General features: G+C 73.3%; 99 protein-coding genes, 3 tRNA genes, 1 other RNA gene and 3 pseudogenes. 53 read left to right on the top strand and 53 right to left on the bottom strand.

All coding sequences use genetic code 11. The annotated features are described in order from the left end of the window. Window positions 1-61: 61 nt before the first annotated feature. Both ACFT5B_RS06285 and ACFT5B_RS06290 read right to left on the bottom strand, forming a co-directional pair. Window positions 62-532: a RidA family protein gene (locus ACFT5B_RS06285; RefSeq protein ID WP_386797135.1), complete on the bottom strand. Its 471-nt coding sequence runs from the start codon at window positions 530-532 to the stop codon at window positions 62-64. A 5-nt stretch (window positions 533-537) separates the two neighbouring features. Next, on the bottom strand, window positions 538-699 hold the full coding sequence (locus ACFT5B_RS06290) for a DUF4177 domain-containing protein (RefSeq protein WP_085998081.1): 162 nt from the start codon (window positions 697-699) through the stop codon (window positions 538-540). A gap of 106 nt (window positions 700-805) precedes the next feature. On the opposite strand from ACFT5B_RS06290, the gene ACFT5B_RS06295 reads away from it, so the two are divergent. Together ACFT5B_RS06295 and ACFT5B_RS06300 are read left to right on the top strand one after the other, a co-directional pair. Continuing rightward, window positions 806-3,211 (top strand): transglycosylase domain-containing protein, encoded by a 2,406-nt coding sequence (locus ACFT5B_RS06295; protein ID WP_386797137.1) that lies wholly within the window; start codon window positions 806-808, stop codon window positions 3,209-3,211. Window positions 3,212-3,214: 3 nt separating this feature from the next. Then, a complete protein-coding gene (locus ACFT5B_RS06300) occupies window positions 3,215-4,210 on the top strand; it encodes a metallophosphoesterase (RefSeq protein WP_386797138.1) in 996 nt (331 codons plus the stop codon). A gap of 42 nt (window positions 4,211-4,252) precedes the next feature. Here the strand turns inward: ACFT5B_RS06300 and ACFT5B_RS06305 are convergent, their stop codons facing one another. Next, on the bottom strand, window positions 4,253-5,524 hold the full coding sequence (locus ACFT5B_RS06305; RefSeq protein ID WP_386797139.1) for a TetR/AcrR family transcriptional regulator: 1,272 nt from the start codon (window positions 5,522-5,524) through the stop codon (window positions 4,253-4,255). Between the two features lie 110 nt (window positions 5,525-5,634). Between ACFT5B_RS06305 and ACFT5B_RS06310 the strand changes: the two genes are divergently transcribed. Next, the gene (locus ACFT5B_RS06310; RefSeq protein WP_386797140.1) at window positions 5,635-6,957 is read left to right on the top strand and encodes an MFS transporter; all 1,323 of its coding nucleotides are present in this window, start codon (window positions 5,635-5,637) and stop codon (window positions 6,955-6,957) included. Window positions 6,958-6,967: 10 nt separating this feature from the next. Next, window positions 6,968-8,773 carry a glycoside hydrolase family 3 protein gene (locus ACFT5B_RS06315; RefSeq protein WP_386797227.1) on the top strand — a complete coding sequence of 602 codons (1,806 nt, stop codon included), beginning with the start codon at window positions 6,968-6,970 and terminating at the stop codon, window positions 8,771-8,773. A 698-nt stretch (window positions 8,774-9,471) separates the two neighbouring features. Here ACFT5B_RS06315 and ACFT5B_RS06320 read toward each other — a convergent pair. From ACFT5B_RS06320 to ACFT5B_RS06330, 3 genes are read right to left on the bottom strand one after another with little or no spacing between them, the layout of a single operon-like run. Next, window positions 9,472-9,789 carry a hypothetical protein gene (locus ACFT5B_RS06320; protein WP_386797141.1) on the bottom strand — a complete coding sequence of 106 codons (318 nt, stop codon included), beginning with the start codon at window positions 9,787-9,789 and terminating at the stop codon, window positions 9,472-9,474. A gap of 32 nt (window positions 9,790-9,821) precedes the next feature. Continuing rightward, window positions 9,822-10,655: an LppX_LprAFG lipoprotein gene (locus tag ACFT5B_RS06325; protein ID WP_386797142.1), complete on the bottom strand. Its 834-nt coding sequence runs from the start codon at window positions 10,653-10,655 to the stop codon at window positions 9,822-9,824. A 35-nt stretch (window positions 10,656-10,690) separates the two neighbouring features. Next, window positions 10,691-11,653: an EamA family transporter gene (locus ACFT5B_RS06330; RefSeq protein ID WP_386797143.1), complete on the bottom strand. Its 963-nt coding sequence runs from the start codon at window positions 11,651-11,653 to the stop codon at window positions 10,691-10,693. Between the two features lie 28 nt (window positions 11,654-11,681). Here ACFT5B_RS06330 and ACFT5B_RS06335 point away from each other — a divergent pair, with 28 nt between their 5' ends. From ACFT5B_RS06335 to ACFT5B_RS06345, 3 genes are all read left to right on the top strand, one after another. Next, entirely contained in the window at window positions 11,682-13,187 is a 1,506-nt protein-coding gene (locus ACFT5B_RS06335) for a PLP-dependent aminotransferase family protein (RefSeq protein ID WP_386797144.1), read from the top strand. Then, window positions 13,184-14,128: an NAD-dependent epimerase/dehydratase family protein gene (locus ACFT5B_RS06340; RefSeq protein WP_386797145.1), complete on the top strand. Its 945-nt coding sequence runs from the start codon at window positions 13,184-13,186 to the stop codon at window positions 14,126-14,128. The genes ACFT5B_RS06335 and ACFT5B_RS06340 overlap by 4 nt, the downstream gene beginning before the upstream one ends. Window positions 14,129-14,249: 121 nt before the next feature. Then, window positions 14,250-14,326 (top strand) — tRNA-Pro (locus tag ACFT5B_RS06345). A 65-nt stretch (window positions 14,327-14,391) separates the two neighbouring features. Here the strand turns inward: ACFT5B_RS06345 and ACFT5B_RS06350 are convergent. Together ACFT5B_RS06350 and ACFT5B_RS06355 are read right to left on the bottom strand one after the other, a co-directional pair. Further along, the gene (locus ACFT5B_RS06350; protein WP_386797146.1) at window positions 14,392-15,057 is read right to left on the bottom strand and encodes an NADPH-dependent F420 reductase; all 666 of its coding nucleotides are present in this window, start codon (window positions 15,055-15,057) and stop codon (window positions 14,392-14,394) included. A 35-nt stretch (window positions 15,058-15,092) separates the two neighbouring features. Beyond that, entirely contained in the window at window positions 15,093-16,595 is a 1,503-nt protein-coding gene (locus tag ACFT5B_RS06355; protein ID WP_386797147.1) for an amino acid permease, read from the bottom strand. Window positions 16,596-16,748: 153 nt separating this feature from the next. On the opposite strand from ACFT5B_RS06355, the gene ACFT5B_RS06360 reads away from it, so the two are divergent. From ACFT5B_RS06360 to ACFT5B_RS06370, 3 genes are all read left to right on the top strand, one after another. Beyond that, window positions 16,749-17,357, top strand: a complete 609-nt coding sequence (locus ACFT5B_RS06360) for a hypothetical protein (RefSeq protein ID WP_386797149.1) — start codon at window positions 16,749-16,751, stop codon at window positions 17,355-17,357. After that, complete coding sequence (locus tag ACFT5B_RS06365) at window positions 17,348-18,115, top strand: hypothetical protein (protein WP_386797150.1); 768 nt, start codon at window positions 17,348-17,350, stop codon at window positions 18,113-18,115. Before ACFT5B_RS06360 ends, ACFT5B_RS06365 begins: the two co-directional genes overlap by 10 nt. Before the next feature lie 139 nt (window positions 18,116-18,254). Beyond that, on the top strand, window positions 18,255-18,764 hold the full coding sequence (locus tag ACFT5B_RS06370) for a GNAT family N-acetyltransferase (protein ID WP_386797152.1): 510 nt from the start codon (window positions 18,255-18,257) through the stop codon (window positions 18,762-18,764). Between the two features lie 43 nt (window positions 18,765-18,807). On the opposite strand, the gene ACFT5B_RS06375 is transcribed toward ACFT5B_RS06370, so the two are convergent. From ACFT5B_RS06375 to ACFT5B_RS06390, 4 genes are all read right to left on the bottom strand, one after another. Further along, complete coding sequence (locus ACFT5B_RS06375) at window positions 18,808-19,950, bottom strand: bifunctional 2-methylcitrate synthase/citrate synthase (RefSeq protein WP_386797153.1); 1,143 nt, start codon at window positions 19,948-19,950, stop codon at window positions 18,808-18,810. A gap of 145 nt (window positions 19,951-20,095) precedes the next feature. Next, the gene (gene prpB, locus ACFT5B_RS06380; RefSeq protein WP_386797154.1) at window positions 20,096-21,013 is read right to left on the bottom strand and encodes a methylisocitrate lyase; all 918 of its coding nucleotides are present in this window, start codon (window positions 21,011-21,013) and stop codon (window positions 20,096-20,098) included. Beyond that, window positions 21,013-22,545 (bottom strand): MmgE/PrpD family protein, encoded by a 1,533-nt coding sequence (locus ACFT5B_RS06385; RefSeq protein ID WP_386797155.1) that lies wholly within the window; start codon window positions 22,543-22,545, stop codon window positions 21,013-21,015. The genes prpB and ACFT5B_RS06385 overlap by 1 nt, the downstream gene beginning before the upstream one ends. A 32-nt stretch (window positions 22,546-22,577) precedes the next feature. After that, window positions 22,578-23,270: a GntR family transcriptional regulator gene (locus ACFT5B_RS06390; RefSeq protein WP_386797156.1), complete on the bottom strand. Its 693-nt coding sequence runs from the start codon at window positions 23,268-23,270 to the stop codon at window positions 22,578-22,580. Window positions 23,271-23,375: 105 nt separating this feature from the next. Between ACFT5B_RS06390 and ACFT5B_RS06395 the strand changes: the two genes are divergently transcribed. Next, a complete protein-coding gene (locus ACFT5B_RS06395) occupies window positions 23,376-24,194 on the top strand; it encodes an SDR family oxidoreductase (protein ID WP_386797157.1) in 819 nt (272 codons plus the stop codon). A 12-nt stretch (window positions 24,195-24,206) separates the two neighbouring features. On the opposite strand, the gene ACFT5B_RS06400 is transcribed toward ACFT5B_RS06395, so the two are convergent. Continuing rightward, entirely contained in the window at window positions 24,207-24,785 is a 579-nt protein-coding gene (locus ACFT5B_RS06400) for a TetR/AcrR family transcriptional regulator (protein WP_386797158.1), read from the bottom strand. 68 nt (window positions 24,786-24,853) lie between these two features. Between ACFT5B_RS06400 and ACFT5B_RS06405 the strand changes: the two genes are divergently transcribed. Next, window positions 24,854-25,579 carry an SDR family NAD(P)-dependent oxidoreductase gene (locus tag ACFT5B_RS06405; protein ID WP_386797159.1) on the top strand — a complete coding sequence of 242 codons (726 nt, stop codon included), beginning with the start codon at window positions 24,854-24,856 and terminating at the stop codon, window positions 25,577-25,579. A 108-nt stretch (window positions 25,580-25,687) separates the two neighbouring features. Further along, a complete protein-coding gene (locus tag ACFT5B_RS06410; RefSeq protein WP_386797160.1) occupies window positions 25,688-26,887 on the top strand; it encodes a DUF4232 domain-containing protein in 1,200 nt (399 codons plus the stop codon). Between the two features lie 130 nt (window positions 26,888-27,017). Here the strand turns inward: ACFT5B_RS06410 and ACFT5B_RS06415 are convergent, their stop codons facing one another. From ACFT5B_RS06415 to ACFT5B_RS06460, 10 genes are all read right to left on the bottom strand, one after another. Beyond that, window positions 27,018-28,112, bottom strand: a complete 1,095-nt coding sequence (locus ACFT5B_RS06415; RefSeq protein ID WP_386797228.1) for a 3-deoxy-7-phosphoheptulonate synthase — start codon at window positions 28,110-28,112, stop codon at window positions 27,018-27,020. Between the two features lie 407 nt (window positions 28,113-28,519). Further along, the gene (locus ACFT5B_RS06420) at window positions 28,520-29,470 is read right to left on the bottom strand and encodes a zinc-binding dehydrogenase (protein ID WP_386797161.1); all 951 of its coding nucleotides are present in this window, start codon (window positions 29,468-29,470) and stop codon (window positions 28,520-28,522) included. A gap of 117 nt (window positions 29,471-29,587) precedes the next feature. Beyond that, window positions 29,588-30,331 carry a glutamine amidotransferase gene (locus ACFT5B_RS06425; RefSeq protein ID WP_386797162.1) on the bottom strand — a complete coding sequence of 248 codons (744 nt, stop codon included), beginning with the start codon at window positions 30,329-30,331 and terminating at the stop codon, window positions 29,588-29,590. Next, window positions 30,328-30,732 (bottom strand): EthD domain-containing protein, encoded by a 405-nt coding sequence (locus ACFT5B_RS06430; protein WP_386797229.1) that lies wholly within the window; start codon window positions 30,730-30,732, stop codon window positions 30,328-30,330. The genes ACFT5B_RS06425 and ACFT5B_RS06430 overlap by 4 nt, the downstream gene beginning before the upstream one ends. A 72-nt stretch (window positions 30,733-30,804) precedes the next feature. Further along, window positions 30,805-31,740 (bottom strand): ribonuclease Z, encoded by a 936-nt coding sequence (locus tag ACFT5B_RS06435; protein WP_386797163.1) that lies wholly within the window; start codon window positions 31,738-31,740, stop codon window positions 30,805-30,807. 14 nt (window positions 31,741-31,754) lie between these two features. Then, window positions 31,755-32,885 carry a M24 family metallopeptidase gene (locus ACFT5B_RS06440; RefSeq protein WP_386797164.1) on the bottom strand — a complete coding sequence of 377 codons (1,131 nt, stop codon included), beginning with the start codon at window positions 32,883-32,885 and terminating at the stop codon, window positions 31,755-31,757. Between the two features lie 153 nt (window positions 32,886-33,038). Beyond that, window positions 33,039-34,124, bottom strand: a complete 1,086-nt coding sequence (locus ACFT5B_RS06445; protein ID WP_386797165.1) for an aspartate-semialdehyde dehydrogenase — start codon at window positions 34,122-34,124, stop codon at window positions 33,039-33,041. A 14-nt stretch (window positions 34,125-34,138) separates the two neighbouring features. Next, a complete protein-coding gene (locus ACFT5B_RS06450) occupies window positions 34,139-35,491 on the bottom strand; it encodes an aspartate kinase (RefSeq protein ID WP_386797166.1) in 1,353 nt (450 codons plus the stop codon). A 203-nt stretch (window positions 35,492-35,694) separates the two neighbouring features. Further along, window positions 35,695-36,480 (bottom strand): sulfite exporter TauE/SafE family protein, encoded by a 786-nt coding sequence (locus tag ACFT5B_RS06455; RefSeq protein WP_386797167.1) that lies wholly within the window; start codon window positions 36,478-36,480, stop codon window positions 35,695-35,697. Beyond that, a complete protein-coding gene (locus tag ACFT5B_RS06460; RefSeq protein WP_386797168.1) occupies window positions 36,477-37,409 on the bottom strand; it encodes an alpha/beta fold hydrolase in 933 nt (310 codons plus the stop codon). Before ACFT5B_RS06460 ends, ACFT5B_RS06455 begins: the two co-directional genes overlap by 4 nt. Before the next feature lie 128 nt (window positions 37,410-37,537). Here ACFT5B_RS06460 and ACFT5B_RS06465 point away from each other — a divergent pair, with 128 nt between their 5' ends. Both ACFT5B_RS06465 and ACFT5B_RS06470 read left to right on the top strand, forming a co-directional pair. Next, window positions 37,538-38,569: an ABC transporter ATP-binding protein gene (locus ACFT5B_RS06465; protein WP_386797169.1), complete on the top strand. Its 1,032-nt coding sequence runs from the start codon at window positions 37,538-37,540 to the stop codon at window positions 38,567-38,569. Further along, window positions 38,566-39,732: an ABC transporter permease gene (locus ACFT5B_RS06470; protein ID WP_386797170.1), complete on the top strand. Its 1,167-nt coding sequence runs from the start codon at window positions 38,566-38,568 to the stop codon at window positions 39,730-39,732. Before ACFT5B_RS06465 ends, ACFT5B_RS06470 begins: the two co-directional genes overlap by 4 nt. Before the next feature lie 32 nt (window positions 39,733-39,764). Here the strand turns inward: ACFT5B_RS06470 and ACFT5B_RS06475 are convergent, their stop codons facing one another. From ACFT5B_RS06475 to ACFT5B_RS06495, 5 genes are all read right to left on the bottom strand, one after another. After that, window positions 39,765-40,322, bottom strand: a complete 558-nt coding sequence (locus ACFT5B_RS06475; protein ID WP_386797230.1) for a DUF5063 domain-containing protein — start codon at window positions 40,320-40,322, stop codon at window positions 39,765-39,767. A 13-nt stretch (window positions 40,323-40,335) separates the two neighbouring features. Then, window positions 40,336-40,935, bottom strand: a complete 600-nt coding sequence (gene recR / locus ACFT5B_RS06480) for a recombination mediator RecR (protein ID WP_386797171.1) — start codon at window positions 40,933-40,935, stop codon at window positions 40,336-40,338. A 120-nt stretch (window positions 40,936-41,055) separates the two neighbouring features. After that, window positions 41,056-42,237: a hypothetical protein gene (locus ACFT5B_RS06485; protein WP_386797172.1), complete on the bottom strand. Its 1,182-nt coding sequence runs from the start codon at window positions 42,235-42,237 to the stop codon at window positions 41,056-41,058. A gap of 178 nt (window positions 42,238-42,415) precedes the next feature. Continuing rightward, a complete protein-coding gene (locus ACFT5B_RS06490; protein ID WP_386797231.1) occupies window positions 42,416-42,847 on the bottom strand; it encodes a VOC family protein in 432 nt (143 codons plus the stop codon). 2 nt (window positions 42,848-42,849) lie between these two features. Continuing rightward, the gene (locus ACFT5B_RS06495) at window positions 42,850-45,858 is read right to left on the bottom strand and encodes a DNA polymerase III subunit gamma and tau (protein ID WP_386797173.1); all 3,009 of its coding nucleotides are present in this window, start codon (window positions 45,856-45,858) and stop codon (window positions 42,850-42,852) included. Window positions 45,859-45,976: 118 nt separating this feature from the next. Between ACFT5B_RS06495 and ppk2 the strand changes: the two genes are divergently transcribed. Continuing rightward, complete coding sequence (ppk2, locus tag ACFT5B_RS06500) at window positions 45,977-46,834, top strand: polyphosphate kinase 2 (protein WP_386797174.1); 858 nt, start codon at window positions 45,977-45,979, stop codon at window positions 46,832-46,834. A gap of 30 nt (window positions 46,835-46,864) precedes the next feature. Here ppk2 and ffs read toward each other — a convergent pair. Then, an RNA gene (gene ffs, locus ACFT5B_RS06505) (signal recognition particle sRNA small type) lies at window positions 46,865-46,961 on the bottom strand. A 151-nt stretch (window positions 46,962-47,112) separates the two neighbouring features. Between ffs and ACFT5B_RS06510 the strand changes: the two genes are divergently transcribed. From ACFT5B_RS06510 to ACFT5B_RS06540, 7 genes are all read left to right on the top strand, one after another. Further along, window positions 47,113-47,198, top strand: a tRNA-Ser gene (locus ACFT5B_RS06510). A 260-nt stretch (window positions 47,199-47,458) separates the two neighbouring features. Then, entirely contained in the window at window positions 47,459-48,130 is a 672-nt protein-coding gene (locus tag ACFT5B_RS06515) for a TetR family transcriptional regulator (protein WP_386797175.1), read from the top strand. Then, entirely contained in the window at window positions 48,127-49,122 is a 996-nt protein-coding gene (locus ACFT5B_RS06520) for an ATP-binding cassette domain-containing protein (protein WP_386797176.1), read from the top strand. Before ACFT5B_RS06515 ends, ACFT5B_RS06520 begins: the two co-directional genes overlap by 4 nt. After that, entirely contained in the window at window positions 49,119-50,807 is a 1,689-nt protein-coding gene (locus ACFT5B_RS06525; RefSeq protein ID WP_386797177.1) for an ABC transporter permease, read from the top strand. The genes ACFT5B_RS06520 and ACFT5B_RS06525 overlap by 4 nt, the downstream gene beginning before the upstream one ends. Window positions 50,808-50,876: 69 nt before the next feature. Then, on the top strand, window positions 50,877-51,173 hold the full coding sequence (locus ACFT5B_RS06530) for a type II toxin-antitoxin system VapB family antitoxin (protein ID WP_036954593.1): 297 nt from the start codon (window positions 50,877-50,879) through the stop codon (window positions 51,171-51,173). 65 nt (window positions 51,174-51,238) lie between these two features. Then, window positions 51,239-51,880 (top strand): LytR C-terminal domain-containing protein, encoded by a 642-nt coding sequence (locus ACFT5B_RS06535; protein WP_386797178.1) that lies wholly within the window; start codon window positions 51,239-51,241, stop codon window positions 51,878-51,880. Between the two features lie 34 nt (window positions 51,881-51,914). Further along, window positions 51,915-52,547, top strand: a complete 633-nt coding sequence (locus tag ACFT5B_RS06540; RefSeq protein WP_386797179.1) for a GNAT family N-acetyltransferase — start codon at window positions 51,915-51,917, stop codon at window positions 52,545-52,547. Window positions 52,548-52,625: 78 nt separating this feature from the next. Here ACFT5B_RS06540 and ACFT5B_RS06545 read toward each other — a convergent pair whose 3' ends face one another. Then, a complete protein-coding gene (locus tag ACFT5B_RS06545) occupies window positions 52,626-53,561 on the bottom strand; it encodes an LLM class F420-dependent oxidoreductase (protein ID WP_386797180.1) in 936 nt (311 codons plus the stop codon). A 75-nt stretch (window positions 53,562-53,636) separates the two neighbouring features. Between ACFT5B_RS06545 and ACFT5B_RS06550 the strand changes: the two genes are divergently transcribed. The 8 genes and pseudogenes from ACFT5B_RS06550 to ACFT5B_RS06585 all read left to right on the top strand — a co-directional run bounded on the left by ACFT5B_RS06550 (window position 53,637) and on the right by ACFT5B_RS06585 (window position 63,199). Further along, window positions 53,637-55,091, top strand: coding sequence for a hypothetical protein (locus tag ACFT5B_RS06550; RefSeq protein ID WP_386797181.1), 1,455 nt, complete (start codon window positions 53,637-53,639; stop codon window positions 55,089-55,091). A 70-nt stretch (window positions 55,092-55,161) separates the two neighbouring features. Continuing rightward, window positions 55,162-56,769 (top strand): AMP-binding protein, encoded by a 1,608-nt coding sequence (locus ACFT5B_RS06555; protein WP_386797182.1) that lies wholly within the window; start codon window positions 55,162-55,164, stop codon window positions 56,767-56,769. Window positions 56,770-57,063: 294 nt separating this feature from the next. Then, window positions 57,064-58,179 (top strand): chitinase, encoded by a 1,116-nt coding sequence (locus ACFT5B_RS06560; protein WP_386797183.1) that lies wholly within the window; start codon window positions 57,064-57,066, stop codon window positions 58,177-58,179. A 149-nt stretch (window positions 58,180-58,328) separates the two neighbouring features. Then, window positions 58,329-59,351, top strand: coding sequence for an InlB B-repeat-containing protein (locus ACFT5B_RS06565; RefSeq protein ID WP_386797184.1), 1,023 nt, complete (start codon window positions 58,329-58,331; stop codon window positions 59,349-59,351). Further along, on the top strand, window positions 59,348-61,669 hold the full coding sequence (locus ACFT5B_RS06570; RefSeq protein WP_386797185.1) for an InlB B-repeat-containing protein: 2,322 nt from the start codon (window positions 59,348-59,350) through the stop codon (window positions 61,667-61,669). The genes ACFT5B_RS06565 and ACFT5B_RS06570 overlap by 4 nt, the downstream gene beginning before the upstream one ends. A gap of 214 nt (window positions 61,670-61,883) precedes the next feature. After that, window positions 61,884-62,120, top strand: coding sequence for a tyrosine-type recombinase/integrase (locus ACFT5B_RS06575; protein ID WP_386797186.1), 237 nt, complete (start codon window positions 61,884-61,886; stop codon window positions 62,118-62,120). Window positions 62,121-62,179: 59 nt separating this feature from the next. Continuing rightward, window positions 62,180-62,332, top strand: a pseudogene (locus ACFT5B_RS06580) (DUF4236 domain-containing protein); the annotation flags it as partial. Window positions 62,333-62,356: 24 nt separating this feature from the next. After that, complete coding sequence (locus tag ACFT5B_RS06585; RefSeq protein ID WP_386797234.1) at window positions 62,357-63,199, top strand: tetratricopeptide repeat protein; 843 nt, start codon at window positions 62,357-62,359, stop codon at window positions 63,197-63,199. Between the two features lie 265 nt (window positions 63,200-63,464). On the opposite strand, the gene ACFT5B_RS06590 is transcribed toward ACFT5B_RS06585, so the two are convergent. Together ACFT5B_RS06590 and ACFT5B_RS06595 are read right to left on the bottom strand one after the other, a co-directional pair. Beyond that, window positions 63,465-64,388: a Fic family protein gene (locus ACFT5B_RS06590; protein WP_386797187.1), complete on the bottom strand. Its 924-nt coding sequence runs from the start codon at window positions 64,386-64,388 to the stop codon at window positions 63,465-63,467. A 375-nt stretch (window positions 64,389-64,763) separates the two neighbouring features. Continuing rightward, a tRNA-Ser gene (locus ACFT5B_RS06595) sits at window positions 64,764-64,850 on the bottom strand. Window positions 64,851-64,927: 77 nt separating this feature from the next. Between ACFT5B_RS06595 and ACFT5B_RS06600 the strand changes: the two genes are divergently transcribed. After that, window positions 64,928-65,773, top strand: coding sequence for an NAD-dependent protein deacetylase (locus tag ACFT5B_RS06600; protein WP_386797188.1), 846 nt, complete (start codon window positions 64,928-64,930; stop codon window positions 65,771-65,773). Beyond that, a complete protein-coding gene (locus ACFT5B_RS06605; protein ID WP_386797189.1) occupies window positions 65,770-66,609 on the top strand; it encodes an alpha/beta fold hydrolase in 840 nt (279 codons plus the stop codon). Before ACFT5B_RS06600 ends, ACFT5B_RS06605 begins: the two co-directional genes overlap by 4 nt. 60 nt (window positions 66,610-66,669) lie before the next feature. On the opposite strand, the gene ACFT5B_RS06610 is transcribed toward ACFT5B_RS06605, so the two are convergent. The 3 genes from ACFT5B_RS06610 to ACFT5B_RS06620 form a co-directional block, all read right to left on the bottom strand. Then, the gene (locus ACFT5B_RS06610) at window positions 66,670-67,419 is read right to left on the bottom strand and encodes an alpha/beta hydrolase (protein WP_386797190.1); all 750 of its coding nucleotides are present in this window, start codon (window positions 67,417-67,419) and stop codon (window positions 66,670-66,672) included. 209 nt (window positions 67,420-67,628) lie between these two features. Continuing rightward, entirely contained in the window at window positions 67,629-68,939 is a 1,311-nt protein-coding gene (locus ACFT5B_RS06615) for an LCP family protein (RefSeq protein WP_386797191.1), read from the bottom strand. Window positions 68,940-69,024: 85 nt separating this feature from the next. Continuing rightward, the gene (locus ACFT5B_RS06620; RefSeq protein ID WP_386797232.1) at window positions 69,025-69,456 is read right to left on the bottom strand and encodes a nucleoside deaminase; all 432 of its coding nucleotides are present in this window, start codon (window positions 69,454-69,456) and stop codon (window positions 69,025-69,027) included. A gap of 99 nt (window positions 69,457-69,555) precedes the next feature. Between ACFT5B_RS06620 and upp the strand changes: the two genes are divergently transcribed. Together upp and ACFT5B_RS06630 are read left to right on the top strand one after the other, a co-directional pair. Then, on the top strand, window positions 69,556-70,191 hold the full coding sequence (gene upp / locus ACFT5B_RS06625) for a uracil phosphoribosyltransferase (RefSeq protein ID WP_386797192.1): 636 nt from the start codon (window positions 69,556-69,558) through the stop codon (window positions 70,189-70,191). Window positions 70,192-70,467: 276 nt separating this feature from the next. After that, entirely contained in the window at window positions 70,468-71,139 is a 672-nt protein-coding gene (locus ACFT5B_RS06630) for a winged helix-turn-helix domain-containing protein (RefSeq protein WP_386797193.1), read from the top strand. Window positions 71,140-71,152: 13 nt separating this feature from the next. Here ACFT5B_RS06630 and ACFT5B_RS06635 read toward each other — a convergent pair whose 3' ends face one another. Next, window positions 71,153-75,457 carry a sigma-70 family RNA polymerase sigma factor gene (locus tag ACFT5B_RS06635; RefSeq protein WP_386797194.1) on the bottom strand — a complete coding sequence of 1,435 codons (4,305 nt, stop codon included), beginning with the start codon at window positions 75,455-75,457 and terminating at the stop codon, window positions 71,153-71,155. Between the two features lie 166 nt (window positions 75,458-75,623). On the opposite strand from ACFT5B_RS06635, the gene ACFT5B_RS06640 reads away from it, so the two are divergent. Further along, window positions 75,624-76,397, top strand: coding sequence for a hypothetical protein (locus tag ACFT5B_RS06640; protein WP_386797195.1), 774 nt, complete (start codon window positions 75,624-75,626; stop codon window positions 76,395-76,397). 12 nt (window positions 76,398-76,409) lie between these two features. On the opposite strand, the gene ACFT5B_RS06645 is transcribed toward ACFT5B_RS06640, so the two are convergent. The 5 genes from ACFT5B_RS06645 to dnaK all read right to left on the bottom strand — a co-directional run bounded on the left by ACFT5B_RS06645 (window position 76,410) and on the right by dnaK (window position 80,900). Then, window positions 76,410-76,718 (bottom strand): DUF1540 domain-containing protein, encoded by a 309-nt coding sequence (locus tag ACFT5B_RS06645; protein WP_386797196.1) that lies wholly within the window; start codon window positions 76,716-76,718, stop codon window positions 76,410-76,412. A gap of 161 nt (window positions 76,719-76,879) precedes the next feature. Then, complete coding sequence (locus ACFT5B_RS06650; RefSeq protein WP_386797197.1) at window positions 76,880-77,287, bottom strand: heat shock protein transcriptional repressor HspR; 408 nt, start codon at window positions 77,285-77,287, stop codon at window positions 76,880-76,882. 34 nt (window positions 77,288-77,321) lie between these two features. Beyond that, window positions 77,322-78,326, bottom strand: a complete 1,005-nt coding sequence (locus ACFT5B_RS06655; protein ID WP_386797198.1) for a DnaJ C-terminal domain-containing protein — start codon at window positions 78,324-78,326, stop codon at window positions 77,322-77,324. Window positions 78,327-78,372: 46 nt separating this feature from the next. After that, complete coding sequence (gene grpE / locus ACFT5B_RS06660) at window positions 78,373-79,023, bottom strand: nucleotide exchange factor GrpE (RefSeq protein WP_386797199.1); 651 nt, start codon at window positions 79,021-79,023, stop codon at window positions 78,373-78,375. Continuing rightward, complete coding sequence (gene dnaK / locus ACFT5B_RS06665; RefSeq protein WP_386797200.1) at window positions 79,020-80,900, bottom strand: molecular chaperone DnaK; 1,881 nt, start codon at window positions 80,898-80,900, stop codon at window positions 79,020-79,022. The genes grpE and dnaK overlap by 4 nt, the downstream gene beginning before the upstream one ends. Before the next feature lie 432 nt (window positions 80,901-81,332). On the opposite strand from dnaK, the pseudogene ACFT5B_RS06670 reads away from it, so the two are divergent. Beyond that, window positions 81,333-81,608, top strand: a pseudogene (locus ACFT5B_RS06670) (histidine phosphatase family protein); the annotation flags it as partial. Between the two features lie 44 nt (window positions 81,609-81,652). Here ACFT5B_RS06670 and ACFT5B_RS06675 read toward each other — a convergent pair. Continuing rightward, the gene (locus ACFT5B_RS06675) at window positions 81,653-82,015 is read right to left on the bottom strand and encodes a VOC family protein (RefSeq protein ID WP_386797201.1); all 363 of its coding nucleotides are present in this window, start codon (window positions 82,013-82,015) and stop codon (window positions 81,653-81,655) included. Window positions 82,016-82,106: 91 nt separating this feature from the next. Here ACFT5B_RS06675 and ACFT5B_RS06680 point away from each other — a divergent pair, with 91 nt between their 5' ends. Further along, the gene (locus ACFT5B_RS06680; protein ID WP_386797202.1) at window positions 82,107-83,060 is read left to right on the top strand and encodes a helix-turn-helix transcriptional regulator; all 954 of its coding nucleotides are present in this window, start codon (window positions 82,107-82,109) and stop codon (window positions 83,058-83,060) included. A 48-nt stretch (window positions 83,061-83,108) separates the two neighbouring features. Here ACFT5B_RS06680 and ACFT5B_RS06685 read toward each other — a convergent pair whose 3' ends face one another. The 3 genes from ACFT5B_RS06685 to ACFT5B_RS06695 all read right to left on the bottom strand — a co-directional run bounded on the left by ACFT5B_RS06685 (window position 83,109) and on the right by ACFT5B_RS06695 (window position 85,149). After that, entirely contained in the window at window positions 83,109-83,696 is a 588-nt protein-coding gene (locus tag ACFT5B_RS06685; RefSeq protein WP_386797203.1) for a GNAT family N-acetyltransferase, read from the bottom strand. 61 nt (window positions 83,697-83,757) lie between these two features. Then, entirely contained in the window at window positions 83,758-84,699 is a 942-nt protein-coding gene (locus ACFT5B_RS06690; RefSeq protein ID WP_386797204.1) for a cold-shock protein, read from the bottom strand. Between the two features lie 189 nt (window positions 84,700-84,888). Further along, window positions 84,889-85,149 (bottom strand): GlsB/YeaQ/YmgE family stress response membrane protein, encoded by a 261-nt coding sequence (locus tag ACFT5B_RS06695; RefSeq protein ID WP_386797205.1) that lies wholly within the window; start codon window positions 85,147-85,149, stop codon window positions 84,889-84,891. A gap of 191 nt (window positions 85,150-85,340) precedes the next feature. On the opposite strand from ACFT5B_RS06695, the gene ACFT5B_RS06700 reads away from it, so the two are divergent. Further along, window positions 85,341-86,849 (top strand): SDR family NAD(P)-dependent oxidoreductase, encoded by a 1,509-nt coding sequence (locus ACFT5B_RS06700; protein WP_386797206.1) that lies wholly within the window; start codon window positions 85,341-85,343, stop codon window positions 86,847-86,849. A 63-nt stretch (window positions 86,850-86,912) separates the two neighbouring features. Here ACFT5B_RS06700 and ACFT5B_RS06705 read toward each other — a convergent pair whose 3' ends face one another. After that, complete coding sequence (locus ACFT5B_RS06705) at window positions 86,913-87,926, bottom strand: LacI family DNA-binding transcriptional regulator (RefSeq protein ID WP_386797207.1); 1,014 nt, start codon at window positions 87,924-87,926, stop codon at window positions 86,913-86,915. A 131-nt stretch (window positions 87,927-88,057) separates the two neighbouring features. On the opposite strand from ACFT5B_RS06705, the gene ACFT5B_RS06710 reads away from it, so the two are divergent. After that, window positions 88,058-88,888, top strand: a complete 831-nt coding sequence (locus ACFT5B_RS06710) for a phytanoyl-CoA dioxygenase family protein (protein WP_386797208.1) — start codon at window positions 88,058-88,060, stop codon at window positions 88,886-88,888. Window positions 88,889-88,913: 25 nt separating this feature from the next. Here ACFT5B_RS06710 and ACFT5B_RS06715 read toward each other — a convergent pair whose 3' ends face one another. After that, window positions 88,914-89,501: a sugar O-acetyltransferase gene (locus ACFT5B_RS06715; protein WP_386797209.1), complete on the bottom strand. Its 588-nt coding sequence runs from the start codon at window positions 89,499-89,501 to the stop codon at window positions 88,914-88,916. A 91-nt stretch (window positions 89,502-89,592) separates the two neighbouring features. On the opposite strand from ACFT5B_RS06715, the gene ACFT5B_RS06720 reads away from it, so the two are divergent. From ACFT5B_RS06720 to ACFT5B_RS06745, 6 genes are all read left to right on the top strand, one after another. After that, complete coding sequence (locus ACFT5B_RS06720) at window positions 89,593-89,955, top strand: VOC family protein (RefSeq protein WP_386797210.1); 363 nt, start codon at window positions 89,593-89,595, stop codon at window positions 89,953-89,955. Window positions 89,956-90,073: 118 nt separating this feature from the next. Further along, complete coding sequence (locus ACFT5B_RS06725; RefSeq protein ID WP_386797211.1) at window positions 90,074-91,300, top strand: MFS transporter; 1,227 nt, start codon at window positions 90,074-90,076, stop codon at window positions 91,298-91,300. A 58-nt stretch (window positions 91,301-91,358) separates the two neighbouring features. Further along, a complete protein-coding gene (locus ACFT5B_RS06730) occupies window positions 91,359-91,745 on the top strand; it encodes a nuclear transport factor 2 family protein (protein WP_386797212.1) in 387 nt (128 codons plus the stop codon). A gap of 55 nt (window positions 91,746-91,800) precedes the next feature. After that, window positions 91,801-92,988, top strand: coding sequence for a sensor histidine kinase (locus ACFT5B_RS06735; RefSeq protein WP_386797213.1), 1,188 nt, complete (start codon window positions 91,801-91,803; stop codon window positions 92,986-92,988). After that, window positions 92,985-93,683 (top strand): response regulator, encoded by a 699-nt coding sequence (locus ACFT5B_RS06740; protein ID WP_386797214.1) that lies wholly within the window; start codon window positions 92,985-92,987, stop codon window positions 93,681-93,683. The genes ACFT5B_RS06735 and ACFT5B_RS06740 overlap by 4 nt, the downstream gene beginning before the upstream one ends. A gap of 77 nt (window positions 93,684-93,760) precedes the next feature. After that, window positions 93,761-94,288, top strand: a complete 528-nt coding sequence (locus ACFT5B_RS06745; RefSeq protein ID WP_386797215.1) for a hypothetical protein — start codon at window positions 93,761-93,763, stop codon at window positions 94,286-94,288. On the opposite strand, the gene ACFT5B_RS06750 is transcribed toward ACFT5B_RS06745, so the two are convergent. Continuing rightward, entirely contained in the window at window positions 94,251-95,171 is a 921-nt protein-coding gene (locus tag ACFT5B_RS06750) for a helix-turn-helix transcriptional regulator (protein ID WP_386797216.1), read from the bottom strand. The two genes, ACFT5B_RS06745 and ACFT5B_RS06750, sit on opposite strands and share 38 nt — an antisense overlap. Before the next feature lie 101 nt (window positions 95,172-95,272). Here ACFT5B_RS06750 and ACFT5B_RS06755 point away from each other — a divergent pair, with 101 nt between their 5' ends. After that, window positions 95,273-96,169: an aldo/keto reductase gene (locus tag ACFT5B_RS06755; RefSeq protein ID WP_386797217.1), complete on the top strand. Its 897-nt coding sequence runs from the start codon at window positions 95,273-95,275 to the stop codon at window positions 96,167-96,169. Here ACFT5B_RS06755 and ACFT5B_RS06760 read toward each other — a convergent pair. Continuing rightward, on the bottom strand, window positions 96,153-96,677 hold the full coding sequence (locus ACFT5B_RS06760) for an ATP-binding protein (protein ID WP_386797218.1): 525 nt from the start codon (window positions 96,675-96,677) through the stop codon (window positions 96,153-96,155). The two genes, ACFT5B_RS06755 and ACFT5B_RS06760, sit on opposite strands and share 17 nt — an antisense overlap. A gap of 101 nt (window positions 96,678-96,778) precedes the next feature. Between ACFT5B_RS06760 and ACFT5B_RS06765 the strand changes: the two are divergent. Then, window positions 96,779-97,057: pseudogene (locus ACFT5B_RS06765) on the top strand (NUDIX domain-containing protein); the annotation flags it as partial. Between the two features lie 34 nt (window positions 97,058-97,091). Here ACFT5B_RS06765 and ACFT5B_RS06770 read toward each other — a convergent pair. Next, window positions 97,092-98,072: a hypothetical protein gene (locus tag ACFT5B_RS06770; protein ID WP_386797219.1), complete on the bottom strand. Its 981-nt coding sequence runs from the start codon at window positions 98,070-98,072 to the stop codon at window positions 97,092-97,094. Continuing rightward, window positions 98,069-98,446, bottom strand: coding sequence for a carboxymuconolactone decarboxylase family protein (locus tag ACFT5B_RS06775; RefSeq protein ID WP_386797220.1), 378 nt, complete (start codon window positions 98,444-98,446; stop codon window positions 98,069-98,071). Before ACFT5B_RS06775 ends, ACFT5B_RS06770 begins: the two co-directional genes overlap by 4 nt. A 70-nt stretch (window positions 98,447-98,516) precedes the next feature. On the opposite strand from ACFT5B_RS06775, the gene ACFT5B_RS06780 reads away from it, so the two are divergent. Next, on the top strand, window positions 98,517-99,059 hold the full coding sequence (locus ACFT5B_RS06780; protein ID WP_386797221.1) for a CGNR zinc finger domain-containing protein: 543 nt from the start codon (window positions 98,517-98,519) through the stop codon (window positions 99,057-99,059). A gap of 3 nt (window positions 99,060-99,062) precedes the next feature. On the opposite strand, the gene ACFT5B_RS06785 is transcribed toward ACFT5B_RS06780, so the two are convergent. Further along, window positions 99,063-99,602, bottom strand: coding sequence for a TetR/AcrR family transcriptional regulator (locus tag ACFT5B_RS06785; RefSeq protein WP_386797222.1), 540 nt, complete (start codon window positions 99,600-99,602; stop codon window positions 99,063-99,065). Between the two features lie 156 nt (window positions 99,603-99,758). Between ACFT5B_RS06785 and ACFT5B_RS06790 the strand changes: the two genes are divergently transcribed. The 3 genes from ACFT5B_RS06790 (at window position 99,759) to ACFT5B_RS06800 (ending at window position 102,272) form a co-directional block, all read left to right on the top strand. Further along, a complete protein-coding gene (locus ACFT5B_RS06790) occupies window positions 99,759-100,841 on the top strand; it encodes an ABC transporter permease (RefSeq protein ID WP_386797223.1) in 1,083 nt (360 codons plus the stop codon). Between the two features lie 89 nt (window positions 100,842-100,930). Further along, entirely contained in the window at window positions 100,931-102,013 is a 1,083-nt protein-coding gene (locus ACFT5B_RS06795) for a magnesium and cobalt transport protein CorA (protein WP_386797224.1), read from the top strand. A gap of 73 nt (window positions 102,014-102,086) precedes the next feature. Next, window positions 102,087-102,272 carry a hypothetical protein gene (locus tag ACFT5B_RS06800; protein ID WP_386797225.1) on the top strand — a complete coding sequence of 62 codons (186 nt, stop codon included), beginning with the start codon at window positions 102,087-102,089 and terminating at the stop codon, window positions 102,270-102,272. A gap of 25 nt (window positions 102,273-102,297) precedes the next feature. Here the strand turns inward: ACFT5B_RS06800 and ACFT5B_RS06805 are convergent, their stop codons facing one another. Then, a complete protein-coding gene (locus tag ACFT5B_RS06805) occupies window positions 102,298-103,377 on the bottom strand; it encodes a DUF5937 family protein (protein WP_386797233.1) in 1,080 nt (359 codons plus the stop codon). A 105-nt stretch (window positions 103,378-103,482) separates the two neighbouring features. Here ACFT5B_RS06805 and ACFT5B_RS06810 point away from each other — a divergent pair, with 105 nt between their 5' ends. After that, on the top strand, window positions 103,483-103,719 hold the full coding sequence (locus tag ACFT5B_RS06810) for a hypothetical protein (RefSeq protein WP_386797226.1): 237 nt from the start codon (window positions 103,483-103,485) through the stop codon (window positions 103,717-103,719). Window positions 103,720-103,791 lie beyond the last annotated feature (72 nt).

A 103,791-nucleotide genomic window follows, 5' to 3' on the forward strand; every position in this document is an offset into this window, starting at 1 on the left:
CCGGCATACCTCGCGAGGTATGCCGGATGCCGGGGTACTTCGCGGGGTTGGGAGCGGGGGGTCAGGCCGGGAGTTCCGCGATCAGCTCGACCTCGACCGGGGAGTCGAGCGGGAGGACCGAGACACCGACCGCGCTGCGGGCGTGGATGCCCGCGTCGTCGAGCCACTCGCCCAGCGCCAGGCTCGCGCCGTTGATGACGCCCGGCTGGCCCGTGAAGGACGGGTCGGACGCCACGAAACCGGTCAGCTTGACGATCCGGACGCCGTCGAGCGTGCCCGCGACCGAGCGGACCGCCGCCAGGGCGTTGAGAACACACACGCGGGCGAGGCCCGCGGCGTCGGCCGGTGGGACCAGACCCGGGCCGTCCCCGACCTTCCCCGTGACCGGCAGGGCACCGTCGACGAACGGGAGCTGGCCCGACACGTAGACGTGGTTGCCGCTGCGGACCGCCGGGACGTACGCGGCCACGGGGGCTGCGACGTCGGGCAGGGTGATGCCGAGCTCCGCGAGGCGCGCCTCGACGGACGACACGGGGCTCACTCCCCCGTCGGGCGCTTGAGGTAGGCGACCAGGCCGTTGCCGTCGGGGCCGGTCACCACCTGGACGAGCTCCCACCCGTCCGCGCCCCACTGGTCGAGCACAGCCTTGGTGTTGTGGATGATGAGGGGGATCGTCGCGTACTCCCAGGTCTTCGCCATGCGACCGAGCGTAGCCGCGCTGGGAGCGCCCTTCACACGAAACCCGCACAACCCCGCCGCGATCGCCGCCAGAAGACGCCCAGGTGCCTCACGTAGCCTAGGCATCATGGCTTCTCCTGCGGCTCCGCCTCCCCGCCCCCGCGGCCACAAGGTCAACGCCTTCCAGCTCATCGCGCTCCTGCTCGCGTTCGTGCTCGTCGCGGGCGTGGGCGGTGTGCTGGCGGCGGGTCTGTTCATCCCCGCCGTCGCGGGCGCGAAGGCCGTCACCGACACCACCATCGAGGTGTTCAACGACCTGCCGACGGAGCTCGACCGCAAGCCCCTTCCCCAGACGACGACGTTCTACGCCAGCGACGGCAAGACCGTCCTCGCGCGGTTCTACGACCAGAACCGCACGGACGTCAGCCTCAAGCAGATCTCGCCGTACATGCAGCACGCGATGGTCGCGATCGAGGACAAGCGGTTCTACCAGCACGGCGGGATCGACGTCGAGGGCACGCTCCGCGCGCTCGTGAACAACGCGACGTCGTCGGACACGCAGGGCGCGTCGACGCTGACGCAGCAGTACGTGAAGAACGTGCTCATCCAGAACGCGCTCGCCGAGACGGACCCCGCCAAGAAGGCGGCCGCGCTCGAGGCGGCCCGCGGCAAGACGAACGAGCGCAAGCTGCGTGAGGCGAAGCTCGCGATCTCGCTCGAGAAGAACATGACCAAGGACGAGATCCTCGCCGGCTACCTCAACATCGCGCAGTTCGGCCTCAAGGTCTACGGCGTCGAGGCCGCCGCGGAGTACTACTTCTCGACGACGGCCGCGAAGCTCACCCCGGTGCAGGCAGCCACGATCGCCGGCATCACCCAGCGTCCCGGCGACTACGACCCGACGGTCAACCCGTCGGACTCGCAGCGCCGCCGCAACCAGGTGCTCAACGACATGTACCAGCAGTCGTACATCACCAAGAAGCAGTACGACGCGGCCGTGGCTCTTCCGATCAAGAAGACGCTGAAGCTCGACAAGACGTCGATCACGAACGGCTGCCAGCCCGCGACGGCGGCCGCACTGTTCTGCGACTACGTCACCCGCGTGATCTCCAACAACGACGACGGCGCCTTCAGCTCGTGGGGCAAGACCTCCACCGCTCGCCTGGACACCCTGAAGAAGGGTGGCTTCAAGATCGTCACGACCATCAGCCTCAAGGACCAGAAGATCGCGACCAAGAAGGTCCGGAACGCGGTCCCCGTCGGCAAGAAGTCGACGACGACCGCGAAGAGCGGCGAGGTCGTCAAGCTCCAGCTCGAGAGCGCACTCGCCTCGGTCGAACCGGGATCGGGCAAGATCGTCGCCCTGGCGCAGAATCGCCCGTTCGACGGATCGGCGAAGCCCATCAAGAACGGTTCGTCCGTCAACTTCGCGGCCGACGAGGACCACGGCGGTTCCAAGGGCTTCTCGCCGGGGTCGAGCTTCAAGGTCTTCGTCCTGGCGGAGTGGCTCAAGGAAGGGCACTCGCTCTACGAGAACGTGAACGGTACCCCGCGCACCTTCCCCAGGACGGCGTTCCACGCCTCCTGCATCCGGGGATGGAGCCCCTGGACCGTGGGCAACTCCGACGGCAGCGAGACGGGCAGCATGAACGTCCTGCGGGCCACCTACGACTCCGTGAACGCCGCCTACGGCGACATGGAGACCCGGCTCGACATGTGCGGCATCGGGAAGACCGCGGAGTCGATGGGCTTCCGCGGCTCGGAGTCCGGCAAGTCCAAGGTCGAGGTGACCGGGCCTTCGATGGCCCTCGGTACCCAGAACACCTCGCCGCTCCAGCAGGCTGCCGCGTACGCGACGCTCGCGTCGAACGGCACGTACTGCGCGCCGATCGCCATCACGTCGATCACCAGCGCCAACGGCAAGAAGCTGCAGGTCCCGAGCGCCCACTGCGACTCGAACGCGCTCGACCCCAAGATCGCTTCGACCATCACCTACGCGCTGTCGAACGTGCTGAAGGGCGGCTCGGCCAAGGGCAACGAGCTGGCCGGCGGTCGGACGGCGGTCGGCAAGACCGGCACGGCGCAGCGGTCGAAGGCCGTCTGGTTCGTCGGCTACACCCCGCAGCTCTCGACCGCGGTGGTGGTCACCAACGCGGAGTACGAGGTCGACCTCCACAACGTGACGGTAGCGGGGTCCAAGTACGCCCCGACCGAGCAGCGCTGGATGTACGGCGGCACGATCTCTGCGCCAACCTGGAAGGCCTACATGGACGAGGCCCTCGCGGGTGAGCCCAACGAGGCCTTCCCGTCCCCCGACTCGAGCCTCGTGGGTAAGCCCAAGGTGACGACCCCGCCGCCGAGCAAGGACGGCGGGGACAAGAAGGACAAGGGCGGCGACGGCAGCGACCTCGGCGACCGCATCAAGAAGCTGCTCGACGGCAGCGGCTCCGGCAACAGTTCGGGCACCGGAACGCCGAGCAGCGGCAGCACGTCCGGCCCGGGCAACGGCGACAAGCACGGCGGGGGCAAGTAGTCGGTGACCACAGCACGACGCGCGCTCGGCGCGCTGGGGCTCGTGGCGGCGTCGGGAGCGGCAGGTCTGGGGTACGCGCTGTGGGAGGCGCGCCAGTACACGCTGCGGGACAGGACCGTCCCGGTCCTGCCGCCGGGCCAGCCTGACCTGACGATCCTCCACTTCTCGGACCTGCACCTGGTCCCCAGCCAGGCGGACAAGATCGCGTGGGTCCGTGACCTGGCGTCGCTGCGCCCGGACTTCGTCGTCGACACGGGCGACAACATGGCGCACCGGGACGCGCTGGGGCCGCTGCTCCACGCGCTCGAGCCGCTCCTCGGGACGCCGGGCGCGTTCGTGATGGGTTCGAACGACTACTACGCACCCAAGCCGAAGAACCCGGCCCGCTACCTCACGCGGGACGCCCGCAAGGGCCCGGTCGTGAACCCGCCGAACCTCCCGGCCGCCGCCCTGGCCGCGGCCCTGAGCGGAGCGGGCTGGAAGGACCTCACGAACCGGCGCGACGTCGCCGTGCTCGACGGCCTCCCCGAGGGCACGGCGCGGCGGATCGAGCTCGTCGGCGTCGACGACCCGCACCTCGACCGCGATCGCTTCCCGCCGCGCCTCCCCGCCGACGGGCTGCTGGACGCCCTCGCCGAGCCTGCGCCGGCGGGCGGGAGCGACGCCGAGCCTCTGGTGCGGCTGGGCGTCACGCACGCCCCGTACGTCCGCGTGCTCGACCAGATGTACGACGACGGCGCCGAGCTGATCCTCGCGGGCCACACGCACGGCGGGCAGCTCTGCGTCCCGGGCTACGGCGCGCTGGTCACGAACTGCGACCTCGACCGGGAGCGCGTGAGCGGGCTGCACGGCTGGCCGGGCGCCCGTCCGGACACCCCGGCGGGCGCCGGTTCGACGTGGCTCAACGTGTGTGCCGGGCTCGGCACCAGTCCGTACACGCCGGTCCGCTTCGCCTGCCGCCCCGAGGCGGTGCTTCTTCGCCTGGTCGCACGAGGCTGACGAGCGCTCGGCCCGACATCCCGAGCTCCCCGGGACGGCAGGTCACGCGCGAGGGGGCAGCACGTCCGCGACGTGCGCGGCGAGGTGCGCGCCGACGTCGAGCGTCCGGTCGTACATCCATTGGATCTGCAGGCCGTCCCAGAGCGCGACGAGCCACGCCGCCTCGTGGACCGGGTCGCGGTGCGGGGGCAGGTCACCGTCCGCCTGCGCCGCCTCGAACACGGCCGTGAAGGTGTCGAGCGTGCGGGCGTAACGCCGCTGGAAGTAGGCGTGGGCCGGGTGGTCGGACGCGGTCGCCTCGCACGACAGGACGGCGTAGACCTCGACGAGGCCCGGCTCGTCGGCGGCGTTGGAACGCGCGCCGTCGGCGAGCGTCTCGAGCAGCTCGCGCGCGGAACCCGCGGCGGCGAGCGTCACGGCGTCGGAGATCTGCGCGTCGCGCGCCGTCAGGACCGCACCCAGCAGGTCCTCCTTCGACGCGAAGTGGTGGAACAGCGTCGACTTGGACACGCCGACGCGCTCCGCGACGTCCCGCATGCTCGTGTCGCCGTAACCCTCGGTGGCGAACAGCCGGGTCGCGTCGGCGATGATCCGTCCCCGCCGCTCACGCCCCTTCGCGTACCCCTCGACGGCGTCCTCCTCCGGTTCGAGGTCGAGCGCCGGGAGCGGCGCGGGCGCGTCGGGCGGCGGGCCGGCCGCCGCGCCGGAGCCCGGTGGGCACGCCAGCAGGGTCTCGTGCTGCGCGAGCGCGGGAACGACCTGGACGGGTCCGGGGAGGTAGAGCTGCAGGAGCTGGAGCCCGTCCCAGGCCGCAGCGAGCCGGAGCGCCTCCGCGCGCAGGTCACGTCCTGCGCCGATCATCCCCTCGGACTGCGACCAGGCGAGCCAGTCCGTGGACAGGTTGAGGAGCTCGACGTACCGGGCGCGCATGCGCTCGTGGGCGGGGTGGCTCGCGACGGCGGCCTCGCCCGCGAGCGCCGAGAACAGCTCGAGGTAACCCGGGCGCTCCGCGTTGCGCTCAGCGATCGCGACGATCCCGAGGCCTTCGGAGACGTCCGCCGGGTCGTCCAGGTCGACGCTGCCGAACCGCTCGACGACGGCGAGGAGGATCTCGTCCTTCGAGTCGAAGTGTCGGCGGACACCCTGGTGGGAGAGCCCGACGGCGGCGGCGATGTCCCGTAGGGAGGTCGCCCGGTAGCCGGGGCTGACGAACAGCTCCTGCGCTGCGTCGAGGATCGCGCCGCGCGTCGTGGCGCCGCGGGCGCTCCGGGGAGTGCGCCGCTCGCCGGTCTGTGCTGCTGCCGCCGTCGCCACGCCTGTGATGTTACCAAGAGGTCGGGCTTGTGTTACCGATCGGTCGGGAAGTGCTGTACCGTCGGACCGCAACGCGGGATCCCACCGCCGCACCCGACGAAGGAACGGCCATGACGACGACGTCTCCCGACACCCGGCCCACGCCGCCCGACCTGCCCGCCGCCCCCACGGCGAGCGGGAGCACAGCCCCGGAGGCAGCGCCCGAACGCGCGCCCCGCGGCTACGCACCAGCCCTCGCGGGCGCCAACTTCGGCGTCTACCTCGCGCTGCTCACGCCCGTCCTGGTCTCGATGGCGTTCAAGGTCCAGCACCTCACCAGCACCGACTCCGAGGCCTCGAGCCAGCTCGGCCTGGTGCTCGGCGTGGGCGCGTTCTTCGCGCTCGTCGCGAACCCGCTCGTGGGGCGGCTGTCCGACCGCACCACGTCCCGCTGGGGCATGCGGCGGCCGTGGATCCTCGGGGGCGCGGTCGTCGGGCTCGGCTCGTTCGCCCTCATCGGTGCCGCCACGTCCGTGTGGATGGTCCTGCTCGGGTGGTGCCTCGCGCAGACGGCGATGAACGCCCTGCTCGCGGCCGCGAACGCGACGCTGCCCGACCAGGTGCCCGTCGAGGGCCGCGGGAAGGTCTCGGGGATCATCGGGATCACGACGCCGATCGGCATCCTCGCCGGCAGCTTCCTCATGAACTTCATCTCGAGCGACCTCCTCCGGTTCGTGGTGCCGGCGCTGATCGCGACAGTCCTCGCGACGGTCTTCGTCGTCCGCCTCAAGGACCGCGTCCTGACCGAGAAGCCCGTGCAACGGTTCACGGCACGGCAGTTCTTCGGGTCGTTCGTCTTCGACCCGCGCAAGCACCCGGACTTCGGGTGGACCTGGCTGACGAAGTTCCTGATCTTCTTCGGCTACGCAGGGGTCGCGACCTACCTGCCGTACTACCTCCAGGACGACTTCGGGCTCAGCGAGGACAAGGCGATCTCCACGATCCTCGTCGCGAACATCGCGTCCATGGCCGGGATGATGGTCTCCAGCCCCCTCGGCGGCATCCTGTCCGACCGGTTCGGCAGGCGCCGGCCGTTCGTCATGGTCGCCGGGCTCGTCATGGTCGTCGGGCTCGTCGTCCTCGCGTTCGCGCCGAACATCGACACCCTCGTCCTCGCGCAGGCGATCATCGGCTTCGGCGCCGGATCGTTCCTGTCCGTCGACCTCGCGCTCGCGACGCAGGTCCTGCCGAACCCCGACGACACCGCCAAGGACCTCGGCGTCCTCAACATCGCCAACGCCCTGCCCCAGTCCATCGCCCCGGCGATCGCGCCCGCGATCCTCGCGGTCGGCAACGCGATCGGCCTCGGCGGCTACACCTTCTGGTACCTCGTGGGCGCGGTCGTCGCGCTCGCCGGTGCCGTGCTCGTCTACCGCATCAAGGGAGTGAAGTGACATGACCACCATGCCCACAGCCGCCACCACCGCTGACGCAACCGTGCCCGACGGCGCAGCCGAGACCGCGCGCCCCTGGCTCGACGCGGGGCTCCCCGTCGCCGAGCGCGTCGAGCTGCTGCTCGGCGAGATGACCGTCGAGGAGAAGGCCGGCCTCCACTTCCACACGATGATCACCATGAGCCCCGACGGCGAGCTCGCCGAGGCGGACCCCCAGTTCGGCCTCCCGTCGAACCGCGAGTACGTCGTCGACAAGCAGCTGACGCACTTCAACCTGCTCAGCGTGGCGCCCGACGCCCGGACGATGGCCCTCTGGCACAACCGGCTCCAGAAGCTCGCGGCGTCGACCCGCCTCGGGATCCCGGTGACGATCTCGACCGACCCGCGCCACTCGTTCACCGACAACCCCGGCGCCGCGCTCATGGCCGGGCCGTTCTCCAAGTGGCCCGAGCCCCTGGGCCTCGCCGCCGCCCGCGACCCCGAGCTCGTCCGCAAGCACGGCGACGTCGCCCGTCGCGAGTACACGGCCGTCGGTATCCGGGTGGCCCTGCACCCGCAGGTCGATCTCGCCACCGAGCCGCGCTGGTCGCGCGCGCTCCAGACGTTCGGCGAGGACGCGGACCTCACCGGCGAGCTCGGGGCCGCCTACGTGCGCGGGTTCCAGGGCGAGACGTTCGGACCCGGCTCCGTGGCGACGATGGTCAAGCACTTCCCGGGAGGCGGCCCGCAGAAGGACGGCGAGGACCCGCACTTCGCCTACGGCCGCGAGCAGGTCTACCCCGGCGGGGAGTTCGACCTCCACCTCGAGCCGTTCAAGGCCGTGTTCGCGGCCGGCGCCCGCCAGGTGATGCCGTACTACGGCATGCCCGTCGGCACCGAGCACGAGGAGGTCGGCTTCGGGTTCAACCGGTCCGTCCTCACCGGGATCCTGCGCGAGCGGCTCGGGTTCGACGGCGTCGTCTGCACGGACTGGGGCCTCGTCACCGACGCCGAGATCTTCGGCACGCCGTTCCCCGCCCGCGCTTGGGGGGTCGAGCACCTGACCCCCGAGGAGCGGATCGTCAAGATCCTCGACGCCGGCGCCGACCAGCTCGGCGGCGAGTCGTGCGTCGAGCTGCTCGTGGGGCTCGTCCGCGACGGACGCGTCACCGAGGACCGCCTCGACGTCTCCGCCCGCCGCCTGCTCCGCGAGAAGTTCGAGCTCGGCCTGTTCGAGGAGCCGTACGTGGACGTCGAGGCGGCGGTCGCCGTCGTCGGCGCGCCCGAGCTGGTCGCCGCGGGCGAGGACGCGCAGCGCGCGTCCGTCACGGTCCTCACGAACGTCGGCGGTGTCCTGCCGGTCGCGCCGTCGAGCAAGCTCTACGTCGAGGGGATCAACTCCGAGGTCGCGGGCCGGTACGGCACCGTCGTCGAGACGCCCGCGGAGGCCGACCTCGCCGTCCTGCGCGTGCAGGCGCCCTACGAGGACCGCGGCTCAGTGTTCGAGAACTTCTTCCACGCCGGGTCGCTCGAGTTCACGGACGAGGTGCTCGACCACGTCCGCGAGGTCGCCGCGGCGGTGCCGACCGTCGTCGACGTGTTCCTCGACCGTCCGGCGATCCTCGCACCGATCGTCGACGTCGCGGCGTCCGTCGTCGCGACGTGGGGCGTGAGCGGTCCCGCGCTGCTCGACGTCCTCAGCGGCGCATCTCCGGCCGGCGGCAGGCTCCCGTTCGACGTCCCACGCTCGACGGCGGCCGTCGAGGCCTCACGCCCCGACGTCCCGTTCGACACCGAGGACCCGCTGTTCCGCTTCGGGCACGGTCTGACGCTCTGAGTCCTGGCCGACCGACCCTCGACGTGCGCCGGCCCGCCACCCCTTTGGGGCGGCGGGCCGAGGTGTCTCAGGACAGCTCGCGCGCGAAGGACTCGAGCTGCGCGGCCGTGGTGCAGGAACGCGCGCCCCCCGGCGGCGACCTCGACGACCGGGGTGGGGTCGCCGTCGGGGGTGGTCCCGACGAAGAACTCACCCGCTCCGGTCGCGGGCCAGACCCTGGTGAGCCCCAGCGAGACACGGTCGGCCCTTGCCCGCGGCCTCGCTCTCGACGGTGACCAGGACGATCGGGCCCGGCGCCGCGGTGCTCGAGGAGTCCTCGTAGAGGTCCGTGACGTAGGCGAACTGGTTGGCGTTCAAACCCTCGGTGCGGTGGCGGTGGAATCCGGGCGGCGCGGTCGGCGCCACCGCATCCGATCTTTCTCCCGTGGCGCTGGGCGTCTGGTCGCTCGCCACGGCATCGCTCACCGTCGGAGCGCTCGGCGCCACGGTCGTCCGGGCTGCCGCGGCCTGCTGTCCGACCGCGCGGGACGTGCACGCCCCGCAGGACACGACCAGGCCGACGCACAGGCCGGCGACAACGAGTCGTCCTCGACGCGTCACGGTCTTCCTCTCCCCACACGTCGATCGGTGGCCCGATCTTCGGGGCGTCCAGGAAGGTTGTCAAGCGCGAAACAGCTGGTCGTCGGCGGCGATCTCGATCAGTGGCGTCTTGCCCGTCCGACGTCGACGACGAGGGGCAGCGTGGAGCGGTAGGCGATGGTCCGGTAGCCCGCACGAGCCTCTCGGACACCTTGCACCATGGCCGCAGCAAGGAGCCCGGCGACGACCACTCCACACGTCACCCAGACGATCAGGGCCACCCACGACGTCTCGTCGCCCACGCCGACCAACACCACCACGACAGCGACGACGGTCGAGATCGCGAAAGGGACCAGACACCACAGCATCCACCGGAGCATCACCACGCATGCGGGTCCGGAGATTCGTCGAGGATCCGTCGCCACCGGGTCGGTCACAGCAATGACCCGCGCGCCACGTGTCAGCCTGCTCAGCTCTCGAGGGCCGTGAGGTCCTCGATACCACCCGGGAGGATGTCGCTCTTCGGGGGCGCGGTGATCGTCACCGGCTCGCCCCAGTGGCTGAAGTGCATCTCGACCTTCGCCCCCGCGACGTCGGCCTCGACCTTGCGCATGAGGTCGTCGGAGTCGACCCAGTACGTGTAGGTGATGGTCTTGGGAAGCGACGCCCCGGCCGCTCCGACCTGGCTCTTGAGCGCACCGCCCAGCTTCGTCGTGTCGACGGTCAGGACGTACTTCTGCGCGTCGACGCCGTCGACCTTCTCCGGCGAGCCGCTCTTCTCGAGCGAGGTGATGGCGCCCTTGAGGCCCTCGAGCTGCTGCGTCGGGTCGGCGCCGTCCAGCATGCCGGTGAACTGCGAGGCGAGCGGGTCACTCGTGTCGGACGGGTCGACCTCGATCCACTTGTTCTTCGAGAGCTTGCCCATGTTCATGTAGATGACGCCGTCGACGGCGCGGATGGTCATCTCCGGCATCACGCCGGGCATCGTGACTGTCTCGTCCATCGCGACCTTCGAGCCGCCGAGGTCGACCTTGCCCTCGACGCCGACCTTCTGGCCGGCCATGGTCGTCGTCATCGAGAGCTGGACGGATTTCTTCGCCTTCTGCGCGTCGGCGAGTCGCGTGGCGAACGTGTCGGCCGTCAGAGCCGCGTTCTCAGCCTTCCCGCCCGCGGCGGACGACGCCGTCGTGGTCGCCGCGGGTGATGCGCTCGACGAGGAGCCGCCGTCCCCGGCGCACCCGGCGACGGTGAGAGCGGTGCCGAGCGCGAGCGCGGCCAGGCCGTAGAAGGGACGACGACGCACAGGAACCCCCGGGTGCTGAACAGATCGATTGGCGTTCACACCTTATCGGCCCGCAACCCGACGACCAGGCCCGCACCGACCACCCCGATCCCCGCCCACACGCCGACGTGCGGCGCCCCGAGCCCGCCGGCCATCCCGGCGACGGCAGCCGCCACGGGGGCGATCCCGGTGAGCAGGCCGGCACGGTCGGCGCCGAGCGTCCCGACAGCCCCGTACCAGAGGACGAACGCGGCCGCGGTGACGAGTGCCGCGAGGTAGACGACGGCGACGAAGTCCCCCGCGTCGAGGCGGGTGACGGCGTCCCAGCCCTCGAACGGGACGGCGAGCGCCGTGAAGAGGACCGCGCCGATCCAGACGGTGTGGACCGAGACTCCCCAGGCACCGTGGCGGCCGAGCACCGGCACGGCGAGCAATGTGAACGCCGCCTCGCAGACGAGCGCGACGAGGGCCCAGAGCACGCCGACGCCGTCGGCCCGCCCGGTCCCCTCCACGAGCACGGCCCCCGCGGTCACGACGGCCGCCGCGACGACGACGCGTGTGCGGACGGGCCGCCGTTGGAGCACGGGCCCGACGACGCCGAGCAGGACGGGCACGCACGCGATCGCGACCGCGAGGACGGCGGGTTCCGCGTGCGCCGCGCCGCGCACGAGCGCGACGTTGAAGAGCACGAGCCCGGCACCGGCGACCGCGAGCAGCCACAGCCACTCGACGCCGCGAGGCCGGACCAGACGGACCCCGCGCAGCCGGGCGACGACGACGAGGATCGCCGCCGCCGCGAGGTAGCGGAGCGCCTGCGCGGTGAGCAGGGGCGAGTCGACGAGGACGCGCGAGACCGCGGCGCTCCCACCCACGAGCGCCATGGCGACGGCGCCGCGGATCCCGGGCGCGAGGCCGCGACGTGCCCTGGGGTCGGGACGAGCCGTACGGGTGCCGGGACCGGGGCCGCTCCCGCCGGCGCGTGCGGGGACGGCGGTCGGGTCGATGCTCTGCGTGGTCACCCTTCGAGCCTGCGGGCATGATGGTCCGGTGGACAGGTCCAACGAGGCACCGGCGCACTGGTCCAACGGCGCGACGGATTTCCTCCAGCTCGACCGGTCCGACGCCCGGCCGGGCGACCTCGCGGGTTGGCTGGCGACGGCGGTCCGCGAGGCGGTCCTCGACGGGCGCCTCCCCGCCGGCGCGACGCTCCCCGCGACCCGCACCCTGGCCGCCGAGCTCGACCTCGCCCGCGGCACGGTGACCGAGGCGTATCGCCGGCTCGCGGAGACGGGCGAGGTCGAGGGCCGGGGCCGGGCGGGCACCGTCGTCGTCGGGAGAGCTCGACCGGCAGCCGCCCAGGCCCCCGCGCCCGCGCCGACCCGGGCACGCGCGCTCGGGGCCGCCGGCCCGCCCGACGTCGCCGCGTTCGCCGGGCACGGCTCCGTGTTCGACGAGCTGCGCGCCGCGCGACCCGAGTTCGACCTCGTCCCGGGCGTCCCGGACCTCGCGGGCTTCCCGCGCGCGGCGTGGCTGCGCGCCGAGCGAAGGGTGCTCGACGAGCTGCCCGCGCGGTCGCTCGCGTACGGCGACCCGCGGGGCGAGCCCGCGCTGCGGACCGAGGTCGCCACGTGGCTCGCGCGCTACCGGGGGCTGCGCGTCGACCCTGCCCAGGTCGTCGTCGTGGCCGGGGTCGCACAGGCTCTCGCGCTGCTCGCGCACGTCCTGCGCACCGCGGACCACGACGCGATCGCGGTCGAGGACCCGGGCTCCTTCGGCGCCCGGGAGCTGCTCGCGTGGTGGGGGGTCGCGACTCCCCCGGTCGGCGTCGACGAGCGCGGGCTCCGCGTCGACGACCTCCGCGCGACGGGCGCCGGCGTCGTCCTGGTGACCCCGGCGCACCAGTTCCCGCTCGGCGTCGTGCTCGACGGCGCGCGCCGCCGCGAGCTGACCGACTGGGCGGCCGACGGTGGCCTGGTGATCGAGGACGACTACGACGCCGAGCACCGCTACGACCGCCGCCCCGTCGCGGCGGTCGCCGCCGCGGTTCCGGGGTCCGTCGTCTACACGGGCAGCCTGTCCAAGCTCGTCGCGCCGTCCTTGCGGATCGGGTGGCTGGTCGCCCCGCCGCAGTGGCACGAGGCGATCGTCGAGGCGAAGCGCCAGAGCGACCTCGGCAACGCCGTCGTCCCGCAGCTCGTGGTCGCGTCGCTGCTGGCCTCGGGCGAGCTCGAACGCCACCTCCGCCTCGCCCGCAGCCGCTATCGCCGGCGCCGTGACGCCACGGTCGCGGCCCTCTCCCGTGACCTCCCGCACGGACGCATCCTCGGGGCGGCCGCGGGCCTCCACCTCACGGTGACGTTCGACGACGCTCCCGCGCTCGACGACGTCGCCCTCGCCCGCGCGGCGCTCGAGCGGGGCGTCGCGGTCCACCCGCTGAGCTGGTACCGCCAACGGCCCGGGGTGCCCGGCTTCGTGCTGGGCTACGGGGCGTCGGGGACGAGCCGGCTCGACGCGGGAGTCCGGCGTCTGGCCGAGGCGGTGCGCGACCGATGACCGCGACCGCCGGACCCACCCTCCCCACCTACCGCCGCGTGCTCGTGACGGGCGCGGCCGGGCTCCTGGGCCGCGCCGTCCTGCGCCGGTTCGCCCGGCGCGGCGTCCCGGTCACCGCGCTCGTCCTCGACGACCCCGGAGACCTCGCGACCGGGCGCGGGCCGGGCGCGGAGCCGACGTCGTGCGACCGGGTCGTCGTCGGGGACGCGGCCGACCCGCGGGTCGTCGCCGCGGCGCTCGACGGCGCGGACGCCGTCGTGCACCTGGCCGCGATCCCCTCGCCCGAGGGCGCGGACGCGCAGCGCGTCTTTACGACGAACACCGCGACCACGTTCGCCGTCCTCGAGGCCGCGGGTGTCGCGGGGGTCGAGCACGTCGTCGTCGCGGGCAGCATCAACGCCGTCGGGTTGCGCTTCTCGCCCGTCCCGGCGGAGCCCGCGTACCTCCCGCTCGACGCCGGCTCCCCGACCCGGGCGGCCGACCCGTATGCACTCTCGAAGCAGGTCGGGGAAGCCACCGCGCACGCGATGCACCGCCGCCACGGGACGACGATCAGCGTGCTCCGCTACCCGATGGTCGGCGGCCTCGGCGAGGTGCCCGGGCTCGACGACCGCCTCACGGCGTTCGCGTCGGGGACGGGCTTCGACCTCGCGCTCACCGCGCGCGACCTCTGGTCCTACCTCGAGACCCGGGACGCGGCGCGCGCCGCGGACCTGGCGCTCTCGCCCGCCGAGCCGGGCGTCCACGTCGCGTTCGTCGCCGCCCCGACGACGTACGCCCCTCACCGCACGGCGGACCTCCTCGCGCGGTACTGGCCGGGCGTCGAGGTGCGCCGACCGCTGCCGGGGCGCACCGTCCCGCTCGATCTCGAGCCCGCGCGCCGGCTGTTCGGCTTCGAGGCCGAGCACGTGCTCGACCTGCCGGAGCTGGGCCTCGCCTGAGCCGACGGCGAGCCAGACCGCGGCGAACCGGTATGGATTTCGTCGAGGGGCCACGCGTCGGCTATCCTGGGCAGGCTCCGGAAGCGGGTCGTCGTCATGACGGTCGTCCGGTGCGAGACCTCGGGGTGTGGCGCAGCTTGGTAGCGCGCCTCGTTCGGGACGAGGAGGTCGCAGGTTCAAATCCTGTCACCCCGACCAGCCGAGAGGCCCGGAACCGCAACGGTTCCGGGCCTCTCGTGTTTCCCGCGCAGGTGCGCCCCGGCTCAGCGCGGCGCGCGGAACTGCTCGGGCCGCTCGCGGGGCGCCTCCGCGAGCGCGTGGACCACGCCCTCCGCGTCCAGGTCGGCCCCGTACACCGGCGTCCCGGGCTGCTGCCGCCACGACTCCGCGAGCGGACCCGCGTCCACGGGGTCGAAGCCGAGCGCGTCGACGACCTGCGAGACGACCCGCCGCCCGGCGTCGTCGTCGCCCGCGACCGGGAGCCCGATCCTGCCCTCGGTGCCGGATGCGGTGCCGCGGTCGCGCAGGTGGGTCCAGTTGATCCCGTTCAAGACCTTGAAGACGGGTGCGCCGAGCACCGACGCCACCCACACGCTCTCGGGGACGTCGGGGTCCTCGATGCCGTCGATCCGGCCGTCGCGCTGCCAGTAGTAGTTGTTCGTCTCGACCACCGGAGCGCCCGGGGCACGGCCGTCGAGGATCCCGGGAGCGAGGTCGGGAACGGCGCGCTCCGGGATGCTCACGATGACGAGCTCGGCGCCGTCGGCCGCCTCCTTGGCCCACACCGCTGACGCACCGGTCTCGGCGGCGAGCTCCGCGAGCGTCTCGGGGGCGCGCGAGTTCGCGACCCGCACGTCGTGCCCCAGCGCGGTCAGCCGCCGCGTCAGGGTCCCGCCGATCTTGCCCGCTCCGATGATGCCGATCCGCACGATGGTCTCCTGTTCGTCGAGGTCACCTGCTCCAATCACGACGCGCGGGGCGTTGTTCCGGCTGTCGCCTCCTCGTCCGACGGGTGGTCCGGCACCCGGGAGTGCCTGCGCCCGTACGCGAAGTAGACGACGAACCCCACGGCCATCCAGACCAGGAACCGCAGCCAGGTCTCGACCGGCAGGTTGAGCATGAGGTAGACGCACGCGAGGACCGACGCGATCGGCAGCACCGGGACCCAGGGGACGCGGAACGAACGGTCGAGGTCCGGGCGGGTGCGACGCAGGACGATGACCCCGATCGACACGACGACGAACGCGAACAGCGTCCCGATGTTGACGAGCTCCGCGAGCGCCGACAGCGGGATGAACGCCGCGAGCACCGCCACGACCGCCCCGATGAGGATCGTGATCCGGTACGGCGTGCGGAACGTCGGGTGGACGGCCGACAGCCCGCGCGGCACGAGGTTGTCCCGGGACATCGCGAACAGGACGCGCGACTGGCCCAGCATGAGGATCATGACGACGGTCGTGAGCCCGGCGAGCGCCCCGACGGTGATGAGCGTGGCCGCCCAGTCGGCGCCGACGGACTTGAACGCCTGGGCGAGCGGTGCGTCAGGGTCGAGCTCGGAGTACTTCTGCATGCCGACGACGACGAGCGAGACGCCCACGTAGAGGGCCGTGCAGATCGCTAGCGAGCCGATGATCCCCCGCGGCACGTCGCGCTGCGGCTTGTGCGTCTCCTCGGCGGCCGTCGCGACGACGTCGAACCCGATGAACGCGAAGAACACGATGGCCGCGGCGGTGAAGATCCCGACGACGCCGAAGTTCGCGGGCGCGCTGCCGAGGATCGTCTGCCAGAGCGTCGCCTGGAGGCCGGTCGTCTCGGGTGCGGGCTGCGAGGGCGGCACGAACGGGTGGTAGTTGGCCGCCTTGACGAAGAACAGGCCGGCCACGATCACGAACAGGACGACGGCGACCTTGATCGCGACGATCACGGTGTTGACCCGTGCCGAGAGCTTGACGCCGAGCACGAGCACGCAGGTCAGGACGGCGACGACGAGGAACGCGGGGAGGTCCATGAACGCGCCGTCGCCGCCGGCGATCGAGGCAGGGAGGTGCCAGCCGATCGTGTCGAGCAGGCTCGCGAAGTACTGCGACCAGCCCACGGCGACCACCGCCGCTCCCAGGGCCATCTCGAGCAGCAGGTCCCAGCCGATGATCCACGCGACGATCTCGCCCGACGTCGCGTACGCGAAGGTGTAGGCGCTGCCCGCGACGGGCACGGTCGACGCGAGCTCGGCGTAGCAGAGCGCAGCGAGCGCGCAGACGATCCCCGCCACCACGAACGACACCGCGACCGCCGGGCCTGCATGCTCCTTCGCGGCGAGGCCGGTGAGCACGAAGATCCCGGTCCCGATGACCACGCCCACCCCGAAGACCGTGAGGTCCAGGGCCGACAGATCGCGCTTGAGACGGTGCTCGGACTCATCGGCGTCGGCCATCGACGCCTCGACGGACTTCGTGCGGAAGATGCTCATGGCACTCCTTCGAGCCTCGACGGTCGACGGTGTCCTGCGTCTCCACTCTCACGCGACCGTCTGACGTCGGCAAACGCACGGGGAGGGACATGCAGCCGGGGCGGGATCGCGTGGGCCGCTAGGGTGTCCCGAGCACCGACCGAGGAGACGACCGTGCCGACCGCCCCCGACCCCCTCGCCGGGGACGTCCCCGCCGAGCCCGCGCCCCGCACCGGGTGGCGCCGGTTCACGCCGTGGCTCGCGGCACTGCTCGCCGTCGTCGTGGTCGTCGGGTGGCAGGTGCTGTCCCGCAACCCGTCGCTCGAGGCCGAGGGCACGACGTGGAGCTCACCGGCCGCCGCCACCTGCCAGGACGGCGCGGTGTCCCTCCACAAGGACACCGACCCGAACGTCACCGACGGCTCACCGCTCTACGCCGTGACCGTGCGCAACGCGTCGCAGTTCCCGGTCAAGCTGTCCGCCGACCAGCCCTCCGGCTTCCAGGTGGCGTTCACCGAGGTGCTGACCGGCGGCGACACCCCGGAGACCGGGCCCGGGACGACGAGCTCCTCGGTGTCCGTCCCGACCGGGAAGTCCGTCGACCTCGTCGTGTCCGCGGCGACGCCGCAGCCGGAGCGGGGCACCGACGGATCCGCGATGGTCTCCGAGGTGGTGCTCCACACGGTGACCCTCGGCACGACGACGTCACAGGACTTCGCGCTGCCCGAGCCCGTCGTGATCCACGGCGGGGCGACGCCGCCCGCCGAGCTCGGGTGCTCGTGATCCGTCGGCGGGGCCGCGGGGACGAGACGGTCGAGGTCGTCGTCGACGACCAGGACGACGATGCGCTCGCCGCGTCGCGCACGCGCCGCCTGCGCCATCCGTGGCGCTGGGCGACGGCGCTGCTGGTGGTGGCCGCGCTCGCCCTGGCGGCGACCACCTGGCGGCGCATGGGGCGCGAGGTCGAGGTCGTCGACGCGGGCAGGAGCTGGAGCTCCGACCTGAACGTCCGCTGCGACGACGACACCACGACGTCGATCCATGTCGTGACGCCCCAGAGCGCCGCCGCGGACACTGCCGACCGGCTCGGCGAGGACCCCGCCGACATCGTCACGCTCACCAACCGGGGCGCCCGGACGGTGATTCTCCGTGTCGCAGACCCGACGACGGGTGCTTTCGAGCCGGACGTGGTCGACGGTTCCGCGGTCGAGCCCGTCTCGCCCACCGCGGACAGGGTCCGGACCGTCGACCACGTCTCCGTTCCCGCGGGCGACAGCGCGCGACTGCGCCTCGTGTCGCCCCGGGTCGTCGGGGGAGACGAGGCCGGGACTGCCGTGGCGACCGTCACCTCGGTCCGGCTGAGGGTCACGTCGCTCGGCGTGACGACGAGTCAGGACGTCCGGTTGCGGACCCGGATCGTCGGGGTCTCTGTCGGCACCGCGGCGGCGGCCACGGTCGACCCGGGCATGACATGGTCGCTCGACGGCACGATGTGCGGGCCGACGATCGAGCCCGCTCAGCGCGACGGCACCTCGCGCTGATCCGGCGCGGAGTACGCGGGCAGCGGCCGGATGAGCGCGTCGCCCGCGCGCTGCTATGACGTGCGCGGTCCACCCGCCGACGCGAGACGGGCGAGGAATCGCGTGGAGACCGGGGAGCGCACCTCGCTAGCCTGGTCGGATGGTCGTCGAGCTCCGCCCCCTCACGCACGGCGATGCCGAAGCACATTGTGCAGGCGAGGACGAGGCGACGGTGCGCTGGCTCACCGGCGACTACGGCACGGTCGAGGGCGCGCGCGCTCACTTCGACCTTCTCGCCGAGAACGCGGCGGCCGGCCGCGGCAAGCGTGGCTTCGGCGTCTGGACCGGTGGACGTCTTGCCGGGTACGTCGATTTCGACCCCGACGTCAACGACGGGCTCGAGCCTCACGACGTCAACCTCTCCTACGCCGTGCACCCCTGGGCTCGTGGTGCGGGGCTCGCTTCCCAGGCGGTGCTCGCGATCTGCCAGCACCTGCGCGAGCAAGGCATCGGACAGCGGGCGGCGATCCGCGTCGAACCCGAGAACGCCGCGTCGGTCCGCGTCGCGGAGAGCTGCGGGTTCCGCCACGTCCGGCGCTTCACGTCCTCCACCGACACCCGCGACGACGGATCGCCCGTCCCCCTCAGCGTCTACGTCCTCGACCTCTGAGCCACGCGGTCGCCGCCCGTCCGCCCACTGTCGCCGGCGGCGCTCAGCGCACCGGCACCTCGCGCTGGTCCGGCCCGGAGTAGGCGGACAGCGGCCGGATGAGCGCGTTGCTCGCGTGCTGCTCCATGACGTGCGCGGTCCACCCGACGACGCGCGACGCGACGAAGAGCGGCGTGAACGTCGGGGTGTCGAAGCCCATGACGTGGTACGCCGGCCCGGTCGGGTAGTCGAGGTTCGGCAGGATGCCCTTGCGCTCGTTCATCGCGGACTCGAGCGCGTCGTAGAGCGCGGCGAGGTCCTGGCGGCCAGTGTGCTCGAGGAGCTCGTCGAGCGACGCCTTCATGGTGGGGACGCGCGAGTCGCCGTGCTTGTAGACGCGGTGCCCGAAGCCCATGATCTTGCGCCGCTCCGCGAGCGCCTCGTCGAGCCAGGCCTCGGCGCGGTCGGCGGTGCCGATCTCCTCGAAGGTCGCCATGACGGCCTCGTTGGCCCCTCCGTGCAGCGCACCCTTGAGCGCTCCGACGGCGCCCGTGACTGCGGAGTGCAGGTCCGCGAGCGTCGACGCGATGACGCGGGCCGTGAACGTCGAGGCGTTGAACGAGTGCTCGGCGTACAGGACCATCGACACTTCGAACGCCCGCACGACGACCGGGTCGGGCACCTCGCCGAACGTCAGCCACAGGAAGTTCTCGGCGTACGAGAGGTCGTCGCGCGGCTCCACCTCCGGCAGGTCGTGCCGGCGCCGCTGGTCGAGCGCGACGACGGCGGGCAGCACGGCCCACAGGCGCAGCGCCTTGGCCTGCTCCGACTCGGGCGACGAGTCCTCGGCCTGCGGGTCGTTCGCGCCGTGCACCGACACGGCGGTGCGGACGACGTCCATCGGGTGCGCCGTCGTGGGGAGCGCGAGGACGGCGTCGCGGACCACCGACGGGAGCGCGCGCGCCGACCGCTCGGCCGACGTCTGCTCGGCGAGCTGCGCCGTCGTCGGGAGCTCGCCGTGCCACAGGAGGTACGCGACCTCCTCGAACGACGCCCGGGCCGCGAGGTCCTGGACCGGGTAGCCGCGGTAGAGCAGCGAGTTGGTGTCGGGATTGACCTTGGAGATCGCGGTCTCGTCGGCGATCACGCCGACGAGGCCCTTGCGGATCGCGGGCGGGTCGAGCGGGCTGGTGGGGGTGCCGGTCATGGCGTCACTCCTTCGTGAGGATCCGGTTGTCAGAAGCTCACGGCAGTGGAGTGCCGCACGCTTCTGACAGCCGTGGTGCGACCGCCGGTTGTCAGAAGCTCACCGGACTCGGGTGCCGTGAGCTTCTGACAACTCGCGGGGCTGGTCAGGGGCGGTAGGTGAAGATGTTCGTGTCGAACGTGTTGTAGGCGGCGTAGTCGAGGAGCTCGTACAGCCGCGCACGAGTCTGCATCCCGTCGACGAGCCCGGCCTGCGTTCCCTCCGCGGCGATCTCCTCGAGCCCCCGCTCGACGGCGCCCATCGCGATCCGCAAGAGGGTCACCGGGTAGATGACCATCCGGACGCCCGCGTCGGCGAGCTGACGCGTCGTGAAGAGCTCGGACTTGCCGAACTCGGTCATGTTCGCGAGCACGGGCACGTCGACGGCGGACGCGACGGCCTCGAACTCCTGCAGGTTCTTCATGGCCTCGGGGAAGATCGCGTCGGCCCCCGCGTCGACGAGCGCCCGCGCCCGGTCGACGGCGGCACGCATCCCGGCGTCGCCGTCGAGCGACCCGCGCACGTCGGTGCGGGCCATGACGAGGAAGCTCGGGTCGCGGCGCGCGTCGGCGGCCGCCCGGACCCGCTTGAGCGCCGTCTCGAGGTCGACGACCGACTTGCCGTCGAGGTGGCCGCACCGCTTGGGGTTGACCTGGTCCTCGATGTGGCAGCCCGCGAGGCCGGCGTCCTCGAGCTCCTGGACGGTGCGCGCGATGTTCATGGGCTCGCCGAACCCGGTGTCGGCGTCGACGAGCGCCGGCAGGTTCGTCATGCGGGCGATCTGCCCGGAGCGCTGCGCGACCTCGGTGAGCGTGGTCAGGCCGATGTCGGGCAGGCCGAGGTCCGCGGACAGCACCGCGCCCGACACGTAGACCCCGTCGAAGCCCTTGTCCTCGATGAGCCGCGCGGACAGCGGGTTGAACGCGCCCGGGAACCGCAGGACGCGCCCCTCGCTCCCCGCCCGGTCCAGCGCGGACCGGAACGCGACCCGCTTGTCGGACGCCGTCGTCGTCGCGTACAGCATCAGTTGCCTCCCAGCTCGAAGAGCCCGCGCGGGCTCGGGACGGTCTCCAGCACGCCGGGTGCCGCCACGACGGTCAGCTCGCGCAGCTCGCCGGCCGCGAGGTCGGGCAGGCGCTGCGCGAGGTCGAGGAACCGCTCGACCTCTTCGGGCTCGACGAGCCCGTCGGCGAGGGTCCGGAACTTGCGGACGTAGTCCTTGCGCGCGAACGGACGGGCGCCCAGGGGGTGCGCGTCGGCGACGGCGAGCTCCTTGACGATCCGGCCGCCGTCGGCGAGCTCGATCTCGACGCGCGCGCCGAACGCCTTCTCGGCCGGGTCCGTGGAGTGGTACCGGCGGGTCCACTCGGCGTCCTCGGCGGTCGTGACCTTCTGCCACAGCTCGACGGTGTCCGGCCGGGCGGCGCGCTCGGGCGCGTACGACGCGACGTGGTGCCAGCCGCCGTCCTGCAGCGCGACGGTGAAGATGTAGGGCACCGAGTGGTCGAGGGTCTCGCGCGACGCGTTCGGGTCGTACTTCTGCGGGTCGTTCGCGCCCGAGCCGATGACGTAGTGCGTGTGGTGGCTCGTGTGGATGACGATCCGCGCGACGTTCGCCGGGTCCGCGAGGAAGGGGTGCTCGGCGTGCAGCGCGCGGGCCAGGTCGATGAGCGCCTGGGCCTGGTACTCGGCCGAGTGCTCCTTGGTGAAGGTGTCGAGGATCGCCGTCTTCGGCTCTCCGGCGCCCGGGAGCGTGACCTCGTACGACGCGTCGGGTCCGTCGAGCAGCCACGCGATCACGCCGTCCTCCCCCTCGTAGATCGGCTCGGGGCTCGTCTGGCCGCGCATCGCCCGGTCGACGGCCTCGACCGCGATCTTGCCCGCGAATGCCGGCGCGTACGCCTTCCAGGTCGAGATGCGGCCCTTGCGCGACTGGCGGGTCGCCGTCGTGGTGTGCAGCGCCTGGCCGATCGCCTGGAAGATCACCGGAGCGGGCAGCCCGAGCAGGGTCCCGATCCCGGCCGCGGCCGACGGGCCGAGGTGCGCGACGTGGTCGATCTTGTGCGCGTGCAGGCTGATCGTGCGGGCCAGGTCGACCTGGATCTCGTAGCCCGTCGCGACGCCGCGCACGAAGTCGTGGCCCGACGTCCCGGCGTGCTGCGCGACCGCGAGCACGGGCGGGATGTTGTCGCCGGGGTGCGAGTACTCCGCGGCGAGGAACGTGTCGTGGAAGTCGAGCTCGCGCACCGCGACGCCGTTGGCCCACGCCGCCCACTCGGGGCTCGTCCGGGTCGTCAGCGGCGCCCCGAAGACCGTCGCCCCGGGGACGTAGGGGTGGGCGAGCGCCTGCCCGCGGGCCGCGACGACGGGCGCCCGGGTCAGGCTCGCGACCGCCACCGACGCGTTGTCGATGACGCGGTTGATCACCATGTCCGTCACCTCGGCGGTGACGTCGACGGGGTCGGCGGCGAGCTCCGCGAGCTTCCAGGCGAGCTGGTCCTCGCGGGGCAGGTCGTCCGCGCTGGGGTGCACGCGGACGGTGTGGGTGGTGGGCATGGTGTCTCTCTCCTCCGGGGCCGCGGGGGCCGTCACTGCTCGGCGCCCGACGACGTCGCCCGCGCCAGCGCGCGGGCCGCCATCGCGGCGCTCTGGTCGATGTGGGCGCGCATCGCGTCCTCGGCGGCGTCGGGGTCACCCCCGACGACGGCGCGCGCCACCGCGCGGTGCTCGTCGACGTGGGCGGTGGTCCCGACGCGCTCACGGGTGGCGAGCGTGCGGTAGCGGTCGACGTGGCCGCGGATCTGGCGGAGCAGCGCCGCGCACAGCCGGTCGTCGGCGAGCCGCTCGACGACCGCGTGGAACTCGGCGCCGATCCGCAGGACCTCGTCGTCGTGGTCGCGGACGGCGTCCATGAGCTCGACGAGCCGGGCGAGGCGGGCGACGTCGGCGGAGTCCGCAGCAGCGTCGTCGGCCACGCGCTCGGCCGCGCGGCGCGCGAGGAGGCCCTCGAGCCGCCCCCGGACCTCGTAGACCCGCCGGGCGTCGGCGACGTCGAGCGGCGCGACCCGCACCCCGCCGGTGGGCTGCTCGACGACGAGCGTCTCGGCCTCGAGCCGGCGCAGCGCCTCGCGCACGGGGGTCCGGGAGACCCCGAGCCGGGCGGCGAGGGCCGGCTCCGACAGCCGCTCGTCGGGCGCGAGCGTGCCGTCGATGATCTCGGTCCGCAGCACGTCGTAGACGGCTCGCGCACCGGACTGCCGGGGGCTGAGCGTCGTCGTCACGAGACCAGTCTCGCACGGCGGTGTGCACGTGTATACATCGAGTTTCTCCTTCGCCCGGAGCAGAAGAGCGGTCACACTCGCGCGGTTCGGCACGTCGAATGAGACATGGACTCCATCGACACCGATCGCACCGCGGGAGCCACCCCGCGCGCCGGCCGTGGCACCGGCACCCTCACCGTCGCCGTGGTCGGCGGCACCGGGACGCTCGGCCGCCAGGTCGTCGCGGCCCTCCGTGCCGCCGGCCAGGACGTCCGCGCGCTCTCGCGCCACTCCGACCACCCGGTGGACCTCACCACCGGCAGGGGCCTCGCCCCCGCGCTCGCCGGGGTGGACGCCGTCGTCGACGCGGGGAACGGCACCGGCCCCGCGCGCCGGGCCGCCCGGACGCTCGTCGACGGCACCGAGCGCCTGCTGGACGCCGAGGCCGCGGCCGGCGTCGGCCACCACGTGTCGGTCGACATCGTCGGCTCGGCCGTCGTCCCGATGGCGTACTTCGAGCTGAAGACGGCCCAGCAGCACCTCGTCGAGTCCGGCCCGGTGCCGTGGAGCACCGTCACCGCGACACAGTTCCACGAGTTCGCGACGACCACCCTCGCGAGCTACACCCACCTGGGCCTGACGTTCGCGCCGCCCATGCGCGTGCAGCCGGTCTCGTCGGCGGAGGTCGCGGCAGTCGTGGCCGACACCGCGCAGCGGGAGCCGTCAGGCGCACGAACGGTCGTGACCGGTCCCGAGATCCGCGAGCTGCGCGATCTCGCGCGGGCCTGGAAGCGCGGCACCGGACGGCACTCGCTCGTCACGCCCGTCGTGCTCCCCGGCAAGGCCGGGCGCGCGCTCCGCGACGGCGCGCTCACCTCGGACGCGGCGGACGTCGTCGGGCGCACGACCTTCGAGGAGTGGCTCGCGAGCACGACCCCCGCCTGAGCTGTCAGAAGCTCAGCGCGCGATCAGCGCCACCAGCTCGTCGACGACGCTCTCCGCCCCCATGACCCGGCCGGTCAGCACGCGGTACCAGATCACCCCGAAGACGACGTCGAGCAGCGTGTCCACGGACGCCCCGGGCGGCAGCTCGCCGCGCTCCGCGGCCCGCTCGAGCACGGTCCGCAGCGCCGACCGGCGGTTCTCGATGAACCCGTCCCGGAAGCGGGCGCCGAACCCCTCGTCGAGCTGCGCCTCCGCCATGAGCGCGCGCAGGATCGCGACGACCTGCGGGGCGCGGCCGAGCGCGACGCTCGCCCCGAGGAAGGCGCGCAGGTCGGCGGACAGGGAGCCGTCGTCGGGCACGGGGATGTGGAGGTCTGCCTTCTCGACGAGCGCCTCCATGACGACGTCCGCCTTGGTGGGCCACCAGCGGTAGATCGTCTGCTTGCCGGTACCGGCGCGTGCGGCGATCTTCTCGACGGTCAGCGGCCCGTAGCCGTGCTCACCGACCAGCTCGACGGCCGCGGCGAGGATCGCGCGGCGGCTGTCCTCGCTGCGCCGGCGCCCGGGCCGGGAGGGGGTGGCGTCGTCCATGCGACGATGCTAGCGTAAATCGAACCGAGACGGTTCGTCTCGCTTTCTCGTCTCACTCAGGAGCCACCATGTCCGACCGCACCGCACGCACCGCCCTCGTCGTCGGGGGGACCTCCGGCATCGGGCTCGCGACAGCGCGCCGGCTCGCCGACCGCGGCTACGACGTCCACGTCGCCGGCCGGTCCGCCGAGCGCGTCAAGGCCGTCGCCGACCTCGACTCCCGCATCACCGCGCACCAGGCCGACGGAGGCGACCGGGCCGCCGTCGCCGACCTCGCCGCACAGCTCGCGCCGCTCGACGTCCTCGTCGTCACCCTCAGCGGGTCGCTCGGCATGGGCACCCTCGCCGAGCTGGACCTCAATGTCCTCCGCGAGGCGTTCGACGCCAAGCTCTGGGCGCACCTCGCGACCCTCCAGGCCGCCCTCCCTCACCTGGCTCCCGACGCGTCCGTCACCCTGCTCGGCGCGATCTCCGCCCACGCTGCCATGCCCGGCACCGCCGGGCTCAGCGCGCTCAACGCCGCCGTCGAGGGGCTCGTGCGCCCCCTCGCCGTCGAGCTCGCGCCGATCCGCGTCAACGCCGTGTCCCCCGGCGTCGTCGACACCGGGTGGTGGTCCGGCCTGCCCGACGACGCCCGCGCCGCGTTCTTCGAGGCGACCGCCGCGGCGGTCCCCGTGCGGCACGTCGCGACGGCCGACGAGGTCGCGGAGGTCGTCACGCTCGTCGCGACGAACCGCAACCTCAGCGGCACCGTGGTCGAGGCCGACGGCGGCGCGCGGCTCGTCTCGCTCTGAGCCGGCCCGCCCGGGCACGGCCGGTCAGAAGCTCAGCGCGCCATACCCTCACGAGCTTCTGACAACTCGCCCCGACGACGACGGCGCGCGGCTTCGTAGGGTGGGCGGGTGCGCCGCTCCCGAACCGTCCTCGCAGGTGGAACCGCCGTCGTCGTCGCGGCGCTGGCGCTCGCGGGCTGCGCTTCCGGACCCGCGACTCGCGACGCACCCCGGACCGGCACCACCACCGGAGCGGCGGCCGACCTCGCCGAGCTGGTCGCGGCACGGGCCCGCACCCTCTCCGGCGTCAGCGACGCGACGGTCGAGCGGCCCACGTCGGGACGACCTCGCGTCGTCGTGGTGAACGACGTGAGCCGTGGCGCACAGGGCACGGCCGAGCTCGTCGGCAGGCTCGTGGACGAGACCCAGACCACTCGTGCAACGGCCACCCCAGGCGCCCAGGCAGACGCCGGGATGCCCGAGATCTGGCTCGCCCCGGCGACCCCGGCCCACGCGGACGTGCGTGTCCTGGCGTGGACGCCGACCGAGGACGCGACGACCCCCGGCCCGGCGGGCCTCCCGCTCGCGTCGGAGGCGATGCGTGCGGCCTACCGCCTGGCCCTCACCCCGGGCGTCGTCGGGGTCAGGGCAGCGGGCGGGCCGGTCGAGGTGCAGGTCGCGCGGGCGTCCGACCTCGCGCCCGTCGCGGACGTGGCCCGAGCCGGCCGCATGCCCGTCGAGCAGGTCACGGTGCGCGGCGGCGGGAAGACCCTCGCGATCGCCGACGCCCCGGCCCACGTCGCCGTGGACGCGAGCGCCCGCTGGACCGACGACCCCACCGCCCCGACCTGCCGCCCCGGCGACCTCGATCTCACGCTCGTCGGGCAGGACGCGGGCCTCGGTCATCGGGCGCTCGTCGTCGGGGCGACCAACGCGTCGAAGGCCCCCTGCGCGCTCGACGGGTACCCCACGGTCGGCTTCGGGACCCTGACGCACGAGCGCCTCGACGTGCACGTCACCCACGGGGGCTCGTACATGGCGACGGACGCGGGCGCACACCGCGTCGTCGTACCGCCGCACGGGCGGGCGCTCGCGGTGGTGTCGTGGGACGCGTCGTCGACGGCGCCCGACTCGACCGGCCACGTCCCCGCGACCAGCGCCGAGGTCCGCCTCGCCGTCGCGCCCGGCGCGCCGACGACGACCCGGCCCGTCACCTCGGTCGTCCCGGAGCCGGGCGCGATCAGCGACCCACCGACGGACCTCGACCTGCTCGACGGAGGCCGCGCGACCGTCACCGCGTGGGCGCCGGGAACCTCGACGTTCGGCTGACACCCGCGCCCTGTGTCAGAAGCTCGACGCACTCTGCTGCCGTGAGCTTCTGACAAGCCGCGCTGCAGTCCGACCTGTCAGAAGCTCGACGCACTCTGCTGCCGTGAGCTTCTGACAAGCCGGCAAGCGCTCAGAGCGAGCGGCGTGCCCGGACCGAGCCGGCGAGCTCGCGCAGCAGGTCGGCCGTCGTCGACCAGTCGATGCACTTGTCCGTGACGGACTGCCCGTAGACGAGCCCGCTGGGCGCCGGAGCCTGCGCGCCCGCCTCGATGAAGCTCTCCATCATGAGGCCGGTGACCCCGGCCTCCCCCGTCGCGAGACGGGCGGCGAGCTCCCGCACGACCTCCGCCTGCCGGACGTGGTCCTTGCCCGAGTTGCCGTGGCTCGCGTCCACGACGACGCCCTGCTCGACCGCACCGCCCAGGCCCGAGGCGCGGGCGACCGAGAGCGCGGACGCGACGTCGTCGGCACCGTAGTTGGGGCCGCCGCGGCCGCCGCGCAGGATGACGTGGCAGTCGGGGTTCCCGGTCGTCTCGACGGCGGCCGCTCGGCCGTCCGCGGCCAGACCGAAGAAGGTGTGCTCGCTCGACGCCGCGACGCACGCGTCGACGGCCGTCTGGACGTCGCCGTCGGTCGCGTTCTTCATGCCGACCGGCATGGACAGCCCGGACGCGAGCTGCCGGTGCACCTGGCTCTCGACGTTGCGGGCGCCGATCGCGCCCCACGACACGGCGTCGGCGATGTACTGCGGGCTCGTCGGCTCGAGGAACTCCGTGGCCGCGGGGACGCCCGCGTCGAGGACGCCCAGCAGCACCTCGCGCGCGAGCCGGAGCCCGTGGCGCACGTCGTGGGTACCGTCGAGGTGCGGGTCGTTGATGAGGCCCTTCCAGCCGACCGTGGTGCGGGGCTTCTCGAAGTAGACGCGCATGACGACGAGGAGGTCGTCGGCCAGCTCGTGCGCGACGGACGCGAGGCGCCCGGCGTAGTCGAGCGCCGCGACCGGGTCGTGGATGGAGCACGGCCCGACGATCACGAGCAGGCGGTCGTCCTCGCCCGTGAGGACGTCGCGGATCTCCCGGCGCGACTGCGTCACGAGGTCGGAACGCCGCGTCCCGAGCGGCAGCTCGTCGAGCATGTCGCGCGGCGGGACAAGGGCGTCGATCTCCCGGATGCGCAGGTCGCTGGTGCTGGCCTGCAGCTCGGGACGGGTGGGGTCCGCGCTCATGTCGTCGACGGTACTGCCGTCTGCGGCCTCGAGGGTGGTGGTCATGGCGAGTGGCTCCTTGGGTTCTGCGCTCGGCTGTCGGCTGGTCTGTCTTCGTCGCCGTCCAGCCGGGATCCGCTCACCGGCTCGCCCGAGCCGGCCCGTCTGAACGACGAAGGGCCCGGACGCATCGCGTCCAAGGCCCTGTGCTGGCTCCGGGGGTCGTTGGTCAGGCGCAGGCCCGCCAGGCTCCACCCGGAGCCGGCGTAAAGCGCCAATACCAACGGTTGATCACGTCCAGCACGGTAGCACGGGCGTTTCGGCGCCCGCCCGGCCGTCTCAGCCCGTGGCCGCGCGCCCGACGACGCAGCGCACCCCGGGCGCGGTGGCCCGGGGTGCGCTGTGGTCGCGTGGGCGACGGGGGCGGGTCAGAACCCGGACGTCGCGACGAGCCGTCCGACGACCTTGCCGTCGGCGAGACGCTGGATGCCGTCGGGGATGTCGTCGAACGTGATCTCGGTGATCACGGGGTCGAGCTCGCCGGTGGCGAGGACGTCGTAGACGCCCTGCACGTCGTCCTTGGTCCCGCCCACCGACCCGACCAGCGTCACGGCCTTCGTGATGAGATCGCGCGTGTTGATGGTCGACTCGAGCCGACCCATCCCGACCTGCACGACCTTCCCGCCCGGCCGGACGACCGTGATCGCGTCGGCCGTCGTGGTGCCGAACCCGGCGAAGTCGACGATCACGTCGAGCCCGGCGTCGGCGAAGTCGGTGATCGACGTCCGGACGTCCTTCACGCCGGCCGCGCGCGCGTTGTCCCACACCGCCTCGTTGATCTCGGCGACGTAGACCTCGGCGCCTGCGAGCACCGCCATGCGAGCGCCGATCTGGCCGAGGCCGCCGAAGCCGATCACGCCGAGCTTGGTTCCCTTCGTGACGCCGCCGGTCGCCATGACCGCGTGGTGGCTGGTCATCCCCGCGTCGGTGCCCGCCGCACCCTCCGCGAACGACACGGTGTCGGGGATCCGGACCAGGGCGACCTCGTCGACGGCCATCTTCGCCGCGAAGCCGCCGTCGAACGCGTAGCCCGGGGCGCCGGCGTCGGTCGTCGGGCAGACACCGACGCGGTCGCCGACCTTCCAGTTCACAACCCCGTCCCCGACCGCGGCGACGACGCCCGCGACCTCGTGCCCGATGGTGATCGGCTGCTTCGCGAGCAGCGCGAGCCAGCCCTCGTCCTCGAGGAGCCCCACGTCGGAGTGGCACAGCCCGGCGGCCTTCACGTCGATCACCACCTGACCGGGGCCGGCGGCCGGCTCGGGGACCTCGTCCAGGACGAGCGGCTCGTGGGTGTGCGTGAACTGCCAGGCGCGCATGGTGTCTCTCCTCTCACCGGCACGCCGTGGAGATGGCGCGCCGCGCACCACCAGTTTACTGATTCGTGACTCTTTCGGTGGCCGTTCATGGCATGAGATGGGTCACGGCGGCGGGCGTCAGCGGGCGAAGAACTCCACGAACCGGGCCACGATCCGCCCCGGCACGGTCACGTCCGCGCCCTCGACCGACGTCACGACGGCATCCACCTCGGCCGGCGGGTAGTAGCCCTCGTAGCGGTAGGTGCGGATCCGTTCCACGATGCCCGGCACGTCGAGCTCCGGGTGGAACTGCGTCGCGTACACGTTCCGGCCCAGGCGGAACACCTGCACCGGGCACCCCGGGGCGCTCGCCAGGAGCACCGCGCCGGGCGGCAGCGACGCGCACGCCTCCTTGTGCCCGACGAACGCGTCGAACGTCGTCGGGAGGCCACGCAGCAGCGGGTCGGCGCGCCCCTCGTCCGTGAGCGTGACCGGGACCGCGCCGATGGGCTCCGCGTACGTGCCGTCGACGACGCCGCCGAACCGCGTCCCCAGCAGCCCCACCCCGTAGCAGGCGCCGAGGAGCGGGAGGTCCCGGGCCACCACGTCGTCGAGCACCTCGCCCAGCTCCGCCTCGACCCGGCGCTGGACGTCGGACTTCGCGTCCGGCGGGTCGCTCGCGTTGAACGGACCGCCGCCGACGATCAGGCCTGAGTACGCGGCGGGATCGAAACCGGGAAGCGCCTCGGCGAGGGGCCGCTCCTCCAGCCGGACGCGGACCAGCCCGTCCTCCGACAGCCCGCCGTAACGCCGGAACGCGTCGTACTCCGCGTCCGCGACGGCGTCGTCGGTCCGCGTCGCCAGCAGGACGAACGGCCTCATCCGGCGAGCGTAGGCGGACCCGACTCCGGTCGCAGGAGGACTGCGGCGCCCGGCTCGATCCCGTCCTCACCCGGCATCGCGTCGCCGTGCACCTCGACGCTCCACGAGCGGGTCCGCGAGCGGTCGAGGAACCGCGCCTCGTCCTCGGCCACCCCTGACCCCTCGGCCAGGACGACCCCGAGCCAGGCCCGGTAGCTCTGCTCGTCGGCGAACGCCATCTGGGTGACGACGTCGAAGTCGGCGGAGAACCGGCGCTCCGACCGATCGGGGAGATACCTCCGGCTGTAGCGGAGCGGTCGCAGCGGGAAGCTCAGGATGAACGGGGCGTGATGGTTCTCGTAGTAGTCGACGAAGTCGCGACGGTCCAGGCCGTCACGGGCGGTGAGCAGGGCGACGGTCATCAGCACGGAACCACGCTATCCGAGGCGCGGGGCGTCGCGGCCCGCGGGTCGTCGCACCTCCAGGGCCGTGGTTCACACCCGGCGCGGTACCGGCACCCGGTCGAGGTCCCGCGCCACGGTGAGCTCGCCGTCGAACACCTCGCGCGCCTCGCGCTCGAACTCGGCCGGGTCGGGATAGCGCTGCGAGAAGTGCGTGAGCACCAGGCTGCGGACCCCCGACTCCGCCGCGACGGTCGCCGCCTGACGCGCGGTCAGGTGCCCGTAGTGACGGGCCGCGTCGGCGTCGCGGTCGAGGAACGTCGACTCGATGACGAGGAGGTCGACGCCCTCGGCGAGCGCGTACGCGGCGTCGCAGAGCCGGGTGTCCAGGACGAACGCCGCCGACTGCCCTCGTCGCACGGTACTCACGTCCTCGACGCGGACCGTCCGCCCGTCGGCCCCGGCCGCGACGCCGTCGGCGACGAGCCGCCCCACGGCGGGGCCGGCCAGCCCGACGGCGTCGAGCCGCTCGGGGAGCAGGTGGCGCCCGTCGGGTTCGTCGACGCGGTAGCCGAACGCCTCGATCGTGTGGTCGAGCCGGCGGGCGGTGACGGCGAGGGGCGTCCGGGCACCCGGTCCGGGGCCACCGGGCACGAGCCCGTCGTCGCCGAGCGGCTGGAGGTCGAGCTCGACCGCCCGGTGGTAGACGGTCGCGTCGACGAGCCGCTCGACCCACGGCGCCCCGGACGCCGGGAAGCACACCGGGACGACGTGCGGCACCTGGTCGAGGCTGAGCCGCTGGACGACGCCCGGGAGGCCGAGAGCGTGGTCGCCGTGCAGGTGCGTCAGCGCGATCCGGGTGATCGACGACGCCGAGACACCCGCCCGCGTCAGCTGCCGCTGCGTGCCCTCGCCGGGGTCGAACAGGATCCCCGCGTCGTCCCAGCGCAGCAGGTACCCGTTGTGGTTGCGCTCCCGCGTGGGGACCATGCTCGCGGTCCCGAGGACGACGAGCTCACGCGCTGGCACGTCGACAGTCTCGCCTACGCGACCACGCGCAACCCGTGGTCGGTGCTGTTGAGCCGCCGTGCGCCGTCGTCGGCGACCGTGACGATGTCCTCGATCCGGACGCCGAACTCGCCGGCCAGGTAGATCCCGGGCTCGACGGAGAAGCACATCCCCGGAACGAGCGGCTGCGTCTCGCCCTCGACCATGTAGGGCGGCTCGTGGGTGGTGACGCCGATGCCGTGCCCGGTCCGGTGGAGGAACTGCGGCCCGTACCCGGCGTCTTCGATGACGGCTCGCGCTGCCCGGTCGACCTCCTGGCACGCGACGCCCGGCCGGACGGCGTCCACCCCGGCCTGCTGGGCCGCGCGGACGACGTCGTGCACCTCCCGCTGCTTCGCGCTCGGCTCCCCGACGCTCACGGTGCGCGTGGTGTCCGACCCGTACCCGTAGCGGAGGCCGCCGAAGTCGAGGACGACGAGGTCACCGTCCTCGATCACCCGCGGACCGGCCTCGTGGTGCGGGTTCGCGCCGTTCGGCCCCGACCCGACGACGGTGAAGTCCACCTGCTCGTGCCCGAACTGCCGGAGCAGGTCGGCGAGGTCCGCGGCGACCTCGGTCTCGCGTCGTCCTGCGAACCGGACGTGGACGATCTCCTCGTAGGCCCGGTCGGCGGCCGCGCCCGCCGCGGCGAGCCGGACCAGCTCGTCCGGCCCCTTGACGGCGCGCAGCATCGGCAGGCAGTCCGTGAGGGCGCGGTACGACGAGCCGGGCAGCGCGCCCTGCAGCCCGAGGAGGTGCAGCGCCCACGCGGAGTCCGAGACGCCGTAGCGTCGGTCCGGTCGCAGCAGGCCCGACGCCGCCGCGTACGGGTCGCTGCCGTCCGACCAGTCCGCGAACGTCACGGCGGGTGCGCCCGCGGCCGCCTCGGCGTCGCCCCGCTCGAGACGCGGCACGAGCAGCGTCGGCTCGCGGTCCGGGGTGAGCGCGAGGAGCGTCAGCCGCTCCGTGATCGCGGTCGGCTGGTACCCCGTGAGCCAGACGAGGTCCGGCCCGGGCGTGATGAGGACGCCGTCGAGCCCGGCGTCGACCGCCTCCTGCAGCGCGCGCTGCTGGCGGGCGGCGAAGTCGTCGGCGGTGAAAGGCGCGGGTGCGACGTCGTCGGGCATGGTCCCAGCGAACCACCGCAACGCAGCACGCGCCGAGCAAGCGGGTTCCGCGCCGAGCAAGAAGGAAGATCCCGCTTGCTCGACGCCGGACCCGCTTGCTCGGCGCCGACGCCGACCGCGCCGACGCCGACCGCACCGACGGCCAGGCCGCCGTCAGGCCGAGGCCCTCTCCCCCAGCCGCGCAGCGACGAGCTCCGCGAGCTGCACAGCGTTGAGCGCCGCACCCTTCCGCAGGTTGTCGTTGGAGACGAACAGCACGAGCCCGCGCCCGTCGGGCACGGACTGGTCACGGCGGATGCGCCCGACGAACGACGGGTCCTGCCCAGCCGCGGCCAGCGGCGTCGGGACGTCGGCGAGCGCGACCCCGGGTGCGCCGTCGAGCAGGTCGCGGGCCTCGCTCGGTGCGAGGGGCCGCGCGAATTCGGCGTGGATCGCGAGCGAGTGCCCCGTGAAGACGGGCACGCGGACGCAGGTCCCGGCGACGGGCAGGTCGGGCAGGTCGAGGATCTTGCGGGACTCGTTGCGGAGCTTCTTCTCCTCGTCGGTCTCGCCCTCCCCGTCGTCGACGATCGACCCGGCGAGCGGGATGACGTCGAACGCGATGGGCGCGACGAACTTCTCCGGCGCGGGCAGCGTGACCGCGGACCCGTCGTGGACGAGCCCGACGAGGTCCTGGCCCTCGGCGGCGGCGAGCTGCGAGCGCAGCTCCTCGACGGCGGCGAGCCCGCCGCCCGAGACGGCCTGGTAGGTCGAGATCACGAGCCGCTCGAGCCCGGCGGCGTCGGCCAAGGGCTTGAGCACGGGCATCGCGGCCATCGTCGTGCAGTTCGGGTTCGCGACGATGCCCTTGCGGGCCTCGCCGAGCGCGCCCGGGTTGACCTCGGACACGACGAGCGGCACGTCGGGGTCCATGCGCCACGCGGACGAGTTGTCGATGACGACGGCCCCCGCCTCGGCGAACCGCGGCGCGTGCTCCTTCGAGGTGCCGCCGCCCGCGGAGAAGATCGCGATGTCGATGCCGCGCAGGTCCTCGGTGGCGGTGTCGGGCGTCGACTCGACGACGACGTCCTCGCCCTTCCAGGGCAGCGTCGTGCCGGCGGAGCGCGGGGACGCGAAGTAGCGGATCTTCGCGACGGGGAAGTCGCGCTCGTCGAGCAGGCGGCGCAGCACGCCGCCCACCTGTCCGGTCGCGCCGACGACGGCGACGGTCAGGCCGTCTGCGAGGTTCGGGTTGCTCATGGTCGCGGCTCCCTTCAGCGCCCGGTGCCGCCGTACACGACGGCCTCGGAGGTGGACGCGTCCAGGTCGAACGCGGAGTGGACGGCGCGGACGGCGTCGTCGAGGTCGTCGGCGCGCGTGACGACGGAGATGCGGATCTCGGACGTCGAGATCATCTCGATGTTGATACCCGTGTCGCGCAGCGCCCCGAACAGCTTCGCGGAGACGCCGGGGTGCGACTTCATGCCGGCGCCGACGAGCGACAGCTTGCCGATCTGGTCGTCGTACTGGAGCGAGTCGAACCCGATCTCGGCCTGGATGGCGGTGAGCGCCGTCATCGCGACGGTCCCGTCGCCCTCGGGCAGCGTGAACGAGATGTCCGTGAGGCCGGTGCGGGCGACGGACACGTTCTGGACGATCATGTCGATGTTCGCGCCGGACCCGGCGACGACCTCGAAGATGCGGGCCGCGGTGCCGGGCACGTCGGGCACGCCGACGACGGTGATCTTGGCCTCTGAACGGTCGTGCGCGACGCCGGAGATGATCGGGGCTTCCATGGCGAGCTCCTCGGGGACGAGGTCGGAGGGTGCCCTCAGGGCACGAGCGGAGGGTGCGGCGAACGTGGTGGAGGTAGCGGCGGGCACGACGCCGTACGCGTTGGCGCTGACGAACGTGCCCTCCTTCGCGGAGAACGACGACCGGACGTGGATCGGCACGCCGTACCGGCGGCCGTACTCGACGCTGCGCAGCGCGAGCACCTTGGCGCCCGACGCCGCCATCTCGAGCATCTCCTCGTACGTGATGCGGTCGATCTTCCGGGCGCTCGGGACGATGCGCGGGTCGGCGGTGAACACGCCGTCGACGTCGGTGTAGATCTCGCAGACGTCGGCGTCGAGGCCGGCCGCGAGCGCCACCGCGGTGGTGTCGGAGCCGCCGCGGCCGAGCGTCGTGACGTCGTTCGTCGACTCTGTGACGCCCTGGAACCCGGCCACGATGGCGACCTGGCCGCGCTCGACGGTCTCCCGGATGCGGTGCGGGACGACGTCGACGATCCGTGCCTTGCCGTGCACGGCGTCGGTGATGACGCCGGCCTGCTGGCCGGTGAACGACTTGGCCCGGACCCCGAGGTTGTTGATCGCCATCGCGAGGAGGGACATCGAGATCCGCTCGCCGGCGGTCAGGAGGATGTCGAGCTCGCGCTGCGGGGGAAGGGGGGTGACCTGCTGGGCGAGGTCGAGGAGCTCGTCCGTCGTGTCGCCCATCGCCGAGACCACGACGACCACGTCGTTCCCGGCCCTCCGGGTCGCCGCGATGCGCTTCGCGACCCGCTTGATTCCTTCGGCGTCCGCCACGGACGAACCGCCGTACTTCTGCACGACAAGTGCCACTGTCTGCTCCAATGTCGCCGGCCTCCGTCTCTTTCAACGGCCCGCCGGGGCGTGTGATGCGTCGCCAGTCTAACGGGCGCCGTCGAGAGCCGACCGGATGTCCGCCCACGGGATCCCCGCCCACCCGGCACGGGGTCCCCGCCCGTCCGCGAGGGCGGACGGGCGAAGACCGCGTGCTCGGCAGCAGTGCAACGACCCCGCGGTCAGCCGTGGAGCACGTCCCAGCCCAGCTTGCAGATCAGCGTCCCCACGACGACGACGAACACCACGCGCACGAACGCGCTCCCCTTGGCGACGGCGGTCCGCGCCCCCAGGTACCCGCCGCACAGGTTGGCGACACCGACCATGAGGCCGAGCCCCCACACGACGGCCCCGTAGGGCACGAAGAACAGCAGCGCCCCGAGGTTGGTCGCGAAGTTGACGATCTTCGCGATCGCGGACGCCGGGAGGAACGCGTACCCGAGCACGCTCACGCACGCGAGGACGAGGAAGGTGCCGGTCCCGGGGCCGAGGAGCCCGTCGTAGGCGCCGATCACCAGGCCGATCCCGGCGGCCGCCCAGTGGTGCCCGTTGCCCGACCAGCGCAGCTCGGTGTGGGTGCCGAGGCGCGGCCGCGCGAGCGTGTAGGCGAGCACGCCGACGAGCACGACGAGGATCACGGGCTTGAACGCCGAGGCGGGGATGTGCGAGGCGAGCGCCGCGCCGCCGAACGCCCCGACGAGCGCGGTCGCGGCCATCGGACCGGCGGTGCGCAGGTCCGGGCCGACGCGGCGGTAGTACGTGGCCGCGGACACCGAGGTCCCCATGATCGCGGCGAGCTTGTTGGTCGCGAGCGCCTGGACGGGGCTCATGCCCGGCACGAGGAGCAGCACCGGGAGCTGCACGAGCCCGCCGCCCCCGACCACGGCGTCGACCCAGCCGGCGACGAACCCGCCGACGACGACCAGCACGATCGTCCAGGTGTCGAGGTCGAGCCCTCCGACGCTCACGACGCCGCGCCCGCCCAGAACTCCGACCAGACCTGGGCGGTCGCGGCCGGCTGGTCGTTCTGGGGGCTGTGCCCGGCGCCTGGCACGACCGTGTAGCGCGCCCCCAGTCGCTCCGCCATCTCGCGCTGCCAGGCGATCGGCCACGCGTCGTCCGCGTCGCCGTGGACGACGTGCACCGGGAGCGCGTGGGCGCGTGCGACGGCCGCGAGCTCGTCGGTGGCGTCAGGCACGAGCTGCAGCGTGACGGCGCTGGCCTCGAGGCCCTCGAGGTGGGCGTCGGCGAGGCGGCGCGTCTCGAACCGCTGGGCGGGCGTGAGGTCGACGAGCGGCCCGTGCACCGCCGCGCGCGCCAGCCCGACGCTCTCCCGGACCGAGCCGACGACGTCGTCCACCGAGACCGCGCGGCCGTCGGGCCCGAGCGCCCAGCCGTGAGGTCCCGAGCAGAACATGGTGTACGAGGCGAACGGCGAGGGGTCGACGAGCACCGCGGCCCGCGTGAGGATCCCGCCGTAGCTGTGCCCGAGCAGGTGGAGCGGCAGGCCGGGGGCGAGTCGCTCACGGAGCAGCCCGGCGACGTCGAGCACGTCGCGCGCCTCCCGCTCGACCGCGTACGCGTCGCTGCCGGCGGGCATGACCGAGTCCGGCTGGCCCCGGCGCGAGTAGGCGAGCACGAGCCAGCCGGCGTCGGCGAGCGGGCGCAGGACGGGCAGGAAGTCCTCCTTCGACCCGGTGAACCCCGGGACGAGGAGGGCGGCCCCGCGCACCTGACCGGCGGGCGCGGCGACCAGCGCGGTCAGCCGCCCGGCGGGCACGTCCAGCCCGACGACCTCGACCCCGTCCGGGACCTCGCGGTCCCCGTAGGGCGCGACCCGGGGCACGTCGGGGAGCGCGGGGGCTGCGGAGCCGAGGAGGGAGTCGTCAAGAGCCACGGCACGAAGCCTAGGCAACGTTGTCGGCCGGCATCGACGCCGGCCGCAGGACGATCCGTTCCGACCCTGCACCGAACCTCCACGGCGTGCCGTTCTCGGGGAGCTCTCACGGGCGGTAGGTTCCCGCCATGTCACGCGCCGCAGCGTCGCCCCCGGGTCCACCGACCACCCGTCCCGCTCTTCCCCCGGGCATCGCCGACGGCGCCGCGTCCGACGGCATCGTCGCCGTCGGCCTCCGGCGCGGGTTCGGGTCGGTCCGGGCCGTGGACTCGGTCAGCTTCCAGGCGCGCCCCGGCCGCGTGACCGCGCTCGTCGGCCCGAACGGCGCCGGCAAGACGACCCTCCTCCTCATGCTCGCGGGGCTCCTCGTCCCGGACGCGGGGACGCTCACCGTCGCGGGCCACGACCCCGTGGCCGAGAACGTGCAGGCGCGGGGGCGCACCGGCTGGATGCCCGACACGTTCGGCACCTGGGACTCGCTCACCGCACGCGAGGTGCTGACGACGGTCGGCGCGGCGTACTTCCTCCCGCCGGCACGATCGCGTGCACGCGCCGACGAGCTGCTGCGGCTCGTCCACCTCGACGACCTCGCCGACGCCCCGGCGCGTGTCCTCTCGCGCGGGCAGAAGCAGCGCCTCGGCCTCGCCCGCGCGCTCGTGCACGACCCGCAGGTCCTCCTCCTCGACGAGCCCGCCTCGGGGCTCGACCCGCGGTCGCGCGTCGACCTGCGCATCCTGCTCCGCCGGCTCGCGTCGGAGGGGCGCACCGTCCTCGTCTCGAGCCACGTGCTCACCGAGCTCGACGAGCTCGCCGACGACGCCGTCTTCCTCTCGCGCGGCCGCACCGTCCGCGAGGCGTCGCTCGCCGCCGCGACGGGCGAGCGCCGGACGTGGCGGCTCCGTGCCCTCGACCCCGTCGTCCTCACCTCCTGGCTCGAGGACACCGGGGTCACGTATCGCCGCGGGGCCGACGACGGTCCCGAGCCCGGGCTCTCCGCCGCCCCCGACGACGGCTCGGTCCGCGTCGACCTGGACGACGACGAGTCGGCCGCCGAGCTCCTGCGCTCCGCGGTCCTCGCGGGCGTCCCGCTGGTGTCCGTCTCCCCCGCGAACGGGGCCCTGGAGCAGGTCTACCTGTCCCTCGAGGAGGAACGTCGATGAGCCACGTCGTCGAGGTCACGCCGGAGCCCGGCGCGACGCCGGGCGCCCCCGAGCACCACCGGCCGCCCCGACCGGGTGGCACCTGGACGCTGCGCCGCCACGGCGTCCGCACCGTCGTCGAGCTCGAGCTGCGCCAGCGCGTCCGGTCGACGCGCTGGCGGGTCGCGCTCGGGGCCTGGTTCGTCGTGTGCGTCCTCGTCACGTGGCTGACGTTCCGCACCTCCGCGCAGCTCGTCGGCCCGGACTACGCGGGGTACTCGGCGGACGGCACCGACGCCTTCTCGTCCGAGCTCGAGATGACGTTCCACGTGCCGCGCGGGCCGCTGATCTTCGGCCTGATCGTGTTCTTCGTCATGCTCGCCGGGTTCCTCGTCGCGCCGACGCTCAGTGCGGGCGCGATCAACGGCGACCGGGACGCCGGCACCCTCGCGACGCTCCAGGTCACGCTCCTCAGCCCGGCGGAGATCGCGGTCGGCAAGCTGCTCGCCGGCTGGACGGCGGCCGTCGCGTTCCTCGTCGTGGCGCTGCCGTTCGTGGTGGTCTCGCTCGCGGCGGGCGGGGTGCGGGTGGTCTCGCTCGCCGTCACGCTCGTCCTGCTCGTCGTGCTGCTCGGGGTCGTGTGCGCGATCGGGCTCGGCTTCTCCGCGCTCGTGTCCCGCACGACGGCGTCCGCGCTCCTCACCTACCTGACCGTGCTGGCGCTCACCGTCGGCACCGTGGTCCTGTTCGGGCTGACGTTCCCGCTGATCACCCAGACCGACGAGGTGCGGGTGAACGACTACACGGCGGACGCGTCCTGCACCTGGTCGACCCAGTCCGAGACCCGGTCGCACACCGAGCGGACCTGGTGGCTGCTGGCGGCCAACCCGTTCGTCGTCGTCGCGGACGCGGCGCCGTCGGCGCCCGGGGCGGCCCGGTACGGCGTGCCCGACCCGCTGCAGGCGATCCGGAGCGGGGTCCGCGAAGCCCGCAGCGGGCCCGCCGACCGCGAGGACTGGTGCGGCGACGGCGCGGACGCCGGGGTGCAGCCCGGGTCCACCGCCCCCGTCTGGCCGTGGGGCCTCGGCGCGGACCTGCTGCTCGGCGCCGGCGCGGTCTGGCTCACCGTGCGCCGGCTGCGGATCCCGCAGGGCGCGCTCCCCCGCGGGACGCGCGTGGCCTGAGCGTTCGCCGGGGACCGGGTGCGACCCGACCGCTACGGCTGGAGGGCGTCGTACTCGGCCTCGGCGGCGACGTCGTCGTCCACGTCGAGGCGCAGGTGCGCGAGGAGGAGCTGGAGCATCCGCAGCGCGGACGACGCGCGCTCGCCCCAGCTCGACAGGTAGGAGAACTGCCACCACCACAGGGCCTCGACGCGGTCGCCCGCGTCGTCGTGGGCGATGCCCTGGGTGAGGGCGTCGGCGACCGTCGCAAGGTCCGCCGACAGCGACGCCTGCCCGGTCTCGGGCCCGAGCACGGGGTCGACGACCTCGACGTAGCCGTCGAGCCCGTCGAGGACGCGCGCCAGCCCGATCCGCAGCGGGTCGAGATCGAGGTCGGGGCCGGTGTCCGGCTCGAAGCGCTCCGACGGCACGACGTCCACCATCGCGCCGAGCCGCGCGCCGCACGCGAGCAGGTCGGACGTGGCGAGCAGGAGCAGCGGGATGGCCGCGTCGACCGCTCGGCCCGACGCCACCTCGGCGACCGTCGCGACGAACGCGCGGGCGTGCCGGCTCGTCGAGGCCGCGACCTCGGCGAGCTCCTCGGGCGCCATCGTGGGCGTCACGTCAGGCACCGATCACCCTCCTGCCCTCGAACGCACGGCCGAGCGTGACCTCGTCCGCGTACTCCAAGTCTCCGCCCACCGGGAGGCCGGACGCGAGGCGAGTGACTCGGACCCCCATGGGCGTCAGGAGCCGCGCCAGGTAGGTGGCGGTGGCCTCGCCCTCGACGTTCGGGTCGGTCGCGAGGATGACCTCGGTGACCGTGCCGTCGGCGAGGCGCGTGAGCAGCTCCTTGATCCGCAGGTCGTCCGGCCCGACGTTCTCGATGGGGTTGATGGCCCCGCCGAGCACGTGGTAGCGCCCGCGGAACTCGCGCGTGCGCTCGATCGCGACGACGTCCTTGGGCTCCTCGACCACGCAGATGACGCTCGGGTTGCGCCGCGGGTCGCGGCAGATCTTGCACTGCACGTCCTCGGCGACGTTGCCGCAGCTCTCGCAGAAACGGACCTTCTCCTTGACCTGCGTGAGGGCGTCCGTGAGCCGGCGGACGTCCGCCGGGTCGGAGGCAAGCAGGTGGAACGCGATGCGCTGCGCGCTCTTGGGCCCGACGCCGGGCAGCCGGCCGAGCTCGTCGATCAGGTCCTGGACCGCGCCTTCGTACACCCCGCAAGCCTATGCGCCGCCGCCCACCCGCGAGGTCCGGCCACGCGCCCGCACGTGTCAGAAGCTCACGGCACCAAGGTGCCGTGAGCTTCTGACAGCTCGAGGGGCGGCGCCGTCGGGCTAGCGGTGCCCGAAGGTGATCGTCACGAACCGCGGGCGGTTGTTGTTCGCGTCCGCGAGCAGGTCGTCACCGACCTGCGAGTTCACGTTGTACGAGACGACCAGCTCGCCCGGACGGCTGATGTCCGGGTGGGCCGCCACGTTGTAGGGCGCGTAGATGTGCCCCACGCCCTCGGGCGCGGTGTACACCGCGGTGCGGTTCACGAACGGCCCGGTGGGCGAGTCCGACGTCGCGACGTAGATCTGGTGGTCCGTGAAGATCCCCGTCGCGGTGGTCGTGAGGACGAACTGTCCGTCCATCGGGGTGACGCTGTACGACGCGCCGACGTCGTCGCCGATGGGCGCCGCCGCCGACTCGTCGGTCGACCAGCCGGTGCCGTCGAAGAACTGCCAGCTCATCTCGGCCAGGTGCCCGACGCGCGCTCGCGCCACGTACATGACGCCGGCGTTCTGCCCGTAGACGTAGATGTGTCCGCCGCAGCGCACGAGCTCGTTGCCCCACTCGACGCCGCCCGGCGTGCCGTAGGTGGGCGTGATCTTCTCGACGTGGAGGTCCTTCGTGGACAGCGTCGCGATGTCCATGCCGAGCCAGCCGAAGTTCCAGGGCGGCGGTCCGTCCGTCGTGCCGGTCCGGCCCTCGAAGAGCAGCAGCTTGCCGCCGTCGACGATGCCGTCGCTGTTCCAGTACCAAGGGTCGCCCGTGCTCCCGGGTGGGGAGACGAGCGACTCGGGCGCGTCCTGGGTGCCGCCCGTGATGGTCGTGTCGGGCAGCCCGTCACGGCCGCCGAGCACCGCGGAGCCGTGGATGAAGCCCGGCTGGGTCATGCTCTCGTCCGGGTTCACGGGTCCGAGGAACGTGTCGTTCATGAGCCACACGACGCCCTTGCCGGGCACCGTCGTCGAGTAGACCCCGTCCGACGCCGCCCAGCCGCCCTGGTCGGCCCAGCCCCCTCCGCTGTTGCCGAAGTCGCGGAAGGCCTGCGTGAACTGCGTGTTCGCGGTCGCGCCGGTCGGGACGAGGGCGCCGTGGTGGGCACCGGCGCCGCACTGGCCGAGGCTGCCGGTGCCGGCCGGTGGCGCGCCGTCGGATCCGGCGGTGGCGGCCTGGGCGGGCGCCACCGCGAGGCTGAGGACGCCGATCGTGGCCGCGGCCAGGATCGGCGCGGCAAGGGTTCGAGCCAACGTTCTTCGTGCCATGAGAGTCCTCTCGTGGATGGCCGCGTCGTCGATGACGCGGCGGACAGGGTGCCAACGTCAACGTTGTCACTCGATTCATCCAACTACGTGAGGAACTGGATCACAAGAGGAGCCGCGCGGCCGGCGGCCTCGCGAGCGACGAAGGTTCGGCGCGCCCGCCGAGTTAGGGGTGGTCGGCCACGAGCTCGACCTCGAACCCGTCACCGTCCTCGAGGTACGCGGCGTAGTGGTCAGGACCGCCCGCGTGCGGGTACCGGTCGGCGAAGAGCTGCCGCCACCCGTGCCCGACGGCGTCCCTCGCCAGGGCGTCCACGTCGCCGGGTGTGCCAGCCCAGAAGGCGAGGTGGTTGACGCCGGGGCGGACCCGGTCGTGCGGGACGGGCCGCACGTCGGGCCCGGACTCGAGCACGAGGTAGGTCGAGCCGAGGTCCCAGCGCGACCCGTCGGTCCACGTCGAGGTGCGCTCGTAGCCGAGGCGGCCGAGCAGCCAGCCCCACGACCGGTCCGCGCGGGCGTGGTCGGGCACCCAGACCTCCACGTGGTGAAGACCTCGGGGCGGCGCCGGCGTCGCAGGGCGCACCTCGTCGTCCGGCATGGTCACTCGCGCTGGTCGACGATCTCGTCGATCACGGTCCCGCCGAGGAGCTGCGCGACGAGCGCCGGACCCACGAGGTTCAGCGGCGCAGCGCCGCCCGGGCCGGCGTTGCCCGGTCCACCCGGTCCGCGTCCGCCCTGCGAGCGGGGGCTCGGTGTGGCGTCGTCGTCCCAGGGCGGGGCGTCGTCGTCGGGGGCCGCTGCTGGGCGAGCCGCCGCCGGCACAGGGGCGTGGGCGCGAGGGGCGGCCGCGGCCGCGCGTGCGGCCGCCGCCCCGGTCAGCACGGGCGCGGGCGCCGACACGGGGGCGGCGGGCGTAGGCGCCGCCGTCCTCGCGGGCGGCGCTGCCGAGGACGCGGACGCGGTCACCGTCGCGGGCCGCGCGGAAGCCGCCGATGTGGTGGCCGCGGGTCGTGCGCCCGGACCCGCTCCCCCGCCGGAGGGTCGGGGAGCCCACGACCCACCGTCGTCCGGGAAGGGGCCGTCGTCCGGCGGCTCGGCGACCGGGATGCCGTCGTAGGACGCCGGCTCGTCGGCAGCCTGGGGCGCGCTCGGCTCGGCAGGTGCGGACGGGCGAGCCCCGGACTGCGTCGCGGGAGCGGACGCACGGGCGTCCGTCACGGGCCGGTCCGCGGCGGGACGGTCCGTCGCGCCCCCCGGTGCGGGGACCTCGTCACGCTGCCCGGGCGACGCCGACGAGGCGGCGGTCGGTCCGTCGGCGGGCGTCGCGGGCTGCGCGGCGGCGCCCGGCGCACTCACCGTCGCCGGCGCTGCGCCGGCGCTCGCGGAGGTGGCGGGGACGTCGGTCGCGCCCGGCGCGCTGCGGGGGGTCCCTGCGAGCCACGCGGCGTCCGCCGCCGACGCGTGGTCGGGCCGGGCCGCCGGCTGCTCGGCCGCGGCGCGACGAGCGGGCACGTCGGGCGCGCCGTCCTCGGCGGTGCCCGGCCGGTCGTCGGCCGCGCTGTCGCCACTCGGCTCGCCGGCGTCCGCGGCGTGGGCACCGGGGGTGTCGGTGTCCGCGGGGCCGGCGGAGGGTGCGCTCGGAGCGGGGCCTCGGTGGCCGGGGGCGTCGGCGCCGCCGTCGTCGTCCTGGGGCGCCTGACGGTGCTCGGCGCGCGGCCGGGCGACCGGCGCCGGGGTACCACCCACGACCGCGCTGACCTTCACCGGGAAGCCGAGAGTCTCGTAGACCGCCTTCTCGACCGCCTCGGCCTTGCCGCTCTGGAGCGCGCGCTGCAGGCCCGGGGAACTGAACGACAGCGTGAGCACGTTGCCCTCGAGCGACGCGACGGTGGCGTTGGGGGCGACGAGGCTCCACGCGCTCCGGCTGGACCGGGCCAGCGTCGCGAGGACCTCGTCCCAGCGCCGTCGGATCAGCTCGCTCTCGACGTGCGCGACGTTCGACCCGCCCACGGGCGCAGCGGCTGCGACGGCCGGATCGGCGGGCACCACGGGCGCGGGCTCCGGGGCGGTGGCGCCGGCGTCCGAGCCGTCCTCACCGGCCGGCTCGGTCTCGGTCGAGGGCGGGTCCGCCGGTGCGCCCTCGCCTTCTCCCTGCGGATGATCGGACGACGCGTCGTCCGCAGCCGAGGCGGGCTCGTCGTCCGCCACGGACCCCGAGCCGGACTCGGGCTCGGGCTCGGGCGCAGAGGGCGCCGGCACCACGGGCTCAGCGGCGGCCGCAGGCGCCGGACGCTCCGCGGGAGCGGGACGCTCCGCGGGCGCTGGAACCTCGACGGGCCGGAGGGCACGCGACGCCGGGACGTCCCCGGCAGGGAGCGCAGCCGGCAAGGACCCGCCACCGCTGCCGACCCAGCCCCGCTCCAACCGGTCGAGCCGCGCGCCGAACCCGGCGGCGCCGTCGTCGGCACCGGGGAGCAGGAGGCGCGCGCACAGCAGCTCGAGGTGGAGGCGGGGCGAGGTCGCGCCGGTCATCTCGGTGAGCGCGGCGTTCGCGAGGTCCGCTGCCCGGGACAGCTCGCCGAGGCCGAGCGCGGTCGACTGGGCGCGCATGCGGTCGAGCTGGTCGCTCGGCAGGTCGCCGAGCGCGGCGACCGCCTCGCCGTCCGCGACGACGAGCACGATGAGGTCGCGCAGGCGCTCGAGGACGTCCTCCACGAAGCGCCGCGGCTCGTGCCCCGACTCGATGACCCGCTCGACGACCCGGAACATGCTCGCGCCGTCGCGGGCCGCGAGCGCCCCGACGACGTCGTCGAGCAGGGTCGCGTGCGTGTAGCCGAGGAGGGCCACGGCCTGCTCGTAGTCGAGGACGCGGCGCCGCTGCCCGGACTCGCCGGACCCGGGGGCCTCGTCGGCGCCCGCGATGAGCTGGTCGAGCACGGAGAGCGTGTCGCGGACGGACCCGCCCCCGGCCCGCACGACGAGCGGCAGCACGCCCGACCCGACCTCGACTCCCTCGGCACGGCACAGCTCGTCCAGGTACGGGATCAGGACGTCCGGCGGCACGAGGCGGAACGGGTAGTGGTGGGTGCGCGAGCGGATCGTCCCGATGACCTTGTCGGGCTCCGTCGTCGCGAAGATGAAACGGACGTGCTCGGGCGGCTCCTCGACGATCTTCAGGAGCGCGTTGAACCCCGCGGACGAGACCATGTGGGCCTCGTCGATGATGAACACCTTGTAGCGGTCCCGGCTGGGCGCGAAGGTCGCGCGCTCGCGGAGCTCACGGGCGTCGTCGACGCCACCGTGGCTCGCGGCGTCGATCTCGACGACGTCGAGGCTGCCGGAGCCGCCGCGCGCGAGGTCGACGCACGACGGGCACTCCCCGCACGGGGTGTCGATCGGGTGCTCGGGGGTGTTCGCGTGGCAGTTGAGCGTGCGCGCGAGGATGCGCGCGGACGTCGTCTTGCCGCAGCCGCGAGGCCCGGAGAAGAGGTACGCATGGTTGACGCGGCCGGTGCGGAGCGCCTGCATGAGGGGCCCCGTGACGTGCTCCTGACCGATGACCTCGGCGAAGGTCTCCGGGCGGTAGCGGCGGTAGAGGGCTGTGCTCACCCCGGCAACTGTAGACGCCGCCCCTGACGCTCCGGGAGTCGTCCACCGCACGGCCTCGGGCACGATCTCACCCGGCTCCGGTCCCCCGCGACGGAGCCGCCGGGCATACCGTTCCGCCATGGCGAAGGAGCAGCAGAAGCAGAAGAAGGGCAAGCGGCCGGCCCGCCTGCCCGACGACGTGTACGAGGCCGAGCTGTTCCGTCTCCAGGCGGAGCTGGTCAAGCTCCAGCAGTGGGTCCGCGCGACGGGGGCGCGCGTCGTCGTCGTGTTCGAGGGGCGCGACGCGGCCGGCAAGGGCGGCACGATCAAGCGCATCACCGAGTACCTCAGCCCGCGCGTCGCGCGGATCGCGGCCCTGCCCGTGCCGACCGAGCGCGAGAAGTCGCAGTGGTACTTCCAGCGCTACGTCGCGCACCTGCCCGCCGCGGGCGAGATCGTCCTGTTCGACCGGTCCTGGTACAACCGGGCCGGCGTCGAGAAGGTCATGGGCTACTGCACGCCGCAGGAGCACGCCCGGTTCCTGCGCCAGACGCCGATCTTCGAGCAGATGCTCATCGACGACGGCATCCTGCTGCGCAAGTACTGGTTCTCCGTGTCCGACGCCGAGCAGCTCAAGCGGTTCCGGTCGCGCCTGACCGACCCCGTGCGCCGGTGGAAGCTGAGCCCCACGGACCTCGAGTCGATCAACCGCTGGGAGGACTACTCGCGAGCGAAGGACGAGATGTTCGTCCACACGGACCTGGCCGCGAGCCCGTGGTTCGTCGTCGAGTCGGACGTCAAGAAGCACGCACGGATCAACATGATCTCGCACCTGCTGTCGACGATCCCGTACGAGGACGTGGCCGCCGGGGAGGAGATCTCGCTGCCCGACCGGCCGGCGGCGTCGCGCGGCTACGAGCGTCCGCCGCGCGAGCTCAACACCTACGTGCCCGACTCCGCGCTCTCGCTCCTCGGGGACCCCGAGCGCTCGCTCTGAGCCGTCCGGGCCGCGGCGGGAACCGGGGAAAGTAAGGACCCCCCGCACACCCGCCAGAGCCCGCCTGCCCTTGCTACCTTCCGGTCCTGGGGGAGTTCAGCAGGATGACGCCGCACGAGGGGTCTGCGTCCAGGGTACCGGACGACGAGCCCCCTCCGGGACCGCCCTGCGCCCGGCCCGGGGCGCCGCGGGGCCCGGTTTCGGTGGGACCCGGTCCGTCCGGTATCCTCGTGAGGCCGCAGTGCGTGCCGGGCTCGCCCGACGACGCAGCGCGGCGAGGAGGATTCGCCTAGTGGCCTATGGCGCACGCTTGGAAAGCGTGTTGGGTTAACAGCCCTCGGGGGTTCGAATCCCCCATCCTCCGCAGTGTGATGACGCGGGACATCGTTGATCGATGTCCCGCGTCATTTTTTTTGCGCGAGTGCCCCGGCAGGACGGGCTCGACAGGCGTCCTCCTCGTGCTTGGGACGGCCGCCGTCCTGCGTTTGCGCCACGCACCGGTCGCCGACGGCCAGACGCACGACGTCGAACCCGCCGGCCTGGCCGCGGTGCCGACAGGGCTCTTCGCGCCGACGCGGGCGGGTGTCTTGCCGCAAGGCTGAACACCTGTATAGCCTGTTGAACATGCGTTCAGCACCGCCGGACGACGACCTCACCGCCCGCGCGCGGATCCGCGACGCCGCGATCGCGCGGTTCGCTGCCGACGGGTTCCGCGTCGGCGTGCGCACGATCGCCGCCGACGCCGACGTGAGCCCCGGGCTCGTCATCCACCACTTCCGGTCCAAGGAGGGCCTGCGGCGCGCGTGCGACGAGCACGTGCTCGAGCAGATCCACGAGGCCCGTGCCGAGGCCCTCCTCGCCGCCGACCCGGCGCCGTCGATCCTCCGGCTCGCCGCCGACGAGCACTACGCGTGGCTCGCCACCTACCTGCTGCGCTCGCTCCAGGCCGGTGGCGACCTCGCGCGCCGGTTCGTCGCGGACCTCGTCACCGAGACGCGCGACAACCTCGAGGAGGGCGTCGCGTCGGGGAGCGTGCGCCCCTCCCGCGACCCGGACGCCCGCGCCGAGCAGCTCACGATGATGAGCCTCGGCTACCTGCTGCTCGCGTACGCACTCGAGCCCGAGTCCCCCACCGACCTCGCGTCCTGGGTCGTCGGCCTGTCCGCGCGCGGCACGCTGCCCGGGCTCGAGGTCTTCACCGAGGGCCTCTTCACCGACCGCCGCTTCCTGGACGCCTTCCTCGCGCAGGACACCACCCACCCCACGCCCGCCCGCACCACCCAGGAGGATCGATGAACACGCCGCCGGTCGAGGTGCACGACCTGCACAAGAGCTTCGGTACGGTCCACGCGCTCGACGGCCTGGACCTCCGGGTCGAGCCCGGCCAGGTCGCCGGGTTCCTCGGGCCCAACGGCGCGGGCAAGTCGACGACGATCCGCGTCCTGCTCGGGCTCCTGCACGCCGACTCGGGCACCGCCCGGCTGTTCGGCAAGGACCCGTGGACGGACGGCGTCGGGCTGCACGAGCGCCTCGCCTACGTGCCCGGCGACGTCACGCTGTGGCCGCAGCTCACGGGCGGCGAGACCATCGACCTCCTGCTGCGCCTGCGCGGCGTGCGGCCCGACCCGGCCCGCAAGGCCCGCATGCTGCACCGGTTCGAGCTCGACCCGACCAAGCGCACGCGCACGTACTCCAAGGGCAACCGGCAGAAGGTCGCGCTCGTCGCCGCGTTCTGCGCCGACGTCGAGCTGCTCGTGCTCGACGAGCCGACGTCGGGGCTCGACCCGCTCATGCAGGCCGTGTTCCAGGACTCGGTCCGCGAGGCCACGGAGGCCGGCACGAGCGTGCTGCTCTCGAGCCACGTGCTCGCCGAGGTCGAGGCGCTGTGCGACACCGTGACGATCATCCGGGCCGGCCGCACCATGCAGACGGGGACGCTCGCCGAGCTCCGGCACCTCACGCGGTCCGCCGTGAGCGCGCGCGTCGACGACCCGGCCGCGGCCCGCGACGCGCTCGCCCGCATCGACGGCGTCCACGACGTCACGGTGCCCGACCCCTCCGGCAGCACGGTCATCTTCCACCTCGACGACACCGCCACCCCGGACGCCACCCGGGCCCTCGGCGAGCTGGGGGCGCACGGCCTGACGGTCTCGCCGCCGTCGCTCGAGGAGCTGTTCCTGCGGCAGTACGGCGACGAGCTCGAGCTCCTCGAGGACGACGGCCCTTCCGACTCCGTGGGCGCCGCGAGGCGCGGCTCCGCGCGCAAGGCCCCGGCGGTCGAGCGATGACGACGACGACCGCCCCCGCCACCCCCGCGCCCTCGCGGGCCGGGTCGAGCGTCTGGCCCGGGCGCCCTCTCGCGGGGACGGGCCTCCTGCTGCGGCTGGCCCTGCGCCGGGACCGCGTCGTCCTGCCCGTGACCGTCGTGGTGCTCGTCGCGACGTTCGCCGTCACGCTCGCCTCGGTGAGCACCGCGTACGGCACGCAGGCCGACCGCGACTCCGCCGCCGCGACCCTCGGCACCAACGCGGCGTTCCGGGTGCTCCTGGGGCCGCTCGAGAACACCCAGTCCGTCGCGAGCGTCGGACAGTGGCGCATCGGGCTGTTCATGCTCGTGGTCGTGGGAGTCCTGACCGCGATGACCGTGGTCCGCCACACGCGCAAGGAGGAGGAGGCCGAGCGCCTCGAGCTCGTGCGCGCCGCGCCCGTGGGCGCGCTCGCCCCGCTCGCCGCCGGCACGATCGTCGCGACGATCCTCAGCGTCGTCACCGCCCTCGGCATGGCGGGCTCGCTGGCGGCGGTGGCCGAGGCGCCCGGCGACGGCGCCGGCGCGGTCGCGGTCGGGGTCCAGTACCTCGCGATCGGCCTCGCCGGTGCGGGGCTCGGCGCAGTCGGCGCGCAGGTCGCCACGGTCTCACGGACCGCGACGACGATCGCCGTGCTCGTGCTCGTCGCGGGCTACGCGTTGCGCGGCATCGCCGACGTCCAGGACGGGCTCGGCTGGCTGCGCTGGCTCTCGCCCGTCGGCTGGGCCGAGCAGATGGACCCGTTCGGCACGAACTCCTACGCCCCGGCGCTGCTGAGCCTCGCGCTCGCCGTGGCGGGCGTCGGGGTCGCGGCGCGGCTCGCCGTCGGGCGGGACGTCGGAGCAGGCGTGCTCCAGCCGCGGCCCGGCCCTGCGGACGCGCCGAGGCTCGACTCGTCGCTCGCGCTCACGCGCCGCCTCCAGGGGGCGTCGCTCGCGTCGTGGGCCTACGCCGTCGGGGCGTACTGCTTCCTGCTCGGCCTGATCCTCAGCTCTGCCGACGACCTCGTCGGGGGCAACGCCGACGCCGCCAAGCTCATCGAGCAGCTCGGGGGCACGGGCCGGCTCCAGGACGTCATGACGGCGCTCATCCTCGGCTGGGTCGGCATCGTCGCCGCCGCCTGGACGGTCACCTACGCGACCCAGCTCCGCGGCGAGGAGTCGTCCGGGCGCGCCGAGGTCCAGCTCACGACCGGCGTGACCCGCGCCCGGTACGTCGGCGTCGCCACCGTCGTGTCGGTCGCCGGGATCGTGCTGATCCTCGGGGCGGCGGGGGTGCTCATGGGCCTCGGCCACGCCCTCACCGGCGGCTCGTGGGGCAGCGCGTTCGGCGACGCCGTCGGGGGTGCCGTGGTCCAGGTCCCGGCCGCGCTCGTGGTCGGCGGGGTCGTGCTCGCGTGCTACGCGTGGTGGCCGCGGCTCGTCGCGCTGGGCTGGGGCGTGATCACGGTGATCCTCCTGCTCGAGCTGGTCGGCGACGCGCTGAACCTGCCGCAGTGGGTCCTCGACCTGTCGCCGTTCACGCACACGCCGCGCGTACCGCTCGACGACGCGCAGGCGGTCCCCCTGGTCGTGCTGACGCTCGTCGCGGTCGCGTTCTACGCCGTCGGATACGCGCGCTTCGCCGGCGCGGCCGGCGTCCACCGGCGCGACCTCCCGGCCGTCTGAGTGCCAGGGCGCAGCACGCTCACGGCATCTTCACGGGCAACCCGCAGGTCTTTTCGTAGACTTCCGCGCATGATCTTCAAAGCCGTGGGAGACGGTCGCCCCTATCCGGACCACGGCAAGGTCACGCCCAAGGACTGGGCGGACGTCCCGCCGCGCATGGTCCGGCTCGACGAGCTCGTCACCACCAAGCGCACCCTCAACCTCGACAACCTGCTCTCGGAGGACTCGACGTTCTACGGCGACCTGTTCGCGCACGTCGTCGAGTACAAGGGCGTCCTGTACCTCGAGGACGGGCTGCACCGTGCCGTACGGGCGGCGCTCCAGCAGCGGCCCGCACTGCACGCACGAGTTCTGGTCCTCACGTAACGATTCGCCCACAGGCCCAGCGTGCCCGGTGGGCTCAGGGGCCCTCGACCTCGTACGCTCGTCGCGTGGCGAACCAGCACCAACCCCCGACCCCGCGCGAGCTGCGGCGCCGCCACATGCACGAGCGCCAGGCCGTCGTCTTCGGTGTGCTGCTCGCGGCCCTCGCCCTCGTCGGGGTCGGGGCCGCCGGGATCATGACCGGCGCCATCAGCTCGCCCTTCAGCAAGCCCATCGCGACCCCCACGCAGAAGGACGACGCGATGACCACGGCGGTGCCCTGCCTGCCGAAGGGCACCAAGCCGGTCAAGTATTCCGAGATCACGCTCAACGTGTACAACGCGTCGGGCCAGCCCGGTCTGGCGCGGAGCACCGCCGACGCCCTCACGGAGCGCGGGTTCACCATCAAGAAGGTGGGCAACGACTCGTCCAAGATCGTGGCGCCGCGGGTCGTCTTCGGCAAGCGCGGCCTGTACCGGGCGTACACGGTGGCGGCGCAGCTCAAGGACGCGAAGCTCGCGTACGACGGCCGCAAGGACGGGAGCGTCGACGTCGTCCTCGGCACCGAGTCGCACGTGCTGCTCGCGACCAAGGACGTGCACCTGAACGCCAAGAAGGCCATGAAGTCGGCGCCGGGCTGCGTCCCGCTCGCGAAGGTCACGCCGCTGCCGGCGGCCCCGAAGGCGACGCCCAAGTCCACGAGCAAGTGAGCCCGGGCGGGCGCGCGCCAACTAGGGTCACGGCGTGACCACACCGCCCGCACCGCCGCTGCCGATCCGGCCCGTCCGCGCCGACGACCCCGCCGAGGTCGACCGCATCTACGACATCTGCCTGCGCACCGGGGCGTCCGGCGAGGACGCGACGGGGCAGTTCGCCGACCCCCGCCTGCTGGGCGAGGTCTACGCGGGCCCGTACGTGCGGTTCGCGCCGGAGCTCGCGTTCGTGCTCGACGGCGGCGCTGACGCCGGGCCCGTCGGGTACGTCCTGGGCGTCGCCGACACGGCCGCGTTCGAGGACGAGCTCGAGCGGTCCTGGTGGCCGGGGCTCCGCCGTCGGTACCCGCTCGGCAGGTTCCCCGAGGGCAGCCCCGACGCGGGCGTCGTCGGGCTGATCCACGAACCCCGACGCACCCCGCCCGGGCTGCTCCACGCCTACCCGGCCCACCTGCACATCGACGTGCTGCCGGACGCGCAGGGCGGCGGGAACGGGCGGCGCCTCATCGAGACCCTCACGGACGCGCTGCGCGCCGCGGGCGCACGAGGCGTGCACCTCGGCGTCGCCGCAGACAACGTCAAGGCCCAGGGCTTCTACGAGCACCTCGGGTTCCGCCGCGTCGAGCAGGCCGACGGCCACGTGTACGGTCTGCGCCTCTCCTGAGCGCCGCCCGGGGACTTGTCAGAACGTGGTGCACGGTGACGTGCACCACGTTCTGACGACTCAGGGACGGGTCGTGAGTCAGGACAGGCGCGGCACCACCTCACGCGCGACGAGGTCGAGGTGGTCGAGGTCCTGGAGGTCGAGGGTCTGCAGGTACAGCCGGCTCGCCCCGGCCGCCCGCACGCGCTCGATCACCGCGACGGCCTCGTCGACCGTCCCGGCGATGCCGTGCTCGCGCAGCTCCTCGGGCTCGCGCCCGATCGCGGCTGCCCGGCGACGGAACTCCGCCTCGTCCGCGCCGACGCACAGCACGAGCGCTGCGGAGTAGCGCAGCTCGTCGGGGTCGCGCTCGATCGCCTCGCACGCCTCCCGGACGCGACCGAACAGCGTCGGGATGTCGTCGAGCTCGGGGAACGACGCGTTGTACTCGGACGCGAACCGGGCCGCGAGCGCCGGCGTGCGCTTCGGGCCGCTCCCGCCGACGATCACGGGCACGCGCGCCTGGACGGGCTTGGGCAGCGCGGGCGAGTCGACGACCTGGTAGAGGTCGCCGTCGAACGAGTACGAACCGCCCGCCGGCGTGGACCAGAGCCCGGTGACGATCTCGAGCTGCTCGGTGAGGTGGTCCATGCGGTTCTTGGGGTACGGGATGCCGTAGGCGGCGTGCTCGCGCTCGAACCACCCGGCGCCGAGCCCGAGCTCGACGCGACCGCCGGACATCTGGTCGACCTGCGCGACCTGGATCGCGAGGACGCCCGGGTAGCGGAACGTGACGGGCGAGACGAGGGTGCCGAGGCGGATGCGCTCGGTGTCGCGGGCGAGGCCGGCGAGCGTCGTCCAGGCGTCGGTCGGGCCGGGGAGCCCGTCGGTGCCCATGGCGAGGTAGTGGTCGGAGCGGAAGAACGCGTCGAACCCGAGGCGCTCGGTCGCCTGCGCGACGGCGAGGAGGTCGTCGTAGGTGGCGCCCTGCTGGGGCTCGGTGAAGACACGGAGCTGGAAGGGGTGATCGGTCATGCGTCCTACTCTGCCGCACCGGCGCGCCGTCGCCGCGTGGGCACGAGCCCAGGCTGCGCCGCTAGGGTTTGGCCCATGACCGAGCCCGCGTCGACCGAGTCCGCGGGCTCCGACCCCGTCAAGCCCTCGTCTCCCCCGGCACCCGAGGGCGCTCGTGCGCTGCTGCTCGCCGCGACGGGGCGGACGGGCGTGTGGGTCGCGTTCGTCGTCGTGCACGCCGTGCTGTTCTGGGAGGCGAGCCACCACGCCCAGGCCCTGTTCGGGGACCCGGAGCTCTACCGGCAGTGGGCGGCCGGCGGCGTCCAGGACGGGGTGTGGCCGGTCCTGGACATCTCGTGGGTCTACCCGATCGGGGCGCTCGTCCCGGTGACGCTGCCCGCGCTCGTCTCCGCCGACGGCGAGGCGTACCGGTACCTCTTCATGGTCCTCGTCGCGGTGGTCGACGGGCTCGCACTCGGGTCGCTGCTGCACGCGGGTCGGGGACGGACGCTCGGGGCGTGGTGGTGGCTGGTCTTCCTGCTCTTCCTCGGGCCGATCACGCTGGTGCGCCTGGACGGCATCTCCGCCGCGCTGACGGTGATCGCGCTCGCCCAGCTGATCCCGTCGCGCAAGAACCCGGACGGGCGCGTGAGCGTGGCGAGCGCCGTGGCTGCGGCGGGGGCGTGGGTCAAGGTCGCGCCGGGCGCCGTGCTCGTGCCGCTGGCCCTGACGGCGCGGCGACCGTGGCGCCGCGTGGTGCTGCCCGCGGTCGCGGTGACCGCCGTCGTCGTGGGGCTCGCCGAGCTCGGGGGCGCGGGCTCGCGCGTGCTCGGCTTCTGGGGGACGCAGGACTCTCGCGGGCTTCAGGTCGAGTCGGGGGCGGCCACGCCGTTCTCCCTCGCCCGCCTGTGGAGCGGCGAGTACCGGGTGTTCTACAACGCGCCCCTGAACGTCCTCGAGATCACCGGACCCGGGACGGCGTGGTTCGCGCAGGCGCTCGACGTGCTCCTGCTGGCCGCCGTGGTGCTCGCGACGGTCGTGACGTGGCGCGCGGCGGTCCGGCTCCGGCGCGACGTGCCCGGCGAGGCCGAGCGCCGGACCCCGCAGCTCGAGCTCGTCCTCCTGTCGACGCTCGCGCTCACGCTCGTGCTGTTCGCGTTCGACAAGGTCGGGTCGCCGCAGTACGTCGCCTGGTTCGCACCGCCGGTCGCCGTCGCGCTGACGGCGCTCCGCACGCCCTCCTGGCCCGGCCGACGGCGCAGCACCGGCCCGCACCAGGCCAGCGCCGACGTGTGGGGCGTGTTCGCGCTCGCGCTCCTCGTCGTCGCCCTGCTGACGCACCGGCTGTTCCCCGACCACTACGACGAGTTCCTCGGCGCGCGCCCGTTCGACACCGTGCTGGAAGCGGTCCGCAACGTCCTCGTGCTGGCGCTCGCGGTGGGCTCGCTCGTCCTGCTGGGCCGGCATGCCCGCCGCGGGATGACCGGGTCGTCCGGGTCGCCCGATTCCCAGGACGCCCGGTACCGGGAGAGTTCCGCCGACGCGTCCTGATCTGGTGCAATGGGGCCCACGGTCGCGGCAAGGACGCCGCGAGCCGCGCGTGGATCGAAGGAGATGCACCATGTTCCGTGGCCCCTACGCCGACGTCACGATCCCGGACGTCAGCGTGTTCGACTACCTGTTCGCCCACCTCACGGACGACGACCTCGCCCGCACCGCGCTGATCGACGGACCGAGCGGGGCGCGCTGGACCTACCGCGACCTGCGTGACCAGGCGGACGCGGTGGCCGGCGCCCTCGCGGCGCGCGGCCTGCGGCCCGGCGACGTCGTCGGGCTGCTGTGCCCCAACACCCCGGCGTTCGCCGTCGTGTTCCACGGAGCCCTGCGAGCCGGCCTGACCGTCACGACGATCAACTCCCTGTACACGCCCGACGAGATCGCCGCCCAGCTCGCCGACTCGTCCGCCCGGCTCCTGATCACCGTCAGCCCCCTCGCCCCGGGCGCGTCCGCGGCAGCGGAGAAGGCCGGGCTGGCCCCGGGCGACGTCGTCGTGCTGGACGGGCCCGGCGAGGCCGCGGACGAGCACCCCAGCCTGAGGGACTGGCTCACCGCGGGCCATGCCGCGCCGGACGTCACGTTCGACCCCGCCACCCACCTCGCCGTCCTCCCCTACTCGTCAGGCACGACGGGCCTGGCGAAGGGCGTCATGCTCACGCACCGCAACCTCGTCGCGAACGTCGCAAAAACGGCGCCCACGCTCGAGATGGTGCCTGACGACGTCGTCCTCGCGGTCCTCCCGTTCTTCCACATCTACGGCATGACGGTGCTGCTCAACCTGGCCCTGTCGCAGGGCGCGGCGCTCGTGACCATGCCGCGGTTCGACCTCGAGCAGTTCCTCGCGCTCGTCGAGCAGCACCGCTGCACGTACCTGTTCATCGCCCCGCCCATCGCCGTCGCCCTCGCCAAGCACCCGCTCGTCGAGGGGCACGACCTGTCGAGCGTGCACACCGTCTTCTCCGGTGCCGCGCCGCTCGACGCCGCGCTCGGTCACGCCGTCGAGGCCCGGCTGAGCTGCCGCATGAAGCAGGGCTACGGGATGACCGAGCTGAGCCCCGTCTCGCACGCGATCCCGCCGTCGGTCGACCTCCCGCTCGACTCGGTCGGCTACACGCTGCCCAACACCGAGTGCAGGCTCCTCGATCCCGCGACCGGCGAGGAGATCCCGCAGCCGGCCACGCCCGACGACGGCGAGTCGGCCGCCGGAGAGCTCCTCGTCCGCGGACCGCAGGTCATGGCCGGCTACCTGAACAATCCGCAGGCGACGTCCGACACCCTCCAGCCCGACGGGTTCCTCCACACGGGTGACATCGCGACCGTGACGTCGGACGGCGTCGTGCGGATCGTCGAGCGGCTGAAGGAGCTCATCAAGTACCACGGCTACCAGGTCGCGCCCGCGGAGCTCGAGGCGCTCCTTCTGAGCAGCCCCGATGTCGCGGACGTCGCCGTGATCGGCGTGCGCGACGAGGACGGCGAGGAGGTGCCCAAGGCGTACGTCGTCGTGCAGCCGGGGCGCACGCTCGACGAGCAGGGCGTCAAGGACTTCGTCGCCGCGCGCGTGGCCCCGCACAAGAAGGTGCGGAAGGTCGAGTTCGTCGAGGCGATCCCCAAGTCGTCGTCGGGGAAGATCCTGCGCAAGGACCTCCGCGCCCGCGAGGCGGGCCGACTCTAACAGCGGCACTCGCCGACCCCGGCTCCCGAGCCTCGACTCGTTCGCCGACGTAGCGCTTCTCGCCTGAGATAGCACGGACTTCGTGCTGATTCAGGCGAGAAGCGCTACGTCGGCGCGCCCGGCACCGGCTCACCCCGCAGGGGTCCGCGGACGGGCGCCTCTTGTGAGAACGACGGCGCAGGGCTAGCGTCAGGCTTGCGTTCGTTAGGCGCGCTAACACATGACGCCGCGCCGCTCGTCGGCGCCGGCGTCGGCACCCGGTCCGTCGACGACGTCGGACCCGAAGGAGAAGCAATGAAGCGTTCCGTCCTTCGCACCGGAGCGAGCGCCCTGCTCGCGACCGTGCTCGTCGCCGGCCCTCTCGCGGCGTCGGCCCTGGCCTGCGCACCGCACGGCCACGATGCTCCGCACTCGAAGGCGCTCCCGTCGAGCGTCTTCGCCCCCTACCTCGACGTCACCGCGGTCGACTCGATCGCGCAGACCGCCAAGGAGTCCCGCTCGAAGTACCTCACCCTCGCGTTCCTCCAGGCCGACAAGCCGGGGTCGTGCGAGCTGACCTGGGCCGGCGACCCCGCCGAGTCCGTCGCGAGCGGAGCCCTCGCCGACCAGATCGCGAAGATCCGCAAGGCCGGCGGCGACGTCATCCCGTCGTTCGGCGGCTACAGCGCGACCAACGACATCATCGACTGGGCCAACAACCCCGCGAACCTCACGGAGATCGCCGACTCCTGCAAGGACGTGACGAAGCTCGCGCAGGCCTACGAGCAGGTCGTCACCACGTACGGCGTCACACGTCTCGACTTCGACATCGAGGGCACCTCGATCACCAACAAGGAGGGCGTGGACCGCCGCAACGAGGCCGCCGCACTGGTCCAGAAGTGGGCCAAGAAGAACCACCGCACCGTCGAGATCAGCTACACCCTCCCGTCGTCGACGACGGGCCTCGTGCAGTCGGGCCTCGACCTCCTGAAGTCGGCGGCCGCGCACGGCGTCGAGGTCAGCAGCGTCAACATCATGACGTTCGACTACTGGGACGGCGCGGTGCACGACATGGTCGCCGACGCCGAGCAGGCCGCGACCGCGCTGACCGGGCAGCTGAAGGCGACGATCCTGCCTCACGCCTCGCAGGCCGAGCTGTGGCGCCACGTCGGCGTCGTCCAGATGATCGGGACCGACGACTACCGCAGCCCCGAGGGCGTCGCGACCGACATCTTCACCCCGCAGCAGGCAGTGACCTTCGAGCGGTGGGCGAAGAAGCACCAGCTCGCCTACCTCGGGTTCTGGGCGCTGCAGCGCGACAACGGCTCCTGCCCCGACGCGACCGTGGCGCAGAACAACTGCTCCGGCATCGAGCAGGACACCTGGGCGTTCACCCAGGCGTTCAAGCCGTTCACGTCGAACCACCGGTGACGCGCGCCCGCTGATCCGGCACTGTGGGCCCCGGTCGCGACCGGGGCCCACAGTCGTGTCGCGGCCCGGTTGCGGAGCGCAACCGGAGACGTGGTGCCAGACTGAACCGGACCTGGACCATCTCGGACGGCACCTGGCACGGGGGCAGGATGTTCGCACGACACAAGGCGACGGGCACCCGGTCGAAGCGCCGGTGGCTCCGCGGGGCGTGCGCGCTCGTCGCCGTCGGAGCCCTCGTCGGTCCAGCAGCCGCGGTCCCCGCGAGCGCCGACGCACCCGTCGGGAGCGAGACCACCCCCGGTATCTGGGGGACGCACGTCGTCACGTTCGTCTCGCTGGGGCGCACCCTGTCCACGGTCGAGGTCGCCGACGGCGGTCACGCCCCCCGTCAGCCCGCTCCCCCGGCCGCCGACGGCGTCTTCTCCGGCTGGTTCGTGACCGTCGGCGGCGTGGAGGTGCCGTTCGACTTCGACACCACGGTCGTCGAAAGCGACCTGACGGTCACGGCCCACTTCACCGACACGCACATCGTCCAGTTCCTCGCCCCGGAAGCCTTGACGCCCTCGACGCGCGTCCTCGACACCGACGAGATCGCCGACGGCGCGGCCGTGGGCGCCATCGCGCCGGACGTGCCGCAGGTCCCGAACGGCACCGTCTTCACGGGCAACTGGTACGTCGACGGCGACGCGTCGGAGACGCCGTACGACTTCAGCGCACCGCTCACGGCGAACCTCGTGCTGCGCCCGGTCCTCGCCGACGGCTTCGCGGTGTCGTTCGTGACCGACGGCACGGCTGTCGAACCGGTGTTCGTCCTCGAGCCGAAGACGCAGTTCACGCAGGCCGACCTGGACGCCGTGCCCACGCCGACGCGGGTGGGCTACCGGTTCACAGGATGGTTCCGCGACGAGGCGCGCACCGTCCCGGCCGACCCGCCGTTCACCTCCACGACCACGCTCTACGCCGGGTGGGCCGGCGAGGACGTCGAGTACCACGTCAGCTACTGGCTCGAGAAGCCGGGGATCGTGCCCGCGAACTACCCGGACCCGGTGTTCACCGCCGCCGGCGGCGCGCTGCCCGCCTGGGGACCGAGCGACGGCGCCCTGAGCGACGCGCAGCTCCACGACCGGACCTGGCGGACATCTCCGACACGGCCGTGGCCGGGTCGTCGGTGAGCGGCCCCACGAGCAAGTCGGCCATCCCGACGGTGGTGCGGACGCTCGTGCGTGCGCAGCTCGACCCGGCGAACGTCCAGCCCGACCCGATGACGTTCGCCGACATCGGACTGAGCGAGGCTGACGTGTCGGTCGCCGGCGACGGGTCGACGGTCGTCAACGTGTACCTGACCCGCTCGCTCTGGCGCGTCGACTACCGCCTGCTGGCGCCGGGCCTCACGGGCGGCGGCACGCGATGCCCGGCGACCGCGACGTACAACCAGCAGATGACCGTCGCGGGCACCCAGTACTACGCGAGCAGCTCCCCTCAGCGTGCCGACGGTCACCTGCTCGGCACCTTCTCGGCGCGCGCCAAGATCGGCCTCGACCTGTCCGTGGTCGACGCGGGGCCGCAGCCCATCGACCAGTCGGACGGCACGCTCCTCATCACGGCTCAGAACGCAGCCACCTCGGTCTACGACTGCGTCAACCGCGGCTGGGGCCCGATACAGATCAGCGCCACCACCTTCCAGGCCTCGTGGACGGGGGCCGGCGCGGACGCCGGCGGCGTCAACGTCGCCGCACGGACCACGGCACTCTCGTCGGCCTGGTCCGCTCGCAGCAGCCAGAACCTCACGGAGAGGTTCGACTACGTCGAGGCAGAGGATCAGTCCCAGTCCGCGCCGGACGCCGTGCTCGGCGCCGACGGAAGGCCGAACGACCCGCTGCACGTCACGACGCTCTACAACAACAACAAGACGACGGTACGTGCGGCGATCCCACCGGGGCAGCAGGTCTTCGAGCAGGGCCCGAGCTTCCGCTACTGGGCCACGAACGGTGACCGGCAGGTGGCCGGCGTGATCGACGGCTTCACCTCGTACGTGGGGTACGGCACCGGCACCGACACCGTCGGGAACTACTTCCAGCTCGACCAGCCCACGAACCGGCTCTACCAGCTCCGGAACAGCGGCAACACCAACGACGCCTACCGCTACCAGTTCTACAGCCGCAACGCCTACGACCTGGTCTTCGTCACCGGTGGTGGCACAGCGATCCCGCCGGTGCCGAACATCCGGTACGAGACGTCGCTCACCGCGTACGCGCCGCCCGACCCGACCCGCGGCAACGACGAGTTCCTCGGCTGGTACACCGACTCGTCGTTCAGCACCCCGTTCGACTTCGACGGCGCGACCATGCCCGCGAGCAACCTCGTGCTCTACGCGAAGTGGCTCGTGGACCCGCACACCGTCCGCTTCTACGACGACCCGTCGTCGACGAGCCCGATCACGAGCCTCACCCAGACGGTCGAGGACCAGGGCCTCGCGACCGAGCCGGACCCGCTGGACCCCCGCCCCGACGGTTCGACCTTCCTCGGCTGGTACCAGCGCACGTCCGACGGGTACTTCGTCCCGTACGACTTCGACACCCCGGTCGGCTCGGACCTGAAGCTCTACGCGCGCTGGCAGCAGCCCGCGAGCTCGCCCTACGCCGTCGCGTACGACGGGAACGGCAACACCGGGGGTACCGTCCCGGTCGAGCCGTGGACGTACAACGCGGGGGCGAGCGCCATCGTCAAGGACGGCTCGTCCCTCGTTCGCGGGGACGAGGTGTTCGTCGGCTGGCGGCTGCGGGTGTCGGCGGTCGCCCGGATCGTGGGCTCGCCGACGGCGGGCCCCGTCGAGGGCCTGTACCAGGTCGGGCACACTGTCCCCGTGGGTGGGCGCGACATCACGCTCGTCGCCGTCTACGCCGACCCGGACCCGACGTTCGCCGTGACGTTCGACGAGAACGGCGGCGCGGACCGGCGCGTCGTGTGGGACGCCGTCGACGGCGCCTCCATCACCTACCCGGACGCCGACGACGTCGGGTTCACCGGCCCGGACGGTGCGCGCTTCCTCGGCTGGTCGACCGACCCCGATGCCACCGAGCCCGATCCCGCGTACGACCGGCTGACCGTCTCGACGGTCACCGGCGATCTCACGCTCTACGCGGTGTGGGAGGTGGCCGGACCCACGCCGACACCCACCCCGACTCCCACACCGACGCCGACTCCGACGCCCTCGCCGACGGGCGGCACCACGCCCCCGCCGTCGTCACCCACGGGAGGCACGGGGACGCCGACGACGCCGGGCAGCGGTGGTTCCGTCACGCCGCCGACGGGCGGTGCGGGCACCACGACGACGACACCTCCTGCCGTAGGTGTCGGCGCAGGCCCGGCGGGCACCAGCCCCGGGGGGCTCGCCGACACCGGGTACGCACCGTTCCTGGCGCTCGCCGCGATCGTTCTTCTCGGCATGGGCGTCATCGCCACGGCCTTGGCCTTCCGCCGCCGCGCGTGACGGAGCGCCCGTCGTCGTCAGAGCGAGCCGACGACGCCCGTCCCGGAATCATGGCCGAGAGGACGGAACTCTTCGCTGTGCCGCTCGCGCGGGCGTGCGAGGGCAAGGGCAGCGACGCACTCGTATTCGCCCGCCGACGACGGCACGCACCTGCGCCGTACCAGAACGGACGACGGAAGCGGCGGATGAATCGCGGGCGCCGTCCGGAGGTCGGGTGCCCCCCCGCCCCACGCCGCACGACCTCCGGCACACGGCCGCGAGCCTCGCCGTCAGCTCGGGTGCGAACGTCAAGGCCGTGCAACGGATGCTCGGGCACGCGTCCGCAAGCATGACGCTCGACGTCTACGCGGACCTGTTCGACGACGACCTCGACAGCGTCGCAGCCGCACTCGACCGAGCGGCATCGCACGCAGGGGTCGCAGACCTGTGGGCACACGCTCCCGTCGGCTAACCGAAGCGGGTACGGTTTCAGCCTTCCCGCACGCACCGTTTGCGATCAGCATGACTCGTATGTCATTCCGCGCTCGCAAGTCGTTCAAGGTGATGCCCGGTGTCCGGATGACGGTGACCCCTCGGGGATTTTCAACGTCAGTCGGTGTCAACGGCGCACGCGTAACCGCTCACAGCTCCGGCCGAGTCACTCGTACCGTCGGCATCCCGGGGACTGGCATCTCCAGCGTCAAAACGGTGAGCAGCGGCCATGCGAAGACAAGACCGACTGCACGCACTGTTGCCACGCAGCCGGCCGCGTCCACGACCTCACGACCGGCGAAGCCTGCGAAGCCCAGTGCGTTCGCGCCGAAATGGGAGAAGCAGCTGTACAAGGCACTCAGCGCGCACGACGTCGACCAGGTCGTCGCGGTGGCAGAAGGGAAGCCGGAGGCGCAACGTACAGCCGCTGCTCTGGAGGTGGTCTACCGCGCCTGGCCGGGTGACATGGAGCGGGCTCGTGTGCTTCTGTCATGGCTCGTCGGGCAGGCCTACGAGCCCACGGCCGACGCGTTCCTCGTCCGCTACGCACCGGACGCTCGGACATCGATCAGCGTTGCCGAGGGCGTGACCGTCGAGCTTCCGTTGAGCGCCGACTCGCTGGGGCTCATGCTCGCCGAGAGCCTCCAAGCGGCTGGTGACCTGTCGGCGGCGACCGCGGTCGTGGAGCAGCTCGACCCCTCAACCGTGGCGGCGGTATCGCTCGCAGAGCTCTACGGACAACAGAAGCGTTGGGCCGACGTCATCGACCTCACGAACGGCCTTCAGAACGACGACGACGCCAGCGTCTTCCTCCTGATCCAACGCGGCGTGGCGCTACGCGAGTCTGGCAGCCTCTCGGCCAGCCGGGAGGTGTTCCGAGAGGCGCTCCGGTTCAAGTCCCGTGCGCCGCAGCTGAGGCACCACGCGCTCGTCGAGCGTGCACACACCTACCTCGCGGAGAGGAAGCCCTCCATGGCACGCAAGGACCTCGAGCGGGTCCTAGCCGAAGATGCCTCCTACCCCGGTCTTGCGGAGGCACTGGAGTCGCTCGCTCGGTAGGAAGCGCGCCGGGGGCACCTGCCCAAAAACCGCGCAGCAGAAGGGCGTGCTCGGGCGCGCGTCCGGCGAGCATGACGGTCTACGTCGATGCTTGCCTGTACCTCCACGACGACTTTGGCACGGCCGCAAACGCGGTAGATCACGCCGGATCGCTCGCGGGTATGGGAAGCCTGCGCACAGGTGCAACTAACAGGTGCAACTAGCACGTGACATGAAGAACGCCTGACAGCCCGCCTCGCGGCTGATCCCCAGGCCCCTCGCGCTCCTATCGACGCCGATAACGATTTGCTTGATACTCGTCGACCCAGTTTCGACTCGAACGCCACTGGCCGTCCGGCCCCTTCGTAGCTTCAAGTGCGCCGCGTGCCGCAGCAGTACGGAGCGCAGCGGCCGAAAGGCCGTCCGTGGCCAGTGCCGCGATCGGCACGAGCCTCGCGGGCCCAGCGATCGCAGGCACGATGAACTTGTAGAGGTTGTCCAAGATCGCTCGAGCTATGAACTCGCCGAGCGCGCCGCAGTCCCCCGTGTCCGCTCGCTGCAACGCCCGGAGGTAGGTGCGTCGCTCGTTCGCATAGATGATCGCGGGCGGGTATCCCAATCGAACCAGGAGGACGTTGAGCAAGAGTCGCCCGGTCCGCCCGTTGCCGTCGAAGAACGGGTGGATCTGCTCGAAGCGGCAGTGAAGACGTGCCACGAGCTCCGGAAAGCGGTCGGCACGGGCGACGAGTTCGTTGGCGTCCGCAACCCATTGCTCCATCTCGGCATGGACCAACGGCCACGTAGGAGGCTTCATCCCGGCACTGAACGCCTTGACCTCCGATTCACGAAAGGACCCTGGCCCCTCGCTCGGCTTAACACCGTCGGGTGGGATCACGTTCCAGAGCGGAGCCATCGTGAGCTTGTGGATGTATCGAACATCCTGCATTGTGATGCGCTCGTGAGTCGTGTCTCGCTGCAAAGCCTGCCCGTACACCCACCTCGACGCGTCGGCATAGCCGCGCACCTCGAGATACTCCTCAAGCCGCTTGTTCCCAACCGCATTGCCTTCAACGAGCAGCTCGTCGACCTGCTCTTGAATCAGGGTGTTGCCTTCGATCGCGGTCGAGTGATGCGCTTCCGCTTGCCAGATACCTTCCCAGACGTCACGGGCTTCACGTGGACTCGGCAGGCCGCCGAGCCGCTGCCACAACTCCGCAATCTGGACGTCAAGTCGTGTGTAGATCTCGTCACGTGGAGGGCGACCGCGAGGCATGAGACTCCAAAGTGTTCGCTGAGCGGCATGCGAATTGAACCGAACGAACGTAGCAGAAGTGTTCGGTTCGATTCGATGTGCCGCACCGCAACAAATCGAACAGAGTTACGAGCAGGGTCCTCGCGCGCCGCGGACGACCAAGCTCACTGGGCGCGCCGACGCTCACCGCGCACCTCGCGGTGGTCGCAGGGTGCCAGATCACGCCGGCGTCAGGCGCAGGGGGGACGAGTTGAGGGCGGCGCTGTCCACCCACTCAGACGAAACGGCCCCGGATCGTTGGAATTCCAACGATCCGGGGCCGTTCGCGTCGTGCGGTAGCGGTGAGATTCGAACTCACGGTGGACTTTCACCCACACACGCTTTCGAGGCGTGCTCCTTAGGCCGCTCGGACACGCTACCTCGCCGGGGACTACCCGACCGCAGAAGAGTACCCGCTCCCCCCGCCTGTTTCCGAATCCGCCCGTAGGCTCGACGTCGTGGAGACGATCACCGACGCACGCGCCGCCGCTCAGAGGGCGCTGCCGGTGCTGCGTGGCCGTCGTCTGGCAGTGCTGACCGGTGCCGGGATCTCGACGGACTCGGGCATCCCGGACTACCGCGGTCCCGACTCGCCGCCCCGCAACCCGATGACGTACCAGCAGTTCGTCGGCGACGAGGGCTTCCGCCGCCACTACTGGGCGCGCAACCACGTGGGCTGGCAACACGTCCACCGCACGACGCCGAACGCGGGCCACCGCGCGCTCGTCCGGCTCGAGGAGGCGGGCGTGGTGACGGGCATCATCACGCAGAACGTCGACCTGCTCCACGAGGACGCGGGCTCCCGGAACGTCATCGACCTGCACGGACGCTACGACCGGGTGATCTGCCTGCAGTGCGGGCGCGTGATCTCGCGCGAGCACCTGGCGGAGCGTCTCGACGCGCTCAACCCGGGGTTCGTGGAGTCCGTCGCGGGCAACGTCGCGGACGTGGAGATCGCGCCCGACGCCGACGCCGTGATCGAGCAGACGTCCCATTTCCGTCCAGCGCCGTGCGAGTTCTGCGGCGGGGTCCTCAAGCCGGAGATCGTGTACTTCGGCGAGAACGTGCCGCGCGAGCGGGTGGACCGCGCGTTCGCGCTCGTCGACGGCGCGGACGCGCTCCTGGTGGCCGGGTCGTCGCTCACGGTCATGAGCGGGCTGCGGTTCGTCCGGCGGGCGGCGAAGAACGAGCAGCCGGTCGTCATCATCAACCGCGGCCCGACCCGTGGCGACGACCTTGCGACAGTCAAGCTCGACACCGGCACGAGCGAGACCCTGGCGGCTCTGGCCGAGGCGCTCGCGTGACCATCGGCCACGCGTCCGAGGTCGTGACGCTCGACCAGCGGGTCCTCGCGGTCCACGACACGGGCGCCGTGGGAGGCAGCGCGGGACCGGTGCTCGTCTGGCACCACGGCTCCCCCGCGACCGGTGCGCTGCTCGCGCCGGTCGTCGACGCCGCGACGGTCCGCGGGGTGCGGGTCGTGTCCTACGCGCGGCCCGGCTACGGCGGCTCGACGGCGGCCCCGGGCCGGGACGTGGCGTCGGCGGCGACGGACGTCGTCCAGGTGCTCGACGTCCTCGGCGTCGGACGCGCTTACGCGCTCGGGTTCTCGGGAGGCGGCCCGCACGCCTTGGCGTGCGCGGCACTGCTCGGGGACCGGGTGCCGGCGGTCGCGGCCGTCGCCAGCCTCGCACCCTTCACCGACGACGCCCCCTGGTGGGAGGGCATGGTGGCGCCCGGAGCCCTGCACGCCGCGGTGCGCGGCCGTGAGACGCGCGCGGCGTACGCGCTCAACGAGACCTTCGACCGGTCCGTGTTCGTCGACGACGACTGGGCCGCTCTGCGCGGGCCGTGGGCCGCCCTCGGCGACGACGCGGCCCGCGCCGAGGCCGCCGGGCCGGACGGGCTCGTCGACGACGACGTCGCGTACGTCTCGCCGTGGGGCCTCGACCTCGGCACGGTCACCCAGCCGGCGCTCGTCGTCCAGGGGGGCCGGGACCGGGTGGTGCCGGTGACGCACGGCACGGCGCTCATCCAGCACCTCGCGCGGGGCGAGCTGTGGCACCGCCCGCACGACGGCCACGTGTCGGTGCTGGCCGCGGTCCCGCTGGCGATCGAGTGGCTGCTGCAGCACCGCTGACCCGACGGGCGGCACACGGGTGTGAGCCGCCCGTCGGTGCCGGGCGGTCGGCCCGGTCCGTCAGACCGCCGGGCTCAGGTGCCGCGCGAAGAACCGCACGGCGCTGTCGGCCTCGAACCGTGGCAGCTCCTTGTGCCGCCCGGCGTTGGCGTGGAGGGTCTTCTCCGTCGACGCGAACGCGTCGAAGAGCTCCAGACCGGCCTCGCGGTCGATGTGCTGGTCGTCCCACTGCAGGTCGAACTCGATCGGCACGGTGACCTGCCGCGCGAGCGGCACGAGCGCGTCGGGCCAGAACTGCCCCAGCACGGCGGCGCCGATCCGCGGCTCAGCGACCAGCAGGGGCACCCCGATCGCCGTGCCCATGTTGATGCCGTAGTAGCCGACCGGGCCGTCCCCGACCTCGGGGAGCTCCTGGAGCGCATCGAGCACGGTCCGCCACTCGGGCACGGCCTGCTCGGCGAGGGCGCCGTTGTACCGGACGACGATCGGACCGACGGGCTCGCCGACCTCCATCGCCTCCTGCATGGCGTCGATCTCGCGGTCGTCGTACGCGGTGCGCGGACGCCCGCCGTGCCCGGGCGCGTCGAGCGAGGCGGCGACGAAGCCGCCGTCGACGACGAGCCGACGGGCCCGGCCGACCATGGCGGGCGCGGTGCGATGGGTACCGCCCCCGTGGCCCAGCAGGACGAGGGGCGCGGGTCCGACGGCGTCGGCCGCCGACCAGAGAGCCCCGGTGAGCTCACCGACGGTGAACTCGCGCTGCACGACGCCGTCGACGGTCGTCGTGGTGGTGAAGAGAAGAGTGTTCATGGGTCTGTCCTCTCGGGAGCACGTGGTGACGGTGCTCCCGGCGACCCCTACGTCGTCCGACCCGCCGCGACCGCGAGCGGAGCACCCAGCGTTGCTGCGAACATCGGGCACCACCTCCTCGGTCGGGTCACGGCGCGTGCCAGGCTACGCCGCGGGTCGACGGCGGCCCAGCGGTTTTCACCGGCCGTCACCGCGGGCGCGGGGTCGCGTCAGCTCTGGGCGGCCTTGATCGCGGCCTCGCACTCGGCCTTCGTGCTGGGCACCTCGGACGCGTCGATGCCGTCCGTCGCCCGGTTCTTCGGAGTGGCCGGGGCGGTCGGCTTCTTCGTGCTCGGGCTCGTGGTGCTGGGCGCCTTCGTGCTCGTGCCCGACGTGCTGCTGTGCGTGCCGCCCGAGGAGGTCTTCTTCTTCTCGGACGCGACGAGCGGCTTGTCCTCCTTGAGCTTCTTCCACACGCCCGCCGCCGACGGCGCCCACTGAACCTTCGACAGAGGCTGCGGAGGGTAGGCCTCGTAGGGGATCGTGAGGAACACGACGTCGTCGAGCGACACATGGCGGAGGCTCCACCCGAGCCCGACGAGGTTCTTGAGGCTCGACAGGTTGCTGCTCGTGGTGAGGGACTTGGTCGCGGCGTCGAGGAACGACAGCAGCTTGGGGGCCGACGTGAGGACGTTCTGGTCGACGAGCTTGGTGAACATCGCGCTGACCATCTCCTGCTGACGCAGGATGCGGCTCGTGTCGCTGCCGTCGAGCCCCTCGCCCTTGCGCGCACGCGCGTACCCGAGGGCCTTCTTGCCCTTGAGCGTCTGCCAGCCCGGGTCGAGCACGAGGTGGTTCGCCTCGGGCGAGTCGATGTGCCGGGTGATGCACATCGGCACGCCGTCGAGCGCGTCGATCATGCCGGCGAACCCGGCGAAGTCCACGACCACGAACCCGTCGAGGTGGAGGCCGGTGTCCTTCTCGACCGTCTGCCAGGTGCACAGTGCCCCGCCCGCGACGGAACCGGTCGCGTCCGCGCCGTACGCGAACGCCGCGTTGAACATCCCGACCGCGTACTCCCGGGTCGTCGTGCCCTTCTCGTCGACCTTGCACGCCGGGATGTGGACCATCGAGTCGCGCGGGATCGAGACGACCTCGACGCGCTTCCGGTCGGCCGAGACGTGCAGGATCATCGTCGTGTCCGAGCGCTGGCCCACCTCGCCGTCGCCGACCTCCTTCGCGTTGGCGCCCCCGCGCGAGTCCGAGCCGAGCACCAGGATGTTGAGGTCGTTCCCGGCGTCCGGGTCGTTCGGGTCGTCCGGGGTGTGCGTCGGCTTGCCGAGCACCGCCTCGACGTCGATGCCGTGGACGTTGCCCTGGTAGTGCCGCGCGAGCGCCCAGGCGCCGGTGCCCACGGCGGCGACGGCGCCGACCACGACGAGCGAGAGGACCTTGACGAGCCGGTGCGTGTGACGGGCACGCGCGTGCGCGGGCGGGCGGGCGGAGCCGTCGTCGGGCGCAGGCTGTGTGGCAGTCGTCACATTCGGAGCGTAGGCCCGGAACGCGAGGTTCCTCTATCCGGCGCGTGGTGGAACTGTGAGGGCCCTGGGCAAACGTGCGCGCAGGTCAGCGCTGGTTCTCGAAGAACGTGCGCAGGAGGTGCCCGCACTCCTCGTCGCGCACGCCGCCGACCACCTCGACCCGGTGCACGCTCCGGGGGTCGCGGACGAGGTCCCACACCGAGCCGGTCGCCCCCGCCTTCGGGTCCCACGCCCCCAGCACGACGCGCGGCACCCGGGCCAGGACGATCGCGCCCGCGCACATCGCGCACGGTTCGAGCGTGACGACGAGCGTGCAGCCGTCGAGCCGCCACCGGCCCAGCGTCGCCGCCGCCGCGCGCAGCGCCATGACCTCGGCGTGGGCCGTCGGGTCCCCGGTCGCCTCCCGCGCGTTGCGCCCCGCCCCCACGACGACGCCGTCCGAGTCCACGACGACGGCACCCACGGGCACGTCCCCGGTCGCCGGGGCGGCGCCGGCCTCGACCAGCGCGAGGCCCATCAGGTCGTCGAATCGCCGCGGGTCGCCGTACACGTCCCCAGCCTCGCAGATCGGCGCAACCGCGCGCTCCGTCGGCCGTCGCGCCGGTACCGTGGGCACATGCGCACCATCGTCGTCGACCACCCGCTCGTGGCCCACAAGCTCGCCGTGCTGCGGGACGAGAGCACCCCGTCTCCCACCTTCCGCCATCTGGTGGACGAGCTGGTGACCCTGCTCGCGTACGAGGCGACGCGGGAGGTCCACGTCGAGGCCCGCGAGATCCGCACCCCGGTGGCCACCACCCAGGGCGTCTACATCTCCGACCCGCCCCCGCTGATCGTGCCGATCCTGCGCGCGGGGCTCGGCATGCTCGACGGCATGACCCGCATGGTCCCGAAGGCCGAGGTCGGGTTCCTGGGCATGGTGCGCAACGAGGAGACCCTCCAGGCGACGACGTACGCGAACCGGCTGCCCGACGACCTCACGGGCCGCCAGTGCTTCCTCGTCGACCCGATGCTCGCGACCGGCGGCACCCTGGTCGCCGCGATCGAGTACCTCCTCGACCTCGGGGCTCGGGACGTCACCGCGGTCTGCCTGCTCGGTGCCCCCGAGGGCCTCGCCGCCGTCGAGGCCGCCGTCGGCCACCGCGCCGAGGTGACGGTCGTGGTGGCCGCCGTCGACGAGCGGCTCGACGAGCGCGGCTACATCGTGCCGGGGCTCGGCGACGCCGGCGACCGGCTGTACGGCGTCGTCTGACCGCGCACGCCGCCCGTCACGATGTCTCGCATCGCGAGACATCGCGCCGCATGTCTTGGCTCGCACCGTGAGACGTGCGACTCTGCCTGTGTGAACGAGCAGCCGACCCTCGCAGCGCCCCTGAGCGCTGCCGTCGGCATGCCTCGGTGTCCTCGCGTCTGTTGTTGCGCCTGACCCTCCCTCGCCCCCGGGCGAGCTCGCGCTCCACGCGTCCCACGACGCACCCAGACGCCCGCCCCGGGCCCGCACGGCCCGGCCGCACCCCGAGGTTCACCCATGACGCTCGTCTCCGACTCCCGTCCCGCCGCCCAGCGCGCGCCCCGCACGAGCCCTCCCGGCTTCGTCCTCTACGTCGGCGTCGACCCGCAGACCGCTCACCGCAGCGGTGAGCTCGTCGAGCTCGCCGAGACGCTCAGCGAGTTCGCCCGCGAGTGGCTCCCCGACGCCGAGACCTACACCGCCCTCCGGCTCACGGACGCCCCGGCGGGACTCGCTCCCGCCACCCGCGACCGGACCGCCGCTCCCGCCCGACCGACCGCACCTCACCGGCCCGGCTCGCCCGCGGCCCGGCGGGTCGCCGAGGCTCCCGCCGTCCGGCACGACGACGTCTCGGCCTTCCGCGAGCGGCTCGCGCACATCTCGACCGTGCCCCGCCTGGTGATCGACACCCGCGGGCGCAGCGTGACCGTCGACGACCGGTCCGTGCACCTCACCTACAAGGAGTTCGAGCTGCTCGTGCACCTCGCGCGGTCGCCCGAGCGACCCGTCACACGCGACGAGCTGCTCGACACCGTGTGGGGCCACGACGCCGTCCGCGAGGGCACGCGCACCATCGACGTCCACGTCCGGCGGGTCCGCGAGAAGCTCGACGTCGGCCACGTCATCACGACCGTGCGCGGCGTGGGCTACCGGTTCGCGACGGCGGCCGAGGTCGTCCTCCAGGGCTGACCGCCGACCGCGCTCAACCCTCGAGCGACCAGGGCCGCGGGAGCCCGAAGAGGCGCGCCACGTCGTTCGCGCGAGGCGGCGTGAGCAGCGAGAGCCGGTGCTTCCAGAGCACGCCGTAGTCGAGCCGCCAGACGTCGCCGCCGTACGTCACGCGGTCGCCCTCGTCGTAGACACCGGGGGACCACGCCGGGACGCACCGCACGCCGTCGACCGGCAGCGTGAACGTCTGGCCGGCCGCCCTGACCGTGACGACGACGCCCTGCTCGCCGACCGTCTGCTCGACGGTGGCCGTCTCGCCCGCCGGGACGGTCACGTTCTCTGTCGGGTCGCCCTGGCTCGTCACGTGGAACCGGACGTCGACGGACGAGTCCCGGTTGTCGAGCAGGATCACGACCGGCGCCGACGACTGCTGCGTGCGCCGGTCGAACGTGCACTCCCCCACCGACGCGACCGACGCCGCGGGGTGCGTGCAGTCGGGCGCGTCGTAGGCGACGTCGTCGGAGGCGGTGAACCCGTCGCGCCAGGCCGTGAGGTGGACCGAGCCGCCGCGGACGTCGCCGTCGTCGTCGCGACCGGCCTTCGTCACGACGTCGACCGAGCCGTGCGCCGGGACGAGCACCGACCGCGCGCCCTCGACCTTCACCCAGACGTCGCGCGACGACCCGTTGGCGAGGGTCACGGTGACGGTGCCGTCGCACTGGGCCGACGCCGAGGCGCTGCCGGCCCAGCGCGCCTCGGACGTGACCTGGACGGACGCGCTCGACGGCGGGGCGCCCCACGCGTCGAACGTCACGCCCACCGTGTCCTGGGCGGACGAGTCGCGCCGGACGTCGACGGTCAGGTCGAGCCGCAGCGTGGCCGTGGCGCCGGGCGCGAGCGAGCGGTCAGCGACGACCGTGCGACCCCAGCCGTGGAAGTCGCCGCGCACGCGGTCGACCGTGAAGCCGTCAGGGAGGTCGAGGCGCGCGACCAGCCCGCGCGCGCGGGCCGTGCCGTCGTTCGTGACCGACGCGGTCACGGACACGTGGCCGGGGTTCGCGACGGTGACGGCGTCGCCGTCGTGCGCGTCGAGCACGGGCTTGCCCGGGCACGGGTTCGCGACGTAGCGCACCGTCTGCGTCGTGGTGACGCCGTCACGCGTGAAGGTCACGTCGACCGAGGCCGAGCGCCCGTGCCGGCCGTCGTACCAGCCGTGGTGGTGGGCCTCGTAGGTCACGGGGACGTCGACGAGCTGGTCGCCGCCGGTGCCGACCTTCTGGGTCACCCCGTTCGCGCTCGCCGTGAACGCGGCGACCGAGCCGTTGCCGACGTCGATCGTAAGCGTTCCCTCGCCAGGGTGCTCCCACCCGACGCACTGGACGGCGCCGTGCGCGGTCGCGGTCGCGCCCGTCCACGGGTCCTCGACGGCGAGCTGCTGAGTCCAGGAGGCGGTCGGGTGCGTCGCGTTCGCGTCCCCCGGGTTCCCGACCGCGAAGGCGACCTGCACCGGCCCCGACGCGGCGCCGTCGCGCGTGGTGAGCGCGAGAGGGAGGCTCGCCTTGTCGCCCGCTGCAAGCGAGCCGACGAGCGTCCACGTGCCGTCGCCGGTCTTCGTCCAGCCGTCGCCCACCCCGACCGCGACGCCGGCGGGCGCCGTGACCGTGGCCGTGACACCCGTCGCAGCGACCGAGCCGGCGTTGGTGACCCTCGCGGTGGTGGCCGTCGTGTCGGGGTTCGCGAGGGTCGTCGAAGCGGCGTCCTCGGAGGAGAGGGAGGGCGCGCACGGGTCGGCGACATAGCTCGCGGACGGCGCGGTGAAGGTCCGGACCGTGCCGTCGACGGTGCGCCGGAACGTCACGCTGACGTCCTGAGCGCCACTGCCCGCGTACGTGACGGCGAGCGGCGCGGACGCCGAACCACCCGAGCCGACCGTGACCGGGTCGCTCGTGACCGCGCCGGTCGTGGCCGTCGCCGAGGCCGCGACGCTCGATCCGTTCGCGACCGGGGCGGTGACGGTCGCGCGGCCGACCTTGTCCGTTTCCGGCCCGGCACACTGCAGCGCCGGCGTGCCGACGGTCGCGCCCTGCCAGGGCTGCTCGACCGTCAGACCGGCGGAGACCGTCGGCGTCGTGCTGTCGGCGACGGCGCCGCGGACCGTCAGGGTCGCCTGGCCGGCGCCGGCGGGCGCGGTCCCCGACGCGCCGCCGGGACCGTCGGCCACGACGTGCGAGGTGAGCGTCGCGGTGCCACCGCTGGGCAGCGAGAACCCGTCCGGGACCCGCCAGACGGTGCCGCCGAACCCGTCGACCGCCGTCCACGCACCACCGCCGCTGACGCTCGTCACGCGGACCCCGTCGGGGACGGTCAGCGCGACCGTCGCGCGGGACGGGGACCCCGCGTCGCCCGTGTTGGTGAGCCCGAAGGCCACGTCGCCCTCGCCCGGGTTCGCGACGGTGACCGCCGAGAGCGCGGACGGCACGAGGTTGGCGCTGTGGACCGTCGGGTCCTGCGGCGCCCAGCTTCCCGTCCACGGCGACGTGTAGCCGTCCGCGGAGATCCGCCACGCGAAGCCGCCGAAGCTGCGCGACTGCGGCGTCATGCTGATGGCCACGCCGACCTGCGAGCCCGGGTCCAGCGAGGCGAGGTGGCACGTCACCGTGGGGCCGGTGTCGGTGCCTGCGGGCGTCACGGCGCACGTGCCGTCGGGCACGTCGAGCCGGAGCGCCGCGCTCACGACGCCGCCGCCCGCACCCCCGGTGCCGCTGGGCAGCAACGTCGCGGTGTCGGCGTCGACCGACTGCGGGAGCTGGACGGTCAGGTCGACGTCGTGCGCCGTGGTGCCACCGCTGTTCGACGCCGTCAGCGACATCTGCGTCGTCGAGCCGACCGTGAAGGTCGGGGCGCCGTCGAGGCCCAGCGCCAGGCTCGCGGGCGCGGCGACCGGCGGGGGCGTGGGGGCAGCGGTCGGCTCGGTCGGGGCGAGGGTCGGCGGCGGCACGACGACGGACGGCGGCATCGTCTGCGCGGCCGACGGGAAGGTCGGCGCGACGGTCGTCGGCGACGTGAGGTCGGGGGCCGTCGGCTCGCTCGACGGCGCCGGTTCGGCAACCGGCGCGGCGGTGGCTTCCGGGCTCGAGAGCGGCACCTCGAGCGACGGCACGGGCACCTCGGCCTCCGGCGACGCCCCCCGGTGCGAGAAGACGCCGAGGCCGGCCGCCACCCCCAGCCCGACGGCCGCCGTCAGCCCGACCGTCACGACGGTGGCCGTGACGGGTGCGGCCGCGAAGAAAGCGGCGAGCCCGGTCGCGCCCGCCGTGGCGCTGCCCCCCGCGCCGGCCGCCGCCGCACCGCCCGTGGCACCCGCGCCCGAGGCGGCCGCGCCGACGCCCGAGCCCACGCCCGAGCCGGTCGCCGCCGCACCGGAGCCGGTCGCCGCCGCACCCGAGCCGGTCGCCGCGCCGGCACCGGCACCGCCCGCGCCCCCGGCGGCACCCGCACCACCTGCGGCGCCCGCACCTGCCATGCCGCCGAGCGGCAGCGCGTGCCCGACGAGCGCCATCGCGCCCGTGCCGAGCACGAGCGGCGCGATCACGCCACGCATGCCGTGGGCGACGTCGCCCAGCTCGAGCACGAGGGCGCGGCAGTCGCCGCAGCCCTCGAGGTGGGCCTCGACCTGCGCCGTCTCGCGCTTGGCGAGACCGCCGCGCACGTACGAGCCGAGAAGCCCGTTGACCGCCTGGCACCCCTCGTCGGCCGTTCCGCTCAGGTGCTGCTGCAGGTACGCCTGGCGCAGGCCCTCGCGGGCCCGGTAGGCGAGCGCGGAGACGCCGTTGGCCGTGAGCCCGAGCAGCGGCGCGATCTGCGCCGGCGTGAGGCTCTCGACCTCCGTGTACCAGAGCACGGCCTGCCAGCGCTCGGGCAGACCCCGATACGCACGGCTGACCACGGACCGCTCGAAGCCCTCGAGCGCGGGCTCCTCCGTCGAGGCGGCCAGCCCGAACGACGACTCGTACATCGTCCAGTCGTCCGTGGGCCGCTGACGCCGGCTGCCCTCGGTCAGCCCGTACGCGGTGTGCCGGACGACGGTGAACAGGTACGCGCGGAACGCGAGGTCGGGCCCGCCGCCCGACTGCAGCACCGACAGCACCTTCGCGAACGCGTCCGAGACGACGTCGTCGGCGTCCGCGGGCCTCGAGACGTACTGTCGCGCGACCGCCGCAGCCGCCGAACTGTGGCGCTCGTAGAGCTCGCCGTAGGCGTGCTTGTCCCCGGCACGAACTGCCGCGATGAGCTCGGCGTCGCTCGCCGCGCTCGAGGTGCCGGGGTCGAGGGCCGTCATTACGGGGTGGTGCTCCAGTCGTCGGACGCCCCCACATCGTAGACGCGCGCGCCACGCGAGACCATGGCCCGAGCGGGCGAAACACGAGAGACGCCTCGATCGGTCCGGGACCGGTTTCACCCGCTCCCGCCGCGTCATGAATCCGTTCCACGTCGGTCTCATCCGCATGACCCATGGACGACTGCCGCCGCTCGAGGCGCCCGCGCAGCGTCTTCGCGACCGCTGGAGGGACGAGAGCCTCGCCGCGGTGTGGCTGCACGACGGCGACTGGTACCACCCTGCGGTGGACGCCCTCGCCGAGGGGATCGTCGAGAAGCGCGACGTCACCGGCGCCGCGGAAAGACTGGGGCGCGCCCGCGCCGCGCTCGGTGTGGGCATCGGCGAGGCGCTGGACGACGTCGCGTGCCTCTACGCCGCGGCGGGGACCGAGCCAGGCCCTGACGTGCTGCGGGCCGTGAGCGTCGGCTGGGTCGTCGGGAACGAGACGGCGCCGGCACCCGTCGGGCTGGTGGACCCGTGGTCCGGGCTGCCGACGCTCGACTACCTGCTGCTGAGGCTGCGCGAGACCTACGGCGAGGCAGGACGACAGGGGAAGGACCCGACGACGACGCACGCCCTCGTGGTGGTCGACGTCGCGGTCGACCAGCTCACGGCGTTCCAACGGCTCGCGCGCGCGGCCGCCATGGGCAAGGTCATGGCCGACTCGTTCGGCGAGGGCCACCCGATGGCCGTCGCCGCGCCGGGGGTCTTCGTCGCGCTCGTGCCACGGGACGCCGAGCTCGGCACGCATGTGACGCTCCTGCGGGCGGCCGTGGACCGCGCCGCGCGGGACCGAGCCGTGTCCGCGGTCGTGCGCCGGCCTCCCCGCGTGTGGGTCGAGGGCCTGCCGGCGTCGGTGGACGACGTCCCGGCCCTGCTCGGGGCCTCCGGCGCCGCCTGAGCCCTGTCCGGGTCAGCGCGGGCTGAACGTGAGGCAGTCCGCGTGGTCTGCGCTCGCAGCCCCCGGGCCCACGCGGACCGACGCCGCGCCGCACTCGAGGTGGTCGTTGTGCGAGCAGTCCGTGCGCTGGCACGCCCCGACGAAGGTCATCACCTTCGGCAGCCCGCCCTTGACGTCCAGCGGGATGAAGGTCGCGCACTCGGCCTCGCCGCTGTCGCGCCCCCCGATGGTGACCGCGGCGGCGTGGCACGCGGTGTGGTCGTTGTAGGAACAGCCGAGCACGGTGCACTCGGTGACCCGGGGCATCTCCATCGTGGCCATGACATCCTCCTGGGCGGCGGTCGGAAGGGCTTCCACGCCCGACGCTATTCCCCGGAATGACATTCCGCCAGCAAGGAAGTGCTGCCTTACCGATGTCATTAACAAATGTTATTCGGTGACATTTCAGTTGCGTAATTCGCGCCCACCCGCGGCGGCGCTGGTCAGAACGGCGACCAGCGGACGAGCGCGCCGCGCTCCTCGACCTCCGGCACGCTGGCTCGGCGTCCGCGCGGCACGATCACCACGTCGCCCGACGACGCCGCGGCGAACACGCGGCGCCCCGGGTCGGCGCGCAGAGCCAGCGCCTCGAGCATCCCCTCGAGGCGCTCGACCCGCTCCTCCAGCGCGAGGATCTTCTTGATCCCCGCGAGGTTGATGCCCTCCTCGTGCGAGAGGCGGTACACCTCGCGCAGCTTGGCGACGTCGCGCGGCGAGTACCGGCGACCGCGCCCCCGCGCCCGCCGGGGCGACACGAGGCCGAGCCGGTCGTACTGGCGCAGCGTCTGCGGGTGCATGCCCGCGAGCGCGGCCGCCTCCGAGATCACGAACCGTGGCTCGTCGTCGTTCACGTCGCGCCTCCTTCCGCGGGCCCGGCCCGGCCGATCACTGCGCCGCGCGCTGGGCGAGGTCCGAGCGCACGTCGTCGTCCGACGTCTGGGCCGCGAACTCCTCGACGGCCTGCTTGGCCGCCTTGGAGAGCTTCTGCGGCACCGCGACCTGCACGGTGACGTAGAGGTCGCCGGTGCCCTTGGCGGTCTTGACGCCGCGGCCTTTGACGCGCAGCGTCCGGCCCGACGGCGTCCCCGACGGGACCTTGAGGCGCACCGTCTGCCCGTCGAGGGTCGGGACCTCGATGGTGGTGCCGAGGGCCGCCTCCGGGAACGTGACGGGGACCGTCATGCGCAGGTTCTTCGGGTTCGCCGGGTCGATCGAGAACACCGGGTGCGGGGTCACGTGGACCGTCACCACGAGATCACCCGCGGGGCCGCCCGTGGGACTCGGCCGGCCCTTGCCGGCGAGCTTGATCTTCTGCCCGTCGCGGACCCCAGCGGGGATGCGCGCGCGCACGGAGCGGCCGTCGACGTCGAACGTCACCTCGGAACCCTCGACGGCCGTGCGGAACGCGAGCGTCGTCGACGCGGCGATGTCCTGGCCGCGCGTCGGCGCCTGCCGCCCGTACGGGCCGGCCGCGCCGCCGCCGAAGAGGCCCGAGAGGATGTCCTCGAAGCCGCCCCCGCCCGCACCTCCGGACGAGTAGCGCACCCGCTGGCCGCCGGGAGCGCCGCCCCCGAACATGCCGCCGAACATGTCCTCGAACCCGCCGGCTCCGGCGCCGCCGCCAGGGCCCCCGGCGGAGAAGCGGGCGCCGCCGCCTGCCATCGCCCGGACCGCGTCGTACTGCTGACGCTGCTCGGGGTCCGACAGGACGGCGTACGCCTCGCCGATCTCCTTGAACTTGGCCTCGGCGCTGGCGTCACCCTGGTTCTGGTCGGGGTGCCACTGGCGCGCGAGCTTGCGGTACGCCTTCTTGATGGCGGCGTCGTCCGCGTCCTTGGGGACGCCGAGAGCCGCGTAGAAGTCCTTCTCGAACCAGTCCTGCCCGGTCACGGCGTCCTCCTCCTCGTTCCGATCGTTCGTGCCTTCCCTCGGTGGGTCAGCTCTCCGGCCCGACGACGGCGACGTTCGCCGGCCGGACCACCTTGTCGCCGATCTTGTACCCGGACTCGATGACGATGCTGATCGTCGTCGAGGTCGCGTCCGCGTCGGCCTGGTGCATGAGCGCGTGGTGCAGGTTCGGGTCGAACTCCTCGCCGACCCGCCCGAACCGCTCGACGCCGTACTTGGCGAGGACGCCGTCGAGCTTGTCCGCGATCGCGGCGAACGGCCCGGTGAGGTCGCCGGCCGAGCGGGCGCGGTCGACGTCGTCGAGCACCGGGAGCAGCGCCACGAGGACGTCCTCGACGCCGCGCGAGCGCGACGCCTCGGACTCGCGCTTGGCACGGTTGCGGTAGTTCACGAACTCCGCGCGCTCACGCTGCAGCGCGTCCAGGTGGGCCGCCGCCTCGGCCTGCGCCGCGGCGAGCTCGGTGTCGACGCCGTCGAGCGCGTCGCCCTGCCCCGGCTCGAAGTCGAGGTGGTCGATGCCCTCGCCGCCCGGGGCGGCGCCGTCGGGCGTGCCCGACGACGCAGCCTGGCGCGGCTCGCCCGTCTCCGGGTCGATCCGGCGCTTGTCGGTGAAGTGGAACGGGGTGCCGGAGGAGGACTCCTCCTCCGGCACGTCCGGGGTGTTCCCTGAGGTCGTCACTTCTTGTCGTCCTCGTCCACGATCTCCGCGTCGACGATGTCCTCGTCAGGAGCGGAGCCCGCGCCCGCGGCGGCGGTCGCGTCGTCCTGGGCCGCACCGGCGTTGCCGGCCGCCTGCTCCTGCTCGGCCGCCGCGTACAGCGCCTGGCCGATCTTCTGGCTCGACGCGCCGAGCTTCTCGTGCGCGGCCTTGACGGCGTCCGCGTCGTCGCCCTCGAGGGCCGACTTCACGGCGGCGATGTCCGCCTCGACCTCGGACGCGACGTCCGCGGGGATCTTGTCCTTGTTGTCGTTGACCAGCTTCTCGGTCGAGTACACGAACGCCTCGGCCTGGTTGCGGGTCTCCGCCTCCTCGCGACGCTTCTTGTCCTCGGCCGCGTGCTCCTCGGCCTCCTTGACCATGCGGTCGATGTCGTCCTTCGGCAGCGCGGAGCCGCCGGTGATCGTCATCTTCTGCTCCTTGCCGGTGCCGCGGTCCTTGGCGCCGACGTGGACGATGCCGTTCGCGTCGATGTCGAAGGTGACCTCGATCTGCGGGACGCCGCGCGGGGCCGGCGCGATGCCGGTCAGCTCGAACGTGCCGAGCGGCTTGTTGTCGCGCGCGAACTCGCGCTCGCCCTGGAAGACCTGGATCAGCACGGAGGGCTGGTTGTCCTCGGCCGTCGAGAAGACTTCAGAGCGCTTGGTCGGGATGGCCGTGTTGCGCTCGATGAGCTTGGTCATCACGCCGCCCTTGGTCTCGATGCCGAGCGACAGCGGGGTCACGTCGATGAGCAGGACGTCCTTGCGGTCGCCCTTGATGACGCCGGCCTGCAGCGCGGCACCGACGGCCACGACCTCGTCCGGGTTGACGCCCTTGTTGGGCTCCTTGCCGCCCGTGAGCTCCTTGACGACGTCCGTCACCGCGGGCATGCGGGTCGAGCCGCCGACCAGGACCACGTGGTCGATCTCGGACACGGAGACGCCCGCGTCGGAGATGACCTTGTGGAACGGGGCCTTGGTGCGGTCGAGGAGGTCCTGCGTCATCTGCTGGAACTGGGCCCGGGTGAGCTTCTCGTCCAGGTGGATGGGGCCGTTCTCGCTCATCGAGAGGTACTGCATGGAGATCGTCGTGCTCGTGGCCGACGACAGCTCCTTCTTGGCCTGCTCGGCAGCCTCGCGGAGTCGCTGGAGCGCGATCTTGTCCTTGGACAGGTCGACGCCCGAGCTGTTCTTCACCTGCTTGATGAGGTGCTCGACGATCCGGTTGTCCCAGTCGTCGCCGCCGAGGCGGTTGTCGCCCGAGGTCGCGCGGACCTGGATGGTGGAGAAGTCGTCCTCGTCCTTGCCGACCTCGAGGAGCGAGACGTCGAAGGTGCCGCCGCCCAGGTCGAAGACGAGGATGAGCTCGTCCTCCTTGCCCTTCTCGAGGCCGTACGCGAGCGCGGCCGCGGTCGGCTCGTTGACGATGCGGAGCACGTTGAGGCCCGCGATCTGGCCGGCGTCCTTGGTGGCTTGGCGCTCGGCGTCGTTGAAGTACGCCGGGACGGTGACGACCGCGTCGGTGACGGGCTCACCGAGGTACTCCTCGGCGTCGCGCTTCAGCTTGCCGAGCACGCGGGCGCTGATCTCCTGCGCGGTGTACTTCTTGTCGTCGATCTCCGCGGTCCAGTCCGTGCCCATGTGGCGCTTGACCGACGAGATGGTGCGGTCCACGTTCGTGACCGCCTGGCGCTTCGCGACCTCGCCGACGAGGACCTCGCCGGTCTTGGAGAACGCGACCACCGACGGGGTGGTGCGCGAACCCTCGGCGTTCGCGATGACCGTGGGCTCACCGCCCTCGAGGACCGCGACGACCGAGTTGGTGGTGCCGAGGTCGATGCCGACTGCACGTGCCATGTGTGTTGCCTCCTGTGTTGCCGAGGTGCGCCCCGGCCGGGTTGAGTCTGCTGCACTCAAGGTAGACACGCCGTCGTCGAGCACGCAAGCTCGCGGCGGCCAAACTTGAGTCTGTCTCGCTCAACCTTGGCGAACTCGGGGGTATTCCCCCGGGCACCGGCGGGAGCGGGCCGCCGTGACGACCTGCCGCGTAGAGCACCCCACCGACCTGGCGGATTCCGTTGTCCGTTCGCGAGAACTGCAACGGAATCCGCCAGGTCGGCGGGCGGCGGGGTCCGCCGAAGTCGAGCCTCAGGCCCTCGTCCATCCGCATGCGAGGGTGTTCGCGTGACTGCTGCGCCCGAGGCGTACCCACCGCCGCCGATCCCCGGCCAGGTGCCGGCACGCGCGCGCCGCGTGAGCGTCGTGACGCACACGGAGGCCACCCATCACGTGGAACACCGGGTCGGCGGCCAGTTCGACTCGAGCCTGACGCCGCATGGGCGACGCGATGCGAACGCGATCGCCGAGGCACTCCGGGCCCGGATCGATCAGTCCGCTCGGGTCACCCTCGCGACGTCCGACCTGCGGCGCGCGCGCGAGACGGCCGCCGTCGTCGGACGAGCGCTCGGCACCGACCCGGTGCTCGACCCGCGGCTGCGCGAGAAGTCGTACGGCGAGGCTGGCGGCCGCCCGCAGGCCTGGCTCGATGCGCGGTTCGTGCCGCACTCGTCTCCGTCACTGAGGCCTGCGAGCGCCGAGCGGCCGGCGGCTCAGTCCACGGGTGCGACCCGGATGAGGTTGCCGTCCGGGTCGGAGATCACGAACGTCCGGCCGAACGGCTCGTCGTGCGGCTCAGCCACGACCGTGACGCCCTTCGCGATCCAGCGCGCGAAGATCGCATCGACGTCCTCGCCCGCGGGCACGGCGACGCAGACCTCGGACGTGCGCGGCGTCTGGGGGACCGACGCGTCCGAGACCCCGGACCAGACGGCGAAGTCCACGCCCGGCGCCACGCGGAACACGATGTAGCCGGGCGTGGTGAGCGTGGGCTCGAGCTCGAAGAGGTCGGCGTAGAAGGCCGCGGCCTTCGGCGCGTCGGCGACGTAGGTGATGAACAGGTTCGGGGCGGTCATCGGTGCTCCTGGGTTCGGCGTGGTGCGGACGAGACCAGGGAATCGAGATATCGCGACAGAACCTGTCATGTTTTCCGCGGAGACTGGGTACGTGAAGTCGTCGCGCCTGCTCAACCTGCTGCTGCTGCTCCAGGTCAGCCCCCGCATGACGACGGGCGCCCTCGCGGAGCGGCTCGAGGTGTCCCGCCGCACCATCCTGCGCGACGTCGAGGCGCTGTCCGCCGCGGGCGTCCCGGTGTACGCCGAACGGGGCCGCACCGGCGGGATCGTGCTGCTCCCCGGGGCACGCCTCAACGTCTCCCACCTCGACCCGCCGGAGCTCGAGGCGCTCGCGCTGGTCGGCCTCGACGCGACCCGTCGCGCCGAGCTCGGGCTGGGGGCCGTCTCCGAGACGGCCGCACGCAAGATCGCCGCCCGGCGGGGCACCGCACCGCCGTCGCTCGCCGACCTCGTCGTCGTCGAGCAGGACGGCTGGTTCTCCGCGGACGGTCCCGCGGCGGTGGACGTCGCCGACCTCGCGCTCGCGCTCCGCGGCGCGAACCGGGTGCGGGTGCGTTACCGCCACAGCGGGACCGCCCGCGAGCGCGACATCGTCGTGGACCCGTACGGCCTCGCAGCCAAGGCGGGACGCTGGTACCTGGTCGCGGACCACGACGGGCGGCCGCACCTGTACGCCCTCACGCGGCTCGTGTCGTTCGACGTCCTCCCCGGGGCAGTCCAGCACCGCGGGGGCGTGACCCTGCGGTCCGCCTGGGACGAGCTCAAGGCGGGGGTCGAGGCTCCGGGCACCGTCGCGGTGACCGCTCGCCTCCGGGCGGACCGGGTCGACCTGGCGCGACGGATCCTGGGCGCGAGGCTCACGGACGCCGGTCCCGCGGTGGACGGGTGGTGCCTCGTCCGGTTCCTGGTCCACCAGGTCGAGGGCGTCGTCCAGCTCCTCCAGTTCGGCGGGCACCTGGAGGTACTGGACCCGCCGGAAGCGCGCCGGCACGTCGCCGAGGTCGCCGCCGCCGTCGCGGCGCGCCACTCCGGTGCGGTCGGCTGACGGCACGGCGTACAGGCGGCCCGTCACCGGACACGCATGCGACCTGCGCTACTCCGCGCGCGGCAGCCCCTGCGCCTGCTCCCACTGCTCCCGAGTGATCTCGTACCGGAGACCCCCGAGCTCGGCGCCCTCGACCGCGAGCATGTCCTCGGGCGTCTCCAGCTTCTCGGTGACGACCATCCCGACCTTCTCCATCACGCGCTGCGACGTGCGGTTCAGGGCCATCGTCTCGCCCCACACCATGCGGACGTCGAGCTCGGTGAACGCCTTGGAGAGCAGGGCCGCGGACACCTCGGTGGCAAGGCCCCTGCCCCAGGCGGCCTGCCGCAGCCGGTACCCGAGCTCGGCCTCGTCAAGAGGCCCGTCGCGCTCGGGACGCAGGCAGAACCAGCCGACGAACGCGTCGTCCGTCGTCTCGTGCGCAGCGAAGACCCCGAACGCACCGGCCCACCGGTCGTAGGCGGCGATGATGCCCGGCACACCGTGGTCGCGGTAGTCCTCCAACGGGGTCGGGACGCCGCCCGAGAGGTAGCGCATGACCTCGGGATCGCTGTCGAGCTCGGTCAGCAGGTCGGCGCCGTCGTCGGCGGCGAAGCGGCGGAGCGTCACGCGCTCGGTCTGCAGGTACGGGTCCATGGCGGCAAGCATCACCCCGCCGGAGCGGGGGAACCACGGTATTTCGGACGTCGCGTCGGGCTCAGAGCAGCTCGACGCTGTCGGCCTGCGGCCCACGGTCGCTCTGACGCACCTTGTACCGGACGCGGTCGCCCTCCTCCAGCACCTCGTTGCCGCGCACGACCGACACGTGCACGAAGAGGTCCTCGCCGCCGGCGTCGGGGGTGATGAAGCCGAAGCCGCGCTCCTCGTCGTAGCGCGCGACCGTGCCCTCGCCGCCGCGCACCGGCGCGCCCGGCGCACCGGGACGGCCCGACCGGCCGCGGTCGTTGCCTCCGCGCCCGCCACCGCGTCCGCTCCCGGAGCCACGCACGAGCTGCACGTTGCGGGCGTTCGGGCCCTTGTCGCCGTCGACGACGTCGAACGTCACGCGCTCGCCCTCGGCGAGCTCGGTCAGCCCTCCCCCGAGCGCGCTGACGTGGACGAACACGTCCCCGCCGCCCGCGTCGGGGACGACGAACCCGAAGCCCTTGACGTCGTCGTACCAGGACACGGTGCCGTCCGCGCCGTCGGACGCGGGCTGCGCGGCCTCGGCCCCGAGCGGGAGCAGGTGGTCCGCCTGAAGGCCCTTCTCGCCCTCGACGATCAGGAACGCCACCCGCTGGCCCTCCGAGACCACGCCGCCCCCGACGATGGCCGAGCTGTGCAGGAAGATCTCCGTGCCGCCGCCGTCGGGCGTGACGAAGCCGTAGCCCTTGGCGGGCTCGTACCAGCTGACGGTTCCCAGCACCCCGAGGGTGGCGTCCGCTGCCCGCTCGCCCGTGACACGGACGTGGCGCGCCTGCGGCCCGCGGTCGCCCTCGCCCACCTCGAACTCGACGGCCTGCCCCTCGCGGAGCTGCTTGGGCCCGTCGCCGCCGACGATCTCGGACGCGTGGACGAACAGGTCCTCGGCATCGTTCCCGAGGTCGATGAAGCCGAACCCTCGGTCGGCGTCGAACCATCGGACAGTTCCCTGGGGCACCGTGGACTCCTTGTCGCAGCAGATGTTGCTACCCCCATTGTCCCCGACCCGGGCAGGCCACGGGACGGCACGCGTGCTCGCCCGGGTCGCCGGCGACGTCGCCGACGCCGCCGACGCCGCCGGGTGGAGCAGGAGGTCGGGGCGCGGCACCGTCGGACGACGGCTCGCAGGGACGCGAGCCCGGTGGCGTCAGGCGCGCTGACGACTCCTCGCCCACCGCCAGATCACGGTGACGACGATCGCGCCGACGATCGAGCCGACGACGCCGCTCGGGCGGAACGCGAGACCGTCGCCGGCGATCAGGCTCGCGAGCAGTCCGCCGACGAACGAGCCGACCAGACCGGCGACGATGGCCATCGTCCAGTCGATGCCCTTCCCCTGCCGTCCGAGGATCAGCTGAGCGAGCGCTCCGACGAGCATGCCGAACAGGATGAGACCGATGATGAGCACGCGCCGAGGTTAGAACAGGTCGGCGCGCGGGGCGCGTCGGGCGACCACGACCGGTGGCGCCTCACGCCCCCTTCACCGCACCGGTCGCTGGCCGGCACCGTGACAGCCGCCGGCCCGAGGGGCCGGCCGCGTAGAATCCTCCGGGCCCGCGACACCGCGACGGGCTCTTCCCCATGCAGGACGGACGCCGCATGAGCGCGCACTCGACCACGTCGGCGGGACACCTCGACGCCACGACCACCGAGCAGACCGGCATCGACGCCGCCGACTTCGCGACCTTCCTGCGCGTCATGGACCAGGTCGCCGTCCTGCCGCAGACGCACACGCAGCACGCAGCCGCTCGACGCGCCTCGTCGGCGCTGTTCAAAGCGGCGAAGAAGCACCGCCGCACCGAGCGACGCCGGGAACAGGCCACGGCGGACGCCGCCGTCTTCGCGGCGACGGCGACCGCGAGCCCTGGGCGGATCGACGACGAGACGAACGGCCTGCCCCTGACGTCGACGTCGACCGGCGCCGTCGCGGGCACCCTGCGCCGCGCGCGCGGCTGCTACGTCTGTAAGCAGGACTACACGGTCGTCGACGCGTTCTACCACCAGCTCTGCCCCGACTGCGCGGCGCTGCACCACGCCAAGCGCGACGCCCGCACCGACCTCAGCGGACGCCGGGCCCTGCTGACCGGCGGCCGCGCCAAGATCGGCATGTACATCGCGCTGCGACTCCTTCGCGACGGCGCGGACCTCACGATCACGACCCGCTTCCCCCGCGACGCCGTCCGGCGGTTCAGCGCGATGGAGGACTCCGGCGACTGGCTGCACCGGCTGCACGTCGTCGGGATCGACCTGCGCGACCCCGCGCAGGTCGTGGCGCTCGCGGACCACGTCGCAGCGCAGGGACCGCTGGACGTCCTCATCAACAACGCCGCGCAGACCGTGCGCCGCTCGCCCGGCGCGTACACGCGGCTCGCCGACGCCGAGCAGGCCCCCCTGCCGGCCGAGGCCGCACGCATGATCACGACCTTCGGCCACACGAGCGACGCCCACCCCCGCGCGCTCGCCGGTTCCGTGAGCGAGCTCACGAGCCCCGCGCTCGCGATCGAGCGGGCGGCCCGCGCCGCCGACGAGCTCACGGCGCAGTCCCTGACCGCGGAGGCCGCGAGCCTCGAGCGGCTCGTAGCGGGGACCTCGATCGACGCCGGCGGGCTGATCCCCGACGTGGCCACGACGAACAGCTGGGTCGCCACCGTCGAGCAGGTCGACCCGATGGAGCTGCTCGAGGTCCAGCTGTGCAACCAGACCGCGCCGTTCATCCTGATCAGCCGTCTGCGTCCCGCCCTCGCCGCGTCGCCCGCCCGGCGGACGTACATCGTGAACGTGTCCGCGATGGAGGGGGTGTTCTCGCGCCGCTACAAGGGCCCGGGGCACCCGCACACCAACATGAGCAAGGCCGCGCTGAACATGCTGACACGCACCAGCGCGGAGGAGATGCTGACCGACGGCATCCTCATGACCGCCGTGGACACCGGGTGGATCACGGACGAGCGGCCCCACACCACCAAGGTCCGGCTCGCGCAGGAAGGCTTCCACGCTCCGCTCGACCTGGTCGACGGCGCGGCGCGGGTCTACGACCCGATCGTCCGGGGCGAGGCCGGCGAGGACCTGTACGGCTGCTTCCTCAAGGACTACGCGCGCTCCCCGTGGTGAGCGCGCGTCGGCAACCCGTCCTCGCCCCAGGAGGGCCACGGAGGGAACCTGGGCGCGGGAGACCTACGTCAGCCCGGCGGTGCTCTCCCGGACGGTGAGCCGGTGCGGCACGACGATCCGTTGCGCCGCGGCGCTCGCGGCCGTGCCGAGGCGGTCGGCCAGGCACTGCAACGCTCGGGCCGCGATCTGGGGCTTGTCCGGGGTCACCGTCGTCAGGGACGGCACCGCGTACCGCCCGTCCTCGATGTCGTCGAAGCCGACCACCGCGACGTCGTCCGGCACGCGCAGCCCGCGACGGAGGATCGTCCGCAGCGCCCCCAGGGCCAGCCCGTCGCTGAAGCAGAAGACGGCGTCCGGCGGCGTGGGACGCGCGAGGAGCGTCTCCATGGCACGGACGCCCTCGTCCCGGTGCAGCGTCGACACCGCGATCTCGAGGTCGCTGTCAGGCCTCATGCCTGCCTCCGACAACGCCAGCCGGTACCCGTCGAGCCGGTGCGCCGCGGTCGCGTTGGTCAGGTGCGGCTGCAGGCCCACGGCAGCGACGCGTCGTCGGCCCATGCCGATCAGATGAGCGGTGGCCGCGCGCGCCGCGGCGACGTTGTCGACCGTCACGTGGTCGGCGAGGCCCGCGGGGTCGCGTTCGCCCAGCACCACGAGCGGCCGTCCGCCGACGCGCCGCAGCACCTCCTCCGGAGCGAGCGACCAGGGACTCACCAGCAGCCCGTCGAGCCCTCGCCGCTCGGTGTCGTCGAGGAGCTGGCGCTCGCCCTCCGCGGTCCCCCCGGACTGCTCGACGAGGACCGTCCACCCGCGTTCGCGGGCGGCGTCGACGACGAGGCCCGCGAGCTCGGCGAAGTACGCGGAGGTGAGCTCGGGGACCACCAGGCCGACGACGCCGGTGCGGCCGCCGCGGAGCTGGCGCGCCGCGAGGTTGGGGCGGTACTGCAGCTCGTCGAGGACCCGCTGGACGCGCTCCCGGGTCGCGGGCGCCACGGGTCCGGCGCCGCTGATGACGTTGGACACCGTCCTGACCGAGACGCCCGCCCTCGACGCGACGTCCCGCAAGCTTGCTGCCACTTCCTCGCCCCTCCCCGGTGCCCGTCCCGACATCCTGCCACGGCCTCGCCGCACGGTCTTGCCACGTGGCATGCCACGTGGCAAAGTGAGGGCCGCACCGCTCGACGACGACGGACGAAGGAAGGTCACCGATGACCGAGACGACACGCACCTCCCCCACCCCCGATGAGCTCACCGAGGCGATCTACCGAGACGGGATCGTCGGCTGCAAGCAGGCGTTCTCGACCGCGTGGGCCGACCGGCTGCGCGAGGACGTCGAGGCAGCCTTCGAGGAGGCCCGGTCCCGCCCAGACGGCGCCGTCGGACGTGGCCCGAACCGCTACTACGTCGAGATCCACCCGGAGCAGATGCGGGGTTTCGTGGACCTCGTCGACCACCCCTGGGTCCGTCAGGTCTGCGAGGGCGTCCTCGGCCCGGACTACACGATCGTCGAGCTCGGCTTCGACGTCCCCTTCGCCGGCGCCGTCAACCAGCCCTGGCACCGCGACTTCCCGGCACCCGAGGAGACCCGGCGCGACCGGCGCCTCACGTCGCTGGCGATCAACGTGACCGCCGTCGACACGGACGAGGACATGGGCCCGTTCGAGATCGCCCCGGGGACCCAGTTCGACGACGGCGCCGACTTCGAGCACGAGATGTTCCCGGACAAGTCGACGTACGGGCGCTTCGAGGAGCGCGCCGTGCGCAAGTACCCGCAGCGGGGCGACATCTCGGCACGGTCGGCGTTGACGATCCACCGGGGGACGAAGAACCTCTCGGAGAGGTCCCGTCCGGTCCTCGTGCTCGGGGTCGACGCGCCCGGGGCCGGGAACGCCGAGCACCACGACCTCGCCGTCACGAAGGCGTACTGGGACACGCTGCCCGCCCGGGTCCGGGCGCACCTGTCCTGCCCGGTCGTCGACGAGCTCACACCGATCACGCAGAAGCACACCATCGAGGGGCTCGTCATGGGCGAGGCCTGACCCCGGACGGCCGGGCAGGGCGAGATCAGCTCAGCGAGCGCACCACGCGTGCCGGGTTGCCGACGGCGACCACGTTCGCGGGCAGGTCGCGCACCACCACGGACCCCGCGCCGACGACGGTGTTCTCCCCGATCGTCACGCCGGGGCACACGATGACGCCGCCACCGAGCCAGACGTTGTCGCCGATCGTGATGGGCCGCCCGCCCTCCCACCCGGCCCGACGCCGCTCGGGGTCGGTCGGGTGCGTGGGCGTCAGGAGCTGGCAGCCCGGTCCGATGAGGACGTCCTCGCCGATGGTGATCCGCCCGACGTCGGCGCACTGGAGCCCGTAGTTCACGAACGACCGCGCGCCGATGTGGGTCTGGTAGCCGAGGTCGCAGTAGAACGGCGGCCGGATGTCGGCACCCTCCCCGAACGTCCCGAGCAGCTCGGTGAACAGGGCGCGACGCTCGGCGTGGTCGAGCGGGTGCAGCGCGTTGATCCGGTGCTGGAGGTCGGCACGACGGCGGACGTCGGCGGCGATCTCCGGGTCGTCGGCCTGGTAGTCGTCGCCGGCGAGCATGCGCTCGCGCATCGTCCGGGTGTCCTCGGCGGCGCCGGTCTTCTCAGTCATCCGGACACTGTAGGAGACCGGCGAGGGCTCGCGGCCTAGCCTGGGAGGGAGGCGGACGGCCGGCGCCCGCCCATCCCTGCGGAGGCGTGCCATGGCGCACGGAGACATCACGCACATCGAGATCCCGGTCACCGACCTGGCGCGAGCCACGGAGTTCTACCAGGGGCTCTTCGGCTGGGAGATCTCGGCACCGCCCGGCTTCGAGGACTACCCCATGTGGCGGGCCCCGAACCAGATCAGCGGCGGCGCTCTGATGCAGCGAGCGGAGGGGTTCACCCAGCCACGCAGCTTCGTCGAGGTGGACTCGATCGACGACGTCCTGGCCCGCGCGTCGGCGCTCGGCGCCACGGTGGTCCAGGAGAAGGCCGAGATCACGCCGACCAGCTGGTGGGCGGCGTTCACCGACGCCGACGGGAACGTCGTCGGGCTGTACGAGGGCACCACGGACACCTGACCGGGCCGACCGCTCGGTCGTCGAGCCCCACGGACGCACGCCGAGGGGCCAGGGGCTCTGCGTGCCGACATCACCGCCCGTCGCCGGGACGGCCAGCCCTAGAATCGTTTCGATCCCCATGACCGAGACCCTCCCGCCTGCCCGGCCCTCCGCAGCCCTCGACGCGCCGCCCGTGAGCGAGCGCCGTGCCACCGTGATCCTCCTCGCGATGGCGCTGTCGACGTTCCTGTTCGTCACCGTGGAGTCCCTGCCGTCGGGCCTGCTCACGCTCATGGCGCCCGACCTCGCCCGGTCGACGTCGCAGATCGGGCTCCTCGTCACCGGGTACGCGCTCGTCGTCCTGGTGGCGTCCGTCCCCCTCGCGCACTGGACGCGCGGCGTCCCGCGACGCTGGGTGCTGTCGGCGTGCGCGGCGCTCGCCGCGGTCTCGACGCTCTGGGCCGCGCTCGCACCCGCCTACGAGCAGCTGCTCGCGGCCCGGCTCGTGACGGCGGCCGCGCAGGCGCTGTTCTGGGTCGCGGTCGTCCCGGCGACGACCGGCCTGTTCCGCCCCCTCGTGCGCGGCCGGGTCATGGCCCGGCTCGCGATCGGCAACTCGCTCGCGCCCGTGCTGGGCGTCCCCGCGGGCACGTGGCTCGGCGAGCACTCGTCGTGGCGCTGGACGTTCGCGGCGGTCGCAGGGCTGTCGCTCGTGGTGACCGTCGTCGTCGCCGTGCTGTTCCCCACGATCCCCCCGGCCGCGGGCGGGGCGAGCCGCGCCCCGCACCCGAGCGGGTCGCGGTTCGGCTTCCAGATGGTGACGACGGTGCTCGTGGTGACCGGTGCGTTCGGCGTCATCACGTTCGTCACGCAGTACCTCATCGACGTCGCCGGGTTCACCCAGGACGCCATGCCACGGCTGCTGCTCCTGCAGGGCGCCGCCGGCGTGGTGGGGGCGCTCGTCGTCGGGCGATTCCTCGACGCGCGGCCCGTCGGGGTGGTCCTCGTCGGGATGAGCCTGCTCGTGGTCGCGCTCGTCTGCCTGTGGGCGTTCGGCGAGCACCCTGCCGCCGCGGTCGGCTCGCTCGCGCTGTTCGGCTTCGCGTTCTCGACGATCCCGCCCGCGCTGTCGCACCGGGTCATGCTCGTCGCTCCCAGGTCGACGACCATGGGGATGGCGGTGTCGTCGTCGCTGTTCAACCTGGGCATCGCCTCGGGCTCGGGTCTGGGCGCCGCCCTCGTGGCGGTCGTCGGCGTGCGGACGGTCCCGCTCGCCAGCGCGGGCGCGGTGCTCCTGGCGCTGCTCGTCTCCCTCGCGGAGGAACGGTTCAACCCGCCGCTCGCGGTCGGGCGGTCGCTCACCTGAGCCCGGCGGCCCCCGGACGGCGCCGCGAGGTGTCGCGCGCCCGTGGCAGGCTCGAGGCATGTCGGCAGCGCAGACGCTCCAGGCCCTCACGACCGCGATCGACGAGCACCGGTGGGACGACCTCCCGGCCCTCCTCGACCCCGCGTTCACGTGCCGGTACGTGCACACGGGCGAGACGCTCGACCGCGACGGCTGGGTGCGGCTCAACGCCGAGTACCCGGGCTTCGAGCGCCTCGTCGTCGAGGACCTCGTGGCCGACGGCGACCGTGCCGTCTGCCGGGCGCACGTCACCGGGCGGTCGGACGGCCGGCTGGAGCACTTCGAGGTCGCGACGTTCGTGACGGTGCGCGGCGGGCTCGTCGTGGAGATGACCGAGGTGTGGACGGACGTCGGGCAGGAGGCGCCTCCCGGCACCCGCCCGAGCGTCCCGCCCGCCGAGGGGTGAGGGACGCCCCGTGAGCCCGGGCGCCGGCGCGGCAACCGCAGACCACAATGTCCCCATGCCGACCGAGCCCGCCGCCTCCGCGCGCCCGCGGTGGGGCGGCCGGCTCGCGCTGAACCTGGCCGTCCTGGCGCTCGCGGCGTTCTGGACGACGCGGGTCGCCGGCGTGTCCGGCTGGGCCCGGGTCGCCGTCGGGGTGGCGCTCGCCCTCTGGCTCGCGCGCGCGGTGCTCGACGCCGCCCGGGCGCACCGCGGCCGCCCCACCGGCCGCGCCGACCTCGCCCTCGCGACGGGCACCGCGCTCACGGGGGCGCTCGCTGCGAGCGCGTCGGACGGCGTCGGGTCGCTCGTCGCCGCCGTCGCGCTCGCGGTCGTGGTCGGCTCGCCGGCGGTTCCGTCGGCCGCGGCGACGGTGGTCGGCCTTCTGACCGTCGCCGCGCTGGGCGTCGGCGCCGTGCTCTCGCCGCTCTCCCTCGTCGCGTTCCTCAGCCTCCTCGCCGGGCTGGCGCTCGGCTCGCTCGCGGGCCTGAGCACCCGCCAGTCGCGGTCGGCGCAGCGGCAGCGTGTGCTCGTGCACGCCCAGGAGGTCGCGCTGCGGGACGAGGCGGCCCGTGTCGCGCTGGCGCGAGACCTGCACGACGTCCTGGCCCACAGCCTCGGCGGCATCGTCGTGCAGCTCGACGCCGTGCAGGCGCAGCTCGAGGCGGGAGACGTCGGGCCGGCGACCGAGCGGGTCGGGCGCGCGCGGGAGCTCGCCGCGGGCGGGCTGCGTGACGCCCGCGGTGCCGTGGCGGCGCTCCGCGACCCCGCGGCGCGCGGGCTCGCGGGACCGACGACGACGCTCGTCGACGCCGTCCGGGACCTCGTGGTCGCCGAGCGCTCGCTGGGCGCGACCGTCGGGCTGCGCACGACACCGCCGGGATCGACGGGGGCAGGGCTCCCCGCGGCCGTCACCACCGCGCTCGTCCGAGCGACGCAGGAGGCGCTCACCAATGCGCGCTCCCACGCACCGGGGACGCGGGTCGAGGTCGCGCTCCGCACCGGGCCCGACGACGTCCGCCTCACCGTGACCAATCCGCTCCCCGCCGAGCCGGGTGACGGCGGAGTCGGCGGCTTCGGGCTGCGCGGGATCCGCGAGCGGGTCGGCGCGCTCGCGAGCGGCGCGACGGCGAGCGCCGGACCGGTGGACGAGTCGTTCGTGCTGGACGTCGTTGTGCCGCTCGGCGCCGGACAGGGGGACCGATGACCGACGGGACCTCGCTCCGCCCCGACGTGGCTGCTGCGCGCGTCCGTGTGCTCGTCGCCGACGACCAGGCGATCGTCCGCGACGGCCTCGTGACGCTGCTCGGGCTGGCGCCCGACGTCGACGTCGTCGGGCAGGCCGCGGACGGCGCGGAGGCTGTCGCGGAGGCCCTGCGGCTCGGCCCGGACGTCGTGCTGATGGACCTCGACATGCCCGTCCTCGACGGCACCGCGGCGACCGCCCGGCTGGCCCGAGACGCACCGGACGTGGCGGTGCTCGTGCTGAGCACGTTCGGGGACCGGCCTGCGGTCGCCGCGGCGCTCCGGGCCGGCGCGCGCGGGTACCTCACCAAGGACGCCGACCGGCGCCAGCTCCTCGACGCCGTCCGGGCCGTCGCGCACGGCCAGGCCGTCTACGGCGGCGCGGTGGACGCGTTGCTGCGGGACGCCGTCGTCGGGGAGGGCGAGCCGGCGGCGCCCGACGACGCCCCCGCGGACCGCCTGCGAGCGCGGTTCCCGGCGCTCACGCCGCGCGAGGCGGAGGTGCTCGCGCTGATCGCGGAGGGCGCCGGGAACCGGGAGATCGCGCGCCACCTCGTGATCGGCGTCTCGACTGTGAAGAGCCACGTCAACGCGATCTTCGCGAAGGTCGGCGCCCGCGACCGTGCGCAGGCGATCGTGCTCGCTCGCACGCCCTGACCGGGTCCACCCGTCTCCACCCGAGGTTCCGCCCTCGGGTGGTTCGCGCGGGCCGCACATCCCGCGACGCTGGCGCCATGACCTTGACTGCGACCCCGGCGGCGGCCGACGCCGCGACGGCCCACGCCGCGGAGCTGCTCGTGGGCGTCCTCGTCGTGGTGGGGGTGGTCGTGCGGCAGCTGCGCGTCCGCCGGCTCGACCCGCGCTCGACCGTCGCCTGGGTGGTGCTGGGCGTCGGCGCCGTCGTGACCTTCGCAGCCCTGGACGACCACCCCGTCACGACGAGGGACGTCGCGCTGCTCACCGTGAGCGCCGCGGTCGGTGGGGTGCTCGCGGTCGCCCGCGCGTACACCGTGCGGGTCTGGCGGACCGACCGCGGGGTGGTGCGCCAGGGCGGCGTGTCCACGGCAGTCCTGTGGGTCGTGTCGATCGGGCAGCACCTGCTGGTCGACGGGAGGGCCGACGACCGGTCGCTCACGGACGCGTCGCTGCTCGCCTACCTGGGGTTCGTGCTGCTCGTCCAGAACCTCGTCCTGGTGGCGCGCGCCCGTCGGGAGGGCCTCCTGGTCAGCGAGCCGGCGGGGCCGGCTGCTCCGCGTCGCTGACGCGCCCGGCGAGGGTGGTGGCGGCCCACGACGCGAGGAGCTGGACCCCGTCCGCGGACGCGGAGCCGGGGACCGCCGTGTAGACGTTGAGCTGGAGGCCGGGGTCCGCCGGGAGCACCAGCGCCTCGTAGTCGAGCTCCAGCAGCCCGACGACCGGGTGGTGGAAGACCTTGGTGCCGCTGCGGTGGGACCGGACGTCGTGCGAGGCCCACATGCGGCGGAAGTCCTCGCTGCGGGTCGACAGCTCGCCGACGAGCTCCATGAGGTGCCGGTCGGACGAGCTCCGGCCCGCCTCCGCGCGCAGGACCGCGACGGCGTCGTGCGCCATGCGGTCGGCACGGTCGCCCCAGAACGCGCCCGCGCCCTCGGGGTCGAGGAAGTGGAACCGCGCCACGTTCAGCGGGCGGCCCGGGACGCGCGACGGCGACTCGTACAGCGGGGCGTAGAGGGCGCGGCCGAGCAGGTTCGCGCCGAGGACGTCGAGCCGCCCGTTGCGCACGAACGCCGGCGTGTGCTCGAGCGAGTCGAGGATCCGCTGGACGACCGGACGCAGCACGGGCGCCGGGGTGCGCCGCGTTCGGGAGCGCGCGGCGCCCGACCGGTGCGCCGCACGGGCGAGGTCGAACAGGTGGGTCCGCTCGGCGTCGTCGAGCCGGAGAGCCTCCGCGAGCGCCTCGAGGACCTCCTCGGACGCGCCCGCGAGGTTCCCCCGCTCGAGCCGGGTGTAGTAGTCGACGCTCACGCCCGCGAGCATCGCGACCTCCTCGCGGCGCAGCCCGGGCACGCGCCGGTTGCCGCCGTACGCGGGCAGACCGGCCTGCTCCGGGGTGATGCGGCCTCGGCGCGACACGAGGAACTCACGGGTGTCGGCTCTCAGGTCCATGTCGTCGACGGTACGACGACGGCGCGCGGCGAGGGAGGTCCTGCCAGTACCGGGTAGGCCGTGCACTCCCACGGCGCGCCTGCCGTCCCTAGTGTCGAGGCATGACCACGACGCTCCCCACCCTGACCTTCAACAACGGCGTCACGATGCCCGCTCTCGGGTACGGCGTCTTCCAGACGGCACCCGACGAGACGGTCGCCGCCGTCCGCACCGCCCTCGACGCCGGGTACCGGCACGTCGACACCGCCGCCGCGTACGGCAACGAGCGGGAGGTGGGGCGCGCGATCCGCGAGTCCGGCCTGCGCCGCGACGAGGTGTTCGTCGAGACGAAGGTGTGGGTCTCCGACTACGGCTACGACCAGACCCTGCACGCCTTCGAGAAGTCCGCCGGCAAGCTCGGCCTCGACCAGCTCGACCTGCTGATCCTCCACCAGCCGGCGCCGATGCGGTTCGACGCGACGCTCGACGCCTACCGGGCCCTCGAGAAGCTGCTGGCGGACGGCGCGGTCCGCGCGATCGGCGTCAGCAACTTCATGCCCGAGCACCTCGACGCGCTGCTCGACGCCACCGACGTCGTCCCGGCGCTCAACCAGGTCGAGCTGCACCCGTACTTCCAGCAGCCCGCGGTGCAGGCCGCCGACGCCCGGCACGGCATCGTCACGCAGGCCTGGTCGCCGATCGGGGGCATCACGTTCTACCCGGGCTGGGGCGGCGACGACCGGCGCAGCACCCTCGACGACCCGACGGTCGGCGCGATCGCCGCGGCCCACGGCCGGACGCCCGCGCAGGTCATGCTGCGCTGGCACCTCCAGGAGGGGCGCTCGGCGATCCCGAAGTCGGTGACGCCCAGCCGCATCGCGGAGAACCTCGACGTCACCGGGTTCGAGCTCAGCGCCGACGAGGTCGCGTCCATCGACGCCCTCGACACCGGGCACCGCAGCGGCCCCGACCCCGAGGTCGAGCGCGACCGGTTCGACCTCGTCATCCCGGAGGCGTGAGCCGGCCGACGTGACGGGGGAACGTCGCCCACACCGTCTTCGTGGCCTGCTGGTGGTACCAGCCCATCGCCTCCGAGAGCCGCCGCGTGAGGTACATGCCGATCCCGCCCTCGCCGATGCCCCGGCCCGTCGCGAACACCGGCGAGCGCTCGAGGTCGTGGTCGGTCACCTCGAGCAGGAACTCGGTCCTGCTCCGCGACAGCGTCACCGTCGTGGGCGGGAGGCCGTGCTCGATCGCGTTCGTGGCGAGCTCCGACGCGATCAGCACGAGGCGGTGGGGCACGTCGTCGAGGTCCGTGCCCTGCGCGTGACCCTCGGAGGTCAGCGCCGCCATCAGCCGCGCGCGGAGGGTCGAGAGCTCGGCCGCCGAGTGCAGCTCCCACGCGCAGACGGTCTCGAAGTCGGCGGGAGGCCGTGCGTCCGCGACGGGGGCGTCGTCCTGCGGCACGGCGGCCTGCCCGGCGTCGAGCGCAGTCTCGGTGCGTCGGCCGGCAGCTCGGGGTGGCATGGGTCGGTCCTCTCGTCGTCCTCGGGATCCCCGCCAGCCTGACATCGCCCACGCAGTTAGGCACCTCCCGACCGGCGGGACGTCGTGCTTGCAGGGGACGCGTGTCCAGACACCAGGTCGTCGCGGGTCTCCTCGTCGACGACGGCGCCGTCCTCCTCGCGCTCCGATCCGCCCACCGCCGGTGGTTCCCCGGGGTGTGGGACCTGCCCGGCGGCCACGTGGAGCCGGGCGAGGACCCCCGCGACGCTCTGGTCCGCGAGCTGGGCGAGGAGCGCGGGGTCGGCGCCGTCGTCCCCGCGGAGCCCGCCGCGCGCGTGGTGGGCGACGACGACGACCTCGCCGTCGACCGCGTCGACCGGTGGGACGGGACCCCTCGCAACCTCGCGCCCGACGAGCACGACGAGCTGCGGTTCGTCACGCCCGACGACGCCCGCAGCCTCCTGCTCGCGGACTCTCACCTGCTCCCGACGGTCGAGCGGATCCTCGCGGGCGACCGCCCGGCGACCGCTCGGCCAGCGCCCAGGCGCGCCGGGGGTTGGTGCGCAGGGCTGCGCCGACGACGTCCTGCCCGACGGCCGAGGTGAGCATCGGCGCGGTTCGCTCGAGCAGGCTCGCGGCGTGCGGACCGTCCGCCGCGGCGGCGGGCGTGGTGGTGTCGGACCCGAGCAGCAGGCGCCCGACCAGACCGTGGTCGGTGAGGGCCTCCACCCGCGCGACGAGCGCGCGCTCCGGCACCCCCGATCCAGGGGCAGGCGCGTCGAGGCAGACCCACGCGCCCGCTGCGGCGGCCTCGACCACGGCAGGGACGGCCGCGTTACGACCCAGGTGCCCCAGGACGACCCGGCCGGCGGGCAGACCCACGGTCCCCAGCACGTCGAGCACCGCGGGCCCCGAGCGACCCTCGTCGAGGTGGACCGAGACCGTCACCCCCGTCGCCAGGGCCACCTCCGCGGCGGCCTCGAGATGGTCCCGCTGGTAGCGGTCGAGGCCGCCGGGTCCCGCACCGAGCTTGATCAGCCCGCATGACCGCACGACGACGTCACGGGAGAACAGGGCCACCAGCTGGTCGCGCGAAGCTGATGGCACGGGGTGCGACGGCGGGTAGAGCCGGGCCAGGTGGCGACCGGTGGCGGCGACCACGTGGACGCCGGTCGCGCGGCTGAGACGGGCCAGGGCGTCGAGGCGACGTCCCAGCCCGGCGGGGGTCCACTGGACGACCGTCCGGCCACCTGCGGCGTGGAAGTCGCTGGCGCGGCGCGCGGCGTCGTCCGGGTCGTCGAGCTCGACCCCGCGTTGCGCCGGGGCGTGGATGAACAGGTGGTCGTGCGAGTCGGTGAGGCCGAGCGACCCGGCCGGCACGTCGCCGAGGACGGTCCGGGCCCTGGCGTCGTTCACCCGCGGTCCTCGGCAGCGACGGCTGCGAGCCGACGGAGCGAGGCGAGGACGCGCGGCAGCCCGACATACGGGACGAGGTGGACGAGCGCCTCCGCGACCTCGTCGGTCGGCATGCCGATCCGCAGGCTCGTGCGGAGGTGCCCGTCGAGCTGGGGATCGACCCCGCCGAGGGCCGTGAGGGCGGCGAGGTTGAGGAGCTGACGATCGCGGAGCGTGACGCCGGGGCGTTGGTACGTCCCGCCGAAGACGGCTCCGACGATCCACTCGTCGAACCCGGGCGCTGCCGCGGCGACGGTCTCGCGCCACGCCCTGGTCGTCGCCTCGTCCTGCAGCTCGGTGAGGGTCCGCGTCCCTGCCTCGAGATCGAACGTCATCTTGGGACCTCCTTCTTGGTAACGGTTCGAGCGTTACAGAACGTAATGCTTGATCCGTTACCCTGGCAAGGTGGAGAAGACCGAGTTCCGGACCGACGGCGGCGCGACCTGGCTCAACCTGCTCGCCACCCGAGGGCAGAGCTTCGGGGCGCACCCCGTCGAACGGCTGCCCGACGCGGCGGCGGCCGCCGCATGGCTCCAGCTCGTCGGCCTGCCGCCCGACGCACCGCTGGAGGGCGCGGAGCTCGCAGCGCTCGTCTCGCTCCGTGAGGCGCTGCGCGAGCTCGCGATCGCTGCGGTCGAGGACCGCCCAGCCTCCCCGGAGGCGCGCCGACTGGTCGGCGAGCACGCAGCGACAACGCTCCCCCACGTCGCCGCCGGCGACGCCCGCGTCCCCGTGCCCGTGCCCGAGAGCCTCGGCGCGATCGCGGCGCAGGCCCTCGTCACCCTCGCCGGGCCCGACCGGCACCTGCTGAAGGAGTGCGCGGAGGCGGACTGCCGATGGGTCTTCCTCGACCCCGCAGGCCGCCGCCGGTGGTGTCCCAACCCGGCCTGCGCGACCCGGGGCCGGGTGCGCGCGCACCGCGCCCGCGCCACGGCCGCCGACGCCTGACCCTCAGGCGCCGGGCGTCGCTCGGGGCTGCAGGCCCCGCAGGTAGATCTCGATCATCCACTCGTGCTGGCCGGCCACGTCGAACGGGGCGCCCGCGGGCAACGCCCGGGTGACCATCCCCAGCCCGACGACGAAACGCACTGCCGTCACGTCCTCGCTGACCACGCCCGCACGCCGGACGACATCCAGCACGGATTCCACGCCCGAGAGCGCCTCCTCGCGCATCTGCACGAGCTCCGACGAGCGCGGTGCGGTGCGAAGGAAACCCGCGAGCTCCGGCAGCAGCGCGCCCAGGCGCAGCTCTGCGAGCGCCCGGACGAACGGTGACCAGCCGGCCACGGGGTCCGCGACCACGCGCGGACGGTGTTCGTCGACGAGCGCGTGCACCCGATCACGCCCGTCGAGGACGACCGCGACGAAGAGCTCCTCGCGGGTCGGGAAGTTGCGGTAGAGCGTCGCGATCCCGACGCCCGCCTCGTCGGCGATCGCGGTGAGCGGGACGTCGGCGCCGTCGGTGGCGACGAGCTTTCGTGCAGCCGCCACGACGGCGCTCCTGTTGGCTCGAGCGTCGGACCTCACGGCTTCCTCCCTCGGTCGCCCCCGTGGTCAGGGTCACACGATCGCGATCTTGTTGCTCCGATAAACGGAGTATTACACTCCACTTGAAACGGAGACAAGCCCTCCACTTAAGGATTCCGCATGACGACCACCACTCCCTCCCCGACCACCTCGCCGACGACCGCCAGCGCGCCGCGGACCCCCGAGCCCGGACACCCGGCGCCGCGGGTGCTGCTCGGGCTCGTCGTCGCCCTCGCTGCCGCGATCGGCCTCATGGTCCTGGCGTTCGGCGCCCCGGCCGTGAACTCGGGCGCCCACGACCTCCCGCTCGCCGTCTCCGGCCCGCCGGCCGCGATCGACGGGCTCACCCACGCCCTCGACACGGCCCAGCCCGGCGCGTTCGACGTCACCGCACACACCGGCGCCGACGACGTCACGTCGGCGATCGAGGACCGCGACGCGGTCGGCGGCATCGTGCTCGACCCGTCCGACCCGACCCGGGTCACCGTGGAGGTCGCCTCGGCGGCAGGAACCCCGTACGCCCCGCTGCTGCGGGCCGTCGGGGCCTCCCTCGCGGCGAAGGGCGACACCGTCACCTACACGGACGTCGTCCCCCTCACCGCCGACGACCCGACGGGCGCCGGGCTGACCGCGCTGGCCCTCCCCATCATGTTCGGTGGGATGGCCTCCGCGGTGACCCTGGTCAACGTGGCCCGGCGCAGCCGGGTGCGGCGCGTCGTGGCGTCGCTCGCGTTCTCGGTCCTCGCGGGCATCACCGCGACCGCGGTCCTCCAGCTCTGGCTCGGGTCCGTCGACGGGTCGTTCTGGCTCACCGCCGCGGGCATCGGCCTCGGTGTCGCGGGCGTCTCTCTCACCGTCCTGGGCCTGGAGTCGCTCCTCGGCTACGCCGGGCTGGGCCTCGGCGCCGTCCTCATGCTGTTCGTCGCCAACCCGCTCTCGGGGATCGCGACCGGCGCGGCGTGGCTGCCGCACCCGTGGGGCGAGATCGGCCAACTCCTGCCCATCGGGGCGGCCGGCACCCTCACGAGGTCGGCCGCGTTCTTCGACGGTGCGGGCGCCGCCCAGGCCGTCGTGGTGCTGGTCGGCTGGATCGCCCTCGGCCTGGTCCTCGTCGCCCTCTCGGGGCTGCGGGCGAGGCGCCGGCAGCGCTCGGCGCCCGCGGCCGCCGTCGAGCCGGAGCCCACGCCCGCGCCCGCAGCCTGAGGCCCCGCGGCGGCCGGTGGCACGACCGTCCGTCCGCGGCGACGATGGTCGGGCCCGACAACCGACGACGCCCCGCAGGAGGCAACCCGATGGCGCGACAGCACGACGCTCCGGCCCAGCGCCGAGGCGGGGCCAGGGGCGGGGCGGCCTCCCCGCCCCGGACGCGCTACGTCGTCGACGGGCACCTCGCGTTCGCCCCGCCCGGGACGACGGTCGCCGACGCGCTGCGGTTCGCCGACGCGGCGCCCGAACGCCTCGCCCTCGTGCTGTTCCCGACGCCGACCGCCGCCGCGATCGACGAGCTCGCCGCAGCCTGGGACCTGCACCCGCTGCTCGTCGAGGACCTCCAGCACGCCGGACAGCGTCCGAAGCTCGAGCGCTACGGGGACGTGCTGTTCCTCGTGGTCCGCTCGGCCCGGTACGTCGACGAGCTCGAGGACGTCGACTTCTTCGAGTTCCACGTCGTCGTGCGCGGGAACGCGATCGCCGTCGTGTGCCAGGACGGCCGGTGGATCGACGGCTCGGACGAGTCGGCCCTGCCGCCGGCCCCCGACGGGGCGGACGACGACAACGGGACCCTGCTCGACGACGCGAAGCTTCTCCGCCTCGGGCCCGAGGCCGTGCTCTACCGCCTGCTCGACGCCATCGTCGACGGGTACGTGCCCGTGCTGCGGGGGCTCGCGGTGGACAAGGAGCAGATCGAACGCCAGGTCTTCAGCGGGGACGCCGCGGTCGCCGAGCGGATCTACCGGCTGAGCCAGGAGGTCATCGACCTGCAGCACGCGACGTCCGCGCTCACCGACGTCCTCGAGTCGCTGCGGCAGGGCTTCGACCGGTACGGGATCCCGGAGCCCCTGCAGAGCTACCTGCAGGACGTCGCCGACCACCTCGCGCGCGTCGACACCCGCGTCGACGGGCTGCGGGACGCGCTGTCGCAGATCCTCAGCGTCAACGCGACGCTCGTCGGGCAGCGGCAGAACGAGGACATGAAGAAGATCTCCGGATGGGCGGCGATCCTCTTCGCGCCGACGCTCGTCGGCGCGATCTACGGCATGAACTTCGACCACATGCCCGAGCTGCACTGGGCGCTCGGCTACCCCCTCGCCCTCGCCGCGATGGTGGCGTTCGGCGTCGTGCTGTACGTCGTGTTCAAGCGGCGGCACTGGATGTGAGCACGCGCCCGTCCGCCGCGCGTAGCGGACCGTCCCTGCCTACGGTCGTGTGACGCGACGAAGGAGGCCCCTCATGTGGAAGCTGCTGAAGCTGAGGCTGCGGACGCTCGTGATCGTCGCGGTCCTCGTGCCGCTCGTGGGCTGGGTCGCGCGGCGGCTCGCCGAGCGGACGGAGCAGCGGCACGCGGGCCCGACGACGACGTCCCGCGTGCTGCGCGGGGTCGACGCGACGACCCGCAAGGCCCGCTCGTTCATCTGAGCCGGCGCGACGGCCGCCCCTCCGGTCAGCGGAGCATCGCCTCCAGCACGTCGGCGCCGAGGCGAGCGACCGCGGGCACGTCGAGCCGGTACGCGACGTAGCGCCCGCGCCGCTCGACCGTGACGAGGCCCGCGTCGCGCAGCACCGCGAGGTGCCGGGAGACCTCCGGTGCGGTGACGTCCCAGATGTCGGCGAGCTCCGTCGTCGTGTGCGGGCCCGCGAGGAGACTGCGGCCCAGGCGCAGGCGCATCGGGTGGTCGAGCGCGCGCAGGCGCTGCTGGACGTCCTCGGCCGACGTCTGGACGGCGTCCCGGCCCGCGACCGGGTACCGCAGGACGGGCTGCCACCCCGGCGCCTGGACGACGAGCAGGTGCGGGTCGCCCAGCACCGTCGGCAGGAACGTCACCCCGGTGCCGCGCGCGGAGACGTGGACGTCGATGAGCTTGTCGACCACGATCCGCTGCCGCTGCTCGTCGAGCCAGACCGCGGGAGCGACGGCCGCGACGGCCCGGCTCGGCCCGTGGTTCCACAGCAGGTCCGTCTTGTGGCGGGCGTCGACCGTCAGGTGCGCGACGAGCGTCCGCCACACCTGGTCGAAGAACGCGTCCTGGCAGTCCTCGAGGAGCAGCCGCACCTCGCCCCGGACCTTGACCGGGTCGGCGAGGATCCGGTCGACGAACGCGAGCGCGGCGGGCCCGGACGCGGCCGCGCGGTCGCGGGCGAGCTCGACGGCGCGCTCGTCGGCGAGCACGGAGCCCAGCCCCATCGACCGGGCGAGGCCGCCGCAGCGGCAGGTGACGAGGACGTTGTCGACCCAGGTCTCGTCGTCGAGGTCGTCGATCGCGTCGAGCTCGAGGGCGAGCGTCGCGCCCGGCCGGGCCGGGAGGAGGAAGTCCGCGCACGACTTGTCCCACAGGTGGCCGAAGGCGATCGCCCGGTCGAGGAGGTCCTGGCCGGCGGCCGCGGACATCGCCTGGATCTGCGTCGCCTGCGCGGGGTGGTGGAGCGGTTCGACGAGCAGGTGCAGCGCCGCGGTCAGCTCGGACACCGGCGACGGGGCGAACAGGTACGCCGTCGAGGGCAGCCCGGAGACGTCGATGGTCATGGTCACGGCACCATCGTGCCCGTCCCGACCGACGCGCGACGCGTCGATTGACGGCCTTCGTCAATCCGCTCCCGCCGGCGCCGGCGGCACGGCAGCGTGATGGCCATGACCACCGCCGACCTGCACCGCTGCTCTCTCGCCACGGACCCCGCCGCACCGGTCCGCGACACCGCCGCCCGTCGGCCGTCCGACGTGACCGGACGTCGTCGGCACGGCACCGCCGACGCCGTGCGCCGCGCAGCCCGCTGGGCCGCCGACGAGCTCCGCACCGGCGCCGAGATGTCCGCCCGCCGCGACGCCGTCCGCGCGGCCGACGAGCGCCGCTACCTCGAGCGCCCCTGACTCCGTCCGCCCCTCCCCTCAACCGTGAGTGCGGAGTTCTTGCGCGACACGCCTGGCGTGTCGCGCAAGAAC

This window comes from Luteimicrobium sp. NPDC057192, assembly GCF_042670205.1.
GTDB lineage: Bacteria > Actinomycetota > Actinomycetes > Actinomycetales > Cellulomonadaceae > Luteimicrobium.

Bases quoted from the DNA above. Each gene is read 5' to 3' on its own strand.
- ACFT5B_RS06290 (WP_085998081.1), bottom strand. From the start codon at position 699: ATGGCGAAGACCTGGGAGTACGCGACGATCCCCCTCATCATCCACAAC.
- ACFT5B_RS06295 (WP_386797137.1), top strand. From the start codon at position 806: ATGGCTTCTCCTGCGGCTCCGCCTCCCCGCCCCCGCGGCCACAAGGTC.
- ACFT5B_RS06310 (WP_386797140.1), top strand. From the start codon at position 5,635: ATGACGACGACGTCTCCCGACACCCGGCCCACGCCGCCCGACCTGCCC.
- ACFT5B_RS06315 (WP_386797227.1), top strand. From the start codon at position 6,968: ATGCCCACAGCCGCCACCACCGCTGACGCAACCGTGCCCGACGGCGCA.
- ACFT5B_RS06340 (WP_386797145.1), top strand. From the start codon at position 13,184: ATGACCGCGACCGCCGGACCCACCCTCCCCACCTACCGCCGCGTGCTC.
- ACFT5B_RS06355 (WP_386797147.1), bottom strand. From the start codon at position 16,595: ATGAGCATCTTCCGCACGAAGTCCGTCGAGGCGTCGATGGCCGACGCC.
- ACFT5B_RS06370 (WP_386797152.1), top strand. From the start codon at position 18,255: ATGGTCGTCGAGCTCCGCCCCCTCACGCACGGCGATGCCGAAGCACAT.
- ACFT5B_RS06375 (WP_386797153.1), bottom strand. From the start codon at position 19,950: ATGACCGGCACCCCCACCAGCCCGCTCGACCCGCCCGCGATCCGCAAG.
- prpB (WP_386797154.1), bottom strand. From the start codon at position 21,013: ATGCTGTACGCGACGACGACGGCGTCCGACAAGCGGGTCGCGTTCCGG.
- ACFT5B_RS06385 (WP_386797155.1), bottom strand. From the start codon at position 22,545: ATGCCCACCACCCACACCGTCCGCGTGCACCCCAGCGCGGACGACCTG.
- ACFT5B_RS06395 (WP_386797157.1), top strand. From the start codon at position 23,376: ATGGACTCCATCGACACCGATCGCACCGCGGGAGCCACCCCGCGCGCC.
- ACFT5B_RS06400 (WP_386797158.1), bottom strand. From the start codon at position 24,785: ATGGACGACGCCACCCCCTCCCGGCCCGGGCGCCGGCGCAGCGAGGAC.
- ACFT5B_RS06405 (WP_386797159.1), top strand. From the start codon at position 24,854: ATGTCCGACCGCACCGCACGCACCGCCCTCGTCGTCGGGGGGACCTCC.
- ACFT5B_RS06415 (WP_386797228.1), bottom strand. From the start codon at position 28,112: ATGAGCGCGGACCCCACCCGTCCCGAGCTGCAGGCCAGCACCAGCGAC.
- ACFT5B_RS06420 (WP_386797161.1), bottom strand. From the start codon at position 29,470: ATGCGCGCCTGGCAGTTCACGCACACCCACGAGCCGCTCGTCCTGGAC.
- ACFT5B_RS06425 (WP_386797162.1), bottom strand. From the start codon at position 30,331: ATGAGGCCGTTCGTCCTGCTGGCGACGCGGACCGACGACGCCGTCGCG.
- ACFT5B_RS06430 (WP_386797229.1), bottom strand. From the start codon at position 30,732: ATGACCGTCGCCCTGCTCACCGCCCGTGACGGCCTGGACCGTCGCGAC.
- ACFT5B_RS06440 (WP_386797164.1), bottom strand. From the start codon at position 32,885: ATGCCCGACGACGTCGCACCCGCGCCTTTCACCGCCGACGACTTCGCC.
- ACFT5B_RS06445 (WP_386797165.1), bottom strand. From the start codon at position 34,124: ATGAGCAACCCGAACCTCGCAGACGGCCTGACCGTCGCCGTCGTCGGC.
- ACFT5B_RS06465 (WP_386797169.1), top strand. From the start codon at position 37,538: ATGTCACGCGCCGCAGCGTCGCCCCCGGGTCCACCGACCACCCGTCCC.
- ACFT5B_RS06470 (WP_386797170.1), top strand. From the start codon at position 38,566: ATGAGCCACGTCGTCGAGGTCACGCCGGAGCCCGGCGCGACGCCGGGC.
- ACFT5B_RS06475 (WP_386797230.1), bottom strand. From the start codon at position 40,322: ATGGCGCCCGAGGAGCTCGCCGAGGTCGCGGCCTCGACGAGCCGGCAC.
- ACFT5B_RS06490 (WP_386797231.1), bottom strand. From the start codon at position 42,847: ATGCCGGACGACGAGGTGCGCCCTGCGACGCCGGCGCCGCCCCGAGGT.
- ppk2 (WP_386797174.1), top strand. From the start codon at position 45,977: ATGGCGAAGGAGCAGCAGAAGCAGAAGAAGGGCAAGCGGCCGGCCCGC.
- ACFT5B_RS06515 (WP_386797175.1), top strand. From the start codon at position 47,459: ATGCGTTCAGCACCGCCGGACGACGACCTCACCGCCCGCGCGCGGATC.
- ACFT5B_RS06520 (WP_386797176.1), top strand. From the start codon at position 48,127: ATGAACACGCCGCCGGTCGAGGTGCACGACCTGCACAAGAGCTTCGGT.
- ACFT5B_RS06525 (WP_386797177.1), top strand. From the start codon at position 49,119: ATGACGACGACGACCGCCCCCGCCACCCCCGCGCCCTCGCGGGCCGGG.
- ACFT5B_RS06530 (WP_036954593.1), top strand. From the start codon at position 50,877: ATGATCTTCAAAGCCGTGGGAGACGGTCGCCCCTATCCGGACCACGGC.
- ACFT5B_RS06545 (WP_386797180.1), bottom strand. From the start codon at position 53,561: ATGACCGATCACCCCTTCCAGCTCCGTGTCTTCACCGAGCCCCAGCAG.
- ACFT5B_RS06550 (WP_386797181.1), top strand. From the start codon at position 53,637: ATGACCGAGCCCGCGTCGACCGAGTCCGCGGGCTCCGACCCCGTCAAG.
- ACFT5B_RS06555 (WP_386797182.1), top strand. From the start codon at position 55,162: ATGTTCCGTGGCCCCTACGCCGACGTCACGATCCCGGACGTCAGCGTG.
- ACFT5B_RS06560 (WP_386797183.1), top strand. From the start codon at position 57,064: ATGAAGCGTTCCGTCCTTCGCACCGGAGCGAGCGCCCTGCTCGCGACC.
- ACFT5B_RS06565 (WP_386797184.1), top strand. From the start codon at position 58,329: ATGTTCGCACGACACAAGGCGACGGGCACCCGGTCGAAGCGCCGGTGG.
- ACFT5B_RS06610 (WP_386797190.1), bottom strand. From the start codon at position 67,419: ATGAACACTCTTCTCTTCACCACCACGACGACCGTCGACGGCGTCGTG.
- ACFT5B_RS06620 (WP_386797232.1), bottom strand. From the start codon at position 69,456: ATGGGCCTCGCGCTGGTCGAGGCCGGCGCCGCCCCGGCGACCGGGGAC.
- upp (WP_386797192.1), top strand. From the start codon at position 69,556: ATGCGCACCATCGTCGTCGACCACCCGCTCGTGGCCCACAAGCTCGCC.
- ACFT5B_RS06630 (WP_386797193.1), top strand. From the start codon at position 70,468: ATGACGCTCGTCTCCGACTCCCGTCCCGCCGCCCAGCGCGCGCCCCGC.
- ACFT5B_RS06635 (WP_386797194.1), bottom strand. From the start codon at position 75,457: ATGACGGCCCTCGACCCCGGCACCTCGAGCGCGGCGAGCGACGCCGAG.
- ACFT5B_RS06640 (WP_386797195.1), top strand. From the start codon at position 75,624: ATGACCCATGGACGACTGCCGCCGCTCGAGGCGCCCGCGCAGCGTCTT.
- ACFT5B_RS06645 (WP_386797196.1), bottom strand. From the start codon at position 76,718: ATGGCCACGATGGAGATGCCCCGGGTCACCGAGTGCACCGTGCTCGGC.
- dnaK (WP_386797200.1), bottom strand. From the start codon at position 80,900: ATGGCACGTGCAGTCGGCATCGACCTCGGCACCACCAACTCGGTCGTC.
- ACFT5B_RS06675 (WP_386797201.1), bottom strand. From the start codon at position 82,015: ATGACCGCCCCGAACCTGTTCATCACCTACGTCGCCGACGCGCCGAAG.
- ACFT5B_RS06685 (WP_386797203.1), bottom strand. From the start codon at position 83,696: ATGGACCCGTACCTGCAGACCGAGCGCGTGACGCTCCGCCGCTTCGCC.
- ACFT5B_RS06700 (WP_386797206.1), top strand. From the start codon at position 85,341: ATGAGCGCGCACTCGACCACGTCGGCGGGACACCTCGACGCCACGACC.
- ACFT5B_RS06710 (WP_386797208.1), top strand. From the start codon at position 88,058: ATGACCGAGACGACACGCACCTCCCCCACCCCCGATGAGCTCACCGAG.
- ACFT5B_RS06715 (WP_386797209.1), bottom strand. From the start codon at position 89,501: ATGACTGAGAAGACCGGCGCCGCCGAGGACACCCGGACGATGCGCGAG.
- ACFT5B_RS06720 (WP_386797210.1), top strand. From the start codon at position 89,593: ATGGCGCACGGAGACATCACGCACATCGAGATCCCGGTCACCGACCTG.
- ACFT5B_RS06725 (WP_386797211.1), top strand. From the start codon at position 90,074: ATGACCGAGACCCTCCCGCCTGCCCGGCCCTCCGCAGCCCTCGACGCG.
- ACFT5B_RS06730 (WP_386797212.1), top strand. From the start codon at position 91,359: ATGTCGGCAGCGCAGACGCTCCAGGCCCTCACGACCGCGATCGACGAG.
- ACFT5B_RS06735 (WP_386797213.1), top strand. From the start codon at position 91,801: ATGCCGACCGAGCCCGCCGCCTCCGCGCGCCCGCGGTGGGGCGGCCGG.
- ACFT5B_RS06740 (WP_386797214.1), top strand. From the start codon at position 92,985: ATGACCGACGGGACCTCGCTCCGCCCCGACGTGGCTGCTGCGCGCGTC.
- ACFT5B_RS06745 (WP_386797215.1), top strand. From the start codon at position 93,761: ATGACCTTGACTGCGACCCCGGCGGCGGCCGACGCCGCGACGGCCCAC.
- ACFT5B_RS06750 (WP_386797216.1), bottom strand. From the start codon at position 95,171: ATGGACCTGAGAGCCGACACCCGTGAGTTCCTCGTGTCGCGCCGAGGC.
- ACFT5B_RS06755 (WP_386797217.1), top strand. From the start codon at position 95,273: ATGACCACGACGCTCCCCACCCTGACCTTCAACAACGGCGTCACGATG.
- ACFT5B_RS06760 (WP_386797218.1), bottom strand. From the start codon at position 96,677: ATGCCACCCCGAGCTGCCGGCCGACGCACCGAGACTGCGCTCGACGCC.
- ACFT5B_RS06775 (WP_386797220.1), bottom strand. From the start codon at position 98,446: ATGACGTTCGATCTCGAGGCAGGGACGCGGACCCTCACCGAGCTGCAG.
- ACFT5B_RS06790 (WP_386797223.1), top strand. From the start codon at position 99,759: ATGACGACCACCACTCCCTCCCCGACCACCTCGCCGACGACCGCCAGC.
- ACFT5B_RS06795 (WP_386797224.1), top strand. From the start codon at position 100,931: ATGGCGCGACAGCACGACGCTCCGGCCCAGCGCCGAGGCGGGGCCAGG.
- ACFT5B_RS06800 (WP_386797225.1), top strand. From the start codon at position 102,087: ATGTGGAAGCTGCTGAAGCTGAGGCTGCGGACGCTCGTGATCGTCGCG.
- ACFT5B_RS06805 (WP_386797233.1), bottom strand. From the start codon at position 103,377: ATGACCATCGACGTCTCCGGGCTGCCCTCGACGGCGTACCTGTTCGCC.
- ACFT5B_RS06810 (WP_386797226.1), top strand. From the start codon at position 103,483: ATGACCACCGCCGACCTGCACCGCTGCTCTCTCGCCACGGACCCCGCC.